The sequence below is a fragment of the Ruegeria sp. AB8 genome (genome assembly GCF_056542605.1).
The window spans coordinates 57,672-146,262 of the sequence record NZ_JBQGAB010000013.1 but is presented as its reverse complement, the minus strand read 5'-3'; the positions used below and the strand labels follow the sequence as shown (position 1 = coordinate 146,262).

General features: G+C 58.4%; 82 protein-coding genes, 1 tRNA gene and 1 pseudogene (1 of these 84 running past the window's edge). 33 read left to right on the top strand and 51 right to left on the bottom strand.

The window, feature by feature from the left end; translation table 11 throughout:
* Nucleotides 1–74: 74 nt before the first annotated feature.
* The 4 genes from ACR0CG_RS14995 to nadA form a co-directional block, all read right to left on the bottom strand.
* Nucleotides 75–150: transfer RNA gene (locus ACR0CG_RS14995), tRNA-Thr, on the bottom strand.
* Between the two features lie 183 nt (nucleotides 151–333).
* Nucleotides 334–1,182, bottom strand: coding sequence for a carboxylating nicotinate-nucleotide diphosphorylase (nadC, locus tag ACR0CG_RS14990; RefSeq protein ID WP_480525926.1), 849 nt, complete (start codon nucleotides 1,180–1,182; stop codon nucleotides 334–336).
* Nucleotides 1,179–2,744 carry an L-aspartate oxidase gene (locus ACR0CG_RS14985; RefSeq protein ID WP_480525925.1) on the bottom strand — a complete coding sequence of 522 codons (1,566 nt, stop codon included), beginning with the start codon at nucleotides 2,742–2,744 and terminating at the stop codon, nucleotides 1,179–1,181. Before ACR0CG_RS14985 ends, nadC begins: the two co-directional genes overlap by 4 nt.
* Nucleotides 2,745–2,752: 8 nt before the next feature.
* Nucleotides 2,753–3,805 (bottom strand): quinolinate synthase NadA, encoded by a 1,053-nt coding sequence (gene nadA, locus ACR0CG_RS14980; protein WP_480525924.1) that lies wholly within the window; start codon nucleotides 3,803–3,805, stop codon nucleotides 2,753–2,755.
* 332 nt (nucleotides 3,806–4,137) lie between these two features.
* Between nadA and ACR0CG_RS14975 the strand changes: the two genes are divergently transcribed.
* The 7 genes from ACR0CG_RS14975 to ACR0CG_RS14945 all read left to right on the top strand — a co-directional run bounded on the left by ACR0CG_RS14975 (nucleotide 4,138) and on the right by ACR0CG_RS14945 (nucleotide 11,235).
* Nucleotides 4,138–5,664, top strand: a complete 1,527-nt coding sequence (locus ACR0CG_RS14975; protein ID WP_480525922.1) for an ABC-F family ATP-binding cassette domain-containing protein — start codon at nucleotides 4,138–4,140, stop codon at nucleotides 5,662–5,664.
* A 188-nt stretch (nucleotides 5,665–5,852) separates the two neighbouring features.
* Nucleotides 5,853–6,833, top strand: coding sequence for a biotin synthase BioB (gene bioB / locus ACR0CG_RS14970; RefSeq protein ID WP_170611795.1), 981 nt, complete (start codon nucleotides 5,853–5,855; stop codon nucleotides 6,831–6,833).
* On the top strand, nucleotides 6,830–7,963 hold the full coding sequence (locus tag ACR0CG_RS14965) for an 8-amino-7-oxononanoate synthase (RefSeq protein WP_480525920.1): 1,134 nt from the start codon (nucleotides 6,830–6,832) through the stop codon (nucleotides 7,961–7,963). Before bioB ends, ACR0CG_RS14965 begins: the two co-directional genes overlap by 4 nt.
* Nucleotides 7,960–8,580, top strand: coding sequence for a dethiobiotin synthase (bioD, locus tag ACR0CG_RS14960; protein ID WP_480525918.1), 621 nt, complete (start codon nucleotides 7,960–7,962; stop codon nucleotides 8,578–8,580). The genes ACR0CG_RS14965 and bioD overlap by 4 nt, the downstream gene beginning before the upstream one ends.
* Nucleotides 8,577–9,860 carry an adenosylmethionine--8-amino-7-oxononanoate transaminase gene (bioA, locus tag ACR0CG_RS14955; RefSeq protein WP_480525917.1) on the top strand — a complete coding sequence of 428 codons (1,284 nt, stop codon included), beginning with the start codon at nucleotides 8,577–8,579 and terminating at the stop codon, nucleotides 9,858–9,860. Before bioD ends, bioA begins: the two co-directional genes overlap by 4 nt.
* On the top strand, nucleotides 9,860–10,480 hold the full coding sequence (locus ACR0CG_RS14950; RefSeq protein ID WP_170679016.1) for a pimeloyl-ACP methyl esterase BioG family protein: 621 nt from the start codon (nucleotides 9,860–9,862) through the stop codon (nucleotides 10,478–10,480). The genes bioA and ACR0CG_RS14950 overlap by 1 nt, the downstream gene beginning before the upstream one ends.
* The gene (locus tag ACR0CG_RS14945) at nucleotides 10,477–11,235 is read left to right on the top strand and encodes a methyltransferase domain-containing protein (RefSeq protein ID WP_480525915.1); all 759 of its coding nucleotides are present in this window, start codon (nucleotides 10,477–10,479) and stop codon (nucleotides 11,233–11,235) included. Before ACR0CG_RS14950 ends, ACR0CG_RS14945 begins: the two co-directional genes overlap by 4 nt.
* A 36-nt stretch (nucleotides 11,236–11,271) precedes the next feature.
* Here the strand turns inward: ACR0CG_RS14945 and ACR0CG_RS14940 are convergent, their stop codons facing one another.
* The 8 genes from ACR0CG_RS14940 to ACR0CG_RS14905 all read right to left on the bottom strand — a co-directional run bounded on the left by ACR0CG_RS14940 (nucleotide 11,272) and on the right by ACR0CG_RS14905 (nucleotide 19,256).
* Complete coding sequence (locus tag ACR0CG_RS14940; RefSeq protein ID WP_480525913.1) at nucleotides 11,272–12,015, bottom strand: ABC transporter ATP-binding protein; 744 nt, start codon at nucleotides 12,013–12,015, stop codon at nucleotides 11,272–11,274.
* Nucleotides 12,012–12,878, bottom strand: a complete 867-nt coding sequence (locus ACR0CG_RS14935; protein WP_480525912.1) for an ABC transporter ATP-binding protein — start codon at nucleotides 12,876–12,878, stop codon at nucleotides 12,012–12,014. The genes ACR0CG_RS14940 and ACR0CG_RS14935 overlap by 4 nt, the downstream gene beginning before the upstream one ends.
* Nucleotides 12,875–13,789, bottom strand: a complete 915-nt coding sequence (locus tag ACR0CG_RS14930; protein ID WP_480525910.1) for an ABC transporter permease — start codon at nucleotides 13,787–13,789, stop codon at nucleotides 12,875–12,877. Before ACR0CG_RS14930 ends, ACR0CG_RS14935 begins: the two co-directional genes overlap by 4 nt.
* Nucleotides 13,786–14,796, bottom strand: a complete 1,011-nt coding sequence (locus ACR0CG_RS14925) for an ABC transporter permease (protein ID WP_480525908.1) — start codon at nucleotides 14,794–14,796, stop codon at nucleotides 13,786–13,788. The genes ACR0CG_RS14930 and ACR0CG_RS14925 overlap by 4 nt, the downstream gene beginning before the upstream one ends.
* Before the next feature lie 44 nt (nucleotides 14,797–14,840).
* A complete protein-coding gene (locus ACR0CG_RS14920; RefSeq protein WP_480525907.1) occupies nucleotides 14,841–16,436 on the bottom strand; it encodes an ABC transporter substrate-binding protein in 1,596 nt (531 codons plus the stop codon).
* A gap of 30 nt (nucleotides 16,437–16,466) precedes the next feature.
* Nucleotides 16,467–17,519, bottom strand: coding sequence for a dipeptidase (locus ACR0CG_RS14915; protein WP_480525905.1), 1,053 nt, complete (start codon nucleotides 17,517–17,519; stop codon nucleotides 16,467–16,469).
* A gap of 137 nt (nucleotides 17,520–17,656) precedes the next feature.
* A complete protein-coding gene (locus ACR0CG_RS14910; protein ID WP_480525903.1) occupies nucleotides 17,657–18,994 on the bottom strand; it encodes an MFS transporter in 1,338 nt (445 codons plus the stop codon).
* A 4-nt stretch (nucleotides 18,995–18,998) separates the two neighbouring features.
* Nucleotides 18,999–19,256, bottom strand: a complete 258-nt coding sequence (locus ACR0CG_RS14905) for a metal-sensing transcriptional repressor (RefSeq protein ID WP_480525901.1) — start codon at nucleotides 19,254–19,256, stop codon at nucleotides 18,999–19,001.
* Nucleotides 19,257–19,545: 289 nt separating this feature from the next.
* Here ACR0CG_RS14905 and ACR0CG_RS14900 point away from each other — a divergent pair, with 289 nt between their 5' ends.
* Nucleotides 19,546–21,060 (top strand): malonate--CoA ligase, encoded by a 1,515-nt coding sequence (locus tag ACR0CG_RS14900; RefSeq protein ID WP_480525899.1) that lies wholly within the window; start codon nucleotides 19,546–19,548, stop codon nucleotides 21,058–21,060.
* Nucleotides 21,061–21,172: 112 nt separating this feature from the next.
* Here the strand turns inward: ACR0CG_RS14900 and ACR0CG_RS14895 are convergent, their stop codons facing one another.
* From ACR0CG_RS14895 to ACR0CG_RS14880, 4 genes are all read right to left on the bottom strand, one after another.
* Complete coding sequence (locus tag ACR0CG_RS14895; RefSeq protein WP_170611758.1) at nucleotides 21,173–21,661, bottom strand: universal stress protein; 489 nt, start codon at nucleotides 21,659–21,661, stop codon at nucleotides 21,173–21,175.
* 24 nt (nucleotides 21,662–21,685) lie between these two features.
* Nucleotides 21,686–23,026: a TRAP transporter large permease gene (locus ACR0CG_RS14890; RefSeq protein WP_170611756.1), complete on the bottom strand. Its 1,341-nt coding sequence runs from the start codon at nucleotides 23,024–23,026 to the stop codon at nucleotides 21,686–21,688.
* The gene (locus ACR0CG_RS14885) at nucleotides 23,026–23,589 is read right to left on the bottom strand and encodes a TRAP transporter small permease (RefSeq protein WP_170611754.1); all 564 of its coding nucleotides are present in this window, start codon (nucleotides 23,587–23,589) and stop codon (nucleotides 23,026–23,028) included. The genes ACR0CG_RS14890 and ACR0CG_RS14885 overlap by 1 nt, the downstream gene beginning before the upstream one ends.
* A gap of 62 nt (nucleotides 23,590–23,651) precedes the next feature.
* Nucleotides 23,652–24,668, bottom strand: a complete 1,017-nt coding sequence (locus ACR0CG_RS14880) for a TRAP transporter substrate-binding protein (RefSeq protein ID WP_170611752.1) — start codon at nucleotides 24,666–24,668, stop codon at nucleotides 23,652–23,654.
* A gap of 202 nt (nucleotides 24,669–24,870) precedes the next feature.
* On the opposite strand from ACR0CG_RS14880, the gene ACR0CG_RS14875 reads away from it, so the two are divergent.
* Complete coding sequence (locus ACR0CG_RS14875) at nucleotides 24,871–25,743, top strand: LysR family transcriptional regulator (protein WP_170806728.1); 873 nt, start codon at nucleotides 24,871–24,873, stop codon at nucleotides 25,741–25,743.
* Between the two features lie 269 nt (nucleotides 25,744–26,012).
* Nucleotides 26,013–27,869, top strand: coding sequence for an SLC13 family permease (locus ACR0CG_RS14870; protein WP_480525928.1), 1,857 nt, complete (start codon nucleotides 26,013–26,015; stop codon nucleotides 27,867–27,869).
* 41 nt (nucleotides 27,870–27,910) lie between these two features.
* Here the strand turns inward: ACR0CG_RS14870 and ACR0CG_RS14865 are convergent, their stop codons facing one another.
* The 14 genes from ACR0CG_RS14865 to ACR0CG_RS14800 all read right to left on the bottom strand — a co-directional run bounded on the left by ACR0CG_RS14865 (nucleotide 27,911) and on the right by ACR0CG_RS14800 (nucleotide 40,302).
* The gene (locus ACR0CG_RS14865) at nucleotides 27,911–28,744 is read right to left on the bottom strand and encodes a hypothetical protein (protein WP_480525896.1); all 834 of its coding nucleotides are present in this window, start codon (nucleotides 28,742–28,744) and stop codon (nucleotides 27,911–27,913) included.
* A gap of 175 nt (nucleotides 28,745–28,919) precedes the next feature.
* Complete coding sequence (locus ACR0CG_RS14860; RefSeq protein WP_170806730.1) at nucleotides 28,920–29,627, bottom strand: ABC transporter ATP-binding protein; 708 nt, start codon at nucleotides 29,625–29,627, stop codon at nucleotides 28,920–28,922.
* Nucleotides 29,627–30,358: an ABC transporter ATP-binding protein gene (locus ACR0CG_RS14855; protein WP_480525894.1), complete on the bottom strand. Its 732-nt coding sequence runs from the start codon at nucleotides 30,356–30,358 to the stop codon at nucleotides 29,627–29,629. Before ACR0CG_RS14855 ends, ACR0CG_RS14860 begins: the two co-directional genes overlap by 1 nt.
* Nucleotides 30,355–31,302, bottom strand: a complete 948-nt coding sequence (locus ACR0CG_RS14850; protein WP_480525892.1) for a branched-chain amino acid ABC transporter permease — start codon at nucleotides 31,300–31,302, stop codon at nucleotides 30,355–30,357. Before ACR0CG_RS14850 ends, ACR0CG_RS14855 begins: the two co-directional genes overlap by 4 nt.
* A gap of 2 nt (nucleotides 31,303–31,304) precedes the next feature.
* Nucleotides 31,305–32,156 (bottom strand): branched-chain amino acid ABC transporter permease, encoded by an 852-nt coding sequence (locus ACR0CG_RS14845; RefSeq protein WP_170611739.1) that lies wholly within the window; start codon nucleotides 32,154–32,156, stop codon nucleotides 31,305–31,307.
* Between the two features lie 65 nt (nucleotides 32,157–32,221).
* Entirely contained in the window at nucleotides 32,222–33,502 is a 1,281-nt protein-coding gene (locus tag ACR0CG_RS14840) for an ABC transporter substrate-binding protein (protein ID WP_480525890.1), read from the bottom strand.
* A 96-nt stretch (nucleotides 33,503–33,598) separates the two neighbouring features.
* Nucleotides 33,599–34,009: a Rid family hydrolase gene (locus ACR0CG_RS14835; RefSeq protein WP_480525888.1), complete on the bottom strand. Its 411-nt coding sequence runs from the start codon at nucleotides 34,007–34,009 to the stop codon at nucleotides 33,599–33,601.
* Nucleotides 34,006–35,187, bottom strand: coding sequence for a malate dehydrogenase (locus ACR0CG_RS14830; protein ID WP_480525886.1), 1,182 nt, complete (start codon nucleotides 35,185–35,187; stop codon nucleotides 34,006–34,008). Before ACR0CG_RS14830 ends, ACR0CG_RS14835 begins: the two co-directional genes overlap by 4 nt.
* Nucleotides 35,187–35,810 carry a BMC domain-containing protein gene (locus ACR0CG_RS14825; RefSeq protein WP_170611731.1) on the bottom strand — a complete coding sequence of 208 codons (624 nt, stop codon included), beginning with the start codon at nucleotides 35,808–35,810 and terminating at the stop codon, nucleotides 35,187–35,189. Before ACR0CG_RS14825 ends, ACR0CG_RS14830 begins: the two co-directional genes overlap by 1 nt.
* Nucleotides 35,807–37,186: an aldehyde dehydrogenase family protein gene (locus ACR0CG_RS14820; RefSeq protein WP_480525884.1), complete on the bottom strand. Its 1,380-nt coding sequence runs from the start codon at nucleotides 37,184–37,186 to the stop codon at nucleotides 35,807–35,809. The genes ACR0CG_RS14825 and ACR0CG_RS14820 overlap by 4 nt, the downstream gene beginning before the upstream one ends.
* Complete coding sequence (locus ACR0CG_RS14815; RefSeq protein WP_480525882.1) at nucleotides 37,186–38,370, bottom strand: hypothetical protein; 1,185 nt, start codon at nucleotides 38,368–38,370, stop codon at nucleotides 37,186–37,188. The genes ACR0CG_RS14820 and ACR0CG_RS14815 overlap by 1 nt, the downstream gene beginning before the upstream one ends.
* A gap of 23 nt (nucleotides 38,371–38,393) precedes the next feature.
* Complete coding sequence (locus ACR0CG_RS14810; protein ID WP_117869464.1) at nucleotides 38,394–38,702, bottom strand: BMC domain-containing protein; 309 nt, start codon at nucleotides 38,700–38,702, stop codon at nucleotides 38,394–38,396.
* Between the two features lie 41 nt (nucleotides 38,703–38,743).
* The gene (locus tag ACR0CG_RS14805; protein ID WP_480525880.1) at nucleotides 38,744–39,010 is read right to left on the bottom strand and encodes a EutN/CcmL family microcompartment protein; all 267 of its coding nucleotides are present in this window, start codon (nucleotides 39,008–39,010) and stop codon (nucleotides 38,744–38,746) included.
* Nucleotides 39,010–40,302, bottom strand: coding sequence for a glutamine synthetase family protein (locus tag ACR0CG_RS14800; RefSeq protein WP_480525878.1), 1,293 nt, complete (start codon nucleotides 40,300–40,302; stop codon nucleotides 39,010–39,012). The genes ACR0CG_RS14805 and ACR0CG_RS14800 overlap by 1 nt, the downstream gene beginning before the upstream one ends.
* A gap of 92 nt (nucleotides 40,303–40,394) precedes the next feature.
* Here ACR0CG_RS14800 and ACR0CG_RS14795 point away from each other — a divergent pair, with 92 nt between their 5' ends.
* Nucleotides 40,395–41,534, top strand: a complete 1,140-nt coding sequence (locus ACR0CG_RS14795) for an FAD-dependent oxidoreductase (RefSeq protein ID WP_480525876.1) — start codon at nucleotides 40,395–40,397, stop codon at nucleotides 41,532–41,534.
* Here ACR0CG_RS14795 and ACR0CG_RS14790 read toward each other — a convergent pair.
* The 5 genes from ACR0CG_RS14790 to ACR0CG_RS14770 form a co-directional block, all read right to left on the bottom strand.
* A complete protein-coding gene (locus ACR0CG_RS14790) occupies nucleotides 41,531–41,881 on the bottom strand; it encodes a hypothetical protein (protein WP_170806739.1) in 351 nt (116 codons plus the stop codon). The two genes, ACR0CG_RS14795 and ACR0CG_RS14790, sit on opposite strands and share 4 nt — an antisense overlap.
* 84 nt (nucleotides 41,882–41,965) lie before the next feature.
* Nucleotides 41,966–42,670 (bottom strand): type 1 glutamine amidotransferase, encoded by a 705-nt coding sequence (locus ACR0CG_RS14785; protein ID WP_480525874.1) that lies wholly within the window; start codon nucleotides 42,668–42,670, stop codon nucleotides 41,966–41,968.
* Nucleotides 42,667–44,091, bottom strand: coding sequence for an FMN-binding glutamate synthase family protein (locus ACR0CG_RS14780; protein ID WP_170679065.1), 1,425 nt, complete (start codon nucleotides 44,089–44,091; stop codon nucleotides 42,667–42,669). The genes ACR0CG_RS14785 and ACR0CG_RS14780 overlap by 4 nt, the downstream gene beginning before the upstream one ends.
* Nucleotides 44,076–44,789: a GltB/FmdC/FwdC-like GXGXG domain-containing protein gene (locus tag ACR0CG_RS14775; protein WP_170611714.1), complete on the bottom strand. Its 714-nt coding sequence runs from the start codon at nucleotides 44,787–44,789 to the stop codon at nucleotides 44,076–44,078. Before ACR0CG_RS14775 ends, ACR0CG_RS14780 begins: the two co-directional genes overlap by 16 nt.
* The gene (locus tag ACR0CG_RS14770; RefSeq protein WP_480525871.1) at nucleotides 44,786–45,730 is read right to left on the bottom strand and encodes a class II glutamine amidotransferase domain-containing protein; all 945 of its coding nucleotides are present in this window, start codon (nucleotides 45,728–45,730) and stop codon (nucleotides 44,786–44,788) included. Before ACR0CG_RS14770 ends, ACR0CG_RS14775 begins: the two co-directional genes overlap by 4 nt.
* A gap of 128 nt (nucleotides 45,731–45,858) precedes the next feature.
* Here ACR0CG_RS14770 and ACR0CG_RS14765 point away from each other — a divergent pair, with 128 nt between their 5' ends.
* Complete coding sequence (locus tag ACR0CG_RS14765) at nucleotides 45,859–46,524, top strand: GntR family transcriptional regulator (RefSeq protein ID WP_480525869.1); 666 nt, start codon at nucleotides 45,859–45,861, stop codon at nucleotides 46,522–46,524.
* 21 nt (nucleotides 46,525–46,545) lie between these two features.
* On the opposite strand, the gene ACR0CG_RS14760 is transcribed toward ACR0CG_RS14765, so the two are convergent.
* Entirely contained in the window at nucleotides 46,546–47,355 is an 810-nt protein-coding gene (locus ACR0CG_RS14760) for a DeoR/GlpR family DNA-binding transcription regulator (RefSeq protein ID WP_480525867.1), read from the bottom strand.
* Nucleotides 47,356–47,533: 178 nt separating this feature from the next.
* Between ACR0CG_RS14760 and ACR0CG_RS14755 the strand changes: the two genes are divergently transcribed.
* From ACR0CG_RS14755 to ACR0CG_RS14735, 5 genes are all read left to right on the top strand, one after another.
* Nucleotides 47,534–48,481: an ABC transporter substrate-binding protein gene (locus ACR0CG_RS14755; protein WP_480525865.1), complete on the top strand. Its 948-nt coding sequence runs from the start codon at nucleotides 47,534–47,536 to the stop codon at nucleotides 48,479–48,481.
* 78 nt (nucleotides 48,482–48,559) lie between these two features.
* Nucleotides 48,560–49,582: a quaternary amine ABC transporter ATP-binding protein gene (locus ACR0CG_RS14750; protein ID WP_480525863.1), complete on the top strand. Its 1,023-nt coding sequence runs from the start codon at nucleotides 48,560–48,562 to the stop codon at nucleotides 49,580–49,582.
* Nucleotides 49,579–51,570 carry an ABC transporter permease subunit gene (locus tag ACR0CG_RS14745; protein ID WP_170619626.1) on the top strand — a complete coding sequence of 664 codons (1,992 nt, stop codon included), beginning with the start codon at nucleotides 49,579–49,581 and terminating at the stop codon, nucleotides 51,568–51,570. The genes ACR0CG_RS14750 and ACR0CG_RS14745 overlap by 4 nt, the downstream gene beginning before the upstream one ends.
* A 1-nt stretch (nucleotide 51,571) precedes the next feature.
* Entirely contained in the window at nucleotides 51,572–52,453 is an 882-nt protein-coding gene (locus tag ACR0CG_RS14740; RefSeq protein ID WP_480525860.1) for a phosphotransferase, read from the top strand.
* A gap of 8 nt (nucleotides 52,454–52,461) precedes the next feature.
* Nucleotides 52,462–54,906, top strand: a complete 2,445-nt coding sequence (locus ACR0CG_RS14735; RefSeq protein WP_480525858.1) for a GcvT family protein — start codon at nucleotides 52,462–52,464, stop codon at nucleotides 54,904–54,906.
* Between the two features lie 207 nt (nucleotides 54,907–55,113).
* Here ACR0CG_RS14735 and ACR0CG_RS14730 read toward each other — a convergent pair whose 3' ends face one another.
* The 4 genes and pseudogenes from ACR0CG_RS14730 to ACR0CG_RS14715 form a co-directional block, all read right to left on the bottom strand.
* The gene (locus ACR0CG_RS14730) at nucleotides 55,114–55,788 is read right to left on the bottom strand and encodes a DMT family transporter (protein ID WP_480525856.1); all 675 of its coding nucleotides are present in this window, start codon (nucleotides 55,786–55,788) and stop codon (nucleotides 55,114–55,116) included.
* The gene (locus ACR0CG_RS14725) at nucleotides 55,722–56,003 is read right to left on the bottom strand and encodes a hypothetical protein (RefSeq protein WP_480525854.1); all 282 of its coding nucleotides are present in this window, start codon (nucleotides 56,001–56,003) and stop codon (nucleotides 55,722–55,724) included. The genes ACR0CG_RS14730 and ACR0CG_RS14725 overlap by 67 nt, the downstream gene beginning before the upstream one ends.
* Nucleotides 56,000–56,620: pseudogene (locus ACR0CG_RS14720) on the bottom strand (TfuA-like protein). Before ACR0CG_RS14720 ends, ACR0CG_RS14725 begins: the two are co-directional and overlap by 4 nt.
* Nucleotides 56,621–56,715: 95 nt before the next feature.
* Entirely contained in the window at nucleotides 56,716–57,606 is an 891-nt protein-coding gene (locus tag ACR0CG_RS14715; RefSeq protein WP_480525852.1) for a YcaO-like family protein, read from the bottom strand.
* Here ACR0CG_RS14715 and ACR0CG_RS14710 point away from each other — a divergent pair.
* From ACR0CG_RS14710 to ACR0CG_RS14690, 5 genes are all read left to right on the top strand, one after another.
* The gene (locus ACR0CG_RS14710; RefSeq protein WP_480525850.1) at nucleotides 57,569–58,258 is read left to right on the top strand and encodes an AMP-binding protein; all 690 of its coding nucleotides are present in this window, start codon (nucleotides 57,569–57,571) and stop codon (nucleotides 58,256–58,258) included. The genes ACR0CG_RS14715 and ACR0CG_RS14710 overlap by 38 nt on opposite strands.
* Before the next feature lie 28 nt (nucleotides 58,259–58,286).
* Nucleotides 58,287–58,574 (top strand): hypothetical protein, encoded by a 288-nt coding sequence (locus ACR0CG_RS14705; RefSeq protein WP_480525848.1) that lies wholly within the window; start codon nucleotides 58,287–58,289, stop codon nucleotides 58,572–58,574.
* A complete protein-coding gene (locus tag ACR0CG_RS14700; RefSeq protein ID WP_480525846.1) occupies nucleotides 58,574–59,887 on the top strand; it encodes a hypothetical protein in 1,314 nt (437 codons plus the stop codon). Before ACR0CG_RS14705 ends, ACR0CG_RS14700 begins: the two co-directional genes overlap by 1 nt.
* A gap of 2 nt (nucleotides 59,888–59,889) precedes the next feature.
* Complete coding sequence (locus ACR0CG_RS14695) at nucleotides 59,890–60,660, top strand: enoyl-CoA hydratase-related protein (RefSeq protein WP_480525844.1); 771 nt, start codon at nucleotides 59,890–59,892, stop codon at nucleotides 60,658–60,660.
* Between the two features lie 85 nt (nucleotides 60,661–60,745).
* Nucleotides 60,746–61,498, top strand: coding sequence for an aspartate/glutamate racemase family protein (locus ACR0CG_RS14690; RefSeq protein WP_480525842.1), 753 nt, complete (start codon nucleotides 60,746–60,748; stop codon nucleotides 61,496–61,498).
* A 52-nt stretch (nucleotides 61,499–61,550) separates the two neighbouring features.
* Here the strand turns inward: ACR0CG_RS14690 and ACR0CG_RS14685 are convergent, their stop codons facing one another.
* On the bottom strand, nucleotides 61,551–62,252 hold the full coding sequence (locus ACR0CG_RS14685; protein WP_480525841.1) for a GntR family transcriptional regulator: 702 nt from the start codon (nucleotides 62,250–62,252) through the stop codon (nucleotides 61,551–61,553).
* Between the two features lie 141 nt (nucleotides 62,253–62,393).
* Here ACR0CG_RS14685 and ACR0CG_RS14680 point away from each other — a divergent pair, with 141 nt between their 5' ends.
* The 7 genes from ACR0CG_RS14680 (at nucleotide 62,394) to ACR0CG_RS14650 (ending at nucleotide 70,051) form a co-directional block, all read left to right on the top strand.
* Nucleotides 62,394–63,644, top strand: a complete 1,251-nt coding sequence (locus ACR0CG_RS14680; protein ID WP_480525839.1) for an NAD(P)/FAD-dependent oxidoreductase — start codon at nucleotides 62,394–62,396, stop codon at nucleotides 63,642–63,644.
* A 61-nt stretch (nucleotides 63,645–63,705) separates the two neighbouring features.
* Complete coding sequence (locus tag ACR0CG_RS14675) at nucleotides 63,706–64,686, top strand: TRAP transporter substrate-binding protein (RefSeq protein WP_170611680.1); 981 nt, start codon at nucleotides 63,706–63,708, stop codon at nucleotides 64,684–64,686.
* A gap of 62 nt (nucleotides 64,687–64,748) precedes the next feature.
* Nucleotides 64,749–65,276, top strand: a complete 528-nt coding sequence (locus ACR0CG_RS14670; RefSeq protein WP_480441505.1) for a TRAP transporter small permease — start codon at nucleotides 64,749–64,751, stop codon at nucleotides 65,274–65,276.
* A gap of 5 nt (nucleotides 65,277–65,281) precedes the next feature.
* The gene (locus ACR0CG_RS14665) at nucleotides 65,282–66,595 is read left to right on the top strand and encodes a TRAP transporter large permease subunit (RefSeq protein ID WP_170611677.1); all 1,314 of its coding nucleotides are present in this window, start codon (nucleotides 65,282–65,284) and stop codon (nucleotides 66,593–66,595) included.
* A 61-nt stretch (nucleotides 66,596–66,656) separates the two neighbouring features.
* The gene (locus tag ACR0CG_RS14660; RefSeq protein WP_170679100.1) at nucleotides 66,657–67,091 is read left to right on the top strand and encodes a universal stress protein; all 435 of its coding nucleotides are present in this window, start codon (nucleotides 66,657–66,659) and stop codon (nucleotides 67,089–67,091) included.
* Nucleotides 67,092–67,123: 32 nt separating this feature from the next.
* On the top strand, nucleotides 67,124–68,248 hold the full coding sequence (locus tag ACR0CG_RS14655; protein ID WP_480525836.1) for an enolase C-terminal domain-like protein: 1,125 nt from the start codon (nucleotides 67,124–67,126) through the stop codon (nucleotides 68,246–68,248).
* 69 nt (nucleotides 68,249–68,317) lie between these two features.
* A complete protein-coding gene (locus ACR0CG_RS14650; RefSeq protein ID WP_480525835.1) occupies nucleotides 68,318–70,051 on the top strand; it encodes a thiamine pyrophosphate-binding protein in 1,734 nt (577 codons plus the stop codon).
* Nucleotides 70,052–70,171: 120 nt separating this feature from the next.
* Here ACR0CG_RS14650 and ACR0CG_RS14645 read toward each other — a convergent pair whose 3' ends face one another.
* The 4 genes from ACR0CG_RS14645 to ACR0CG_RS14630 form a co-directional block, all read right to left on the bottom strand.
* Entirely contained in the window at nucleotides 70,172–70,744 is a 573-nt protein-coding gene (locus tag ACR0CG_RS14645) for a sarcosine oxidase subunit gamma (protein ID WP_480525833.1), read from the bottom strand.
* Nucleotides 70,737–73,697 (bottom strand): sarcosine oxidase subunit alpha family protein, encoded by a 2,961-nt coding sequence (locus ACR0CG_RS14640; RefSeq protein WP_480525831.1) that lies wholly within the window; start codon nucleotides 73,695–73,697, stop codon nucleotides 70,737–70,739. Before ACR0CG_RS14640 ends, ACR0CG_RS14645 begins: the two co-directional genes overlap by 8 nt.
* Nucleotides 73,694–73,981 carry a sarcosine oxidase subunit delta gene (locus tag ACR0CG_RS14635; protein WP_170611665.1) on the bottom strand — a complete coding sequence of 96 codons (288 nt, stop codon included), beginning with the start codon at nucleotides 73,979–73,981 and terminating at the stop codon, nucleotides 73,694–73,696. Before ACR0CG_RS14635 ends, ACR0CG_RS14640 begins: the two co-directional genes overlap by 4 nt.
* A gap of 72 nt (nucleotides 73,982–74,053) precedes the next feature.
* A complete protein-coding gene (locus tag ACR0CG_RS14630; RefSeq protein ID WP_170611663.1) occupies nucleotides 74,054–75,304 on the bottom strand; it encodes a sarcosine oxidase subunit beta family protein in 1,251 nt (416 codons plus the stop codon).
* 369 nt (nucleotides 75,305–75,673) lie between these two features.
* On the opposite strand from ACR0CG_RS14630, the gene ACR0CG_RS14625 reads away from it, so the two are divergent.
* From ACR0CG_RS14625 to ACR0CG_RS14615, 3 genes are all read left to right on the top strand, one after another.
* Nucleotides 75,674–76,285: a hypothetical protein gene (locus ACR0CG_RS14625; RefSeq protein ID WP_480525829.1), complete on the top strand. Its 612-nt coding sequence runs from the start codon at nucleotides 75,674–75,676 to the stop codon at nucleotides 76,283–76,285.
* Nucleotides 76,279–77,211, top strand: coding sequence for a M48 family metalloprotease (locus tag ACR0CG_RS14620; RefSeq protein WP_480525827.1), 933 nt, complete (start codon nucleotides 76,279–76,281; stop codon nucleotides 77,209–77,211). The genes ACR0CG_RS14625 and ACR0CG_RS14620 overlap by 7 nt, the downstream gene beginning before the upstream one ends.
* A 156-nt stretch (nucleotides 77,212–77,367) precedes the next feature.
* The gene (locus ACR0CG_RS14615) at nucleotides 77,368–78,258 is read left to right on the top strand and encodes a LysR substrate-binding domain-containing protein (RefSeq protein ID WP_480525826.1); all 891 of its coding nucleotides are present in this window, start codon (nucleotides 77,368–77,370) and stop codon (nucleotides 78,256–78,258) included.
* 210 nt (nucleotides 78,259–78,468) lie between these two features.
* On the opposite strand, the gene ACR0CG_RS14610 is transcribed toward ACR0CG_RS14615, so the two are convergent.
* The 6 genes from ACR0CG_RS14610 to ACR0CG_RS14585 are packed head-to-tail and all read right to left on the bottom strand — an operon-like array spanning nucleotide 78,469 to nucleotide 87,240.
* Complete coding sequence (locus tag ACR0CG_RS14610) at nucleotides 78,469–79,668, bottom strand: catalase family protein (protein ID WP_480525824.1); 1,200 nt, start codon at nucleotides 79,666–79,668, stop codon at nucleotides 78,469–78,471.
* 9 nt (nucleotides 79,669–79,677) lie between these two features.
* Nucleotides 79,678–81,177 (bottom strand): Dyp-type peroxidase, encoded by a 1,500-nt coding sequence (locus ACR0CG_RS14605; protein ID WP_480525822.1) that lies wholly within the window; start codon nucleotides 81,175–81,177, stop codon nucleotides 79,678–79,680.
* Nucleotides 81,174–82,475: a hypothetical protein gene (locus ACR0CG_RS14600; protein WP_480525820.1), complete on the bottom strand. Its 1,302-nt coding sequence runs from the start codon at nucleotides 82,473–82,475 to the stop codon at nucleotides 81,174–81,176. The genes ACR0CG_RS14605 and ACR0CG_RS14600 overlap by 4 nt, the downstream gene beginning before the upstream one ends.
* Nucleotides 82,476–82,496: 21 nt before the next feature.
* Nucleotides 82,497–82,949: a hypothetical protein gene (locus tag ACR0CG_RS14595; protein WP_170611651.1), complete on the bottom strand. Its 453-nt coding sequence runs from the start codon at nucleotides 82,947–82,949 to the stop codon at nucleotides 82,497–82,499.
* Between the two features lie 13 nt (nucleotides 82,950–82,962).
* Nucleotides 82,963–84,819 (bottom strand): GMC family oxidoreductase, encoded by a 1,857-nt coding sequence (locus ACR0CG_RS14590; protein ID WP_480525818.1) that lies wholly within the window; start codon nucleotides 84,817–84,819, stop codon nucleotides 82,963–82,965.
* A 9-nt stretch (nucleotides 84,820–84,828) separates the two neighbouring features.
* Entirely contained in the window at nucleotides 84,829–87,240 is a 2,412-nt protein-coding gene (locus tag ACR0CG_RS14585) for a c-type cytochrome (protein WP_480525816.1), read from the bottom strand.
* Between the two features lie 335 nt (nucleotides 87,241–87,575).
* On the opposite strand from ACR0CG_RS14585, the gene ACR0CG_RS14580 reads away from it, so the two are divergent.
* A protein-coding gene (locus ACR0CG_RS14580) for a DUF2235 domain-containing protein (RefSeq protein ID WP_480525815.1) crosses the window boundary here: on the top strand, nucleotides 87,576–88,591 show its 5' end (the start). It continues 1,381 nt past the right edge of the window; the window shows 1,016 of its 2,397 coding nt (coding positions 1–1,016); it begins with the start codon at nucleotides 87,576–87,578; the stop codon falls past the right edge of the window.

Here is an 88,591-nt window from a genome sequence, read left to right as displayed (position 1 = left end):
GGACACACCGACAGTAGAAGACCTGCTAATACAAGCTACTATCAGTCAGAGTCGGGCGAAACTGGATGTTAAAGTGGTGCCGCTGAAGGGACTCGAACCCCCGACCCCATCATTACGAATGACGTGCTCTACCAGCTGAGCTACAGCGGCCTGCTTCTCTTCGCCGAGCCCTGCCTCGGGCCCGACTGTGCCGGCCTTTTCTAGTCAATTCGAAGCGAACGTCAATCGGAGATGGGGCGTTTTGAGAAAAACTTGCGCTCCTCACTCGGATGTGGCCGCTGTTCTCTCGACCCTGTGTCGCCTGTTAGCTTGGTGAGACGGGATGCGCCCACTTCAGAAATCCAGGCCTAGGTCGATTGTTCGGTAGGAATGGGTCAGCGCGCCGGAAGAGATATAGTCCACTCCGGTGGCGGCGATTGCCGCTACCGTTTCACGGGTTACGTTGCCCGACGCCTCGGTTACCAGACGTCCGTCGACCATCGCGACTGCTTTTGCCAGGGTTTCCACGGACATATTGTCCAGAAGAACCACATCCGCGCCACCCACATCCAGGACTTCAGCCAGTTGATCCAGGCGGTCGATCTCGATCTCGACCTTCATCATGTGCGAGGCGCGGGATTTCGTAGCCTGCAGAACTGCGGCGATTCCACCGGCGGCGGCGATATGGTTATCCTTGATCAGGATTGCATCTGACAGGGAAAACCGGTGATTGAAACCGCCGCCGTGCAGGACGGCCTGTTTTTCGACAACGCGCAGCCCGGGCGTTGTTTTACGGGTACAGGTGATGCGCGCCTTTGTACCTTTGATTTCCGCCACAAGGGCCGCTGTTTTTGTCGCCACGCCAGTCAAACGTCCGGCAAAGTTCAGCGCCACGCGTTCTCCGGACAGGATTGAGGCGGCGCTGCCCCTGATTTCCATCAGCGTTTCATCTTTGGCGCACCGCTGACCGTCGACGACAAGCGAGGTAATCTGAAGTGATGGGTCGACCAGACGGAAAGCCAGTTCCGCGACCTGCATTCCGGAAACAACAGCGTCTTCGCGCGCGTTGAGACGGGCCGTGTACTGCGTTCCTGCCGGAATAACGGTCAGGGTGGTGATGTCGCCATTGGAGCCGAGATCCTCCATCAATGCAGCCCGGACAAGGGGCTCCAGGATCATGTCAGGCAATGTCGGGATTGTCATTGTAGAACCTTTGCGATGCGGTCGCGCAGTGTCACGGCTTCGCCGAGTGTCAAAGCTGATCGTTTGCCGGGGCCGGGATCTGTCTGGGGAAAATCGGACCGAAAATGCGCGCCGCGGCTTTCTTCGCGCATCAGCGCGGCCGCAGTAATCAGGGTGGCGGTTGCAGTCATGTTCAGAAACGTGGCCGATGCCGCGTTTTGCCTTTCGAGCTTGGCGATTTCGGACAGCGCCCGGCGCAATCCCTTGCCACACCGAACTACGCCCACGCAATCCGTCATGACCCGCCGCAGAGTTGAAACCGCCGGGACCTCTGCCCTCGGATTGCCCGCGGCCAGGTGTATCGCAACCTCAGGGCACGGTTTCGCCGGCGTATTGGCTGCGATGTCTTGCGCGCAGGTGCGCGCAAAGACCAACGCCTCCAGCAACCCGTTTGAGGCGAGGCGATTGGCTCCGTGCAGGCCCGTAGATGCGGCTTCGCCACAAACCCAAAGCCCTGTCAGGGTGCTTCGGCCGTTAAGTTCTACATCAACACCCCCCATGTGGTAGTGAGCTGCGGGCGTGACCGGGATCGGTTGTGACACAGGATCCACCCCGTTGCGAATACAGGCGTCGGTCACGGCCAGAAATTGCGTTGTGATTTCTACGCCAATGGCCGCCCTTGTGTCCAGCGCAGGCCGCTGTCCGGATTGCGCCTGCAAGAAAACTGCCCGGGCAACAATATCTCGGGGCGCCAGATCACCATCGGCATGAACCCCCGCCATGAAGCACTTCCCAGCTTTGTCGATCAGAACCGCCCCTTCACCGCGCAATGCCTCGGTGGCCAGCGGCGTTGGATCTTCACCGACATTCATTGCGGTCGGATGAAACTGGACGAACTCAGCATCAGCTATTCGCGCCCCGGCACGGGCGGCCATGCCGATCCCCTGCCCGCGGATACGCGCCGGATTGGTAGTTTGGGCATATAGCCCCGCGGACCCGCCAGTCGCCAGAATGTGTGCGGCCCCGCGTAGAAGTACTGGTTTGGCGCCGTTGTCGGCGGCAGCAGTCAGGTAGACGCCGCTTACATGTTTGCCGTCGCTTTCCAGCCCGATGGCCTGAACCCCTTCGATCACCTGAACCGACGGGGTCCGGCGCAATTCGGCAATCAGGGCACGCATGATTTCCGCGCCTGCCTGATCCCCTTTCACCCGCACCACGCGGGCAGCGGAATGGGCGGCCTCGCGGGATTGAATATAGGCCCCGTCCGGCGTGCGATCGAAATCAGTACCCAGATCTGTCAGATCCAGAACATGGTCGCGGGCAGAGCGGGTCACGTATTCGGCAACCTCACGCAGAACGGACCCGGCCCCGGCACGGATGGTGTCTTCGGTATGGGCTTCAGGACTGTCACCCGGAGCCATGGCAGCGGCGACCCCGCCTTGCGCCCATGCGGAACTGGCCCCAGACCCCAGCGGCTCGGGCGAAATCATAACAACGGGTCGTGGTGCCAGTTTCAACGCGGCGTAAACGGCGGCCAGCCCGGCGCCGATAATGACCACCCTTGGAGTCGCAATTTCCTGCATCGGCTGGGTCAAATACCCAGCTTGCGGGACAGGTCGATCATTCGCTGCACGGACAACCGCGCCTTTTCGGCAATGCTCGCGTCAACCTCGACCTGACCGGTCATCGTGTCGAGTGCATAAAGCACCTTTTCCAGCGTGATCTTTTTCATGTACGGGCACATATTGCACGGCCCGACAAATTCGACCTCGGGCAATTCATCGGCGATGTTCGACGCCATCGAACATTCCGTGATCAGCAGTGCTTTCTCGGGCTTTTCTTCGGTGACATACTTGATGATGCCGCTCGTCGATCCGGAGAAGTCGGCCTCATTCACCACGTCCGGCGGACATTCAGGGTGCGCAATCAGGCGCGTACCGGGATTCCATTCACGGAAATCGCGCAGATCGTTGGCGCTGTATTGTTCGTGAACGATGCAGGACCCTTCCCACCAGACCACGTTCTTTTGCGGCACGTCACGCGCCACGTTCTGGGCCAGGTACTGGTCCGGCGTCATGATGACCGTTTCACTGTCCTGCGCGGCCACGATCTGCGCCGCGTTCGACGAGGTGCAGCAGATGTCGGATGCGGCTTTGACCTCGGCGGTCGTGTTCACATAGGACACAACCGGTGCGCCTGGATAGCGGCGGCGCATTTCCGCGATTCCCTCGGCTGTAATGGACTCGGCAAGCGAGCATCCCGCCTCCATATCCGGCATCAGTACCGTCTTTTCCGGGCTGAGGATCTTGGAGGTTTCCGCCATGAAATGCACACCGCATTGCACGATCACATCTGCCTCGACCTCGGTCGCCTTGATCGACAGTTGAAGGCTGTCACCCCCAAAGTCCGAGATACCGTGAAAAATCTCTGGCGTCATGTAGTTATGGCCCAGGACGACCGCATTCCGCTCGGCTTTCAGATCATTGATCGCCTTCACGTAAGGGGCATAGATCGCCCAGTCCGACGGGGACACAACGCGGGACATGCGCGCATAAATGTCTGCCATGCTAGCGGCCAGTTCCGGCGATGGGCTGAGGTCATATTTTTCGGAAAGATGCGCGCGCTGCGCGGGTAGGTCGAACACGGGACTGTTTTTCTGCCTGATGACGTCGTGAAGCTCTGATTATTCGATTTTCTTCAGAATGGCTACCGTCAACGTGAACCGGCAAAACTGACCCAAATTTTCTGCGATGGATGGCCAAGGCGGTTGCCAATCGCCCGCAGTTTTCCTAGCCTGACGCAAAGGCAACAACCAACAAAAGGAGGGCACGAGCTGAACATGCGTATCATCCGCCGACTTCAGCACGGTCCCCGTTTCGCCCTGTAGATCCGTTTACAGGGCCGACCCGAGACACCTTTCATCGACGGTCTGCTCAAAGCCGCTGTGCGGCCATACCTTCTGGGTGCGAGATTTCCATGACTGTCATCAACATCAATGCCTTGGGCGTGACCCTTGGCGCGACTTTATTTTCTGACCTCAACCTGACCATATCGAAAACCGACCGGATCGGTCTGGTGGCCGCAAACGGACGCGGCAAGTCCACGCTGCTTGCATGCCTGTCGGGCGACCATGAGCCAACAACCGGAGCGGTTACCCGCGCTCGCGGCTTGCGAGCCGGACACGTAAAACAGGACATTCCGACCGGTGCGCTGGCGCACAGCTTGCACGATTGGGTCCTGGCGGGCCTGCCACCAGAGCAGGCGGACTACGAAAGCTGGCGTGTGGATGTCGTGCTGGATGAGCTTCAGATCCCCTATGAATTGCATCACGGGCCGCTGCGCGATCTGAGCGGCGGATGGCAGCGCACTGCCATGCTGGCCACGGTCTGGATCACCAGACCGGACCTGCTGCTCTTGGACGAGCCGACCAACCATCTTGACCTTAACCGGATTGCGCTGCTGGAAAACTGGCTTGGCGCATTGCCGTGCGACGTGCCGGTTGTGATCGCCTCGCATGACCGGGCGTTTCTGGATGCCACGACCAATCGCACCTTGTTTCTGCGCCCCGAAAATTCCCGCGTGTTTTCGGCGTCATACTCATCGGCACGTGCAGCCCTTGCAGAATCTGACGCAGCCGATGAGCGGCAGCAAGCCAATGAACTGAATAAGGCCCGGCAGCTTCGTCGTCAGGCGGCAAAACTGAAGAACGTTGGCGTGAATTCCGGCTCTGATCTGTTGCTGACCAAAACCAAACAGCTGTTACTAAGGGCCGACAAGCTGGAACAGGCAATCGGTCACGTTCACCACGAACAATCTGCAGGCGATATCCGGCTGGCGAACAGCGGCACTCATGCCAAGGCGCTTGTCTTTTTGGATGATGTGCCTGTTCGCTCGCCAAACGGGCAATTGCTTTTCAAGACTGGCCGGAAGTGGATTGCGCGCGGGGACAGAGTTGTGATGCTTGGCGCGAACGGTGCTGGCAAGACACGTTTGATTCAGACGATACAGGCAGCTCTGGCAGGGGCCGAAGATGGCATCAAATGCGCAGCGTCCATTGTTCCCGGCTTTTCCGATCAGCATCTGAGCCAGCTGGATGATGCGGAAACTCCTTTGGCTATGGTGGTAGCACAGTTTTCCATCGGCGATCAGAGGGCGCGTTCGGTCCTGGCCGGCGCTGGAATAGACTACCAGATGCAAGACACGACAATTGGAGCGTTGTCCGGCGGCCAAAAGGCCCGGCTGGCGATGGTGATGCTGCGGCTAAAGGCACCTGACTTCTATTTGCTCGACGAACCGACCAATCATCTGGACATCGACGGGCAAGAGGCGCTTGAGGCCGAGCTGACGGAACATGGCGCAACCTGCCTGCTGGTCAGTCACGACCGAAGTTTTCTGCGTAATGTAGGAAACCGGTTCTGGTGGATCAAAAACCAGAAACTTGAAGAAGTAGATAGCCCGGGAACGTTCCTGTCTGACCAAAGTCAAGGTGGCGCGAGTGCCTGAGGAACAGACTGGATTTCGTGCGTTTCTGCTGCGCGGCGCTGCACTGCAGCGCCGCGTTGGCTCGCAACGCGTTCAATTCGCTGGTTTTCGCCTGAATGCCTTCCCACAAGGGAGATTCCAGTTGTAGTTTTTGGGTTTATCAATAATAAAAGCCGGAAAGACAGACGCCTAGGAAAAGTATCGATAAAATGGATCAATCGACCCCCACCTGGACCCGCGAGGCCGCGCAAGCCTTGTACGACATGCCTTTGATGGATTTGCTGTTTCGCGCTCAGACGGTTCACCGCGAAAACTTTGATCCAAACAAGATCCAGACATCCAAGCTGCTCTCGATCAAAACCGGCGGATGCGCCGAAGATTGCGCATATTGTTCTCAGTCCGCTCGAAACGGCTCGAAGCTGTCGGCGTCAAAACTGATTGAGGTTCAGCGCGTTCTGAACGAGGCGCGCAAGGCAAAGGATGGCGGCGCGACCCGGTTCTGCATGGGGGCCGCCTGGCGCGAGCCCAAGGAACGGGACATGGACGCGCTTGTGGCCATGGTAGAGGGCGTGCGTGACCTTGGCATGGAAACATGTATGACGCTCGGCATGCTGGACGACAACCAGGTCGTCCGTTTGCGGGATGCCGGTCTGGACTATTACAACCACAATATCGACACGTCCGAACGGTACTATTCCGAAGTGATCACAACCCGCACTTTCGCAGACCGGATCGACACGATGAACCGGGTTCAGGAGGCCGGAATCAAGGTCTGCTCGGGTGGCATCCTTGGCATGGGCGAGGAAATTCAGGACCGCGTCGACATGCTGGTGACGCTGGCCAACATGTCCCCCGCGCCCGATTCCGTGCCGATCAACATGCTGATGCCACAGGAAGACACACCGCTGGCCGACGCCAAGCCAATTGACCCGATCGACTTTGTACGCGCAATTGCAACCGCCCGCATCATGATGCCAAAATCCTACGTGCGTCTGTCCGCTGGCCGCAGTGAGATGAGCGATGAGATGCAGGCGATGTGTTTCCTGGCCGGAGCAAACTCGATCTTTGTGGGCGAAACCCTGCTGACCGCCGAAAACCCCGAGGAAGATACTGACGCAATCCTGTTTGCCAAACTGGGTTTGCAGGTCGAAACCGTGGCCGGGCAGAGCTGCGTGGAAGCGGCTGAATGAAGGCATTGGACCGCCTGAAATCCATGCTGGATGTTCTGAACAACCGGCACCGCTATAGGGTGCTCGCACCTCGTTGCGGCCTGGATTTTGCCTCCAATGACTATCTGGGACTGGCGCAGTCTCCCATGCTGAAGGTGGCGGCGCAAGACGCGCTGGACCGCGGAGTTCCGCTGGGGTCCGGCGGGTCGCGCCTGTTGCGGGGCAATCACCCTGAGCATGAAGCGCTGGAACAGGAAGCCGCCGCCTTCTTCCAGGCTGAATCCGCCTTGTTCATGGGCGGTGGGTTTCAGGCCAATCAGGCGATCTTTTCCACCCTGCCCGCCGCAGAAGATCTGGTTCTCTATGATGCATTGATTCATGCCAGCGCGCATGAAGGCATGCGCATGGGCCGCGCCACGACCCTGGAGTTTGCACATAACGATGTCGCCGATGCGCGGCGTGTCATCGCAGAGTGGCATTCGGCCGGAGGCTCCGGTCAGATCTGGATTGCCGTTGAAAGCATCTACTCGATGGAAGGCGACTTCGCGCCTTTGGCAGAATTGTCGGAGCTGGCCCGCGCCAATGACGCGATCCTTGTTGTGGACGAAGCCCATGCCACAGGCATATTCGGCCCGCAGGGCAAAGGGCTGGCGCATGGCTTGAACGCGGAACTGCTGACGCTGCACACCTGCGGCAAAGGGCTTGGTGTTGCCGGCGGGTTGATTTGCGGATCAAGGGTGATGATCGACGCCCTGATCAACCGCGCGCGCCCTTTCATCTTTGCAACCGCCCCCTCCCCCTTTAACGCAGCGCTGGTGCGGGCAATGATCAGCGTGCTGAAGGCGGATAGCTCGCTGATTGATGCGGCGCAGGAACGTCTGCGGCATGCCCATGCAGAAGCACGGCGTTTTGGCGTGCCGAACGACGTTCTGAACAGCCAGATCATACCCGTCATTCTGGGGGATGACGGGCGAACCATGGAAATGGCGGCCACGCTCGCAGAACACGGATTCGATGTGCGCGGTATTCGACCGCCGACCGTGCCGCGCGGCACTTCGAGGTTGCGTATCTCTATCACCGGCAATGTCAGCAAGGCGGAAATCAGCGCCCTGTTCGAAACACTGAACCGTTACCAGAGGAAAGCGGCATGAGCGCTGTCGTCGTGACAGGAACCGACACCGGTGTCGGCAAAACGGTCTTCGCCGCAGGCCTGACGGCGGCGCTTGGTGCCAGCTATTGGAAACCAGTTCAATCCGGGTTGGAGGATGCAACCGACAGCGAAATCGTTGCAACTCTCTCGGGGGCTGAAGTGCTGCCGGAAGCCTATCGGTTGAACATGCCTGCATCCCCGCACCTGTCCGCCGAGGATATGGGTGTCGAAATCGACCTGTCGCAGCTTGCACTGCCGGAGGTTGACGGCCCGTTGGTTGTTGAGGGCGCAGGCGGGGTCATGGTGCCGCTAAACCGCAGGCATTTCTTTCTGGACCTGTTCACCCACTGGCAGGCGCCGGTGGTGCTTGTCGCGCGTACCGCGCTTGGAACGATCAACCATACGACCCTGTCCCTGATGGCGCTGCGCAACGCGGGCTGCACCGTGGTTGGCGTGGCCTTTATCGGCGATGCGGAACCCGAAGTAGAACAAACTATCGTCGAAATGTGTAACGTCCGCCATCTGGGCCGGCTGCTGCTAATCGACGATCTGTCACACGACACGCTGTCAGCGGCCTTTGAAGCCATCGATGTCAACGCTATCCGGAGCGTCCTGTGACCCCGCTGGAATTCGACGCACGCCATCTTTGGCATCCCTACACCAATGTGTTGAACCCCGGCCCGATGCACCTCATCACCGGGGCCGAGGGCGTCTGGCTTACTCGGGAAGACGGCACACAGATGATCGATGCCATGTCGTCATGGTGGTGTGCAGTTCACGGGCATCGGCACCCTGCCATTATCAGCGCAATGCAGGATCAGCTGGCGCGAATGCCGCATGTCATGTTCGGCGGCCTGACCCACGAACCCGCCGTGGAACTGGGCCGCAGGCTGATCAGCCTGTTGCCGGATGGTCTGGACCGCATTTTTTACAGCGACAGCGGTTCGGTCGCGATAGAAGTCGCCCTGAAAATGGCTGTTCAATATCAGATGGCATTGGGTCGTTCCGAGCGCACGGAATTCGCCACCATTCGCGGCGGTTATCATGGCGACACCTGGAAGGCGATGAGCGTTTGCGACCCCGTCAACGGTATGCACGGGCTGTTTCGGGGCGCATTGTCGATACAGCATTTTTTGCCCCGCCCACAGATCACTTTGGATCAGGACTGGTCTGACGACACTGCACTCAATGGCCTCGGCGCGCTTGAGGAGTTGCTGGAAACCAAAGGCAATCGAATTGCCGCACTGATCCTGGAACCGGTGGTTCAGGGCGCGGGCGGCATGTATTTTTATCACCCGGTCTGGCTAAAACGCGCGCGGGCGCTGTGCGATGCATACGGGGTTTTGTTGATTTTCGACGAAATCGCCACGGGCTTCGGCCGCACCGGCGAATTGTTTGCGATGCATCTGGCTGACGTCGTGCCGGACATTCTTTGTCTTGGTAAAGCGCTGACAGGTGGTCATATCACTCTGGCGGCCACGGTCGCCACTGAACCTGTGGCTCGTGGGATCGGTGAAAGCGAAGCCAGTGTGCTGATGCACGGCCCCACCTATATGGCCAATCCGCTGGCCTGTGCCGCCGGTGCCGCCAGCCTTGACCAACTGTCCCGGCGCGACTGGCGCGCCGAGGTGCACGCAATCGCACAGCAGATGGCACATGAACTTGCCCCCGCGCGGAATTTGCCCGGAGTGGCGGATGTCCGGGTTCTGGGTGCGATCGGCGTCATCGAGATGGAGAATTGGGTTGATCCATCTATCGCGCACAGGAAGGCGCCGGAAACCGGTGTCTGGCTGCGCCCGTTTGCGCGGAATATCTATTGCATGCCACCCTATGTCATCTCACCGGACGAGTTGAGCAAAGTCACCGCTGCGATGGTGGCGTTGGCCAGGGAATCGTAATGAAACGCCAGTGGTTATCCCGGTCGGAACAGTCATCACTGATCCTTGTTTTTGGTGGCTGGGCGCTGGGTGCGGCCCCGTTTGCAGAACTGACGGGACAGGACGATGTCCTGCTGGTGGATGACTACCGTCACTTGGATGATGCCCTGCCCGAACTCGCGCAATATGACCGCGTTGATCTGATTGCTTTTTCTTTCGGTGTCGCGTCCGCCGCGCATTGGATGGCAATGACTGGCTTTTCACCCGCGCGTCTTGTCGCCGTCAGTGGAACGCTGTCGCCAGCGGATGCGGAAACCGGAATAGCGCCCCAAATGATACGCGCGACAGCCGATGGCCTTACGGCAGACAGTTTTTCGAAATTTTGCCGTCGCGCCGGTTTGCAAGGCCCCGCTCCTGCCCTGAACATCGAGGCCGCGCAGGCTGAGCTGCATTGCATCATTGATCGGGGTCCAGCCCCGGAACGTGCCTTTGATCGCGTCTGGATACCTGAAAAGGACCGGATCATCCCGACCGGCGCCCAAAAGGCAGCATGGGCGCGGCAAGGCAAGGCTGTTCGCCCAGTTTCGGGGCCACATGTTCCGTTTCGGGCCGGGCAAAGCTGGGCGGAGTGGATCACATGATGGCGCATTTGACAGACCGGGTTCAGCGCAGCTTCAGCCGTAGCTTTGACACCTATCACCAGGCCGCGGGTCCTCAGGGGCGGATCGCAGAGCGACTGGTAACGGACCTGCGCGATTGCGGCGCGCCGGGTCACTTTTCCTCAGTCCTGGAACTTGGCTGCGGTACCGGGCTTTTGACACAGAAGCTGCGCGATGCATTTGTCATTGGAGACCTGATCCTCAACGATTTGGCGCCCGAAGCCGGGATGACTGCACAAACGGCCGCCGCCACGTTCCTGTGCGGGGACGCGCTGCAGGTAGACTGGCCCGACCGGCCTGATCTGATCACCTCTGCCTCAATGATCCAGTGGCTGGCGGATCCGGCTGCACTTTTGCGCAGAGCCGCAGACGCGCTTGCGCCGGGTGGTTGGCTGGCAGTCTCGGGCTTTGGCCCAAAGCAGTATCATGAGCTCGCTCAAATCGGCTCGTCCGCAGGGGCACCGGGTTTGTGCCGTTCCGAGGATCTAGCTGCTTCAGTCCAAACTGAAATGGAACTTGTGACATCGGGCGAGCATGTGCAGCAACTGCACTTCGCGTCACCGCGTCTTGCGCTTAAACATCTGCGCCAAACCGGGGTCAACGGGCGGGCCAAACAGTTCTGGACCAAATCCGATCTGTTGCGGTTTTCAACAGATTACACCCGCCGGTTCGGGACCGACGCCGGCGTACCTTTGACCTATCATTCAGTCTGGATCGTCGCACGAAAACCGGTCTAAGTCACCTTTGTGCCCGGACCGAACAAGACAGATGGCTTAGATGTAGGAATTGGCAATCAATTGCTGGGTATAGGCATGATGGGCAGATCTGCTTCGCAGTTGCTCGACGCTCAGATGCTCGACGATTTGGCCGGCGTTCATCACGGCAATGTGGTCACACAAATGCCCGACAACCGCCAGATCATGGCTGACCATAAGATATGTCAGGGATCGCTCGGCGCGTATGTCGGTCAACAGGTTGAGAATCTCGGCCTGAATTGAAACGTCCAGCGCGCTGGTCGGCTCGTCCAGCAAAAGCACATCCGGCTCGGCCGCCAGCGCCCGTGCAATTGCAACCCTTTGGCGTTGGCCGCCTGACAGCTGATGCGGATACCGAAAACGAAACCTTTGGCCCAGATCCACATTGGCCAGAAGATCCTCGATCCGGCGGTCAATGTCGGTCATGCCGTGTAGACGCAAGGTTTCAGACAGAACCTGATCGACGGTCTGGCGGGGGTGAAGCGAGGCATAGGGGTCCTGAAAGACCATTTGAACCGTCTGATAGAACTCGCGCGAGCGATGTCGGCCCAGTTCGGCACCGTTGACATGCATTCTGCCGGACCAGCCGGGTACAAGGCCGGACAGCGCCCGCAATATTGTCGACTTGCCCGAACCGCTTTCGCCGACAAGGCCCAGGCTCTGCCCCTGAGCAACAGAAAGCGAGGCGCTGCGCACGGCGTCCACCCGATCCCTTCCCGTTCCGAACCAGACGTTCAGATTGTGTATGTCGATCATGCTCATGGCTTGACCTGTCCGCTGACCGAAGGCGCATCGGCCCAGGCTTCGTCCCTGTTCAGAACCGCAAGCCTTTCATGCGGCTCATCCAGACGGGGCAAGGCATTCAGAAGTCCCTGAGTATATGGGTGTTTGGCCTCAGACAGCTTGTCGGCATCACAGACTTCGACAATGCGCCCCGCAAACATGATCAGCACCCTGTCGCAGAATTCGGCCACCAGGTTCAGATCATGGCTGATAAAGATCAGCCCCATTCCACGCTCGCGCACCAGATCGTCCATGATATTCAACACCTGACGCTGGACCGAAACATCCAGCGCGCTCGTCGGTTCGTCGGCAATCAGGATCTCGGGATTTGCGGCCAGCATCATGGCGATCATGATCCTTTGCCCCATGCCGCCGGACATCTCGTGCGGATAAGCACGCAGTACCCTTTCCGGGTCTCGGATTGCAACGGCGTCCAGCATTTCCAGACTGCGCGTTCGGGCAGTGGAATGCCCGGCGCCGGTGGATTGGTGATAGGCCTCGATCATCTGCGCACCGATGGTCATCACGGGGTTCAGGCTGAACTTGGGATCCTGCATGACCATGGAAATCTTGCTGCCGCGAACAGCGCGCATCTTGGGTTCGGACAACCTCAGCAGGTCAACGTCGTGCAGCTTGATATGGTCCGCCTCGACAAGACCCGGGCTGCGCACCAGGCGCAGGATTGCCCGCCCGGTCATGGACTTCCCGGATCCGCTTTCGCCGACGATCCCCAGTCTTTCCCGCCCAAGGCTGAAACTGACCCCGCGCACTGCGTCGAACACGCCCCTGCGGGACGGAAACCGAACCCAGAGGTTCTGCACATCCAGCAACTGTTCGCTCATCCTTGGCCCCCTTGTTTGGGGTCAAGAATGTCACGCAATCCGTCGCCCAGCAGATTGAAGGCAAGCGACACGGTGAATATCGCCAGCCCCGGCATGGTGGCGACCCACCAGTGATCCAGGATGAAACGGCGCCCCTCGGAAATCATCGCACCCCATTCCGGGCTGGGCGGTTGCGCGCCGAGACCCAGAAATCCAAGACCGGCCGCCGCAAGAATGATCCCTGCCATATCCAGCGTGACCCGAACGATGAGTGAACTGATGCACAACGGCCAGATGTGGCGCGTGATGATCCGGAACGGACCGGCCCCTTGCAACCTTATGGCGCTGATATAGTCCTGCGATCTGATCGTCAGCGTCTCGGCCCGAGCCAACCGTGCATAGGGCGGCCAGGCAGTGAGCGATATTGCTAGAACCGCATTCTCGATACCTGCACCTAGCCCCGCCACAAAGGCCAGTGCCAGAACCAGCCGGGGAAAGGCCAGAAAGATGTCGGTAATCCGCATCAGGACAAGGTCGGCGATTCCGCCGACATATCCTGCCACGGTGCCAACCAGAAGCCCTAAAACCGGCGCTATAAGAGCGACAAGTGCCACGATGTAAAGCGTTATTCTAGCACCGAAAATCAGGCGGCTGAGGATATCGCGCCCGAGGCTGTCCGTCCCCAACAGATGTCCTTCTGTCCCAAGCGGAAGCAGACGTTTGCCAAGGTCCTGAACATACGGATCATGCGGTGCCAGAAGTGGCGCGAACAGGGCGGTCAGAATCAGCGCCACAATGATGACCAAACCGATCATGGCCATGACATTGCCGCGCAACGTGAGCCATCCGTTATATATGGAGGCGAGGCGAGCCTGTACCCTGCTTTCCGGTTCTTCCGAGAGAAGCCATTGTCGTAGCGTTTGAGTGGTCATTTGGCCCTCGGGTCCAGAACTTTGTAAAGCAGATCGCTTGCGACGTTCAGCAATATGAAGCAGAAACCGACAACCACGGTTCCACCCAGAACGGCATTCATGTCCGCACTCAGAAGCGCCGTGGTGATATAGCTGCCGATGCCGGGCCAACTGAAGATGATTTCGGTCAGCACGGACCCTTCCAGCAATCCCGCATAAGACAGGGCTATGACGGTGATCAGCTGCACACGGATGTTGCGGAAGGCGTGACGCCAGATAACGATACGTTCGGGCAATCCTTTTACACGGGCGGTCAGGATGTATTCTGCGCTGAGTTGCTCCAGCATGAAACTGCGGGTCATGCGGCTGATATAGGCCAGCGAATAATAACCCAGCAGCAGCGCGGGCAGGATAATATGGCTGACGGCATTCCAGAAGACCGTCATGTCGCCGGCAATCAGGCTGTCGACAAGGATCATACCCGTACGCGTCGGCACGATGTCCTCGTAGAAAATATCCAGGCGCCCCGGGCCACCGACCCATCGCAACTTGCCGTAGAATATCATCAATCCCATCAAGCCCAGCCAGAAGATCGGCATTGAGTATCCCACCAACGCGATGAAGCGGGCGATCTGATCGATCCAGCTACCCCGGTTGACGGCCGCGACAATGCCCAGCGGCACGCCGACCAGAATACCCGCCAGAACACCCAGGGTGGCCAGTTCCAGAGTTGCGGGAAAAACCCGCTTAATATCTTCAATCACTGGGCGCGCGTTAAGGTAGGAAATTCCAAAATCCAGCCGGGCGACGTCGGAAAGGTAATACCAGAACTGGACAAGCAAAGGCTTATCCAGCCCGAGCATTTCATAAGTTTCCTGATAAACTTCCTGCGTGGCGCGTTCACCCACTATCGCAATCACCGGGTCGACCGGCATCACCCTTCCGATGATGAAGGTCACAAATAACAATCCCAGCATCGTCACCAGAATCGATCCGATCGTCAGAACGGTTGTTTTTAAGACGTGCATGAGAGGCGCGAGCCCGCGCCTCTCGGAATTTGTCATGTCGCTCATTACTTGGTTACGACGAAATAACCGGCTTCGGACACCGCACCGCCAAGGTTCCAGTTGGTGACGTTACCGCCGATCCCGGATCTCTCAGTCCTTTGGAACATGATTGCAAAGGGCGAAGTCTGGCGGAATATGGCCTGGATTTCCTCGTACATCTCGGCCCGTTTTGCCGTGTCGGGTTCAATCTTGGCCGCATCGGTCATTGCCGTCAGTTCCCCGGGGTTCCAAGAATTGCGCCAAGCAAGAATCCCGGTGGCCTTTGCTTCGTCCGAATTGTCAGGATTCCAGGCAAAGGTTCCGGCATTGGTCTGCGGATCGGGGTAATCCGGCCCCCAAGCGCCAAGATAGGCGTCCAGTTCACGGGCGCGATACCGGGTCAGCACCTGCTTGGCGGTCCCCACAGTGATCTTCATGGTGATCCCGGCCTCGGCCAGCGTGTTCTGGATGGACTGTGCGATCTCGATACGTTCCTGCGCCTCGCGCACACCGACTTCGAACTCAAACCCCGAAATACCCGCCTCGGCCAGCAATGCCTTGGCTTTTTCCGGATCATAGCTGAACGGATTGTCGTCGACCGATCCCATGTAGGTTGCAGGCAGGAAGTTCTGGTGAACCGCCCAGTCACCCTTGAGGAAACTATCGGCCATCGCTTCATAATCGATCAGGTACTTTATGGCCTCCATGACCTTTGGGTTCGACAGTTCGGGGTGTTTCTGGCTCAGCGAGAAATACATGATCTGACCGCTCAGGGCCGCGTACATGTCCAGATCGGCGTTCGACTCGACCGCGGCCATGTCTTCAGGGTTCAGGTTGCGTGCGATGTCGATATCGCCTGCCTCCAGCAACAGCCGCTGCGACGCGCTTTCCTGCACATGGCGGGTGATGACGCGTTCCATGGCAGGGGCACCGCCATAATAATCAGGGTTGGACTGCAGCGAATAGCTTTCATTCGGTTTCCAGCCTGTCAGCATGTAGGGACCGGAACCCGCCGAGTTTGTCGCCAGCCAGGTGTTGCCCATGTCGCCATCCACGGCGTTGGCTTCGACGGTCTTCATATCGACGATAGCGCCGACACCGGCTGTCAGGCAGTTCAGCACAAAGGATGTCGCGTATTTCTTGTCCGTGGTAATCAGCAGCTTGCCATCTTCCACGCGGATCATTTGATCAACATTTTCAGGGGTGAAACCGAACTGAGTGAGGATGAAGGCCGGTGTCTTGTTCAGCTTGATGACACGGCGCAGCGAGTACGCCGCATCTTCCGCCGTCACCGGGTTGCCGGAGTGAAACTTGACGCCCTCGCGCATCGTAAAAGTGATCGTCTTTCCGTCCTCGGACACGTCCCATTTGGTCGCAAGATCCGGCTGATACCCGGCGTCCAGATCAAGCGGATCGTAATTGACCAGCTTGCCATAAATGTTGCGCGTCATCTCCATGCCGGTGAATTCAAACGACTGTGCCGGATCGGCTGTCGTGATGTCATCGATACGCATCGCCATGACCAGCATGTTGGGCGGCGTTTCGGCAAACGCGGCCGGTGCACCCACAGCCAGTGTCGCCGCAAAAGCTGCGGTGCCGACAAGTTTGGAAAATAACTTCATAGTCTAACTCCCTGTTGATTATGCTCGGGTCTACCCGCCCCAGGTGTCGGTCAGCACGCGCAGCCAGTTTCCGTTGGCTATCTTCGTGATCCGATCTTGTGTGTATCCATGGACCTCCATCGCGTTCAGCAATGCAGGCAGCTTTTCTGCGCCGTCGAGGGCATTGGGCACCGTGGCGCCGTCATAGTCCGAGCCCAGGGCCACACTGTCTTCGCCCATAACGTTAATCATATGATCGATATGGGCCAGAACCTGATCCAACGGCACATCCGGGTCGCGACGACCGTCTGCGCGCAGGAACTGGGCCGCGTAATTTATCCCCACGACACCGCCCTTTTCGCCGATTGCGCGCAGTTGCGCGTCGGTCAGGTTCCTGGAATTTGCGCAAATGGCATGGGCACAGGAATGTGTGGCCACCAGCGGCGCATCCGACGTTTCGGCGACATCCCAAAACCCCGCTTCGGTGATATGCGACAGGTCCACAAGAACACCAAGCGTGTTGCACCGTGCGACCAGCGACCTTCCCGCTTCGGTCAGTCCACCACCGGTATCGGGTGATCCGGGAAAGCGGAACGGAACGCCGTCGCAAAAGATGTTGTTGCGGCTCCAGACCGGGCCTAACGACCTGAGGCCAGCCGCATAGAACAGGTCGAGCGCTTTCAGGTCCGGATCAATCGCCTCGGCCCCTTCCATATGCATGATTGCGCCGATTTCGCCGGACTCGCAGGTTAGGCGCAACTCCGCCGCGTTCTTGCAAATGCGCAGCGCCCCGCGTTGCTCAAGCTGAACAAGACTGCTTGCCAATGCAACCGATCGTCTCATCGCCGCATCTTGTGGCAATTCGGGTGGCAACGGCACGTCATAGGTCGCTCCGGCCATCAGGCCATCATAGTCGATCGTATCGTTTTCGGATGGCCCCCAAATGGCGAAGAAACCGCCCAGCAATCCGCCGGCCTTCATTCTTGGACGATCAAGATGCCAGTCCCCGTTTCCGGAACAAAAAAGCGCAAGAGGATCCAAGGCATTCGAACCGGCAATTTTGCTTAAAACGTCATTGTGCCCGTCAATGGCGAATGGCGGCATCTCGAAAACCCTGGACTACGTGTTCTGAGCATGGTTCCGCTGGTTAGTATCAATTTGCAACAAAAAAATCCAAAACTCCGGAAATGTCTTTCGGAGGGATTGCAATAAAATGAATGCCTTCTGGGGACGCCAACAGGTTATAGGGCGGTTTTTGCCTTTGTCTGCCCATCAGCCCTCGGATGCAGATCATCAATAATGATTACGTGCTGATGAGGCTCATCGCCCTGTAGATGTGGGTGATCCTGCGGCAAATCCGGGTGGTCGTGACGGACAGGTCGGCCGTCATCGGCCGGCCATAGTCGCACGGCAGCCAGAAGACCGAACAATGCCAGAGCAGACAGCGAGACCATGGCGACAACGGTGCCGAACACGGTGATCAGCCAGCCCGACGCAGGGTAGAAGACCAACCAGCAGGCGTGAGACAAAGTGAATTGGGCTGCAAAGATTGCCGGACGGTCTTCGGGATGCGCCGACCGTGTAAGCAGCCGCCCTGTCGGCGTCAGTATCGCGGAATATCCCGCACCAACAAGAAGCCAGCCGACCATCAGAGCGGTTTGTGACAGCGGCGTTGCCAATGATGTCAGCGCCAACGTGAACAGGGTCAGAATGCTCAGCACCGCCCCTGACAGCATCACCTTTCGGTCGGGCACGCTGTTCAACAGGCGCGGAAGGGTCAATGCGGTCAGCATGGAACCTGCCCCGAACGCCGCCAAGACAACCGCGACAGCACTTTCCGACAGGCCCAGATCCCCACGCACGATGACAACGGTGTTGACGATGACCATCGCGCCGGTGGCCGAGGCGACCCAGTTCAGCGCCAGCAAGCCGCGCAGGCGCGGCGTTCTGAGATATAGCCGCATCCCGCGCGTTGTCCGATCGTAAATGCCGCGCGGCTTTGCCGGCTTTGGCGACGGCAGAAGCACCGAGACGACCAGAAGCGCCGATGCGACAAACCCGATTCCGGTACCCCAGAAAAGGTTGTCAAAGCTCATCACGGTCAATAGCGCCGCCGCCAGCATCGGGCTCAGCAGGCTTTCCATGTCAAACGCAAGACGGGACAGCGACAGCGCCTTGGTATAGTCTTCTTCATCAGGAAGAACGTCGGGGATCGTGGCCTGAAAGGCGGGTGTGAACCCGGCCGATGCCGATTGCAGGACAAAGATCAGAACGTAGACCTGCCAGACCTCTGATACAAATGGAAGGGTCATGGCAACCGCGGCCCGGATCAGGTCGAGGACCACCAGCATTCGTCTCCGATCGACGCGCTCGGCAAATGCCGCCGCAATCGGAGCGATCGTGACATAGGCCACCATTTTGATGGTCAGTGCGGTTCCCAACACCAGAGCCGCCGATTCCCCTGCCAGCTGAAAGGCAAGCAGGCCAAGCGCAACAGTGGCAAGACCTGTGCCTGAAAGCGCCACGATCTGGGCGAAGAAAAGATGGCGATAGGTGCGATTTCTAAGAACTGAAAGCATCGGATTACAGGTACTTGCTGATTGTTTTCAACTCTTCCACGGCCCCTACCGGATCGTCGCCGCCCGTCAGACAATGATCGATATGATCATGGATCAAAGCGCGTTTGGCGTTTGTGATCGCTTTCTCGACCGCGTGCAATTGTTGGGCGATGTCGGAACAAGGTTGCTGCAGCTCCAGCATCGAAACCACTTTGGACAGATGCCCTTCGGCCCTTTTCAGTCGCGCAATGATTGCCGGGTGGGTTGAGTGGATGTGTGTCATGTGGCGAACCTTATCCTCCCCCGGGGGATATCGTCAATCGATCTGCCTTTCTTGTCGAACGGGTCCCGATACTTCGGCAAATGGCCACCGTCGGAACAGTTGCGGGCCGTCGAACAACTTCATCTCCGCTGTTGAATGCCCGCCTTATGGCTTCTTATGGCTCTGTCCCTGATGACACGTGAGCCCACCTGAAACGCGGCCCAAAATCCCGCGCTGCTCCACTATTTTCGTTGAGCTAGAATTTCTCAGCCGATAAGTCTCTTGCATCGCGAATACAAAGGTCAGTTTCTTGGCAAACCCACTCTATGACAGCCTGTTCGGAATTCATGCGGACAAAGATACACCGTTCCTGCATCTTGCGGATGGCAGGGTGGTTTCTTATCGCCACTTTCTGAATACAGCGGCGCAGATCGCGAATGTCACTGCGCGGATGGGGTTGCAACCCGGTGATCGGGTCGCGGTGCAGGTCGAAAAAACGCCCGAGGCGCTTGCCCTTTACGCAGCCTGTGTTCAGGCCGGGTTGGTGTTTTTGCCACTCAATACGGCCTACACGGTCGAGGAACTGACCTATTTCATCGAAAACAGCGGCGCATCTCTGGTCGTATGTGACAAACAGAACGAGGACCAACTGAAGTCTGTCAGTACTCCGATGGGGGCCAGCGTTTCAACCCTCAATGCCGATGGCGGTGGTACATTGATGGAACAGGCCGCCGCCATGCCGGTAAACTTTAAAACTGTGGATCGTACAGGAGACGACCTGGCGGTCTTTCTGTACACCTCCGGCACAACTGGCCGGTCCAAGGGGGCCATGCTGACGCAGAACAACCTGCTGTCCAATGCCCGGACGCTGGCAAAGGAATGGCGGTTCTCGCCTGACGACGTGTTGATGCACGCGCTGCCGATCTTTCACGCTCACGGGTTGTTCGTGGCGACCAATGTCTCTCTGATCGCTGGCAGCCGTATGGTGTTCCTGCCCAAGTTCGATCTGGACAACATCATCACACTGATGCCGACGACCACGGCGATGATGGGTGTTCCGACTTTCTACACGCGACTGCTGAATGACCCGCGTTTCACGAAGGAATTGACCGCACATATGCGCCTGTTCGTCTCAGGATCGGCCCCGCTGCTTGCCGATACGCACGTTCAGTTCGAGAACCGCACAGGCCATCGCATTCTCGAACGCTATGGCATGACTGAAACCGGCATGAATACGTCCAACCCTTATGACGGTGAACGGCGGGCAGGAACAGTGGGATTCCCACTTCCGGGGGTCGAGCTTAAGGTATGTGACGCAGAAGGCAGTCCGTTGCCCCAGGGCGAGATCGGCGTGATCGAGGTGCGCGGCCCCAACGTGTTTTGCGGATACTGGCAGATGCCGGAAAAAACTGCCGCCGAGTTGCGAGAGGATGGATTCTTCATCACCGGCGATCTGGGGCGGATAGACGAAGACGGTTATGTCCACATTGTCGGGCGCAACAAGGATCTGATCATTTCGGGAGGCTACAACGTCTATCCAAAAGAGGTTGAACTGGCGCTGGACGACCAGCCGGGTGTTCTGGAAAGCGCAGTCATCGGCGTGCCACACCCGGATTTCGGTGAAACCGTGGTCGGTGTGATTGTTGCGGAACCGGACGCGCACCCCGATCTGGAAGCGATACAGGCCGCGTTCAGCAGCGGTCTGGCCCGCTACAAACACCCACGAAAACTGATCCAACTGGATGAGTTGCCGCGCAATACGATGGGCAAAGTCCAGAAGAACGCGCTACGCGCGCAATTCAAAGACCTGTTCGCGGGCTTGTGACACGATCACCCCGCAGAGCCCTAGGGGCCTTCGCGTACCATCGGCAGAACCTCAACCCAACCGCTGTGAAAAGAAGATTCTGAGGTCTTCAAGATGAGTCTGAACACCCCTATCAGGTGATGTTGGGCACCACCATCGTTGGAATTGTCGAGCGTCTCAACACCCGTTTGACGACCGTCCCGATAAAGGTGTGTCCGGTGCCCTGCTCGTGCGTGCCCATGACAATCAGGCCGCAATCCAGCTCGCGCGCGCGTTGCAGGATGGACTCGGCGGGATGCCCGTCAACCAGCTCCACCGAGGCGACAGACGCGTAAGCCTCCTTTCCTTCTTCGGTCAGGGTTTTCACGAACTTCTGCTGGTTCTCTTTCAGCAGTTCCTTCACCGAAGCGTGGCGGTCCCGGATCGCTTTTTTGCGCGATGCATCATCCTGAATGAACATTCGCATCGTCACGATGGCGTCCTGTGTCAGAGGCTCGGTCACGTGCAAAACATGGACTTTCGCCCCATGGGCGCGCGCCATGCTCAGGGCATGGCGCAACGCATTGTTGGCGTTTTCGGACAGATCCGTTGCGAACAGGATGTCTTTGATCTGAGGTAACATTGTTCAGTTCCTTTCTGTCCGCACTCAATACCCAAGCGCCCGCGGCAGCCATAGCGAGATTTCGGGAAAGAACGCTATGATGAAGATGGCGACCGTATTGATGAAGGCGAACGGCAGCGCTGCAACGGAAATCTTCTCGATTGATATATTGGATATACCAGATGCGATGAAAAGGTTTTCGCCCAATGGTGGGGTTTGGAAACCGATGCCCAGCGTACACACCATCACGACACCAAAGTGGATTGGGTCGATGCCGACGCTGTAGGCCACAGGCAGCATCACCGGAACCAGGATCAGAATGGTTGCCAGCGTTTCCATGAACATGCCCACAAACAGCAGGAACAGGATGACCAGCGTCCAGATCACATAGATGTTGCTTGTGACAGACAGCATGCCTTCGGCGATCAGCGCGGGGATCTGGTTTTCGACCAGAAGCCGGCCAAACACCGTTGCCGTGAACATGATCAGCAACACGCGCCCCGTCAGCCATGTGGTGGTTTCAAGCGAGGTGAACAGCTTTTCCCAGCTGAGTTCGCGGTAGATGAATGCGCCCACAACCAGAGTGTAGAAGATCGCAACGATCGCCGCCTCGGTCGGGGTGAAGAAGCCCGAATAGATGCCGCCCAGGATCACCACCGGAGCCATCAGGGCCCAGAAGCCGCGATACATCTCGCACCAGATATGGCGCATGGACCAGCCCTCGGTCGTACCCTTATAGCCGCTCTTTTTGGCCAGGATGTAGTTCATCAGCAAAAGGCTGCCAGCGATTACGAACGCGGGCATGAAACCGGCGATGAACAGTTTCGGGATGGATACCGTCTGGAAGGTGCCATGTTCGGCAACAGCTTCTGGCGGGGCGGGCATGCCGAGCGCGGCAATGCCGAAGATGATCAGCGGGATGGACGGCGGAATGACAATCCCCAGCCCTCCGGACGATGCAGTGATCGCCGAAGCATAGTTGCGTCCGTATCCCCTATCAATCATGGCCGGGATCATCAGCATGCCGACGGCGGCAGTTGTCGCCGGGCCTGAACCCGAAATCGCGCCGAAGAACAGGCAGGCAAAAACAGTTGCCGCCGACATACCGCCGGTGAAGGGACCAGCAAAGCTTTCGGCAACATTGATCAGTCGCCGTGACAGGCCCGAGGCTTCCATTAATGCGCCCGCCAGAATAAACGCCGGCAGGGCCATGAGCGGGAATGAACCCACGGACGTAAAGGCGATTTGGACAAATTTGATCGGATTCTCATCCAGGACGAGAAAGGTGATCATCGTCGAAACGCCAAGCGCGACCGTTATCGGCGCGCCGATGAACAGCAGCAACAGGAAGCCGCCGAACAGGATATATACGATTTCACTGCCCATTATTTTGCCTCCCCAATGTCAGTGTGGTCCACGTCAGCGCCCAGGTCTGCGCGGACTTCTTCCAGATCAATCGCGTCAGGATCACGCAGATCTTCGTCCAGAATGATTTTCTTGTAGTTCACCTGAAGGATACGAATGGTCATCAGGGTGAAGGTGATCGGCAAAACGATGTAGACCCAGCTTAGATGGAACCCCAGGGTCTGGGATGACTGGAACCGGTTCATACGGTTGAAGATGAAGTCGATCGCCAGGTAGACGAAGTAGACATTGAAGCAGATCCAGAACAGATCCGCGAAAGCCTCGATATATTTGATCGCGCGAGGGGGCAGAAACTTGAACTGAAAAGTGACGCGGTTATGCGCACCCATCTTGGCCGCATAGCTGGCACCGAAAAACACGAACCAAACGAACATGTAGACGGACAGCTCTTCAACCCACGAAAAAGAAAAGTTGAATACCGTCCTTACGACCACCTGCAAAAACAAAAGACATACAAAGACTGCCAGAAGAAACCGACAGATGTAGCTTTCTATGTTGTCGACTATTCCCCAGAAGTTTTTCATCGGTCCCTCTCCCTCAGAATGGAAAGCGCCGGTCAGGCGCTTTCCTTTGTTTTATACTATTTTCATTCCGAAACGGGGTCGCGGCCGATGGCGGCCAGAACGGCGTTCAGCTTTTCAACACCACCGATGCTTTCATAGAACTTCGGCCAGACCGCTGTGGTTGCCAGTTCGATGAACTCTGCCTCGTCGTTTTCGGGAACATGGATTTCCATGCCCTTTTCGACCAGCAACGCTTTGATCTCGGCTTCCTTGTCGCGCAGGAATTGGGCCGAGGCCTGGGTTGCATACTGCCCGGCTTCCAGTACGGCAGCCTGATCTTCGGCCGACAGACCCTGGAAGACCTGCTCGGAAATGATCAGAGGCTCGATCGAGAAGATGTAACGGATTTCAGTCACATAGTCCTGAACTTCGTAGAACTTCATCGCGTTGATCGTGGTGTAGGGGTTGTCCTGACCATCAACAACCTTGGTTTGCAGACCGGCAAAAGTTTCCGACCAGGCCATCGGTGTCGGGCTGATGCCCCACGCCTTATAGGTGTCGATCATGATCTCGTTCTTGGGAACGCGGATAACCAGACCTTCCAGATCCGCAACCGATTTCACCGGCTTCTTGGAGTTCGTCAGAACGCGGAAACCTGTATAGGTCCAGGCAATGATGCGCACACCGGCGTCATTGATCGTGTTTTCGGTCAGTTCCTGGCCAATGGGGCCCTGGGTCAGGGTTTCGGCGTCCTCCAGGCTGAGGATGACGTAGGGCAGCGTGAACACACCTACAGTCGGCGAGAACGGCGTGACGTTGTTGATCGCCAGCAGCGACATGTCCAGCGTGCCGATTGCTGCTTCGTTCACGGTGTCCTGTTCGGACCCGAGCTGGCCGTTCAGAAACAGAGTTGCGGTGTGATTGCCACCCGACAGCTCCTCGAGTTTTTCCTTGAAGGCAAGGCCGGTTGCCTCCTGGCTGGAACCGCCGCTGTCGCCCACGGCGATCTTGAAGTTCTTCGCCATGGCCGGCGCGGCAAAGGTCGCGGCGGCAAACGTGGCAGCCAACGCGACAGATGAGAATGATTTGATGAGTTTCATAAGTCCTCCACCTTATTTGTGACGATGGCATCGCATTCCTACGCCTGTGAGTATGGCGCAAACTGGAGTCACCGGTGGGCGAGTTATAAGTTGCAAAAACCGTTGAGGTAATACAAAGTAATCTACGTAAAGTTCGACAAAAGGAAACATTTCAATTCCAAAGAAACTCGCTATTACGCGCATCTCGGATGTGGACATTCGCTTGCTGCAGATTTTTCGTACTGTGGTTGCCTGCGGAGGGTTCACCGCCGCCGAGTTTGAGCTCAACATCGGGCGTTCAACTATCAGCAAACACATCTCGGATCTCGAAACCCGCCTGAACCTGAAACTATGCCATCGCGGGCCCGCCGGGTTCTCGCTGACATCCGACGGCCAGCATGTCCTGAAGTCCGCAGACAGCCTGTTTGCCTCAATCGACAGATTTCAGAACATTATCGGTGAGGTTCGCGCCGAAATGGCGGGAAAGTTGAAGATTGCAATCTTTGACCGGTCTTCCTCCAACCCGGATGCCGAAATGTCCGAAGCAATTCGCCTGTTCCGAAACCGGGCGCCGGGCGTCACGCTCGATATTTCGGTCGAACCGCCCAACGTGATCGAAGAAGGTGTCATAAACGGTCGCTTCAATCTGGGCATCGTCCCCTTGCACCGCCAATCGCCGATGTTGAACTATTCGCCCCTGTATACCGAAGACATGCGCCTGTTTTGCGGCCGGAATCACGAGCTGTTTCAGCGTGCAGAAACCGAGTTCAAGTTAAGTGAACTTCGAAAGTACACCTATGCGGGCCTGAGCTTTAACTCACCCAACATGTCGATCCATCAAAAACTGAAACTGAGAAAGTCCGCCTTTGTCCAAAGCGAAGAAGCGTTGGCACTTCTGATCCTTTCCGGTTGCTATCTGGGCTTCTTGCCGACCCATCAGGCACAGCCGTTCGTGGAAGCTGGTCAAGTCCGGGAGGTCAGATGCGAAGCTGCGGAATATATTTCAAGCATGGCCGCAATCGTGCGCAAAAGCGCTTCGCAAGGGCGCAGGTTGAACGTGTTTCTTGAATGCCTGAAAGACGCTCATGACAGGTAGGCTATGAAATGCCGGTCCAGCTACTTTATTCGACCATCCAAAGTTAGCGGGATTGGATTCTTCACCATTGAAAGCACGGTGCCCGATTGGTTGGAGCAAGCAGTGTGTCAACCTGTTCAAGGCTCAGGACGCTGAAATAATTTTATTTCGTTTCCGCCATGGCTGGCGAAACTTCATGACAAGGCCAGCCCAATAAGTTAAGTGTTCCCTAAAGACCAAAATACAATTTCCCGGTGAACTTTGTGGAACAAGTAACCTTTACGTTCGAGATGGGTGTGGTTTGCGCCCTGTTGGCCTTCACCGTTTTCCTGTTTGTTTCCGAAATCGTAAGAATTGACCTTTCCGCCATACTGGTTTTGGTCATCGTCGGCCTTCTCAGTTATGCGCCCGGGCTGGAGAACCTGGCAAATGTCTCTCGACTGTTCGACGGGTTCGCGTCCAACGCCGTTATTTCAATCATCGCGGTCATGATCGTCGGTGCCGGATTGGACAAGACCGGCATCATGAACAAAGTGGCTGCCGTCATCCTGAAATACGGTGGCACAGCCGAGAACCGGGTTTTGCCGATCGTGTCAGGCACTGTCGGAGTGATCTCGTCTTTCATGCAGAATGTCGGCGCGGCGGCCTTGTTTTTACCGGTTGTCAGCCGAATTTCCTCAAGGTCCGGCATTCCGCTTTCGCGACTGCTGATGCCGATGGGTTTTTGCGCCATTCTAGGCGGCACCATGACTATGGTCGGTTCTTCCCCACTGATCTTGCTGAATGACCTCATTCTGACGGCAAATGACGGGTTGCCCGAAGGGCAGAAAATCAAACCGTTTGGACTTTTTTCAGTCACCCCAATCGGCATGGCCCTGATCCTGACGGGTATTGCATATTTTCTTTTGCTGGGGCGCTGGGTACTGCCGACTGAAGGCGCGTCTGATGCAACAGGGACCGGGCAAGGCACGCAAGAATATCTGCAAAGGGTCTACGGTCTCAAGGCAGACGTTTTTGAGGTCATCGTCCCCGAGGACAGCCCCCTGGTGGGGCAGATTCTGGCCGATATCAACCACGAGAACCACCTTTACATTATCTCGACATTTTATCGCGGGAAAACCTCGATGGTGCAGGTACTGACCGCCGAGATTGCCGCACCTTGCCGGCTGGCCATCATCGGGCGTCGCTGGGTGGTCGAGGAGTTCGCGCAGAAGTTCGGTCTGACTGTTCTGCCTGAACTGGATATCTTCGTCGAAGAGTTTGCACCCACCAATGCCGGGATCGCAGAAGTTGTCGTGACCCCGGACAGCAAGCTGATCGGCAAATGCCCGCGCGAGCTTTTGTTCCGCAAGACCTATGGCATGTCTTTGCTGGCGATCCATCGCGGGGAAGAAACGCTCAGCCATGTCGAGACGGATGATCACGCATCAACCCAGATCGGCCTTGAAGCATTTCACGCCGGTGACATGCTGGTCGCCCATACCCGATGGGACAACCTGATGCGGATCAAGCGCGATCCGGATTTTGTCGTTGTGACCACGGACTTTCCGCAAGACGAATTGCGGCCGCAAAAGGTCGGTTGGGCGCTTGCCTTTTTTGCCATTTCCTTGTCGCTGATCCTGTTCACCGACGTCCGGCTGTCACTATGCCTGCTGACCGGAGCGGCCGGCATGATGCTGACCCGCGTGTTGAGTGTGGACGAGGCATATCGCGCAGTTGGGTGGAACACCGTTTTCCTTCTTGCCTGTCTCATACCGCTTGGTCAGGCCGTGCAGAATACCGGGACGGCCGCATGGATTGCGCAGCAGATCATGACCATTCTGGACGGCTGGCCCATTTGGGCGCTTCAGGCTGGGGTGGCAATACTGGCCACAGCTTTTTCGCTGGTAATGTCGAATGTCGGGGCAACCGTCTTGCTTGTGCCCCTTGCGGTTTCAATCGCGGTTGCCGCAGGGGGCAATCCGGGGGTCTTTGCGCTGACCGTTGCCATATCGACCTCGAACAGCTTCATCATTCCGACCCATCAGGTGAATGCCCTGATCATGGGTCCGGCAGGCTACAAGGTCATGGATTTCGTGCGATCCGGCGGGGTCATGACAGTCCTGTTCCTGTTCGTGTCTCTGTTCATGCTCAACGTCCTGTATTGATTTTACAGGCATGTCAGTGACAGCCTTGCAGGTCTTTTTCCTCAGACGGCCGTGATTTTGAACACAAGCACCTGCGACCACTGGATATGACACGATGTGGTCCGGAACCCATTTCGACGATACATATGCAGATCGTGTCGGGCTTTCTCGAAGCACTCTGTGTAAAACGGATCATTGGCGAAATGACCGATCACGGGGTTGAGCATGATCAGGATCGTCTTTCGGGTGATGCGGCAGAACTCGTCCAGTATCAGCATCCAGTCCTGAGGGTGGCAATAATGTTCGATCGACTGCATGCAAATCAGCACATCCTTTGATTTGTCCGCCAATGGATAGGGCGTGCGCCCGGCGTCAAACAGCGTCATTGGAATATCGATTGCTTCGATAATCGGGCGATAGGGCCAGTCGTGTACCTTGTGGTCTTTGGGGATCTGAATGCCGTGATTGTCGGTTTCGCAGACAAACGTCTCGTCGTTCAGGCGACGATGCGTGGATGCCAGTTCAGTTTGTTTGTTGTTGAGCATATTGGGAAAGTCATTTCCCAAAACGGTATGGCCAAAGTGCCGGGCAACCTCGAGCATACCGCCATGCGCCGTCGACATCTCGAATATGTCCTGCGGTTCTTCGGTGTACATCAACTCGGGAAGGTAAAGCTGAAACCTGTTCCAGCACCTTCGGATGTTGTTGGCACGATTGATATATTTCCTTTGTACGCGGATCTGCTCAAGCTCGGTATTGTCACCATTGGAATACGGCGTGAGAAGTTCAGCGGGTACCGGATGGTCGAACAGATGGCCGTTATCGCCCATGACCCGTTCAGCACGAACTCGTTTTTCAAGCCTGCGCTTTTCTGCAGCCGTGAACTCTTCCGACATGTATTGGTCCCATCCTTCTGTACCGCGCCTACTCGGGTGTTCTCGACGCCCGAGCGCCGGTACCCGCCCCATTTGGTACAGAACCCGTGCAGCAGACAACACCAAAACCCAGGTCGTGTGTGGTAGTTCTGAGGAATTGTCGCCGAGACGGCACGCAAAACTGAACCGATCGGATTCAGTGCCCGCCGAAATACGCTTCGAGCAGCCTTTTGTCGTTCCGCAGTTCATCCGCAGTGCCGGACGTTTGCATGCGGCCGGACTCGAGCACATAGATACGGCTAGCCAGTGACAGGGCGAAATTGGCGTTTTGTTCGGTGATGACCACGGTCAGGCCGTATTCCTTGTTTAACTGACGCACGACTTCGGCGATCTCAAGGCAGATTTTCGGGGCCAGACCGATTGTTGGCTCATCGACCAACAGCAACTCGGGGCTGGTCATCAGGGCCCGTCCGAAGGACACCATCTGCCGTTCGCCACCGGACTGGGTCGAGGTTTCCTGCCCTTCCCGCTCGGCCAGCCGTGGGAACAGCTTGTGGACCATGTCCAGATTGCTTTCGATATCCTCGCGGGCAGTATAGGCGCCCACCATCAGGTTGTCGCGCACAGACATGTAGGGAAACAGGTTGAACCGTTCGGGCGCGTAACCGACGCCGTGGCGCACGATTTCGGCCGGTGATCGGCCTGCAAGACTGTGGCCGCGCAGCCGGATATCGCCTTCCGTTCTGACCATCCCCATTATGCTGTCCAGCAGGGTGGACTTACCCGCACCGTTCGGACCGACGACGGCCACGATCTCGCCCGGCTGGACCGTGATCGAGATGTCTGTCAGCGCCTGCGCCTTGCCGTAGAATGCGGACAGGTTTTCGATTTCCAGATAGGACATCAGGCGCCCCCCAGATACGAGGCCTGCACGGCCTTGTCATTCATCACTTCGGTGAATGTGCCTTCGGCGATCATCGTTCCCCGCTCAATTGCAATGGCACGGTCGATCAGGGGTTCAAGCGCGGGCAGATCGTGGCTGACGATCAGAAAAGTCATGCCGTCCTTGCGCATGGACTGGATGAGGTCCGAGATCTGCGCGATTTCCCCCACCGTCAAACCGGCAAACACCTCGTCCAGCAGCATCACACGCGGCGCGGTGGCCATGGTGCGCGCCATTTCCAGCTTGCGCAGATCGCCCATGGCCAGTTCGGACGGTGTCCGTTGCAGGTCGGCCTCGGTGAAGCCGACGCTCAAGGCCAGTTCCCGTTCCCGATCCGTGTCAGGGGATTTGGTGATCATGCGCCAGATGTTGTCAGGCATCAGGCCCACGCGGATATTCTCGGCCACGTTCATATCGCCGAAGGGTCGCGGGATTTGATACGTGCGGCTGACGCCGGCCCGAATGCGCCGGGACGTGGGCAGGGCCGAGATCTCCTGCCCGAAAAGTTCGATCGTGCCGCTGTTCTGGCGCAGCTCACCCATGATCTGGCTGAACACCGTGGTCTTGCCCGCCCCGTTCGGACCGATCAGACCCAGAGATTCCCCTTCTTTGAGGGAAAAAGACAGACCGTTCGTGGCCACCAGCCCGCCAAAGCGTTTGATCAGATGGGAAACTTCCAGTGCCACAGTCACGCCACACCCCCTTTCCGCAGCCGGGCGAATCCGCGCCGCACCAGTTCCACCAGCCCTTTGGGTTGGTACATGTAGAGGATCAGCGCGATGGCGCCGTAGACAAAATACCGCTCGGCCCCAGGCAGGACCGGCCGCAGGTATTCCAGCAAAAAGGTCATGAAGAATGCGCCGATCATCGGCCCGATGATGGTCGATGTACCGCCCAGCAGTGCGGCAACGATGATGGTAAACAGGAAGTTGATGTCAAATAGCGCACGCGGAGCCAGCGAGCCCAGATAGTGAACATAGAAAGCCCCGCCCAGCCCCGCTATGAACGCGCTGGTCAAAAAGGCAAACGCTTTCAGCCGGGTGGTGCTGAGCCCCGAGCCGCGCACGCTTTCCTCGTTCATGCCGATCGCTGCCAGCGCTGTTCCCAGACGGGTTTTCATCAGCAGCCACATGCTGACGGCGACGCTCAGCATCAGGGCGGTCGACAGGTAGTATCCGTTTGCTGCGCCCCGCGTCAGGGTCTGGACACCAGACATCCCGCGTGTGCCGCCAGTCAGATCCGGACGGATCACCTGCACCAGCTGATACAGCAGCTCCATGAAGGCCAGTGTAACCAGTGCGAAATAGCTGCCACGAATGCGCAGCGCAGGCAGCAGCACCAGCAGTCCAGCGGCCATGGTGACCAGCACCGCGGCCGGGATCGAGATTTCAACCGGCACATCAAACCGTTTGGTAAGAATGGCGGTCGTGTACGCTCCGATGCCGATCAGAAAAGGGTGGCCAAAGCTCACATATCCTGTCCGCCCGGACAGCACGTCCCAACTGATCGCGAAGATCGCCAAGTAGTTGGCAAAGATCATCGTACGCAGTGTTCCGTTGGAAACGACCTGAGGCAACAGGAACATCCCCGCAATCAGACCACCCCAGAGGGCAAAGTGAAACCAGCGCAGCCCCATCTTTATAACTCCTCACGGCCAAACAGGCCCTGCGGGCGGGTCACCAGAACACCAATGATCAGCAGCATGGTGAAGACACCGCGCAACTCGGGCGCAAGGGTCGCCACCACGATGACTTCAAGAAAGCCGACGATGTGTGCGACAACCAAGGTCCCGATGATCGACCCAATTCCGCCCACGATGACAACGGCCACCGAGATGATCAGCGGGGCGACCCACATGGATGGCGAAAGCTGCGTGTAACTGGCAAAGAACACACCGCCAAGTGCCCCCAATGCCCCCGAGATGCCCCAGGTGATCAGGTTAATCCGGTCCGGGTCGATCCCCGAGATGGCAGCCCCCTTGGCGTCCATCGAAACCGCCTGCATTGCCCGCCCGGTATGGGTGAGCCGCACGAACGCGTATAGACCCAGAAGAATGGCCCAACTGATGAGCGTAGCAATCAGGATGTTGTAGGTGACGGACGCTCCGGCAACGTTGATCACTCCGGGCACGATGGGCAGCAGGATCTTGCTGCTGTCGCCAAAGACCAAAACGATCCCGGCCTGTATTACCACGGCAAGGATCAGCGTCGATATTTCGACCGCCACATGATCACCTTTGAGCGTCTTCACGATCAGGCGGTACTTCAGAATACCCATCAGAACGCCCAGTGCGGCGGCCACGACGACGCCCATGAGCTTGGGCATCCCCAGTGTTTGCGACACCCAGAAGTAGATGTACCCACCGACCATCAGATAAGCGCCATACGCCAGATTCAGAACACGCCCTATGCTGAAGATCAGCGTGAAACCCATTGCGATAAGCGCATAGAGACCACTGAGCAAAAGCCCCTGGATCAGTATCTGCAACATTGAGGTATCCCTGGCTGCGGGCGCACGCTGTCGCGCGCCCGGTTCAAGCTATGTGAACGACCGGATCAGTTTTTGACCCAGCTTGGCAGGGTAAACTCGCCCGTCGCGTATTTCTCTGGGTACACAACAGCGGCGGTTCCGTCCTCGTACCACTGCACGACAACCATGGACGGTGCGGCGTCATCAAACGGCTCGGACAGATCAAAGCGAATGTTATGCGGATAGGTACGGCCGGTTACGGGTTCGACCTCATCATCGCCCCAGAAGGCATAGCGCAACCACAGCTGACCATCCATCTCCAGGACCAGATCCTGCTTCTTCATCGCATCGGCCCAGCCTTCGACATTGTCGAAACCACCAGCTTCTTCGGCAGCAGCCATGGCCTGCTTAAGACCGTGATAGGCGTTGAACCCGTTGAAATGCGGCAGCAACGGGCGACTGTCATACTTGGCCTGATAGGTGTCGACAAAAGCCTGGCTTGCCGGATCCAGCCTGAACCCAACCGAAGGGATCGGGGACAGGGTCGAGATGCCGCCGCCGGCGCCGCCCGTGTCTTCCCAATACTCCATACCCAGCGCGGATACGTTGACGCCCGTCATCGCCATCGGCACTTGCAATTTCACATATTGCGACGACACAACCTGAGAGTTAACGGACGAGACCTGATAGATGAAGTCGGCCCCTGTATCCTGCGCACGGCTGAAGATCGGCGCGAAATCGACGGTGGCCACGTCATACGTAATGATATCCTTGACCTCGATCCCGGCGACCGGTGCAAGCGCTTCGGTCACAAGTCCGGTGATCGCTTCGCCAAAGGCGGTGTCCTCGGCCAGAATGACAACGGAATCCCAGCCCATCTTTTCCTTCAGGACATCCGCGCCGAAATTGATGTAAAGCGTGGCCAACGCCTCGTCCGAGGCGATGTTCATGAAATAGGGCGCCATGCCCTCGGGATCTTCGACCACCATGTCGATGATGCCGATATAGGATGTCCAGGTGTCCAGCGTCGGAATGCGGTATTCCTGCATCCGGGGCAGCCAGCCAAGCGACACATCGTCGATCGAGCCCGATATGATGAAATCAACCTCTTCGGTCTCGGCCAGGTATTCATAAGCGCGTACGCCTTCGGTCGGATCCTGCCCGGTATCGGCAGAGACCAGTATGATCTGCTCGCCCATCACGCCGCCATTGGCGTTAAGCTCCTCAATCGCGACTTCTGCCCCGCGAAGGGTCGACAGCCCGGTGTCCGAGGAAAGCGACCCAATAAACCCAACCTTAATTTCTGCTCCGGCCGTCGAGGCCATGAGCGCGATGCATGTTCCGCTAAGTAGCGCTGTCTTGATCATCAGTTTTGCTCCCTGTGTCTCATTATGCCGTTCTTGTATTCTGTATACAGTACACAAGAAGATGGATCGATCAAATCCTTTCTTGAAAACTCATGTTCAGAATCCGCCGATTTTACCGCTTTCATCGTGGATCACGGCGTCCACATCGATCTCCACCATCAGACCGGGTTGGGTCAGGCCTGCCTGAACAGCGGTCAGAACCGGATCGATACCCTTGAAAAACTCTCCGTGCACACGCGTGAATTCGCCCGCTTTTGACAGATCGGTCAGGTATGCGCGCACCCGGCCCACATGGCGCAACTCTGCCCCGACAGCCTTTAGCGCGTCTTCGGTACGGGACAGGACATAACGTGTTTGCGCGCCCACATCGCCCGGCGCATAAATACGCCCTGTTGGTTCAATCGCAGTCGTCCCGGCGACCCAGACAAATGGTCCGATCCGCTTGGCGCGGGAATACGATGCGACCTCTTCAAACCGCCCGCCGGACTTCCACGACCGAAGGGTCACAGACCCAGCCTCAACCGGATCGCATCAGCTGCTTCTTGCAGCCCTGCCTGTTCCTGGTCCGTCAGGCGCAGTTCCTCAACCTCGACCAGTCCACCGGCGCCAAGATGTGCGGGCACGCCCAGCACCACGCCATCAATTCCGTATTCGCCCTGCAACATCACAGACACCGGAACCGGACCGGACCGAGCGCCCCTGATGTGATCGATCAGTTCAATCGAGGCATGGGCCGGGGCAATCGTCGCCGAACCGGATTTCTTGAGCGCGACGACCTGCCCGCCGCCTGTGATCGCGTCCTGTACGCATGCTTCAATTTGATCCGGTGACAGAAAGACCTCAAGCGCCCGTCCCTTGATCCGGGCGCGACTGGGGATCGGCGCCATTTCGTCGCCGTGACTGCCAAGGGTAAAGGCCTCGACATCAGCGGGAGAGACCCCCGCGGCCATGGCAAGTGCGTTGCGGAACCGGCTGCTGTCCAGCGTTCCCGCCATGCCCAGAACCTGTTCCCGCGCGAAGCCAGTGGCCCGCAACATCTCGAACGTCATTTCATCCAGAGGGTTTGTTACGACAATCACGATGGCGTTTGGTGCGGCTGAACGGATCGCTTCTGCCGACTGGCGGATCACACGCGCGTTCACATCGATCAGGTCAGCACGGGTCATGCCCGGGCGGCGTGCGCGCCCGGCGGTTACGACGACCACCTCGGCACCTGCCACCAGATCCAGAGATTCCCCTCCGACGCATCGGACACGGGCACCAGTGATGCCGGACGTGTGATTGAGGTCCAGCGCTGTCGAAGCTGCCAGACCCGGAGCAATGTCGATCAGGGCGATTTCATCCGCGATATCCGCCATCGCTGCCAGATGTGCGATATTGCCACCAACGCCACCTACACCGATCAGCGCCAGCTTGCCCAGCCTGCGGGCCTTGCGCGGTGCCCGCGCAGGCGCAACCCACTTGGGTGAGCGGCGATAAAGCACGCGGCGCATCGAAACGACGCCATCTGTGCGCGGCGCCTGTGGTCGCTCCAGCGGTCCGTCCACCAGGGTGATGCCGATGCGCTCCGCCGTTTCCCGGGCCAGCGCCGTGACGATGTCGCCGGGCAGAACTTCGAACACGATCCTGCCACGGCGGCGCGCGTCCTCGACCGCGTCCGAGCCTATGACCCGCGAAGCAGCCATCAGCCTGCCTGCCCGTCCACCGCCTCGATGGCGCGGGTTGCCGCTTCGACGGCGGTTTTGACCGAGTTTTCCGACCCCGAGATGAACAGGCGGCCAAACCGGCCCACCGCGCGGACTTCGACGATGTCTATCTCGGCTGCCTTTTCCGCCTCGTTCGCGGCGATAGAGATGTAGGCGGCTGGTGCGCATTCGACGATCCCCAGTGTTTGTCCGGGAACGATGAGAGCGCCCTTGCGCCACTTGTTCAGCAATTGCGCCTGATAAGGTTCAACGCTTGTGATGATCTGAGTCGAACTGATTGCGGGCTTCAGACGGTCCGACATCGAAGCCCCAAGTTCGGCCAGCATCGCATCTCGGGCCGCAGACACCTCGGCATTTGAAGGTGAGCGCAGGATAAAAAACCCGAACTCTCGTTCCACCATCTGCGTTGTTGCCTCTACCGAAGACGCCTTGAGCGCGCGATCGATCAGCGAAAACACCCCATTGCCCGGCGCAAACTCTCCGATCAGCACTGTGTCCCCGGACAAAGGCACCGAGCCCTGCACCGTCGCGCCGTTGTAGGCCGCGAATTTCGGTTGCAGGTTGTCGATCTGCATCAGCGCCCGGATCGTGATCTCGCTCATGCGCCATACTCCTCATAAATGTCGCGCCAGGGTCTGCTTTCATAAGCGACCCGCTTGATGTTGATGAGATGCAGGGCCGTCACGTTGTCCGACGTGATCGACCCCGACCACGTGCCAGTGCCCAGCATGAAAGACGGCTCCAGATCTGTGGAATAGCCCATGCCACCCATGATCCCCGGCGTGTTCACCAGCACGCGTCCCGTGGGTACGGTGGCAAAGCGGGCGACAACCTCGGGGTCGTCCGAATGGATGACCGAAGAGTGTCCCCAACCTTCGAACCGCGCGATGGACTGCGCCAGTTCGATGCCGTGGTCAGTGGATTTCGCCTCGTAGAAAGCCAGCACCGGGTTCAGTTTTTCCGCCGATAGCGGGCGTTGCCAACCCACTTCGCTTTCTTCAGAGACCAGACAACGGGTGCGCGGCGGAATCGAGAAACCGGCGGCATCGGCCAGGGCCTGCGGGCTTTGCCCGACCCTATCGGGGTCCATTGCCCGCACACCCTTGAAAATCACTTTCGCCAGTCGATCCGCCTCGGCCGGGGTGCAGAAATAAGCTCCCTTCAGCTTGAGTTCATGCCGCAGGTCACGGGATATTTCCGGGTCGGCCACCACGGCCTGCTCGCTGACACAGGCGGTGCCGTAGTCGAAGCTTTTCGATGTGACGATCATCTCGGCCACTTCCGCCAGATCGCGCGCCTTCGATTTGTGCACATAACACGGCACGTTGCCCGCCCCGACCGCCAATGTCGGCTTGCCGCTGGAATAGGCGGCCTTGACCATAGCCGGGCCACCTGTCGCCATAACAACCGACGTACGGCGGTGCTTCATCAACTCGGCCGTGCCCTGAATGGTCACTGCATCCAGGCATTGGATCAGCCCGTTGGGTGCACCCATCTGTTCGGCCACCCGCGCCATGATGTGGACGGTTTCGATTCCGCACCCCACGCCTCGCGGATGGGGCGCGCAGACAATCGCGTTGCCCGCTTTCACTGCTGACAGCACTTTGTAGATGATGGTTGAGGTCGGGTTGGTGACCGGAATAAGGGCGGCCACCACGCCCATCGGTTCCCCAAAGGCCGCGACCTTTGTGGCATCATCCCGCCACAACAGGCCCAATGTCGTTACATCCCGCAAATAATCCGCAACTGACAAGGCATTGAAAAGGTTCTTGACCCGTTTGTCCGGGACATTGCCGTATCCGGTTTCCTCGACCGCCAGCCGCCCCAGCCGTTCAGCCTCGGGTTCAATGGCGCGGGCCATGGCGTCCACGATGGCATCCACCTGTGCCGGATCGGTCCCGAGAAAGGCCCGGTACGCCTCGAACGCCGTTTCAGCAGCGCGCCGCGCGGCGGCGATGGATTTCAGATCTGCGTCCATCACGAGGCTCCAGTGGCAATAGTGTCAAAGATACGACGCGCCTGATCGACATCGCCTGCGGTTATTCCGATGGTTTCAAGCCTGCGCCCTGCCGCCGCGACGTCAGCGCCAAGAATACGGTCTGTCATGGTGATCAGACTCTCTGTCAAAGGAACGGGCTGACCGGCCAACCTTGCAGCAGACACCAGCGGGACCAGCGAGCCAAGCACACCGTCACGCATCAGGTGGCGTGCGGCCTGTCGATCCGGCACAGGCCGGGAACCCGACCCCCTTTCAGCCCCGGCAAAGGTGGCGATCCAGTCCGACGTTTCCGGCAGGTTTCGGACTCCAAACGCAGCCGCGACCTGTCTCCGTTCCTCGGCCAATCCTTCGATGACGGCGATCTGATCGGCGCCGATGAGCGAGGCAAAAGTCTGGTTTGCCTCCAGCGAAACGCCCCCCATCGGAACATCGGGGCCGCCGTTGCCCATCCCCTGCCCGCCAAGGGTCAGGGCAGGTATTTCCACGGCCGCGGACAGGTCACGAAATCCGGAAGCCAGGACAGAATCCACCGGGTGAAGGTTCGGCAGAATGTTGTTCAAGGCTTCAAGGATGTTGTTGCGGCCGCGTGGCAGCGTTGCCGCCGCCATTGGTGCGGCTGTGGACAGGGTCAGCCCAGCACCTTCGGCGCTGAACCAGTAGGGCAAACCCAGAATTTCAACCAGCGTTACATCCGCCCGACACCCCCCGATGCGCAGCATCCAGGCGGCTTCGACAGCGCCCAGAGACCGCCCGGGGGCCAGTACCAAAACCTGGCCGTCACTCAGGTGATCAGCCAGAACCATGGCATAGGTACGCTGCTTGTGAACGGGTCCGGTCAGAAAGATCACTTGTGCGTCCCGAACAGCGGCATCCAGTTCCGCTGTTGTTTGCACCGATGGCCCGTCCCGGTTCACCTGATAGGTGCCCACAGGACCGTCACCCCGGATACCAATGCCCGAAGATTGGGTCAGCAGCGAAAGCTCGGCTCCATAGGCCGAAAAAAGTGTGACATCGGCCCCTTCAGCCAGACATAGCGCTGCCAAAAGGCGGGCATCCGGTCCGCCGCCCAGCACTGCAAAACGCTCAATGCTGCGCGCGGCAGGGGCGTCGCGGGTGGCGCCCCGCGTCACCGCACGGGTGAAATCCTCAAATCCGGCTGACATAATGTCTCCTTAGCGGCGATGGATCAGGCCGAAGATCCGGCTCCGAGCCCGTCGATAATGGCTTCAAGCTCATCATGCGGGCGCGCAATCACGTGGACCGACACCACTTCACCAACTTTGTTGGCTGCAGTTGCGCCCGCATCTGTTGCGGCTTTGACGGCGCCGACTTCGCCGCGCACAAGGGTTGTCACCAGACCGCCGCCAGCTTTGGTCTGGCCGACAATCGCCACGCTGGCCGCCTTGACCATTGCGTCCGCTGCTTCGATCGCCCCAACAAGACCGCGGGTTTCGATCATGCCCAGGGCCATCTGCCCTGCCACTGGTTTCGCCATTTTTCCTATCCTCCGAAGGCTATTGATTTGTGTGTTGTGTTTCAGTTCGTTGAAACGCGATCGACCACCGCGATAATCGCCAGATCCACCGGAGCGGTGGACAACCCCGCCGCCATTCGTGCGGCCGAGCCTGTCGCGATCAGCACCGTGTCACCCACGCCCGCGCCGCATGTATCCGCTGCAACGCGCGCCGGATCGATCAGATTGCCGTCGCTGTCGATCAGGTCTGTCACCAGCAGTTTCAGACCGACCAATCTGGCGTCCTTTGCCGTTGCCGTAACCGTTCCCGCAACCTTGCCGAGGTGCATCAGAATGTCCTCAGATAGCGGTCAAGCTCGACCTGAGTGACCTGTTGGTTGAAAAACTCCAGCTCGCGTTCGGCCTGCTGCAAGAGCAACTCCCACAGCATCTCGCCCATTGCGTCGCGCAGCCACTCGGACCCACGCGCCAGTTCGATGGCGGTTGGCAGATCGGTCGGAATGGGATCACCAATGCCATCCTCGTATGCATTGCCGGTTGTGGGGTCGGTTGGGGTCAGGCCCTGCTCGATCCCGTCCAGACCTGCGGCGATTTCGGCGGCGAGCAGCAGATAGGGATTGGCATCCGCACCGGCATCGCGTTTTTCGACACGCACAGCGCTGTCGGATCCTTCGATGATACGGATACCGACAGTGCGGTTGTCGTATCCCCAGCTCGCGTTGATCGGACAGAAGGTATACGGTTGGCGGCGACGGTAACCATTGACTGTTCCGCTACCGCAGATCGCACTTTCGCACATCCGCTTCTGCAGCCCGGCGATGAAAGACTTACCTGTGTCGTTGATCTTGCCATTTTCGGCAAAAACGTTCTTTCCGTCCTTCCACAGCGAATAATGTGTGTGAAAGCCGTTGCCGGACTGGTCAAAGAACGGCTTGGGCATGAAGGTCGCCAGATACCCGTGGGCGATGCCCAACTGGCGGATCAGCGACTTGAATAGAACAACGCGATCTGCAGCAGCCAGCGCTTCGCCATAGCGAATGTTCACTTCGATCTGGCCGGCGGCATATTCCGGGTTCGACTGTTCGATCGGAATGCCGCATTCATTGATCTGCTGACGAATGGGCCCAACGATATGCTCCATTCTTGCCGCCCGACCCAATCCATAGACCTGAATTCCGCTGTCACGCGGCTGCCCGGTTTCAGGGTCCAGCAGATAGAATTCCAGCTCGGTGCCGACATTGACCTCGAAGCCCATGTCGCGCGCGCGCTCGACCTGACGCACCAGAGCCTGGCGCGGATCGATGGGCACCGGCTTGTGGTCCATACCTTCGGCGCGGCCAAAGCAGACCGCCACGCCCGGCTCCCACGGAACAGCGACCGGTTTGGTCATCGGGAAAACATGCATGTCGGGATAGCCGTTGTCGAAATTGACATAGGGCGTGTCCCAGACATCGCAGGTCATATCGATTGCCATCAAAGCAATCGAGAGCGCATTGCCGCTGTTGCACACATGATCCCAATGGCTGGCCGGAATGCGCTTGCCCCGCATGATGCCGTTCAGATCGCCGACGCCAAGAATGACGGTATGCGTGCCCTCGGGCAGATCAAACCCCGAACTCATTGATGCGCTCTCCCTGTTTTTTAGCTTTATAAATGCTGTATTCTGTATACAGTATTCACAAAGACAATCCAGAAACAAGGAAAATCTGCGTCATGTCCAAAAGCTCGGTCATCGTTGTCGGGGGCGGCATCGTCGGCGTCATGACGGCGCTCACACTGCAACGAAGGGGCGAGGCGGTGACATTGATCGACAGGTGGGAACCCGGTCATTCCCGTGCATCTTCAACGGATTACAACCGGGTGATCCGCGCCATATCGGGACGGGATGAGTTCTATACCCGATGGGCGCGCGAAAGCCGCCTGCGCTGGCTCGAGCTTCAGGCCGAAAGCGGACAGAACCTGATGTATGAATGCGGCGCCCTGATTCTGGCCACCGGCGGCCATTGTGACTGGGAAGACGCAACCGCGCAGACTTTCGACAAGGTTGGCGTGCCTTACTACAAGTTCGATCAGCACGAGATCGAATCGCGGTTCCCCCAGTTTCGGGTGTCCGATATCGAATATGCACTGTTCGAGCCCGAAGCCGGAATGCTGATGGCGCATCGCTGCGTGTTGACCGGACTGGATCTGTTCCGGCGCGCTGGGGGAATCGTGCAGCGGGGACGTGTCACCACGGACGGCTATGAGCGTCCGATGCTGGACGGCAAACCGCTTGAGGCTGATCTGATCGTCATTGCGACAGGCCCCTGGATGGCGGACATGTTCCCCAAAACAATCAAGCCGATTTCAACGGTGGTTGGCGTCAATGTCCTTTACACCTCGACGCCAGATGGGTCCGAGGACTTCGATATGAGCCGAATGCCCTGCTGGATCGATCATGGTCAGGGGTCATTTGGCCTGCCCTCGTCCGAGGGGTCTGGTGTCAAGGCGGCTGTTGTGATCCCCGACAAGATCGACCTGGACAACGACGAACGCCTGATCCGTCAGGAAACGCTGGGTCGCACACGCAGCTATATTCGCCACCGTTTGCCGGGCCTGGAAGGCGAGCGTGTCGTAGATTCGAAGTTCAACCAGATCATCCTGACACCGGACACTCATTTTATCGTCGACTGGCACCCGGAACATGACAACGTGTTATTTGCCGGGGGATGCTCAGGGCATCTGTTCAAGCATGCTCCTGTGTTTGCTGAATTCGCTGCAGGTGTCGGCATGAAAGATTTTGGCACGGCTGACCGGTTCAGGGTCGCCGGACGCAGAAAACTCAGCCCAAAAGAAAGCCCAAGCGGCCGCTAAACTTCGGACAAGGCGCGGTACAAGCCAGCATTGGGACATTTTTCCTGCGGCAGCCGGGCTCCGGCCCGAATGGCGTCGCGGCATGTTTCCGCCTGCAGGCAATGGCCGCATTTTTCGGCAAGCTCCAGGCCAAGGTTGGCGTGCGCGTTCAGGTCATCTTCCGTCAACCCGAACTGCCGAGCCATCGCAAGGATGCGCTCGCGTGCCTGTGGCGCACCCGAGCGCAGCATCGCCAAATCCGCGCGGGAAAGCCCCAGATCTGACAACTCGCGATCGTCCACATGTTCCGTGCGGGGCGCGCCAACGATCCGCGCAATGGACTGAAAGAAACCTGAGTAACCGGACATCTGACACCTCCTTTGCCCTGCCTTGTATTCAGTATACATGACAAGCTCGCCGGAGAATTGATCAGGATCAAATGGTGCTGCCGGCTATTCGCGCTGCTGAGTCCGATATGTTCCCCGAAACAAAGCTGCAGCCTGCGACGCGGCCAGATCGCCCGGAACATTCGCTGTCCTGAGCGCTGCCAGGCCGGCATCCGCATCCTCTGGCGTCACAATGATGTCGCGACCCCGAATGAACAGGTCGCGCAAATGTTCCGCCGTGTATTCGGGATGAAACTGAACCGACCGGGCAGGAAACTCGTAATCAAGCGCCCCGACAGGACAGTGATCAGCCGAACCCGTAACCCGAGCCGTCGGAGGCACCTTGGTCACCTGATCCTGATGCCAAACATAAGCGTCCGGATTACCGCCTTCGTAGTCAAAGGCGCGACAACCAACAATGTTGCCGATCAGCGCCTTTTCCGCCTTTCCGCCATAGACATCGGCCATGATCTGATGGCCGAAGCAAATTCCGAAGACAGGTTTGCTCTGGTCCCGACAGTCTTGCAGGAACAAGCGTAGGGGCTGCATCCACTCCGTGTCGTCGTAAACGCCGAACTCGGAACCTCCGACAATGACCCCTTCAAAATCGGACAACGCCGGAAGAGCGGCACCATCCACGACATTCGCCACAAAGAACTCTGCTTCCGGCAAATGCGGTTCGATCCACTCGCGGATCTGCTGCGCGGTTCGCGGCAAACCCTCCAGCAACGGCAGCGGGTGGCTGGTCATCTCAAGCAGAGCGATCCTCACCAGTCGAAAGCCCGGTCTATGCCCGCCATCTTGACCCCGGTGAAGGCCGACGCCTGAAAGCTGAGTGCGCGCAGGTCTTCGGTTTCCAGATTGTGGACCGAGGATTTGCCGCAAGCCTTGGCCAGCGCCGTGATCTCCATCGTCATGGCCGTCAGATACCGGGCGATACGTTCCGCACCGGCATGGGGGTTCATGCGCGCCTCAAGTTCAGGGTCCTGCGTTGCGACGCCAACCGGACAACGGCCTGTATGGCAATGGTGGCATGCACCGGGCGATGTCCCCAAAGCGGTGTAGTCGTCGAGATACCTGGGGCTGTTGCACCCAAGCGCGACCATCGCTGCGTTGCCAATCATCACCGCATCGGCACCCAATGCCAGACATTTGGCTGCATCCACTCCCGAGCGGATACCCCCGGCTGCCACAAGTGAGACCTTGCCGGTCATACCGCAATCGTCCAAAGCCTCGCGCGCGGCGCGAATGGCGCTCATGGTCGGAATGCCGGTGTGATTCAGCAGCAGTTCGGGGGATGCCCCGGTACCGCCCTCTGCCCCGTCAACAACCACGACATCGGCGCCTGCCTTGGCCGCAACCGCCACGTCGAACCTGGGACGTGTCGCGCCCATTTTGATGAAAATCGGCACCTGATAATTGGTCGCGATCCGCAATTCCTCGATCTTCACCGCCAGATCGTCAGCTCCGAGGAAATCCGGGTGGCGGATAGTCGAACGCTGATCCACCCCTTCGGGCAGTGTTCGCATCTGGCTGACCCGCGGGCTGACCTTCATGCCCAGCAGCAGGCCGCCGGTTCCCGGCTTGGCCCCCTGCCCCACGACGATTTCCAGCGCATCCGCGCGGCGCAGGTGATCCAGATCCACACCATAGCGGGCGGGCGACATCTGGTAGAGAAGGCGTTGGGAGGCTTCGCGCTCCTCCTCCAGCATGCCGCCTTCGCCCGTGCAGGTCATGGTGCCCACTTTCGAGGCCCCATAGCCCAGCGATGCCTTGGCTGACGCCGACAACGCGCCGAACGACATGGATGCGATGTAGATGGGAATCTTGAGTTCCAGCGGGCGCTCGACAAGGCCGCGGCCACCACCCAGAACGGTCGTGGTGTCGCAGCTTTCACGATACCCCTCCAACGGCAGACGGGTCATGGTCGCCGGAACAAATGTCAAATCGTCAAAGGTTGGCATCTGCTTGTTGAACGTGTTGTAGCCGCGAACCTGATAGCGTCCCAACTGCGCCAGCGCGTGCACCTCGGAAATCGCCTCGGGCGTCCATCGCGTCGATCCACCTTCGTCATACGAGGACGGCACCCCGGCCGGGCGACCTTCGATTGCGCCCGCGTCGCGAAACCGGATTTCCTCTTCCGGGGCTACATCGAACGGATAGTCATAGGGTTTACTCAGATCATGAGCCATGCGCTTGCATCCCTGCTTTCAAAATACCAAAGACGTTGACCGGACACCATTTTTCTCCAGTTCCGTGAACTGTCGACAAGCCCGAGTGGGTCAAGAATGGCGTCGACCTCGGCGACTTCCTCGGCCGTCGGTTCAAGTACATCGACATCGACGCCAAGGCTGTCGACCTCGCCCGCCACCCAAACCTCTCCTTGCCACAGGGCATCGGCACAGGACTCGCCCGCTCCGCCCAAGGCAATGATCCGCCCGGAATGCGCCATGAAACCGGATTGATACCCGATCTTGCCTTCCACCACGATATTTCCGCCCTTCATGGCAACGCCGACGCGGGGCCCGGCGTCCCCTTTGACATGGATCGTGCCGCCGATCATTGCGGCCCCACAGGACATGCCCGCATAGCCGCCAACGGTTATGTGGCCCTTGGCCATTCCCTCGCCCACGGCCCAGCCGCAGTTGCGTTCGATCGTGATGTTTGCTCCGGTGTTCAACCCGCCGCAGTAGTAGCCAACGGACCCTTCGAACGTGATGTCCACATTGTCCGGCAACCCCACACCCAGATTATGCCGCGACAACGTATCGACCACCCGGATGGGACGCCCTGTGGCACACGCTGCCATGATGTCCTGATTCACTTCGCGAATATGCCGTTTCCCGACTTCGATGACGATCTCATCCATCTGCCTTGCTACCTCGCTCATGCCGCCAGGCTCCGGTTTCCGACACCCCAGATACCTGTCAGCGACGGGCCGTCGTAATTGATCACGTCGCATTCCTCGGTCATCACCCGACGCACCGCCTGCTCCTCCGTCGCGGCGGCAAGATCGCCGTTGCGATTGACGACGACCAGCGGCTTCATGGCGAAGCGATCCTTGGCAAAGCCAATCCCGTTCGGCGTTGCGATCATGTATGTGAAAACCCCGTCGATCGAGGTGATCGACTTCTTCAGCGCCTGCTCCATCGTCAGGCCTGCCTTCATCTGGTCACTGACCCAGACCGCAATCAGTTCGCTGTCATTTTCGGTCAGAAAGCGATAGCCCATCCGGGTAAGTCTGTCACGCCACGTGAAATAGTCCGTGATCTGCCCGTTGTGGACAATCGCCACATCCGAGAAAGGCCGCGCCCAGAACGGGTGCGAAGCGTTTGGCAGAACCGAGCTTTCGGTGGCCAGCCGCGCATGCCCCAGACCATGGGTCCCAACCATGTCGCGCACACCGTGTTTCTCGGACACGGCCTCTGCTCCGCCGATATCCTTGATGATCTCGAGGCTGCGTCCGCAGGACTGAATTTCGATCCGGTCGGTCAATTCATCCGCATCACGGACCCATGCCTGCAAATCCGCAGGGTCCGAGATTTCCATCCGAAAGCAATAGTGCTGATTTTCATCCGTCAAAATTTTTGGGTCGGACAGGAACTCTGAGCCGTGTTCTTTCAATACCGCCTCAAACGCATCCAGATCCGAGCTTTGCCGGGATTTTTTGAACCCCATGCCCCGCAGAACGTATCCTGCTTCCCGTGGTGGCCCATAGATTGCAAACCCGGTGCTGTCCGCGCCGCGATGTTCCTGCGCGTCCATCAGGTCTACCAGGTCCGCCCCGACCTTACCGGGCGCGGCCAGAATCCTTCCAGCGATTCCACACATGAAGAGCTCCCTGTTCATTCGCGTCTGTATACTGTATACAGTACACGAACAATAGCAAGCCCAATCGCCTTGGCACCGGTTGCTTTTTTGAATACAGAATTCACAAAATGCGGAAAGAGAGGCTCCGAGTGGCTCTGAAAGAAATTAAAACTCAACGCAGAAGACTGGCTGACGAGGTTTACGATCAGCTGGTCGAGGCCATCATGAGCCGCGAGATTTCAGCAGAAGACCGGCTGGTGCAGGAAAAGCTGGCGGCCGAACTGAATATCAGCCGTACACCGGTCCGTGAAGCATTGATGCGGCTGGAAACCGAAGGGGTATTGGAAGTTGCCGCCAGCGGCGGCTTCCGTCTGGCGCGCATGGATCAGGCCGAGGTCAGGCAGTTGTATCAGGCGCGTGCAGCCATCGAAGGGCAAGCAGCGCGCATTCTGGCGGTTCACGCAGAACCCGAAGTGCTGGACCGGCTGCGAGACTTGATTCGACGCGAAGAGGATTTGATCAACGGCTCGACCCGGGACTACTTCATTGCAAACCGGCGCATTCACCGTGCCTTCATGATTGAAGCGGGCAACAAATTCCTGCTGGATATGTTCGACATGATCTGGGGCAAGGCGATGGCATTTCACCTGTTTTCTGCGATTGAAAACGTGGACATTTCGAAATCGCTGGGGGACCATCTGACGCTTGTCGATGCCATCGCAACGGGCGATGCAACCGAAGCGCTCGAGACATTCACAGCGCATATTCAGGCCGGTTTCGATCTGCAGATCGAGGGCCTGAAGGAAGCCAGGTAGGGCTGCGTCACGGGCACAAGCTTAATCGGGAACGACAAGATCAATTTCGTTCAGCGCGAGCATTGAACGAATCTCCTGTGACGGCTGGGTGTCCGTGAAGAACAGATCGATTTTGCCCGATGCTTCCAAAGTGACCGGTGCGCGTTTGCCCAGTTTCTCGCCATCTGCCACCACCACGCGAACTTGTGCCCGGTCAATCGCAATACGGGCCAGGTTGGCCTCTTGCAGATCGTGCAGCATGAAACCCAGATCCGCGTTGACCGCGCCTGCCGACAGAACGGCAAACCTGACGTTCAGCCGCTTGATCAGGTCCTGAGCCTCCACACCAAATGCGCCGCCATCGTGGGGGCGCAGCTCGCCACCGGCCATGAAAACCCTGTTGTTGTTTCTTGAGGCCAGTTCATTGGCGACGAAAACGGAATTGGTGACTATAAACAGACCCTTATGATCCCTGAGAGCCCTTGCGACATAGGCCGTGGTCGATCCGATATCAAGAAACACGGAATCCCCATCGCTGATGATCTTCGCAACGGCCTTGGCCAGTTTTTCCTTGGCGTCGACCTTTTTGTCCAGACGGCTTTCCAGCGTTGGTTCCAGGATGTCTTCGACCAGATGAACACCGCCATGGACCTTTCGCACGATACTGCGCTCTTCCAGATTGCGAACATTGCGTCTGATGGTTTCCAACGTGACGCCCAGTTGATTGGCCAGAAAGCTTACCCGGCACGATCCGCCGGCCTGAAACAGCTCTCGCAGGATCTCTTCTTCGCGTTGATTGGTCGTCTTTAGGTTCATGTTCTCGGGCATTGGATATCGATCTTGAAGTGGCATTCAGGCATATCACAACACCCACAGAAAGCAACGCCACACGAAAAATCAACGGTTTGAGCGTCGTGATTTGAGTATTTATGTGGCTTTACGTGGTTTTTATTGACACAAAACCCCACGTTATGGTCGTCTGGAGGGAATACCACCGATTCACCAGAAAAAACCACGACAGGGAGATGGTATGATGAAACGCAATCTGGGACTCTGTGCACTTGCCTTGGCAGCTGCCGGTGTGACCTCGGCAACATGGGCCGCAGAGTCGACCGACCCGATCAAACTGACACTGCACGACTGGTCCGGTCAGCTGATCAACACCAAGATCATGGGCTCGATCCTGCAAGAGGCTGGATACAACGTCGAATACGTTCAGGCGGACTATATCGCGCAATTCGCAGGCCTGAAGACGGGCGACCTGCATCTGGCGATGGAAATCTGGGAAACCACCGGACGCGAGGCTCTGGACGAGGCGACCGCCACCGGCAATGTCGTCAATGTCGGTGAAACCGGCCTGATGGCGATCGAGGAATGGTGGTATCCGTCCTACATGAAAGACCGCTGCCCGGGTCTGCCCAACTGGGAAGCGCTGAAAGACTGTGCCGAAGAATTCGCAACTGCCGAGACTTCACCAAACGGGCGCTACGTTGGCGGCCCTGTAACCTGGGGCGGATTTGACGAAGAGCGTGTCGAGGCGCTGGAACTGGAGTTCGAAGTTGTCCACGCGGGAACCGATGCAGCCCTGTTTGCAGAATTGGAATCCGCCTATCAGCGGGAAGACCCGATCATGCTGTGGGTTTACGTACCCCATTGGGCGCCCGCGAAATATGACGGCGAGTTCGTGGAGTTTCCGCCTTTCTCGGCCGAATGCTACAGCGATCCGTCGGTCGGTGTGAACCCGAACCTGGCCTACGACTGCGGCAAGCCGCGTGGTCCGATCTGGAAAGCGGCCTGGTCCGGTTTGCAGGAAAAATGGCCCGGGGCTTATGACATCATCGAGGCCTACAATATCAACAACGATGAAATGAGCGCGATGGTCGGAAAGGCCGATCTGGAAGGCGTGGAAATCGATACGGTTGTTGCGGATTGGATGGGCGCCAACAAGGACCGCTGGTCCGGCTGGATCTCCAAGTAATCCGCCTTTTGCCGGAGCGGGCAAGCTCCCTCTCCCCACCCGTTCCGGCCTTTTCCATTCTCTGACTGGACACACCAGATGACCCCCAAGACAAAATTGTCCTGCCGTAATGTATGGAAACTGTACGGTCCAAATGCGGAATCGCTGCTGCGGCAACACCCGAACCCATCGGCGGATGAGATTCGCAACGCAGGCGTCATCGGGGCGGTGCGCAACGCCAACATCGAAATCACCGAGGGAGAGATTTTCGTCATCATGGGCCTGTCCGGATCGGGCAAGTCGACTTTGGTGCGTTGCCTGTCACGGCTGATCGAACCAACGGGCGGAGAAGTTCTGTTCGATGACACCGATCTGCTGCGCGCCAACGAGAAAGAGCTGATAGAAATCCGCCGCCACAAGATGGGCATGGTATTCCAGCACTTTGCCCTATTGCCGCATCTGACCGTTCTGCAAAACGTCATGTTCCCATTGACCATTCAGGCTAAACCAAAAGCCGAGGCAGAGGCCAAGGCGCGCGACGTGGTGGAGCTGGTAGGTCTGAAAGGACGCGAGGATTACTACCCGCGCGAACTTTCTGGCGGACAGCAACAGCGCGTCGGAATCGCCCGCTCGCTGGTGACGGAACCGGACCTGTGGTTTCTGGACGAGCCGTTCTCGGCCCTCGATCCGCTGATCCGGCGCGAGATGCAGGATGAGTTTCTGCGCCTGCAGGAGCGGCTGCATAAAACCATCGTCTTCATTACCCACGACTTCGAAGAGGCCGTGCGTCTGGCCGACCGCATCGCCATCATGAAAGATGGCCAAGTGATCCAGATCGCCACCCCGGAAGAGCTGGTGATGCATCCCGCCACCGACTACGTGGCCGAATTCACCCGCCATATTCCCCGCTCAAAAGTGCTGACCGTCGGCGGCGTCATGCGCGCGGGGGCCAGTGGCGATGGCGATCCCATACCGCAATCAACCCGTGTGTCAGACGTGGCAGAACGGATCATTGCATCGGACACCCCAATCCCGATTTCGGATGAAAACGGCCAGATTGTTGGCGCGATAGATCGCAAGGCCGTGGCGCGTGTGCTGTTCGGCGGCGGAGATGCGGCATGATCCGCCTGAACCGCAGCCAGATTGTCATCCTGACGCTTGTTCTGGTAACGATCCTGCTGGGTTGGTTCGGACGCGATCTGGGCAAGGTGATGGATGCCCGCTGGCTGACCAAGTTCCCCTCGGCCTGGGTGATCCCGTTCAAAACCTATATTTCCTCGGCCATGACCTGGCTGATCGAGGACGCAGCCATCGGGCCGGTTTCGTTCACCGATATCACACGTGCCATCGCCTGGCTGATTGAACAGCCTTACAACTTTGTTCTGGCGCTACTCGCCAATGGGTTCGTCAGCGGTTTGGGCAATGACGCTCAGGTCATTCTGCCCGCCATCAGCTGGATCGTGGTGATCACCGCAGTGATCGCGTTGGGCCAGTATTGCCGCGACTGGGCACTGGCCGCGTTAGTTGGTAGCTGTTTCATCTACCTTGCGGTCTTTGGCCAATGGGACAGCGCAATGGTCACTTTGGCTTCGGTTCTGATTGCAGTTCCGATCGGCGCGGGCGGGGGGCTGCTGACCGGCATCATCGCCTATCGCAACCCGACCTTCGAACGCATCATCTCACCCATTCTCGATCTGATGCAGACAATCCCGATCTTCGCCTATCTGGTGCCGATCCTGTTCATGTTCGGCTTTGGTCCGATCTCGGCTCTGGTCGCGACGATCATCTACGCCACGCCTCCGATGGTTCGGATCACGACGCTGGCACTGAAAGCCGTTGACCCCGAGATTCAGGACTTTGGCCGCATGGCAGGCACGACACAGCGGCAACTGATGTGGCGCGTTCTGGTGCCCTCGGCCAGTCACAGCCTGATGGTGGGTGTCAATCAGGTGATCATGCTGACGCTGAACATGGTCATCATCGCCTCGATGATCGGGGCCGGAGGGCTGGGGTTCGACGTCCTCGCCGCGCTGCGCCGTCTGGACATAGGCGCAGGGTTCGAAGCTGGCATCGCCATCGTTGTTTTGGCCATCGCGGTGGACCGGCTGAGCCAGGCTTTTGCCGAACGGATGGGGCAGGTGCATCATGAGGCGCCGGGCTCGTGGGTCGCCCGCCATCGGCGGACAGTTCTCGTGCTGATCCTGCTGGTCGTTACATGGGTTCTGGGCCAGTTTTCACCCCTGCTGCTGGAATATCCCGAAAGCCAGACGATCACCACGGGTGCCTTCTGGGACAACACTGTCGAATACCTGAACGTCAACTATTTCGACACGTTCGAGGCGATCAAGGTCTTTTTCCTGACCTGGTTCATGATCCCGATCAAGACGGTTCTGCTGGGCATCCCATGGCCCTGGGCCATTGCCATGCTGACGTTGCTGGGCTGGCACGCAGGCGGCTGGAGATTGGCGCTGCTGTGCGGCGGTATGGCGTCGCTGATCCTTGTGTCGGGCCTGTGGTCGAAGGCAATGGTGACGGTATACCTCTGCGGGGCATCGGTCATTCTGGCAACCCTGATCGGAGTGCCTCTGGGCGTGCTGGCGGCCCTGAACAAACGCGCCGGAACGGTGATCAATCTGCTGATCGACACGCTGCAAACTCTGCCCAGCTTTGTCTATCTGATCCCGGTGGTCATGCTGTTTCGGGTCGGCGACTTCACCGCACTGATCGCCATCGTGCTTTACGCATTGGCCCCAGCAGTGCGCTATGCCGCGCACGGTGTGCGTTCAGTCAGCGAAGACCTGATCGAGGCCGGGCTGGTTTCTGGCTGTACCCGCACGCAACTGCTGCGCCATATCCGCCTGCCGATGGCCCTGCCCGAAATCCTGCTGGGCATCAACCAGACGATCATGCTGGCTCTGTCGATGCTGGTCATCACCGCGCTCGTCGGCACCCGCGATCTGGGGCAAGAGGTCTATATCGCACTGACCAAGGCCGACACCGGTCGGGGTCTGGTGGCTGGTCTGTCGATTGCCTTCATCGCCATCATTGCGGACAGGCTGATCAATGCAGGTGCCCGGCAGGCCCGTATCCGCTTTGGACTGGAGAGCTAACATGAGCCATTCCGATCTGATGACCCGCATCCGCGATCTGCCGATCTGGCAAGGAAATATTGAGGCAACGCCTCTGACCGGCGGCATCACCAACATAAACTACAAGATCACCGACGATAGCGGCTCCTACGTGGTGCGTGTCGGAGACGATATCCCCCTGCATCAGGTGATGCGCTTCAATGAACTGGCGGCCAACAGGGCGGCCCATGCGGCTGGGCTTTCGCCTGCCGTGGTTCACGCCTCGGGCGATCTGACGGTATTGGAGTTCGTCGAAAGCCGTACCTTGTCCGAAGAGGACATTCGCCACCCCGACACGCTGCCGCGTGTTCTGGACCTGGTGAAAGCCTGCCATATCGAGGTCCCCAAGCATCTGCGCGGCCCGTCGCTGGTGTTCTGGGTCTTCCACGTCATCCGTGACTACGCAGCTACACTCAAGGAACGCGGAAGCACCCATTCGGCTTTGCTCCCTGATCTGGTGGAAATCAGTGACGGGCTCGAAGCCGAGGCGGGACCATATGACATGGTTTTTGGCCACAACGATCTGCTCTGCGGCAATTTTCTGGACGACAGTGCCCGCCTCTGGTTGATCGATTTCGACTATGCCGGGTTTAACTCGCCGCTCTTTGACTTGGGCGGGCTGGCTTCGAACAACGGCCTTTCGCCCGAAAAGGAAGACTGGGTGCTGGAGACATATTTTGAAACCCCCGTCACTGGCGATCTGCGCCATCGCTACACGGCCATGAAATGCGCCTCGCTGCTGCGCGAAACGATGTGGAGCATGGTGTCCGAAATCACTTCGGATATCGACTTCGACTACGCAGCCTACACAGCCGAAAACCTCGCGCGGTTCCGCGCGGCCCTGACAGACTTCAAAAACACCTGAGGACAGACATGACCGACTTTCCGAAAACAGCCAAAGCCGTCATCATCGGCGGCGGGATCATCGGCTGCTCGACCGCGTATCACCTGGCCAAGCTGGGCTGGACAGATACGGTACTGCTGGAGCGCAAGAAACTGACCTCGGGTACGACATTTCACGCGGCGGGATTGGTGGGCCAGCTTCGATCGAACGCCAATATCACGCAGTTGCTGGGCTACTCGGTCGATCTGTACAACAAGATCGAAGAGGAAACCGGGCTCGGCACCGGTTGGAAGATGAACGGTGGCCTGCGGCTGGCCTGTAACGAAGAACGTTGGACCGAGGTTAAACGCCAGGCCACAACGGCGCATTCCTTCGGTCTGGACATGCAGCTTTTGACTCCTTCCGAAGCGCAGGACCTGTGGCCGCTGATGGACGTCTCTGACGTGATCGGCGCGGCGTATCTGCCGACGGATGGTCAGGCGAACCCGTCAGACATCACTCAGGCGCTGGCCAAGGGCGCACGCATGGCCGGAGCGAAGATATTCGAGGACACCAAGGTCACCGATATCGAATTCGAAGATGGCAAGATCCGCGCGGTGATCACCGAACATGGCCGGATCGAATGCGAAAAGGTGATCTGCTGTGCCGGTCAGTGGACCCGTACATTTTCGGGACGTTTTGGCGTCAACGTGCCCCTGGTGCCGATGGAGCATCAATATATGGTGACGGAACCCTTTGACGTGCCTTCCAACCTGCCGACCCTGCGCGACCCGGACCGACTGACATACTACAAGGAAGAGGTCGGCGGGCTGGTCATGGGAGGGTACGAGCCAAACCCGATCCCCTGGGCAACCAAAGGCATCCCGCAGGGCTTCCACTACACGCTGCTCGACAGCAACTTCGATCATTTCGAACAACTGATGGAGCTGGCCCTTGGCCGTGTTCCCGCTTTGGAGAATGCGGGTGTCAAAACGCTGACCAACGGGCCTGAAAGCTTCACGCCCGACGGCAATTTCATCATCGGTGAAGCGCCAGAGTTGCGCAACTTCTTCGTCGGTGCGGGTTTCAACGCCTTCGGCATCGCAGCTGGTGGTGGGGCGGGCATGGCGCTGGCCGAATGGGTCCACAAGGGCGAGCCGCCTTTCGATTTGTGGTCCGCCGACATCCGCCGCTTTGGCCGCCCGCATTTCGACACCGACTGGGTGCGCACCCGCACGGTCGAGGCATACGGCAAGCACTACACGATGGGCTGGCCGCATGAAGAACACGACTCGGGGCGGCCCTGCCGCAAATCTCCGCTCTATGAAACGCTAAAAGATCAGGGCGCGTGCTTTGGTGAGAAACTGGGCTGGGAACGCCCGAACTGGTACGCCGATGCCTCGCTGGGTGAAACAGCCAAAGATGAGTACAGCTTCGGCCGTCAGAACTGGTTCAGTGCCGTGGGCCGCGAACACAAAGCCGCGCGCGAGGCGGCAGTGCTGTTCGACCAGACCTCTTTCGCCAAATTCGCCCTTAAGGGTCCGGATGCGCTGGTCGCTATGAACTGGATCTGCGCCAATGACGTGGACAAGCCCGTGGGCGCGCTGACCTATACGCAGATGTTGAACGACAAGGGCGGGATCGAGTGCGACCTGACCGTGGGCCGCGTCGCGCATGATGAGTTTTACATCGTCACCGGCACCGGCTTTGCCACCCATGATTTCGACTGGATCAGCCGCAATATCCCCGAAGGTCTCAACTGTCAGCTTTTTGATATCACCTCATCCAATGCCGTGCTGTCGCTGATGGGCCCGAAAGCGCGCGATATTCTGGCGAAGGTCACGCGCGATGACGTTTCGAACGACCGCTTCAAGTTCGGCACGATCCGCACAATCGGCATCGCCGGGTGCCCGGTCAAGGCACTGCGCGTGACCTATGTAGGCGAGCTTGGCTGGGAACTGCACCTGCCGGTGGAATATGCCCAGACGGTTTATTCCGCCCTGATGGCTGCGGGCCAGCCGCACGGTCTGGTGAACGCAGGCTATCGGGCGATTGAATCGCTGCGGCTCGAAAAAGGGTATCGCGCCTGGGGTGCGGAAATCGGCCCTGACCACACGCCATTCGAAAGCGGGCTGGGCTGGGCGGTGAAGCTGCGCAAGAACGTCGACTTCAAAGGCCGGTCTGCGTCGGAAAAACAAAGGGCCGAAGGCGTCAAAAAGATGCTGGCCTGTTTCACCGTCGACCCGGATGTTATTCTGCTGGGCCGCGAGACGATCTATCGCGACGGCAAGCGCGTCGGCTGGCTGACCTCGGGTGGCCATGGCTTCACCGTGGGCAAATCCATCGGTTACGGCTATGTCCGCAACCCCGAGGGGGTCGACCCGGGATTTGTAACATCCGGCAGGTACGAGCTGGAGGTCGCTACCCAACGCGTTCCCTGCGAAGTCACTTTGCAGCCGCTGTACGATCCGAAAATGGAACGTGTCAAAGCATAAAAGCGACGATACCGGAAGGTTAAGACCTTGTGGTACCGGTAACGTAACAACAGAAGGGAACGGCCAAGCGCCGATACTGGCTTCAGACGGCGGAGTAACTTCCGCCGCGACGCCGGAACTTCATACTGAACTTTCGAGGTTGCTGAGCGACCAAAACCGAAAAACCGATACCCGTCCGAACCGGAAAGACAGGCGACAAGTTTTGCATCAGAGTCGGTTCTCCTTCCTGGCGGACTGACCAATTGGAAGCGCTGGCAGCAAGCCGCCAATTGCGATCAGCCCTGCCCCGACCCATCCCCAGAAATCCGGCAGGTTGTTCCAGATCGCATAGCCAAAGATGATGGCCCAGATCATCCCGGAGTACTCTACCGGTGCCATCAAGCTGAGCGGCGAAACCGAACAGGCTGTCGTTCGACAATACACGCATAAGGCGCCGAACAGCCCAAGTAGAACAACAAGCCACAAATCCGGCGTCTCGGGCAGGTGATCCCCCGTCGGAACCAGAAGGACAGCGACCAGAAAAATCGTCAGATATTCATAGCCCGTGATTGCTTCTGGCGTGTCGCGGCGGGACAGGGCGCGCGCCGCCGCAAGGCCGAAGGCACTGCAAAAAGCCGCGGCCAGCGGAAGCAAAGCGGCCATGTTCATGCCGACGCCCGGCGGGCGGATAATGAGACATGCACCCAAAGCTCCGGCAACCACCGCTAAGACCTGCAGGACGCTCGCGTGTTCCCGAAAGAACAGGGAAGACAGACACATTGAAATGATCGGGGAAACCATGAAAATGATCGTCACTTCGGCCAGAGGCAGTACCTTCAGACCTGCGATGAAAAATACATCGTTCCCAAGGTCAGCAAGCCTCGGCCAATCATCAGCGGCCACCGTGGCGACACCATCGAACGCCAGGTCGACGGGGCGATGATCCCGAAGAAAAACAGCAGCCCGAACACGCTTTCGAAGAATATGACCTGAAGCTCAGAATATGTCTGGGCCAGCATTTTTGCGACCGCATCCAGCGCGGACATGAAAAACACGCCCAGCGCAAACAAGATTATCCCGCGCGCGCTCCCTTGAAACTGACGAAGCATGGCGCTCATTGGCCGACCTGGTTGAAAACCGAAGTGCGTTCCAGATAAAACTGCGACGAAAACCTGCCCGGATTCTGCTTCAGGAAGTCCTTCATGAAGGTTAGCATTTCGACCGCATCAGCTTTCTTTACATCGACTTTGCCATGGTCCAGCCAGTCTTCAAAACGGGCGAGTTCCTTTAGATCAAACCCTTTTTGACGACCGTATACGATCATGTTGCAATAGGAACGGTGTGAGAAATATGTCCGGCTCATATGCGCTTCAAAAGCTGCTGCGGTTTCTTGTGAAATGACCCCGTTTTCCAACGCAGCCGCCAGCGTGGCCTTGATGTTCACCAATGGTTCAGACAATGCGGGATAACCCAGTTCGGCGGGTCCGTGGTTCAGGGCGACTTCGTCGTCCCGTGTAATCCGGCCAGTGCGGTAATCCTAGAAAACGCGCCCGATCCCCTTCATGCCGAAATCGCAAAGCTCGGCGGCTCTTAGCGCTCCCATGCTGGCGCTGCCGAAGACGTGAACGCCTTGGTCAAGCGCCCAAAGTATTTCCTTGTGCAAGACCGAAGGTGTCAGCTGAAAGTACCCGTCAATGATACCGATGGCATGGGGGTTGCGCGCTATCACGGCCATCACATCCCCCTGTGCAGCAGGTGGCAGGTATTCAGCGTCAAGAATACTCAATGCTTCACTTTTCCGGATCGTGGGGCCGCAAAATACGAATATGGTCATTGGGCCGGTTCCAGCTGTCTTTGCGCCCGCACCCCCATTGCGTAGCGCGGGTCGTCGCTTGGACCTTCCAGTCCCGGAACAAGCACACGGACCACCGAAATATGTTTGGCCACATAGTCCGCGGTTATGTCGATGATGTATGCGTCGTGAAGTCCAGCATTCTGCAAGCCCGCTAATATCTGATCCAGATCATCATCCGGGGTTGCTGTGTCCTGCGATTTTCTTGACCCGAACTCAAGCTTTCCGGGCCTTGCGATTGTCTCGTGAAATTCCATTTCGCGATAGAACTCCCTGGACAAGTCATCGCGGGAACCGGTGATCAGCGTCAGCCGTTCCTGTGCGGCTTCTGTCAGCGCGCGGGACAATGCGATTTCGCGGCAAGGGTGACACCCCGCACCGACCGAGGGCCGCGGCAGCAAAACCGGCAGGTTTCCTTTCTCGCATGTCCAGACCAGATATGCAGGCACACCAATGTCGGAAGTGACGTCCCAGATCGCCACATCAATATCCGCGTCTTGGAATTTTTTTAGAATCGCAAGAAGTGAGCCGCCGCAAATCGTATCTTGGTCGATGCGTCGCGCGTCACGATCTGTCCAGGGCAATTGCGACCATAGCGCTATGGCGTCGCGTTCAATGACTTCGCACAAGGCGTGGCAGGCGGCTTCGGCAAAGGTGTTTCCTGACGCCAAGCCGTTGGAGCTTGAAAGGAAGAACCCACTGCCGGGCGGCAAAGGCCGTGTGTAATTTGTGTGTATCAGTTCATATGGCGCCCAGGCCCCGGAATTATCCCAAGCGCTTTCACCTCCAGCCCCGGATACCCGATACCGGGCGCGACCGGAAGATCTTGCGATGATCCTGTTTACATCAGGTACGACAGGTGTGCCCAACGGCGTTCAGGTCAGCCATGCCAATCTGGCGAATATCCTGCTGACCGCGCCCGGTGATCTGGGAATGCGCCCGGGCATGAAGGTTGGACAGGTTCTATCCATCGCTTTCGACATGGCCGCCTGGGAAACACTGGGGGCGCTGTCAAATGGGGCAACTCTGGTCATTCGTGGCAAGTCCATTCAGGAAACGGCTGAACAAGTGGATGTTCTGATCGCCACGCCGTCAATCCTGAACGCGCTAGATCATACACTATGCCAACAGGTCAAAGTCGCCGCCGTGGCCGGAGAACCCTGCCCTCGCCCCCTTGCCGACAGGTGGTCGGCATTCTGCACATTCTACAATTCCTGTGGTCCGACAGAGACGACAATCATCAACACGGCCGAGCCGCATCACCCCGACAAACAGATCCTGTCCATCGGTCGTCCGACACCCAACAACACGGTCTACATTCTGGACGAAAACCTGCGCGCCCTCCCAATCGGCCAGAAGGGTGAGATGTGGGCCGGTGGGGATTGCGTGACAACCGGATACCTCGCCAACCCTGAGCTGACGGATGAGCGTTACCGCCCTGATCCGTTTCGCCCTGGCCATATGATGTTTCGCACCCGCGATCTGGGCCGATGGAGAGCTCGAACATTTCGGCCGCGTTGATGATCTGGTCAAGGTACGCGGCTTTCGGGTGGAACTGGACAGCGTCTCAGGCGCGCTTGAACAGTCGCCCTGCTGCCAACAGGCCGTGACGCTGCAATATGACAGCCGAAATCTGGTAAGTTTCATCTCGCCTGCTTCCGCCTGCCCCAAGCGTGCGGCGCGATCGGTTGCGGACCGTCTGCCCTATTATTGCTGTCCGGCTGTGGTGACGCCGATGGACGCGCTGCCACGGACACCACGCGGCAAACTGGACAAGCGCATGCTGAAGCAACTCGCCCGTGACCACATCGCGCAAACCGGGACGGAGCTGAAGTGATGACAACTCAAACCACAAATCTGCAATCCCGGGGCCTGAACTGGCGGCGGGTCACACGGCACCCGGCGTTGATGGAATACTGGCGACTGGCGGCGCTGGTTGCCGTCGTCAATCTGGGTGTTTTCGTGAAGGGGCTGCACCAGGGCAGGTGGTTTCATGATGGTGAGTACGCGCTGCACCTCATCGCGGACATGGCGTTGATCAACCTGAGCATCGGTATCCTGATCCGGCAGCAAAGGGTGGTCAACGCATTGTTCTGGCTGGCGACCCGGGTTCCGACATCCTGGCCTTTGTGGATTCGCTGGGGTGCCGGCAAGGTCTTTCATTTTGGCGGACTGCATTCAGGATGTACCGTTGCGGGCACGATCTGGTTCGGGTTCTTGCTGTTTGGAATGATCGCGAACAGGGGTGCAGGGGCGGCTTCGCCCTCGGGCCTGACACTGACGCTAAGCGCCGCCATGGTCGTGTTGATGACCGTCATGGTGGTTTCGGCGCTGGGACCGATCCGAGCCCGCTTCCATAATATGTTCGAGAAAATCCATCGCTTCATCGGATGGACCGTCCTGGCGCTGTTCTGGGCACAGACGGTATCAATAAGTTCTGACACTGGCGATGCATTGTTGCGCAGCGCTGCGTTCTGGATGCTTTGCCTGATCACGCTGTCGATCCTGTCTCCGTGGCTGACGCTGAAACGGGTGAAGGTTGATATTGTCAAACCGTCGAACCATGCGGTGATTGCCCGGTTCGAATACGGCGACACGCCGTTCCCCGGCAGTTCCAACGCCATCAGTCACACACCGTTTGGAGAGTATCACTCTTTCGCCAATATCCCGGCCCCGAACCAGAAAAGCTACCGGCTGGCAATCAGCCGGGCCGGAGACTGGACAGAACGATTCATCGACAACCCGCCTGACAGGGTCTGGGTCAAAGGCATCACGACATCTGGCGTGGCCCGAATTGAGGTTTTGTTCAAAAAGGTCGTTTATATCGGCACCGGGTCCGGAATTGGTCCGATCCTGCCTCATCTTCTGGCCGGTGACGTGCCGAACAGGCTGATTTGGTCGACCCGAAGCCCCCGAAAGACCTATGGGAACGCGTTGGTTGACGAGATCGAAGCGCATACTGATACCCCTCTGATCTGGGACACTGATAAACGGGGTAAACCGAACCTTTCCGCATTGGCTTTGCAGTCGGTTCGTGACAGCGACGCCGAGGCTGTCATCGTGATTTCGAACCAGAAGCTTACGCGAAAAGTCGTGCACGACATGGAAAGCCTGGGCATCCCCGCCTATGGCGCAATCTGGGACAGTTGATCATGTATGAGACAATTCAGACGGAAACTCACGGGCGTGTCGCCACAATCCGCTTCAACCGGCCGGATCGACTGAACGCCCTGAATTCGCGGGTCATGCATGAGGCGCTGGACGCGGCAACCAACTTTGAGGCCGATCCGGCAATCGGCTGCCTGATCCTGACCGGAAACGAGCGCGCCTTTGCGGCCGGGGCTGACATCAGCGAGTTGGCGGTTCAGACCTATGCCAGCATGCAGGCCAGTGACTTCTTTGGCGGCTGGGACCGGTTCGCCGCACTGAAACTGCCAAAGATTGCAGCTGTTGGCGGCTACGCGTTGGGCGGCGGGTGCGAGATTGCCCTGATGTGCGACGTCATCCTGGCGTCGGACACCGCAAAATTTGGCCAGCCTGAAATCAAGATCGGCTGTATTCCCGGTATCGGCGGCACGCAGCGCCTTACCCGGCTGGTTGGACGGGCCAGGGCGATGGACATGATCCTGACCGGTCGCATGGTGGATGCGCAGGAGGCGCTTCAGATGGGTCTGATCAGTCGCGTAGTACCGTCCGAAGAACTTGAACAAACCGCACAGGATGTAGGACGAACCATTTCCGGCTATGCACCTGACATCGCAGAAATGGCTCGTGCCTGTGTAAACATGGCCGAACATCGCACGCTGGATTCCGGTCTTCGCTATGAGCGGCAGATGTACCACGCCCTTTATGGATTGCCGGCGCAACAGGAAGGCATGAACGCGTTTCTGGAAAAGAGAGAACCCCGGTTCCATCCCGTTTGATTTCCATCGAACGGGAAAGATCGGGATTGACTTTCCCAAAATTGTATACAGCTATGCGTACAATTGCATCCAGTGGGGCCACGCCATGCAGACCTGTTACGGTGGAAAAACGGTATACGGAGCCAACCTTGGCATTCTTATGCTTGAAACGCAGTTTCCGCGCATTCCCGGCGACATCGGAAATGCGCTTACCTGGCCTTTCCCGGTACAGTACCGCGTCGTGCGCAGCGCCACGCCCGAGTTGGTGGTGCGCAATGATGCACGGGAACTGGTTGACCTTTTCATCGAAGCCGCAAAAGACCTGGTTGCCTCAGGCTGCGACGGTATCACGACAAATTGCGGTTTTCTGTCGATTGTTCAGGACAGGCTGGCCGAGGCGGTACGGGTTCCTGTTGCCACATCCTCTCTGATGCAGGCCCCCATGATTCAGGCAATGCTTCCCCCCGAAAAACGCGTGGGCATTCTGACGATCTCGAAAGAAACGCTGACGCCGGCCCATCTGGCTGCCGCGAATGTACCGGCTGATACTCCGGTCGTGGGCACCGAGGGTGGTCGGGCGTTTACCCGTGATATACTGGGAGATGCCCCCGAAATCGATTTTGCGGCATGCCGGCTGGATATGCTTGATGCGGCGCGGCAACTGGTGACAGAACATCCGGATGTCGGCGCAATCTTGCTGGAATGCACCAATATGACGCCTTACGCGGCGGACGTCCGCAAACTGACCGGACTGCCAGTGTTCTCGATCTACACTTTCCTGAAATGGTTTCATGAATCGCTTGTACCGGATCGGTTTTCCCCGGAACTGGATGATCCACTGCTGGGGTTGGCGAGGTAGACATCGCACATCCTGACCCAGCTGCGTGACACAGTTGGGCAGGACTGTGGGTCTACAAGTTCCCCGGAACGTAGAGTTGGGAAAACGCCACGCGCACCAATTCGACCGTCTGTTCACTGCGGCGTTCAATGTGACGCCGTAAAGCTACGATCGCGGCGTCTTTGTCCCGTGCCTTTACCGCATTCAGGATGATGCGATGCTGTGACAAGGAAGAGTGATCATAGTCAGGCGTATCCCGGCGATCACGCAGCAGCCGCAAGTTTATCATCCTTACATACCGGATGCGTTCGTTCACGTTGTACAGCAGCCGGACCAGTTCATTGTTGCCCGACAGTGTCGCGAGCTTGACATGAAACTCTTCGTCCATGCGCAAAAGAACATTCAGATCGCTGCAAACAGAATAGGATTTCTCGGCCTCGTCCAGATAGGCGACAACCTCGGCGATTGCGTTGTCATCCGCTCCTTCAATGGTACGGATCAGCGCCTCGGTCTCAAGCGCGCATCGTAGCTGGTAAAGTTCCAGAATCTTGTCGGGGCTGAGTGGGCGGCAAAAAAACCCTTTGCCAAGTTCGAAAGTCAGGAACCCTTCGGCGGCAAGCCGGTTCAATGCCTCGCGCAGTGGGGTGCGGCTGACATCAAGGGTTTTTGTCAACGCGGTCTCATTCAGGCGCTCACCGGGCATGAACTCGAAACTGATCGCCTTCTTGCGTAACGCCTCGTAGGCGCGTTCTACGCTTCCTTCGGATTTGGACATCTCATACCCAACAGTTCGGATTTTGCCCGTTCTATCAAAGCGCACGGGAAAAGAAACATTTGTCTTCACAGATTGCGACAGTACTGTATACAGGCTGGAATACGATGCAAGGGGCGATGATTCTCGCCACAATGGGATGATATGACGTCTGAGGCTCAACAAGTCGTCGTAATTGGCGCCGGAATCGTCGGTGTCTCGACCGCTATCTGGTTGCGTCGCAAGGGCGTCGACGTCACCATTGTGGACCGCAACGCGCCAGGGGATGACAGGGCGACGTCATATGGCAATGCCGGGGTGCTGGCGGCATGCTCAGTCGCCCCTGTCACGGCGCCGGGACTGGTTCTCAAAGGTCCCCGAATGGCCTTGGACCCGAACTTCCCGCTTTTTCTGCGCTGGTCCTATTTGCCACGGCTTGTGCCATGGCTGACAAAATACCTGTCACATGCCAACGACAAGGACACCCGTAGAATTGCTGCCGGGCTTGCTCCGCTGACCTCGGACTCGGTCGAGCAGCACTTTGCCCTGACTAAGGGAACAGATGCCGCGCAATGGGTCCAAACCTCGGACTACAGTTTCGCCTATCCCGACCGCGCCACCTTCGAAGCGGACAGCTACACGTGGATGCTGCGTCAAACCGCAGGCTTTGAACCCGAGGTTTTGGAAGGGGACGCCGTTCGCGAGTTCGAGCCGAACCTGACGGGAAATCTGAAACTTCTGGCCGTGATGCATGATCACGGATTTTCACGCAGCCCCGGATCATACGTGGCCGCGCTTGCAACCGAAGCCGAAAAACTGGGGGCTTCGATCCGTCGGGCCGAGGTTACAGATTTCGAGTTCACTGAAGGTAAGGCAACGGCCGTGATAACGGACAGCGGCACGCTGCCCTGCTCCAATGTTGTTCTGGCGACCGGTGTCTGGTCCGGACCGTTGGCGAAAAAGCTTGGACTGTCCGTGCCGCTCGAAACCGAGCGCGGTTATCACATTGAATTCGCGGGGGCGGAAAACGGGCCATCGACCCCATTGATGATCACCACCGGCAAATTTGTCGCCACCCCGATGGCAAATGGGCTACGCTGTGCCGGTGTCGTCGAATTTGGCGGGCTGAAAGCCGGGCCTTCAAAGGCGCCGCTTGATTTGCTCAGGCGCAAGGTCGAGGAAAGCTTTCCGCACCTCAGGTTCGAAAACATGAACAGTTGGCTGGGCCATCGCCCTGCCCCGACCGACAGCCTGCCGTTGATCGGAGAGATTGGCCATAGCGGCGTACTGGCCGGGTTCGGGCATCATCATGTTGGCCTGACCGCCGGGCCCAAAACCGGACGCATTCTGGCTGGGCTGGTGACGGGAGAGCGCAGCAATATTGATCTGACCGTCTACGATCCGCAGCGGTTCTGAAGAAACGACCATAAACGCCCCGGAAATCAGGGGCCGAAAATAGGCAACAAGGGAGTTTGAAATGCCAAATACAATCACCAAAATTGCCGCTGGTGTCGCGGTAGCCACCGTATCAGCGGTATCGGCCAATGCTGAAACCTGGGATATGCCGATGGCCTATTCGGCCACCAACTTCCACTCGGCCACCGGTGCGATGTTTGCTGAATGCGTGACCACGGGAACGGCGGGTGAGTTGACCATTCAAACCCATCCGGGCGGCTCGCTCTATGCGGGTGCGGAAATAAAACGCGCAATCCAGACCGGGCAGGTCAACATCGGTGAGCGTCTGTTGTCCGGTCACCAGAACGAAAACGCGCTGTTCGGCTTTGACTCTGTTCCATTCCTTGCGACCTCGTTCGAGGATTCCGAAAAGCTGTGGGATGTGGCCAAGGGCCCGCTGTCCGAACTGCTGGCGGAACAGAACCTTCATCTGCTCTATTCGGTGCCGTGGCCGGGTCAGGGTCTGTATTTCGACCGCGAGGTCAACAAACTGGCCGATGCCGAAGGTCTGAAGTTCCGCGCCTATAACTCTGCCTCGGCCCGCATGGCCGAGCTTGCCGGGATGCTGCCGGTGCAGATCGAAGCCGCAGAAATCAGCCAGGCATTTGCGACGGGTGTGGCACAGGGCATGGTCTCGTCCGGGTCCACCGGTTACGACCGCAAAGTCTGGGAAAGCCTGTCGCATTACTACGGCGTGGATGCCTGGATGCCGCGCAACTATGTTCTGGTGAACATGGATGCCTGGAACGGCCTGGATGACGCGACCAAGAACGTTGTGAACGGCTGCGCCCTTGCCGCGGAATATGCAGGCGACTGGCGTTCGATCCAGTACACCGAGTTCACCGTGAACGAGCTGGGCAAGAACGGCATGACCACCGGCCCCGCAAGCGATGAACTGGCCGCTGAACTGCGCGCCATCGGCGAGACCATGACCGCCGAATGGCTGGAAGCTGCCGGCGAACAAGGTCAGCAAATCGTCGATGCCTTCAAGGCTGCCCAATAATCCTTGACTGAAACATGTCCCGATGCCGATCCGGCGTCGGGGCGCACAAGAGGAGAATTGCCGTGGCGCTGTTCAGTCTGTTGCGCGTTGTTCTGGATGCTCTGTACCGTTGGGCCGGATATGTCGCCGCTGTCTTTCTGATCCTGATCCTGTGTTTCGTCTCGATGCAGATGATCTCTCGATGGGTGGGTGAGGTTGTCGTGGGCGGACCAGATTTCACCGGCTATTGCATGGCCGCCGCGTCGTTTCTGGCGCTGCCCTATGCGCTGAACAGCGGCAGCCATATTCGGGTAAACCTGCTTTTGAACGCGCTTGGACGGTTCCGGCGATTTGGGGAAATCTGGTGCTGGGCAGTTGCCAGTTACCTGACATATCTGTTCGCGCGCTACGCCATCAAGCTGACCTATGAAAGCTATCGTTTCAACGACATCAGCCAGGGGCAGGACGCGTGGCCCATCTGGATCCCGCAGATGTCGATGGTCATCGGCACGGTCCTGCTGGCGATCTGCGCCTTCGACAACCTGATCAGTACCCTGTTCACGGGTAAGGACAACATTCGATCCGCCGGGGTCGATGTGCACGCGGAGTAAGCCCAGTGGAACAATTCTACCTCGTCTCCATCTTTCTGTTCGCGCTGTTTGTGCTTTTGGGCACAGGCGTCTGGGTCGCCCTCGCGCTGTTTGGCGTGGCTTACCTTGGACTTGAGATGTTCACATCACGCCCGGCTGGCGACGCGATGCTGACCCGTATCTGGACCGGATCCTCAAGCTGGACACTGACGGCGCTGCCGCTGTTCATCTGGATGGGCGAAATCCTGTTCCGAAGTCGATTATCGCAGGACATGTTTCGGGGTCTGAGCCCGTGGATGCAGCGTTTGCCGGGTGGCCTGGTCCATGTGAATATCGTCGGCTGCACAATATTTGCTGCCGTGTCCGGTTCTTCAGCGGCTACGCTCACCACCGTCGGCAAAATGTCGATCCCGGAACTGCGCAAACGGGAATACCCTGAATATATGATCATCGGGACCCTGACCGGCGCGGCGACGCTGGGCCTGATGATTCCGCCATCTCTGACCCTGATTGTGTACGGGGTCGCCGTCGAGCAATCGATTTCGAAACTGTTCATGGCAGGCATCCTGCCCGGTATCGTGCTGGCCAGCATGTTCATGGCCTATGTCGCTGGCTGGTCCTTTCTGCGCCGTGATGAAGTACCGGAAATCTCCGACCGTATGACCTTTGGGCAGAAACTGAACGAAAGCCGGTTTCTCATCCCGATCATCCTGCTGATCCTGGTGGTCATCGGCTCGATGTATGGCGGCTTTGCCACGGCAACAGAGGCTGCCGCCATTGGGGTCATCGGATCGTTCATACTGGCGGCCATGCAGGGATCGCTGACGAAGGAGGCCTTCATAGAAAGCCTTTTGGGTGCCACCCGAACCTCGGCCATGATCGCCTTTATCCTCATGGGTGCCATCGCCCTGACACTGGCGATGGGCTTTACCGGACTGCCGCGCGCGCTGGCGGAATATATCGAAGGGTTGCAACTGTCGCGCTTCTCTCTGCTGCTGGCGCTGATGCTGTTCTATATCATTCTCGGCATGTTTCTTGACGGCATCTCGTCGGTCGTCCTGACCATGGCGATTGTACAACCGATGGTCGAGGGCGCGGGCATAGATCTTATCTGGTTCGGAATCTTCATCGTGGTGGTTGTGGAAATGGCGCAGATTACACCCCCGATCGGTTTCAACCTGTTTGTCATGCAGGGGATCACTCGGCACGAGATGGGATATATCGCAAAGACCGCCCTGCCGCTGTTCCTGATCATGGTGGTGATGGTCTTCGTGATGATCGCTTTCCCGGAACTGGCCACCTGGCTGCCTGACAATATGCGGAACTCGGCAGGCCGGTAATCGGCCGGCCCCTTCCACACTTTATATTCACCTGTCACAGCAGGGGGGGGGGACCCACGTCATGACCCGATCCAAAATACTCGCAGCCGTTGACCTTGTGCACAAAGACAGCGACGCCCACGTCGTTCACGAAGCAATTTCGCTGGCCCGATCCCATGACAGCACGGTCGAGGTGATCTTTGTCATACCGGATCAGGAGCTCAGCTATGTTCAGGGTTACATCCCGGCAGAAATGCACCAGCAGGTACTGATCGAGGCAGAGAATGATCTGGCCGCGTATTGCGCCGACTTCAATTGGCACGGCGTCGCACACAAAACCAGGGTGCTGCGCGGTGTCGTTTACGAGCAATTGATCAACCACGCCGACGATCAGTCAGCAAGTTTCGTCGTGATCGGTGCCAGCAAACCATCGGTCCGGGATTTTCTGATCGGACCAAACGCTGCCCGGGTGTCGCGATACGCCCGTTGCAGCGTGCTGGTCGTGCGGCCGAACTGACCATCTGCCAACTCTCACTTTCGGAGACATACGTGAGCGACCATAAAATCGAAACTCTGCGCGTTCATCGCATTTCGATCCCCGCCAAAGCTGTCCATTCGCATGGCAGCGGCGACGTAGCAGGTATTAACGTTGCGATATTGGAAATGGTAACGGATACCGGCCTTACAGGCTGGGGCGAAGCCTCACCCTGGCCTGTCTTCACCGGAACCGCCGAGGCGAACGCCGCCGCCTTGCACGTGCACCTGCGCCCGCATCTGATCGGTCAGGACCCGGTCCAGGTCGAAAAGCACATGAACATGGCGGAGAAGGTGCTGATCGGCCACCCCGAGGCCAAGGCCGCGCTGGAAATGGCGCTGCTGGACATCACCGGCCAGATCACCGGCCTTTCGGTCTGCGAACTGGTCGGCGGTAAAATGCGTGACAGCATGGGGATGAGCTTTTCGGTCGCCAACCCAGATTTCGACGCTGACCTCGATGACATCGCCGCGATGTGGGAAGACGGCGTGCGCATCTTCAAGTTCAAGACCGGTTTTGCCGACCATAGGTTCGACCTTATGCGCTGTGAAAAACTGCGTGATATCTATGGCGACGAGGCGGACATCCGCATTGACTACAATCAGGGTCTTCCGGCCTATGACGCCGTGCGCTGCATCCGGGATCTCGAGGCGTTTCGCCCGACATTTGTCGAACAGCCCGTCAAGATGCACGAACGTGAAGCCCTGGCCCACATTGCGCATGTAATCGATACCCCGATCATGGCGGACGAAAGCGTGTTTGACCCCAAAGGCGCGCTTTACGGGGCGCAGATCCGGATCGCGGACATTTTCTCGCTCAAGATCATGAAATCCGGTGGTATTCGGCGGGCGCTGGAGGTGGCGGCAATCGCCCGTGCTGCCGGAATCGAGATCTATGGCGGCTGCATGTTCGAAACGGGACTGGCCCATGCCGCCGGTGCCCATCTGATGGCCGCCGTACCGGACCTGGTCCTGCAATGCGAATTCTACATGGCGACCTACTACGCCGCGGAAGACATTCTGACCGAACCCTTCCCTGTCAAAAACGGGCGGGTACACGTTCCGACCGGGCCGGGTCTGGGCGTTCAGGTCAATCCTGACATGCTGACAAAATACGCTGTCGCAGAACCTTTGACGTAATCTCAAAAACTTCGGATCGGCTGCATACAGCACTGTGTGCGGTGGTTGATCGGGAAAGGGAACCTACCCATGGAACACCAAGACACAAAGCGCATGAACGGCGCCCAGATCATCCTGAAGATGCTCGAATTGCTCGGCGTCCGCCATGTTTTCGGCCTGCCGGGGGAAACCACCATCGGCTGGTACAAGGAATGGCGTGAACACAGCAATATCGAGTTCGTCCTGACCCGCGATGAACGAACCGCATCCTACGCCGCCGAGGCCTATGCGAAGATCACTGGGCGCCCATGCGTTCTCGAAGCGCCCAGCCCCGGTGTCACCCATTGTTCGCCCGGCATCACCGAAGCATTCCTCAGCTCGGTTCCGGTGATCTTTTTCAGTTCGGACATTCCGATCAATCAGGACAAAAAACACGGCCTGACCGGGATCGATCAGACCAAACTCTACGACAGTATCTGCAAGGAAAGCTTTGTGCTGACCAACGCAAGGGAAATCCCGTTCCTGCTTCGCCGGGCCTTTCGTGTCGCAACCTCCGGTCGCCCGGCACCGGTGCATATCCGGGTGCCGATCAACATCTTCGGAGAAGAGGCGGAGATTGACGATCTCTATGCCGAGGCGGAATACAGCCAATACCCGGCGCACCGGCCAGTTGCCGACCACGGCAAAATTCGCTCTGCAATCGACATTCTTCTGGCTGCCAAAAAACCGGCCATTGTCTGCGGTCAGGGCGGGCTGATCTCAAAGGCCTCTGACGCAATTCTGGAACTGGCGGAACTTCTGCAAATCCCCGTCGGCACAACAACGCCCGGCAAAGGCACCATTCCAGAAGATCACCCACTGGCGCTGCGCGTCATCGGGGGGCGCGGCGGAATGGAATATTCCAACCAGTACGTGTTCGAAGCTGACACGATCTTCTTTGTCGGGTCAAACACCGACAGCGCTGCGACCGACCACTGGAAGCTGTACGGGGACCCGAAATCCAAGACCTTTCTGCATCTGGATATTGCCGAGGCGCATGTCGGCAACAACTTTCCCGTCAAAGTGGGCATGGTCGGCGACGCACGGGCCAGCATTGAATACATGGTCGAGATCATCAGGGCCGAGCACCCGAACCTGAAGCGCGACAGGATCGATCTGAACCCGGTGAAGAAAACCGCGCTCGACAATGTCTTCAACTCGAACATCCCGATGCCCGAAGGGACGATCTCGCCGGTCAAGCTCAGCCAAGCGCTGGACAAAATCATGCCGGACGACGCCGTGATCACGTCGGAGCCGGGCGTCAGCGCGATCTACCCGTCTGCCCTTCTGACGTTCAAAAAGCCGGGCCGCCGTTACATCACCAACTACTCCATGGGGGCGCTGGGATATTCGGTGCCTGCCTGTCTGGGGGCGTCCTATGCCAATGACGGTCCGGTGATTTCCTTTACCGGTGACGGGTCGTTCGGATTTGTCATTGGCGACATGGAGTCGATCAAGCGTTCCGGCAAAAACGTTACGATCATCCTGACCCGCAACGACACATTCGGCTGGATCCGGGGCGAAGCTATCCTTCTGGACGAAATAGATGAACCGTGGTCCACCGACTTCGGCCGTGTGGATTACTGCAAGGTTGCCGAGGGGTTTGGTTTCCGTACCGCGAAAATCACAAGTGAGTCAGAAATAGAGGCTGTTCTGTCTGAGGCGATCGCCAACCCCGGAGCGAACTTCATCGAAATCATGGTTCCGTCGCAGGACAAGATCGTCCCGTTTGTACCGAACTGGGTACGCGCTGCGCGGGCCAAAAACCTGCCGCACTTCTACTGACTCAAGCCGCAGCCCCATTGGCCGGGGGCCGTGCAAAACCCTTCTTATTCCGACAGGGACAGTAGGAAAGGTATTAGGTTGCGCGTGCTGACACGCGCCAACACGGACAACGAAATCGCCTCAGCCCCGGCACACGGCCTGAGCTATTTCAGTAATGGCATGATGGAGTGATTTGGCCGAGGACCGAGGGCCAAGGGCCGAGAAGGACGTTCCGGTCTCGTGGCACCACAGGTAGCAACCGATGTGGTGGATCGAGCATCGGGTTGCGGCACCGGATTGCATGGTTCGGATATCAACATTGCAAAGCCGTTCGAACAGATCGCAGGCGGCCGGGCCGGTAATGTCAAACCGGCACCAGCCGTCGGTTTGTTCGACAACGGAAGCAGTGTTTCCGACAGCGGCCTTGACCTCAGCTGCCAGCATCTCTTGGCTTGCGTGATCGGCATCGATCATCCAACTGTCCGGACCAATCCAGAATGCCGAAAAGGCCGATGTCGCCACCGATTGGCCGGGCGCAGGCAGAGCCGCACCGATCAACTCATTTGCCTTGGTGACACACGCTGCCTCATGCCCTTGACGTGCGGTCAGTGACGCCAGCGCCCGCGAGGTGTTTTCCGTGATCGTCAAGCCGGGAAAGCCGTCTGATCGGGGCTCGGCACCTCCAAGCGGTGTGAGCGGTTTCAGTTTATGCACGCTGACGTCCTCCATCGGGATCGACAAAATGGGCGCTGACCACCTCGACCTTCACTTCGCTGCCCTCCAGCGGGTTGACCAGACGCAGAACCTCGCCCATCCGATCTGCACCGTTCTTCAGGAACCCGATGCCGATCGAACTGTGCAGGACCGGTGAATAGGCGGCCGAAGTGACATAGCCCTGGTCGTGGGCCGCATCGACCGGACCATCACTGGTCATCAAATGGCCCCCTGCGACCACGGGGTCGTCGGCATCCACCGGTTTGAAGCCCACCAGACGCAGAGCGTCTTCCTCGTTCAGCCCAGCGCGCTCGCTCAGGGTGTTGCCGATGCAGTCCTTCTTTTTACTGACCATCCGGCCCATACCAAGGTTCAGCGCCGTGGTAGTGCCGTTCAGCTCATTGCCGGTGGCATGCCCCTTTTCGATCCGCATGACGCCCAAGGCTTCTGTGCCATAGGGAACCACACCGAATTCCTCTCCCGCCTCCATCAGCGCGCGGATCATCGCATCGCCATAGCGTGTGGGCACGGCGATTTCATAGGCCAGCTCGCCGCTGAAAGAGATACGGAACAAACGCGCCCGGCAACCGCCGCAAACGGTGACCTCGGCGCAGGCCATGAACGGGAACGCTTTGTTCGATAGATCGAAACCCGGATCGACAATCTTTTCCAGCAACTTGCGGGAATTCGGTCCGGCCACTGCATACTGGGCCCAGGCCTCGGTGGTCGAGATCAACTGCACGTCCAGATCGGGCCACAGACATTGCCGCGCAAACTCCATCTGGCGGTAAACCAGAACGGCGTTGGCGGTGGTTGTCGTGACCACTAAGTGGTCGTCGGCCAGTCGCGCAGCGGTGCCGTCGTCATAGGCGATGCCGTCTTCACGCAGCATCAGGCCATAGCGTACCTTGCCAACCGGCAGTTTTGCGAACCCGTTGGCATAGATTCTGTTCAGGAACCCCGCCGCGTCCGTTCCCTGCACGTCGATCTTGCCCAGGGTGGTAACATCGCAGACACCAACCGATTTGCGGGTCTGCAGAACCTCGCGATCCACCGATTGCCGCCAGTGCGTCTCACCCTTTTGCGGGAACCATTGTGCCCGCAGCCAATCGCCGACTTCGGTGAACACCGCGCCCTGTTCCGTTGCCCATTTGTGGCTGGGCGTCTCTCGGGTCGGATGGAAATGTTTGCCGACCGACCGGCCAGCCAGAGCACCCATGGCAACCGGCGTATAGGGCGGGCGGAAGATGGTGGTGCCGGTTTCCGGGATCGACTTGCCTGTCATCTCGGCCATCACCGCCAGGCCACCCATATTCGACGTCTTGCCCTGGTCGGTGGCCATACCCAGCGTGGTATAGCGTTTCAGATGTTCGACCGAGACATAGTTCTCCTGATGCGCCAGTTTGACATCCTTGACGGTCACGTCGTTCTGCTGGTCGATCCAGGCGCGGCCCTTGCCCTCTTTCACATACCAGAAGGGTTGCAGGTTCACCGGTGCGTCCTCGGCCTGCGGTATATCCCCGACCTGCGCCGCAATCCCGAGGCCCGACAGTGCTGCCGCCGCCCCTTCTGCGCCGGATTTCAGCGCGCCGTGGGTCGACATCAAGCCAGCCGCGGCCCCGGCGACCGACATTCCGACCGGTAACACGTCACCCGGAACAAACGCTGCAAGACCCTCGTTCCATTGCGGGCGCCCGCGCTGATGGCATGTCAGGTGCACATTGGGGTTCCAACCGCCTGAGACAGCCAGACCGCCGCATATGATATCGCGGGTGAACCCTTTCGCTGTACGGACCGTCACCGACCCCAGACCCAGTCTGCCCTTGCTGTTGATCACCTGCGCACCGGCGAACAGTTCCGTCCCTTCGATGGCGGGTGCGTCGGCCCGCGTGTCGATCACGGCGGTGACATGTACACCTTTGGATATCAGGTCGGCAGCCGTGCGATGACCGTCATCGTTGTTGGTAAACACCGCCATGTGTTCGTGCGGTGTCACTGCCCAGCGATTGGCATAGGCCCGGGTTGCCCCGGCCAGCATCACGCCGGGGCGATCATTGTTGGCAAATGCGATGGGCCGCTCGGTTGCGCCGGCACATAACAGCGCCCGTTTCGAATAAATCCGCCACATGATCTGCCGGGGCTGCCCGACACCGGGCGTCAGTACGTGATCGGCCACCCGCTCGACAGCGCCATAGGTGCCATGATCGAAAGCCCCGATCACGGTGGTGCGCGACAGCAGGCGTACATTGTCCATTGCCGACAACTCTGCCACGGCCTGCGCTGCCCAGTCCGATCCGGCCATTCGGCCGACCTCGTAACTTTCGGCGTTAAGGCGCCCGCCCAGAACAAAATCCTCGTCCGCCAGAATGACCCGAGCACCTGCTCGGCCAGCTGTCAGCGCGGCCATCAGGCCCGCCGGACCGGCCCCGATCACCAGCAGATCGCAATGCAGAAAGCCCTTGTCGTATAAATCAGGGTCGTCCTGTCCGGACACGCTGCCCAAACCGGCCGCGCGCCGGATCGCCGGTTCATAGAGCTTTTCCCAGAACGCCTTCGGCCACATGAATGTCTTGTAATAAAAGCCTGCGGTCAGGAAGTTGCTGAACATGTCATTGACCGACAACACATCCCGCTTCAGCGACGGCCAGCGGTTTTGCGATTTTGCCTCGAGCCCGTCAAAAAGCTCGGCCACGGTGGCACGGGTGTTGGGCTCCTGCCGCGCGCCCGAGCGGAGTTCGACCAGCGCGTTGGGCTCTTCTGATCCGGACGTCAACGGCCCGCGTGGACGGTGATACTTGAACGACCGACTCATCAGCTGCACGCCATTGGCCAGCAGGGCCGAGGCCAGTGTGTCGCCAGGGTGACCCTGATATCTTTTACCGTCAAAGCTGAAGCTCAGGGGTTGGGTCTGATCGACAAGCCCACCATTCAACCGGTTGGTCTGTACACTCATTTGCTGCGCCCCCTTGCCCGGGCCACATCACGGGCCAGTTCGACGGATGTGATCTCATGCGTCAAGGTGTTGCGCGTCACCACCAACCAGGACCGGTCGCCTTGCTCGTGATACCACAACTCACGATGCTCTCCGGCCGGGTTGTCGCGCAGATAGAGATAGTCGTGAAAGGCGTCAGCAGCATTTTCGGCCTGCCAGTCGGGGCGGTCGATCAGGGCAGCGTCGCCGAGATAGACAAACTCCTGCGCATCGCGGGGCCCAAGAAGCGGATGGTTGATAATCAAGGCATTGGCTCCTGTCGCATTTTCGAACCGCGGAACCGGTTACCGGTTTTGCAGAAAATGCTCATGTCTTCTTCAGTGCAGGTTGGGCTGCGCGCCCACCCCCTTCTCATCGATCATGTGGCCGGTGCGGAACCGGTCCAGGCGATAGGCGGTCGCGACATCATGCGGCCGGTCTGTGGACAGCAGATGCGCAAAGCACCAGCCCGAGGCCGGGGTCGCCTTGAACCCGCCGTAACACCAGCCGCCGTTGAAATAGAGCCCATCAATATGTGTCCGGTCGATGAACGGAGACCCATCCATCGACATGTCCATAACACCGCCCCAGGCGCGCAGCAGACGCACCCGGCCTAGCGCCGGTATCAGCGCCACGCCGCTTTCCACAACATCCTCGATCACCGGCAGGTTCCCCCGCTGGGCATAAGTGTTGTACATGTCGATATCGCCACCAAAGACCAGTCCACCTTTGTCGGACTGGCTGCAATAGAAGTGGCCCGCGCCAAAGGTGATCACACCGTCAATCACCGGCTTCAGCCCTTCGGACACAAACGCCTGCAACACATGGCTTTCGATTGGCAGGCGCATCCCCGCCTTTTCCATCACGCGGCCTGAAGACCCGGCCACAGCCACGCCAACTTTCTTGGCCCCGATGAACCCACGCGAGGTCTCGACCCCCAGAACCTTGCCGTTCTCGATGCGAAAGCCAGTGACCTCGCAGTTCTGGATGATGTCCACGCCACGCTGATCCGCGCCACGCGCATAGCCCCAGGCCACCGCGTCGTGGCGCACCGTGCCGCCGCGCCGGTGCAGAAGGCCGCCCTTGATCGGAAAGCGGCCGTTGTCGAAGTTCAGAAATGGATACATCGCCCTGACACCCGCTGTATCCAGCAGTTCAGCGTCCGAGCCGTTCAGAATCATCGCGTTGCCCCGGCGCCGTGCCGCATCGCGCTGCGCATCCGTATGCACAAGATTAAGAATGCCGCGCTGGCTGACCATGGCGTTGAAATTGAAATCCTGCTCCAGCCCTTCCCAAAGCTTCAGGGAAAACTCGTAGAACGGCTCGTTCCCGTCCAGCAGGTAGTTCGAACGAATGATCGTCGTGTTCCGCCCGACATTTCCACCGCCGATCCAGCCCTTTTCCAGAACTGCAATCCGCGCCTCGCCGAACTCTTTAGCCAGATAGTAGGCTGTGGCCAGACCGTGGCCGCCGCCGCCTACGACAACAATATCGTATTGGCCCTGAGGTTCAGGGTCGCGCCACGCCGGTTCCCAGCCCTTGTGCCCGGTCAGAGCCTCTTTGATGACCCGAAAGCCGGAATATCGCATGCTTTGCCTCGTTCTCGTTTGGAACGCCGTCTGGCGTTCCGCTTGGCCATACTCATCGAATCTAAGACCAACACATGTCATTCCGCGACATTGTTTTTCGTTTTCGGGTCAAAATTCAGAGAAGTCGGTTAGGAGGCTTGACCTCCCGAGTATTCTAAATCGAGTGCTCGAACACAAGAAGCGGGCAATCGCACATGCGTCGTCAAGATGCTTGGTTCCATTCCGATCTGCAGATCTTAGCGCCAGAAACTGCGTTCGCTGATGTTCGACCTGTGTTTCGGCACGGTTCGCAGTAGCCGGGGAACATGAGCGTTTTTGAGAAGGGCGGGAGCTGTGGTATGATTTCACAATAAGACAAAGGATTTAGACATGTTTGAAGGTTTAAACCCCATAATTGCCTTCCGAATGTCCGAACGATTGCTGCTGACCGCAATAGTCATTGTCGTCGCTCTGGTTGTTCTTGTCGGATTCTGGAAAACCGTTCAAAAAATTACGGTGACTGACAGTGGCCCGCTGGGTGTTGCCGGGTCAATGGCCCTGTCCACCCCGGTTTTCGCGCTGTTGGCGGTGATACTGTATGCGTGGGTCAGTCTTTCGCATCCCATTTCCTATTCCGACGCGGCACCGCAGAGCGCTGCGGAAGAACAAGTTGCCGAAGCATCAGGCAGCGCCCCCAGCAGTTTCACAGGATCTCTGAGCCAGCAGTCCCATCAAGTCGCGGCGTCCGAGATCGACGCCTATGCGCGCCAGCAGGCCCGCCATCAGATCTGGACCCTGAACTGCCTTGCGGATTCGACAACCGTTCGCCCTTCGGCACAGAGCGACCTGATCAGCATCAAGCTGGCGTTGATGAAACAGGTCTGGCAGGACGATTGGGGCAATCCGGTGCAATTCGAACGCTGGGCGCAAAATCCATCAGAAGGCGTTCGCCCTTCCGATTCGGCGCTTGAGGTATTTGAAGGCAGGCACACGGGATGTTGAGGCTGGTTATTCTCATCTACGTCCTGATGACCGGCAGTCTTGCGGCCGAAGTCGTCTACAGTCCCGCCGATCTTCAGCGCGTTCGAGACCGCGCAATTCCCACGATTCAATCCGTCATGTGGCAGGACATCGTGCCACGCCTGCCTGATCCGTTTCGAGACCGCGCCAGTGACGTGCAGCTGTTTTTCCCGGAACGCGGTCCGGGGCCCATGTCATTCTATGCGTCACCCGCAAATGGCGAAATCTACATGCCATTGACCTCGTTACGGTTTTTCGATGATATCACGACTCTTCATGCCTGGTTTGAATCCCAGGACTGCCCGACGGAATACATTCAGACCTACCTCGCAGGACTTCTACGGGCGGGCGAGGATCTGCCGGCCCCGTTTGTCGCTTTTGGTCTGGATCGTGACCGGCTCTTTGCCGACAACTACACCTATGACCTGAGCGGCAAAATTTATTCTTCGGCAATTCAGTTCATTCTGGTTCATGAACTGGGGCATGTTCTGCTGGATCATCAGGCCGGTGTTGAAGGCGCAGAAAGCCGTCAACAGGAAGCCGAAGCCGACAGTTTCGCACTGGATCATTTCGCACGGTTGGGTGGAAACCCCATGGGAATATTCTGGTACTATCAGGCCGCATGGTGGCACGACCCGGCCAGTGACCGTGGAAGGCGCGAAAACACCCATCCGGTTTCAGCGGAACGCATCCGGTCGATGGCGAACCGGTTGATCGAGAACCCGGGCGATTTCGCCCATGGCGAGGCCAACCCCGAGCGTGAAGCGGGCTTTGTCAGGCAGCTTGGCGTCATGACGGCCGCATTTGCCGATCTGATTGACGATGACACTTTTCTGACCTGGATGGCTCCGGCGATGTTCAACGACTATCCGCTGTCCAATCTGCGTCAGGCCTGCCCCCACCAATAGGTGCGGATCAAAACCTTGCCAGACCGCACAAATCCCGTTTGCGTTACTCGTGTTTCGCGGGCGATGTTCGATTGCGGAACCTGCGTCATCGCAACGTCGATATCATCGTTTTGAATATCCTTGCGAAAACAGATCTGATGGTGGCACACGTAGGATATGAAAATAACGTTCAAACAAATCGATGCGTTCCGGACAGTGATTTCAACCGGAACTGTGACCGAAGCCGCCGAGGTGTTGGGGATTTCGCAGCCTGCGGTCAGCCGGCTTGTCTCGGATCTGGAATCCGAAGTTGGATTTAGCCTTTTTCAGCGCTCTGGCAGGGCGCTTGTTCCGACGGAAGAGGCGCGGCTACTGGTAAACGAAGTCCGCCAGGCCGTTAGCGGCATGGAACATATCAAGCAATCTGCGACGGCGATCCGTCATTTCGGCCACGCACGCCTCAGCCTGGTTACCACCCCGTCATTTGCGTCACAATTGGCACCGGATCTTATCAAGGAATTTTCGGAAACCTGCCCCGAAGCGATGGCGCGCATGGAATTCGAAGCCAATGACGACACTGTCGAGTGGCTGGTGTCGCAGAACTATGATTTCGGCATCAAGACAAGCCCGCCATCAAACCCGTCCTTTGAAAGCCTGAAGCTGTATGACGACGATGCCTATTGCGTGCTGCCCAAAGGTCATCCGCTTGCGGCCAAGGAAATCATCAAAGCCCGCGATCTGCAGGACGAAAGCTTTATCTCATACATGGGCCTGTCCCGCTTTCGCTTTGAAGTGGATCGGTTTTTTGAGGCTAATTCTGTTACGCGACGAATGAAATACGAAGCCCGGACAACGGACGGGATCTGCCGTCTGGTCGCGCGCGGCCTGGGCGTATCCATTGTCGGATCGTCCAGAGATTACCTAAAATCGATGCCCGGGTGCATTGCCCTGCCCTTTGCGGCGCCGCTTAGCTTTCAGGCCATCCTGTTCTGGTCCAAAAACGAGCCTTTGTCGGCGGTTGCAAAGATCTTCCTGGACCTCGCCCGCCAGAAGGCAAACTCAGCCTAGATCATGCTGCAATTGGCGACGACATGGTCAGGTTGCGGAAATGATGACCTTTCGGAAGGTGGTCACGGCTCGGACCGCCTGAGTAAGGAAAGCAAAGAACGCATTCCTCGTCCGACATCAGGGTTCCAACCAACCTGGTCTCCAAGGCAAACACCCGGCCAAAGCTTGTTCGATTAGGCGCTCATCGACAGTGCCGCTAACAGACGACCTTCATTCAAACGTCTCCGATCCGTCCGGTTCGATGTGAGCGGCCTTGTTCATTTGCTGACGAAAGACTGCCAGTTCCTGATACATTCGCCGCCGCGCCCGGCTCTGGTTGCCTAGCGGGCGGTGGTCGGCCAGCGAATGCCAGGGATTGATCCGCAAGTTCCGCGCAAAAGACATCTGGGCCGGAGTATCAAATTCCTGCTGCGGGATATGAATACGCGCGACGGGTATCCAGGGCGATTTGTCCTCGGGCCACAGCACCGAAGCATCCTCGACCGGCATCAGGTGCGGGTCGGTCTGGACCTGCACCAGCATCTCAAATTCGGCCGGGCCCGCGCGCAGCGCGCGGGACATGTTGTCCCGTAAGTAGTTCGGCGGCACGCGCCCGAACGGAACGCCGGGGATGGTCATCGGCACATCGGTCAATGGTTTGTAAGAGTACAGCATTGCCTGCCCTTCGCCCAAAAGGTACGGCACGCAACTGAAGTAGCGCTGGCCCAGCGGATTGTACTGGGTCTCGTTCCACAGACCCTGCATGAGGAAGTCGATCAGGTGTGAATCCTTTGGGTTCAGGAAATACCAGATCGGCTCGTCAATTGTGCTCCAGTATTGCAGCTTGGCATTCTCGCGCACGTCCGGCGTCACGAATGTCGGCGTGACGACGGCGGGCCAGTCCTGAGTGAATTTCTCCTCCTCCATCAGCTTCGGCCCCGGCACGTCCATCAGCTTGACGGACATCGACCCGAACCCGACATCCCGAATGTCTTCAGGCACATCCGGGCCGGGCCCGGCAAAGCGAATATAGGCCGGATAGCTTCGTTCGGTTGCAAATACGCCTTTACGCAGGTTTTCGGGCAAATCGGGATTCACCGAAAAGGTTGCGCGTACCAGCCCGTGTGTTTTGGTATTGCCACCGCGTTCGTAGGCACCGGGTTGAAAATGCAGGTTCATCTGCTCACGCATCTCATCGATGATTGTCTGCAGCGCCTCCTCTTCCCAGTCGAATATCTTCTCCTCGGCCAGGCCAAGCCCAAGGTTCGGACGCTTGCGGTTCTTGAGACGCTGAAGAAAGCGCGCCGCAGGTGCACGCACCAGGCGGTTTAGCTGCGGGCGGTAAAATGGCTCCAACCTGCGTTCGAAGTGCAGCCCGATCTGAAGCAGTGAATGCAGAAAACGGCGGATGAAAAGAAGGATAGCGCGCATGAGGATCTCCTATTCCTTCTGTTCTGCGAGCAAGCGTAACGCGCGCAAGCCGGGCAGGAAGAAATAGCCGCCGCCCCTGACGGTCACGAATTGCGGCAGGTGGTCCAACCGCTCGGCGATACCGGTCGCACGCTGGATACTGAAACTGTCTGATGCCACGCCGCCGACGGGCTCGCGGCTTCCGACGATCGGATCCGCCTCACCGTGCAAACCATCGAAGGAAGGCGAAGACATCCAGGCGTTCTGCACAAATTCGAACTGGCGCGTGATATCGGCGCAAAGGCAGACAAAATGCAGCCCCCTTGCCTCTTGATCGACCCCTTCGTCTGACAGCGCCTGTTCAGGCGACAGTGGCGGCCCGTAGGCGCGCCCGCGACGGACAAGCCGGTGAAAGCGGGTCGACGCAACCAGATCATGCCGTCCCGGCAGCTTGTCCCGCCTGCGGCGGAACCCAAGCGTGCTGGTGATCCAGGCCAATCGACTGGTGACACCGGGTGGCTGATCACCGGTTCTCGGATTGGCCCGCCTGATATGGGCGCCGACCGGGCAGACCACGCCATCGATGTCATCCTCGTAGGTGAAATTGTTTCCCTCACGCCCGCCCTCGATCTCGCGCCTGCCCTTTATCAGCGGTGTGCCGTCCCGCGCGCGACCCACCATCGCCGTTGCCAGCGCTTCGCGGTGCGCGGCGTCGCCATGCGCCACCGAGTCGAGATGTCGCCAGAACCCCGGCACGTCCTGTTCAAGCTGGCGCATGACCAGATAGCTGCCATTGTGCCCAAAGCCGTTGTCCCCCGAGGCCGCGCCGGCATGCGCCGTTGATCCATCTTCGGCGGTGATCAGCGGACCGGAGGAGACTTCCTTGTATTCATTGACATGGCCCAGAACGACCTCGCCGGGTGCGATAAGATTGGAATACGTCTCTCGACCATGCTTGGGTGGGGGGCTTTTTCGGTCCCAATCCACTTTCGGCTCGCTGATACCATCGGCAAAACCGAAAGGCTCGATGCCGTCATTCAGGCGCGTCGGCAGTTCTTGGATGATGTCGAATGCATCGTGAAATGCGCGTTCAAGAATTGTCGACTTGAAAGGGCCGAGCCCGCGCTCGCGCGCATAGAGCATCAGCAGCACATGGACTTTACCGCCTTCCCACATCCAGTTTTCCGGCGCGTTTCCACCGGAATCACCAAGCCTTCGGATGCGGCTGTCTTCGCCCGCCATTCCGGCCAGAAATGGTTGCGAAAACTGCGCCAGAATCTCGTCCGGCAAACCAAGTGTGCGCAATCCGCCAGCCGTGAACGCAACCTGAAGCGCGACCTCGGGCGGGGTATCCAACCACTCGGCCGACGTTATGGGTGCGGATGCCAGCCAATCCCGAGCGGTCCGAGCATCCGAAACGGTCAGCAGCAGAAACTCGGCCTCGGGCAGCTTGCCATAACCAAACCGGATCAAGCCCTGCATGTCCGCGAAATCGACCGGTGTGGTCTGGATATCCCTGTTTTTGCTCATATCTTGGCCAGCCATTTGCGCAGCGCGCGAAGCCCGGGCGGCCGCCGTTCCAGCCCGGCGCGTATTTGCGAGTGCCTGTAGAGATCGACCGCAGTAAGACCGGGGTAGGCCTTGTACCAGACAAGGGTGGCTTGCTGGCGGTTCCGCAGGAAGCGTTTGAACTTGTGCTCCTGCTCGGCCCCATCCTTGATCAGAAACCGCGTACTGGGATAACCCACGCCGTTCGAAAACACGAGGTTGAGCCCCCAGGCAACTTTGTTGACGAAATCGTCCATGTAGCTTTCCAATGCACCATCGTAATTGCTGCAGAACATCACACGGCGCTTGTCATCGAAATAGACCCAACGCGCGAAATGGATTGTCTGAACGCGGGTGAGGTAGCCACGCGAGAAGATGTGCCTTGCTGCGTAATTCAACAGATACAGCGCAACCGTCGTCACCGCGCGCCGGAATCCACCGGGCTTGAGATCGCCAACCGCCGAAAAGGGGTTGGTGACGTCATGGTCTTCATAAGTGCCCATCGCAGCGATATGCGTGTCATCCGGGCGCGGCAGGATTTCGGGATCCGAACGCTCAAGTCGGCGCAGGCGCCAGATCAATAGCGGCGAGGCCAGCAGAACGAGCGGCGATATCGCCAAGAGCACCAACGGCACACCGAATTTTTCGGTCCAGTCGATGAAAACCCGCCGTAACGAAGGTGACCGCCTCGGCGTCAGGCGCAGGCGTCCTTCGCGCCGTTCGGCCGAGACAAATTCCTGCAACCGCTCGTGCAGCAGGATGGCATCTTTTGCCCCGTGGGCCTCAATAAGCGCGTGCAATTCCAATTTCAGAGCGTGCGCAAGCGCGGCTTCCTCGTGAATCTGCTGCACCGTGCGACCGCGCCTGTTTACGTAATTGGCGGCCTCGACCACATTGTGCCGGGCCATCCAATCACGCAGGTCCGTACCTTCACGGAAGTCCTCGCAATGCGAAAAGATGCGACGCAACCCTTCGCCCGCGTGATTTGCCATCTCAACCAGAAAGCTGTCCCGGTCTCCGTCCATATCGCCCAGAAACGCCAGATGCGGCGGGAAGGCGCGCGCTTCGACGCCATAAGCTTCAATGTCCCGCCATGTGTCGACTTGCGGAAGAAATAACCGCGCGACGTGCAAACGATCGAAATCAGCGAAGGGCACGATCGGGTTCTTGGGATCCGCAAGCCCCGGTTTAAGCACCATCTCGGACAGCAGCGCGCGCAAATCCTCGATGCGTCCCTCCGCAATGGGGGCCAAAATCAGAAAGGTGCTCTGCTGTGTCATGGCGGGGCCAGTCTACCAGATTTAGGACGATATCGCGTCAGCATTGAAATCCAGCGCGAAGTCGATCAGGCGATTGTCGTCCCAATAGACCTTGCCCAGATAGAGGCCAGGACCGATGGCCCGGATTTCGTCGCGGATCCATTGTGCGAGAAGCGATGTGTCGGAATAGTCCAGCACGATGCATTCCTTTCCATCGAGCCAGCTCTTGTCCTTGTAAACCTTGGCCAGAATGGCGTTAAGCCCAAACGGCAAGATACGATTGCGCAGCACCCCTTTCGACTGGTCGAAGACTTTGCCCTGCCAGGCAAAACTGTTGATAAAGCGCGAGATCAGCGGTGTGAATTTCGTGCCCGGGGCCACGATGGCGGTTCCTTCGGCTTCGCCGTCGGGAATGTCCCCGGCCGGTACGCTGGAAAACAGTTCGTCCAGTTCTTCCTGACTCATATCCATGAGCGACTCGATGCTATGTGCCATAATGGCCCCCTTTCTAGACAGTGACGTGTTTTGCATCCTCCAGAATGTCCTGGGCGGCTTTTTCGCCGACCATGTAAACAGAGGATGCGATGAAAAATCCCGGAATTCGCGGAAAGACCGAGGCGTCGGCTACCCGTAGCCCCTTTGTACTGTGTACGCGCAGGCGGCTGTCCAACACGCCGCTGTCGGGCGGCCCGATGGCGCAACTGCACGACGCGTGATGCCCCCAACACTCGTCACTTACAAACTGGGCGATTTCCGTATCCGTTTTGACATCCGGGCCGGGAATTTCCTCGGCCTCGATCTGGCCGTTGCGGCGCAGCGGCTCGGTCAGGTTGCGAACAAATTTCACCCCTTCGACAACCGCTTGCAGGTCGTCGTCGCCGCCTTGCTTAAAGTAGTTGAACTCGATGAGGGGCCGGTCGCGCGGATCAGCCGAGGCCAGCCGCACGCGCCCCGTCGCATTTGCTGTATGGGCCTTCAGGACGGCCCAGCTCAGATGGTTGCGGCTGCGCGCCAGATCAGCAGCATAGCCGGGGTAGTAGCCAGCGAACCGCCCTAACAATGCCATGCAAAACAAATCAGGCAGCTTCTTGTCCGGGCTCGAACGCCGAATAACGCCCAGCGCTGCGCCGTTGGTTGAATACAGACCCTTACCGGTGTCCTGCCATTCCCGCCATAGCGGATCGCCGGATTCATAACGGCAGTCGGTCAAGCTTTCCCAGCAATCCACCGCCATGCGGTTTACGACGGCAACTTCGTAGCGATCCTGCAGGTTGCGACCAACGCCGTCCAGCGCGATGCGTTGCGGAATACCCGCCCGAGCCAGTTCGTCGGCCGGACCAATTCCCGACAGCATCAGCAATTGCGGAGTGTTGAAGGCGCCACCCGCAAGAATAACTTCGTGTTTAGCCTGCACGCGCCGTCGAATTCCCTGACTGTCGCTTGGGGTTGCATGCGCACGATAAAGCCGCTCTCCCTTGAGGTATTCGACCCCGGTCGCGCGGTTCTGATCATCAAACAGAACCCGGGTCGCCAGTGCGTCCAGCTCGACCGTCAGACAATCCGGATAACGCCGTGCGGTTTCGAGCACCCGCTCTCGTGTGCCGATACGCCGTCCGTTTTGCGTGGTAAGCGGCGTGTAAACCAGGCCCTCGGCATTGTCGTCGATCCGGTCAAGGTCATTTGGATCTGCGGCACTCTTGAGCTGCCAGCGCAGGCGCCGTCGCACCTCGCCTGCATCACCCAGCATTTCGCGAACGGACGTGCGCACCATGTCCATGAGGTCGTCGTCGCGAAAGGCCGCCCGCGGGATCGCCTTTTCCGTCGAAAGCCAACCGCGATAGCCGTGGCCGGTCCGGTCGATGCCAATTGCATTCAGCGCCTTTTGCATCGGGCGATGGCGGCAGTTTTCGATCCGGCGGAAAATCTGATGCATCGCCTTCGGCGACCAACCGGCGTCGCCGGTAATCTTCTCGATGTGGCGCCAGTCTTCGTGATGCGGGTATACGAATATCATTGCGTTGTGTGCCGTGCAGCCACCCAGCGTACCCGCCCGTGGGTACAGTACGCCATCCGGCCCCGCCTTTGGATCGCGCGCCTGCAGGGCCGGGTCGGCATAGTGGCTGACATGAAAGTCCCAGCGCAGTGCTTCATTCTCGGTGGCGAAGGGATGAAATGCCGGCACGTCGTAGTCATCGGGCAACCGGTTTTCCGCGCTCATTCCTCGTACTCCACCTTGCGCCGAACGGGGATCGCTACCGGCCTCCAGAAGCAGCACGCGCATTCCCGCTTCGGCCAGTCGGGCCGCAACCGTGCCGCCGCCCGCGCCCGAGCCGACGACGACATAGTCATAAATGGGCGCGTCCACGCTCATACCTCAGAAACGTTTGAGGTAGGCGATCAGATCCTCCTTCTGCGGATCCGTCAGCCGGGTTCCGAAATAATGACCACGATTGACGACGAAGTCGGGGCATTTGCTGAGTTCGAGAAGCGGTTCGACCAGATCAGCGAACATGGCCCGCACTTGAGTATTGCTGGCATTGTCGGGCAAATCCTTCAGGTTCCGCTTGATCATGATGACAAGCCGGGCGAGCCTGAAATCGTGCTCGATCCGTTCCAACAAGTCGGCGTTGTCGAGCCGTATGTTGAGATTGGCAAGCAGGTTGATCGGTGTCCCCGCGGGGATCGGGCCCAGTTCGATGTCGCCGTTTTCGCTGAAAAGCCAGGGCAGTTCGTCCCGGAAGGGTTCGAACAGGCGCACCAGGAAGTCGGGCTGGAAACCACGCGGGATCATCAGGTAGCTTTGCTCGGTCGTGCGATCGATTAGTCCGGGCACCTTGTCGCCCAGTTCGCTGTCACGCAGCCGGCGTTCTGGCCACAGCATCTTGCGAATACCATCGTCGAAGGTGCGCATCCTGGCTGCGACCGACGGGTCGGGTTCATAATAGCCCACCGTGTTGTTCAACAGATACGGCGCCGTCGACCAGAGACTGATCAGCGAAGGTACACGCGTGTAACCACGACCGCCTGCAGGCATTTCGTACTTGAAGGGTTCGCCGGTCACCGGATGGTGCACCTCGATCTCGCCGACCGACGGCAGCGCCTTGTAAGTCGAGGACGAAAAATTGTCCCAGATGTTACCCTCGATGGCGTTTGTCGCCAGCGGGCTGCAGGCGTTTGTCTCAAGTAGCGTGACCGGAATCCGCATCTCATTCGACAGATAGTTATTTTCCAGAAAATCGTCGGCGTTGACGATTTCGGTTATCTCTGCCTTGAATTGATCCGTCTTGGTCAGCTCCCAGTAGTTCGACCAGCACTGCAGGTATCCCGGCCCCGAACATCCGCCTGGCATGGCCGCAAAGGCCGTTTCGGGCAACTTGGAGGAATGGCAGCGGGCGCAGTTTTCGGCAAACAGCATCTTGCCCCGGTTCACCGTCTCGTCATCTTCGGTCAGGTGCTCTGCCCCGCCCGGCGCGTCAGCCAAGTAATCCGGACGTCCGGCCTTGAGGAAATAGAGCGCAGTCAGCGGGGACTGCAGTTCCGTCGCGCGCCAATAGGCCGAATTCTTCTGCGCGGTTTCAATCTCGATGGGCGTGATCGTGCGGCCTCCGACAATCGGGTTGAAGTGCCGCGTCCATTCTTCACTGAAAAGACCGATATTGAGATAAACCCGGTTTAGCGCCCCAAGCGCGCCAACCGAATCCGCGCCGTCCTTCAGGACGCGCGGGCTGAAGCTGATATCGGGCGGCTCAAAAAGCTGGGTCAGCGGACCCTGATCCACGAAATCCTGAAACTGCATGTTGTCGCGCTCGCCCCCGGTCAGGCGTTCCTCGCCCAACCTTTCGGCTATGCGCAGACGTTCCTCCAGCAGATAGATCGCGTTCATTGTGCGCGGGTTGTTGATGTAGTCAGGCGACACCAGCGACGTATCAAGCGATCCGGGCCGCGCTGTGTGAATCAACTGGACCATGTATTGCCGGTCGTCCGGCTTCCACGCGAACACCCTGTCGAACCAGAAATACTGGGCGCCCACCGTCGCATTGAGATTGCGCATCTCGGGGTTTTCGGGGTCCTCCGGCGGGTCGATCGGGCTTGGACCGACATGGCAGAAAGCGCAAGACATGCCAACGCGATAAGGCCGGACCAGATCCTTGTCGAAATAGTAATCGGGGTCGTTGTAGAAACGCTCGGGATCCCAACGCCGCTCAGCGCGTTCGTCGAAATCCGGGTTGGGGAATAACCGAAGACCCAGAACGCCGGTTGGTTCACCGTAATATGAGCCGACAGGCATGTTGCGGCCCCGCGCACCGATTTCAACGCCCGGATATTTTTCGGCGTTGTCAAATGGGTCGGCGGCGCAATCGTCACGCCGTTTGTCCAGCCAGAGCCCATAGCGTTCGGGATCCGGGCCAGTCGCCTGATCGAAACACGGTTCGTTTATCAGACCCAGATATTCGAACCGATTGGCGCGTTGCGCTGGCAGATCAGGATGCGAAGACAGGGTCTTGAGAAGATCAAATTGACCGAACGTGTCGCGCGTCAGGCGATCCCAAAGCAAATCGTTGCCGCCGGTCCAGACCATCCACATGTTGCGACCCTTGATTTCATCCGGGCCAAGCGGAATGCCGTTGTCGATCTTGGCGAAATAGTCCTCGTCCGCGGGTGGAAAAGTCGTTTCGTCTCGCCCGACCAGCATTGCCTCGTCAAGCGGGCCTGAAAAAAGCTGCGCCAGGGCGGCAACGGGCAGAAGTGCGACCGGAAAAGTCAGCGAAATAATGCGACAAAACATCAGGCAAACTCCAATCTTCAGCTAGAAATTGGCATCAACCTCTCAGTTGGTACTGTCATATCAGTGTTGGTCCGAATCGAATTTATTGCAACCATGAAGGGAAAGCCGGGTATTTGCGCCTGGATCAAAGGGTTGGTTTTTGCGGCTGACGCGTTTTGGCGACCAGTTTGTGGGACCGTATGACGGTGTGCTCCGGTCGTCTGACCAGTAAACCGGATGAGGCTTTTATTGTTTTATTTCAAAGTCGTAATGACATGATAGTTTTTCACCGATGAGCCTACTGCCTCCTTCTGGCCACCGGTGCGCGAGGGAATTGATTAGTCCGAAGGTGCGTTATGGATGACCATAAAGACACAAAGACGGCAGCGGGCCTTCCTGAAGGGCGCAAACCGCGCACACGACCGAACAAGCGGCTCATTGTGTTCGCTGACGGTACAGGCAACGCATTCGGTGGTCAGGCATCGAACATCTGGCGACTTTATGAAGCCATCGACAAACGCGGGCTTAGTCCCCTGAAGTCCAGCCCGCAACTGGCGCGTTATATCCCGGGTGTCGGAACGTCATCGATTGGACTGGTGCGCTTGTTTGACGGTGCCACGGGGCTGGGCGTGCCGGGCAACGTGCAAAAGCTGTATCGATTCCTGTGCTGGAACTGGGAACCCGGTGACGAAATCTGGATGTTCGGCTTCAGCCGTGGAGCCTTTACTGTGCGTACGCTGGCTGGACTTATCAGCTCCCAAGGGTTGATGCCCCGGGAAGTCGACGGGACCACCGTTTCCGTCGCGGAAATGCATCGAAACTCGAAAGGCGCGTGGCGTGCCTACAGACGGCAGACCGCGCCATTTCGCGACCCGCGCACAGGCAAGGTTCGCATGAGCCCGACCGTCTCGATCGGGCGCTTCATCCGGGATGCTTGCGTATGGGCAAAACGGACCATCAGCAGACAGAAGAAACATGTCCAGGTGACAGAGATTCTGCAAAGCAAGCAACCAGAACGTTGCGCCGGCCAGATCAAAATCAGGTTCCTGGGCCTGTTTGATACGGTCGAAGCTTATGGAGTGCCGCTGGAAGAGCTGCGCGCGGTGTTCGATTTCTGGATATGGCCCATCAGTTTTCGCAACCGCGTCTGCAGCCAGGTTGTAGAACATGTCTGCCACGCCCTGTCCCTTGATGATGAGAGACGCACCTATCACCCGCTGCGATTTGATCAGACTCCACAACTCGATCTCAAGGGCTCAGGCAATCAGAAGGACGGGCCAAGGATCCAGGAGGTTTGGTTTGCCGGTGTCCACGCCGACATTGGTGGCGGATATCCCGACGATGAAGCTTCGCTTGAGCCGCTGATCTGGAT

Bases quoted from the DNA above. Each gene is read 5' to 3' on its own strand.
- ACR0CG_RS14680 (WP_480525839.1), top strand. From the start codon at position 62,394: ATGACGTCTGAGGCTCAACAAGTCGTCGTAATTGGCGCCGGAATCGTC.
- ACR0CG_RS14910 (WP_480525903.1), bottom strand. From the start codon at position 18,994: ATGCTTTCAGTTCTTAGAAATCGCACCTATCGCCATCTTTTCTTCGCC.
- ACR0CG_RS14600 (WP_480525820.1), bottom strand. From the start codon at position 82,475: ATGACACAGCAGAGCACCTTTCTGATTTTGGCCCCCATTGCGGAGGGA.
- ACR0CG_RS14890 (WP_170611756.1), bottom strand. From the start codon at position 23,026: ATGGGCAGTGAAATCGTATATATCCTGTTCGGCGGCTTCCTGTTGCTG.
- ACR0CG_RS14780 (WP_170679065.1), bottom strand. From the start codon at position 44,091: ATGGCTCATGATCTGAGTAAACCCTATGACTATCCGTTCGATGTAGCC.
- ACR0CG_RS14885 (WP_170611754.1), bottom strand. From the start codon at position 23,589: ATGAAAAACTTCTGGGGAATAGTCGACAACATAGAAAGCTACATCTGT.
- ACR0CG_RS14735 (WP_480525858.1), top strand. From the start codon at position 52,462: ATGACCGACTTTCCGAAAACAGCCAAAGCCGTCATCATCGGCGGCGGG.
- ACR0CG_RS14925 (WP_480525908.1), bottom strand. From the start codon at position 14,796: ATGCACGTCTTAAAAACAACCGTTCTGACGATCGGATCGATTCTGGTG.
- ACR0CG_RS14595 (WP_170611651.1), bottom strand. From the start codon at position 82,949: ATGGCACATAGCATCGAGTCGCTCATGGATATGAGTCAGGAAGAACTG.
- ACR0CG_RS14640 (WP_480525831.1), bottom strand. From the start codon at position 73,697: ATGAGTGTACAGACCAACCGGTTGAATGGTGGGCTTGTCGATCAGACC.
- ACR0CG_RS14585 (WP_480525816.1), bottom strand. From the start codon at position 87,240: ATGTTTTGTCGCATTATTTCGCTGACTTTTCCGGTCGCACTTCTGCCC.
- ACR0CG_RS14630 (WP_170611663.1), bottom strand. From the start codon at position 75,304: ATGCGATATTCCGGCTTTCGGGTCATCAAAGAGGCTCTGACCGGGCAC.
- bioB (WP_170611795.1), top strand. From the start codon at position 5,853: ATGGATCAATCGACCCCCACCTGGACCCGCGAGGCCGCGCAAGCCTTG.
- ACR0CG_RS14940 (WP_480525913.1), bottom strand. From the start codon at position 12,015: ATGAGCATGATCGACATACACAATCTGAACGTCTGGTTCGGAACGGGA.
- ACR0CG_RS14745 (WP_170619626.1), top strand. From the start codon at position 49,579: ATGATCCGCCTGAACCGCAGCCAGATTGTCATCCTGACGCTTGTTCTG.
- ACR0CG_RS14975 (WP_480525922.1), top strand. From the start codon at position 4,138: ATGACTGTCATCAACATCAATGCCTTGGGCGTGACCCTTGGCGCGACT.
- ACR0CG_RS14610 (WP_480525824.1), bottom strand. From the start codon at position 79,668: ATGCGCGCTATCCTTCTTTTCATCCGCCGTTTTCTGCATTCACTGCTT.
- ACR0CG_RS14695 (WP_480525844.1), top strand. From the start codon at position 59,890: ATGTATGAGACAATTCAGACGGAAACTCACGGGCGTGTCGCCACAATC.
- ACR0CG_RS14650 (WP_480525835.1), top strand. From the start codon at position 68,318: ATGGAACACCAAGACACAAAGCGCATGAACGGCGCCCAGATCATCCTG.
- ACR0CG_RS14675 (WP_170611680.1), top strand. From the start codon at position 63,706: ATGCCAAATACAATCACCAAAATTGCCGCTGGTGTCGCGGTAGCCACC.
- ACR0CG_RS14850 (WP_480525892.1), bottom strand. From the start codon at position 31,302: ATGGGGCTGCGCTGGTTTCACTTTGCCCTCTGGGGTGGTCTGATTGCG.
- ACR0CG_RS14770 (WP_480525871.1), bottom strand. From the start codon at position 45,730: ATGTGTGGAATCGCTGGAAGGATTCTGGCCGCGCCCGGTAAGGTCGGG.
- ACR0CG_RS14895 (WP_170611758.1), bottom strand. From the start codon at position 21,661: ATGTTACCTCAGATCAAAGACATCCTGTTCGCAACGGATCTGTCCGAA.
- nadC (WP_480525926.1), bottom strand. From the start codon at position 1,182: ATGACAATCCCGACATTGCCTGACATGATCCTGGAGCCCCTTGTCCGG.
- ACR0CG_RS14820 (WP_480525884.1), bottom strand. From the start codon at position 37,186: ATGGACGCAGATCTGAAATCCATCGCCGCCGCGCGGCGCGCTGCTGAA.
- ACR0CG_RS14930 (WP_480525910.1), bottom strand. From the start codon at position 13,789: ATGACCACTCAAACGCTACGACAATGGCTTCTCTCGGAAGAACCGGAA.
- ACR0CG_RS14690 (WP_480525842.1), top strand. From the start codon at position 60,746: ATGCAGACCTGTTACGGTGGAAAAACGGTATACGGAGCCAACCTTGGC.
- ACR0CG_RS14865 (WP_480525896.1), bottom strand. From the start codon at position 28,744: ATGTCGGAAGAGTTCACGGCTGCAGAAAAGCGCAGGCTTGAAAAACGA.
- ACR0CG_RS14805 (WP_480525880.1), bottom strand. From the start codon at position 39,010: ATGCACCTCGGCAAGGTTGCGGGAACGGTTACGGCAACGGCAAAGGAC.
- ACR0CG_RS14710 (WP_480525850.1), top strand. From the start codon at position 57,569: ATGATCCTGTTTACATCAGGTACGACAGGTGTGCCCAACGGCGTTCAG.
- ACR0CG_RS14700 (WP_480525846.1), top strand. From the start codon at position 58,574: ATGACAACTCAAACCACAAATCTGCAATCCCGGGGCCTGAACTGGCGG.
- ACR0CG_RS14755 (WP_480525865.1), top strand. From the start codon at position 47,534: ATGATGAAACGCAATCTGGGACTCTGTGCACTTGCCTTGGCAGCTGCC.
- ACR0CG_RS14860 (WP_170806730.1), bottom strand. From the start codon at position 29,627: ATGTCCTATCTGGAAATCGAAAACCTGTCCGCATTCTACGGCAAGGCG.
- ACR0CG_RS14775 (WP_170611714.1), bottom strand. From the start codon at position 44,789: ATGAGCGAGGTAGCAAGGCAGATGGATGAGATCGTCATCGAAGTCGGG.
- ACR0CG_RS14840 (WP_480525890.1), bottom strand. From the start codon at position 33,502: ATGATCAAGACAGCGCTACTTAGCGGAACATGCATCGCGCTCATGGCC.
- ACR0CG_RS14870 (WP_480525928.1), top strand. From the start codon at position 26,013: ATGGGTGTGGTTTGCGCCCTGTTGGCCTTCACCGTTTTCCTGTTTGTT.
- ACR0CG_RS14760 (WP_480525867.1), bottom strand. From the start codon at position 47,355: ATGCCACTTCAAGATCGATATCCAATGCCCGAGAACATGAACCTAAAG.
- ACR0CG_RS14915 (WP_480525905.1), bottom strand. From the start codon at position 17,519: ATGCCGCCATTCGCCATTGACGGGCACAATGACGTTTTAAGCAAAATT.
- ACR0CG_RS14625 (WP_480525829.1), top strand. From the start codon at position 75,674: ATGTTTGAAGGTTTAAACCCCATAATTGCCTTCCGAATGTCCGAACGA.
- ACR0CG_RS14800 (WP_480525878.1), bottom strand. From the start codon at position 40,302: ATGAGTTCGGGGTTTGATCTGCCCGAGGGCACGCATACCGTCATTCTT.
- ACR0CG_RS14615 (WP_480525826.1), top strand. From the start codon at position 77,368: ATGAAAATAACGTTCAAACAAATCGATGCGTTCCGGACAGTGATTTCA.
- ACR0CG_RS14685 (WP_480525841.1), bottom strand. From the start codon at position 62,252: ATGTCCAAATCCGAAGGAAGCGTAGAACGCGCCTACGAGGCGTTACGC.
- ACR0CG_RS14750 (WP_480525863.1), top strand. From the start codon at position 48,560: ATGACCCCCAAGACAAAATTGTCCTGCCGTAATGTATGGAAACTGTAC.
- ACR0CG_RS14935 (WP_480525912.1), bottom strand. From the start codon at position 12,878: ATGAGCGAACAGTTGCTGGATGTGCAGAACCTCTGGGTTCGGTTTCCG.
- ACR0CG_RS14725 (WP_480525854.1), bottom strand. From the start codon at position 56,003: ATGAGCGCCATGCTTCGTCAGTTTCAAGGGAGCGCGCGCGGGATAATC.
- ACR0CG_RS14880 (WP_170611752.1), bottom strand. From the start codon at position 24,668: ATGAAACTCATCAAATCATTCTCATCTGTCGCGTTGGCTGCCACGTTT.
- ACR0CG_RS14905 (WP_480525901.1), bottom strand. From the start codon at position 19,256: ATGACACACATCCACTCAACCCACCCGGCAATCATTGCGCGACTGAAA.
- ACR0CG_RS14825 (WP_170611731.1), bottom strand. From the start codon at position 35,810: ATGAGCGAGATCACGATCCGGGCGCTGATGCAGATCGACAACCTGCAA.
- ACR0CG_RS14965 (WP_480525920.1), top strand. From the start codon at position 6,830: ATGAAGGCATTGGACCGCCTGAAATCCATGCTGGATGTTCTGAACAAC.
- ACR0CG_RS14920 (WP_480525907.1), bottom strand. From the start codon at position 16,436: ATGAAGTTATTTTCCAAACTTGTCGGCACCGCAGCTTTTGCGGCGACA.
- ACR0CG_RS14950 (WP_170679016.1), top strand. From the start codon at position 9,860: ATGAAACGCCAGTGGTTATCCCGGTCGGAACAGTCATCACTGATCCTT.
- ACR0CG_RS14605 (WP_480525822.1), bottom strand. From the start codon at position 81,177: ATGAGCAAAAACAGGGATATCCAGACCACACCGGTCGATTTCGCGGAC.
- ACR0CG_RS14830 (WP_480525886.1), bottom strand. From the start codon at position 35,187: ATGGCTGCTTCGCGGGTCATAGGCTCGGACGCGGTCGAGGACGCGCGC.
- bioD (WP_480525918.1), top strand. From the start codon at position 7,960: ATGAGCGCTGTCGTCGTGACAGGAACCGACACCGGTGTCGGCAAAACG.
- ACR0CG_RS14620 (WP_480525827.1), top strand. From the start codon at position 76,279: ATGTTGAGGCTGGTTATTCTCATCTACGTCCTGATGACCGGCAGTCTT.
- ACR0CG_RS14945 (WP_480525915.1), top strand. From the start codon at position 10,477: ATGATGGCGCATTTGACAGACCGGGTTCAGCGCAGCTTCAGCCGTAGC.
- ACR0CG_RS14815 (WP_480525882.1), bottom strand. From the start codon at position 38,370: ATGTCAGCCGGATTTGAGGATTTCACCCGTGCGGTGACGCGGGGCGCC.
- ACR0CG_RS14790 (WP_170806739.1), bottom strand. From the start codon at position 41,881: ATGTCCGGTTACTCAGGTTTCTTTCAGTCCATTGCGCGGATCGTTGGC.
- ACR0CG_RS14845 (WP_170611739.1), bottom strand. From the start codon at position 32,156: ATGTTGCAGATACTGATCCAGGGGCTTTTGCTCAGTGGTCTCTATGCG.
- ACR0CG_RS14810 (WP_117869464.1), bottom strand. From the start codon at position 38,702: ATGGCGAAACCAGTGGCAGGGCAGATGGCCCTGGGCATGATCGAAACC.
- ACR0CG_RS14795 (WP_480525876.1), top strand. From the start codon at position 40,395: ATGTCCAAAAGCTCGGTCATCGTTGTCGGGGGCGGCATCGTCGGCGTC.
- ACR0CG_RS14660 (WP_170679100.1), top strand. From the start codon at position 66,657: ATGACCCGATCCAAAATACTCGCAGCCGTTGACCTTGTGCACAAAGAC.
- ACR0CG_RS14985 (WP_480525925.1), bottom strand. From the start codon at position 2,744: ATGCAGGAAATTGCGACTCCAAGGGTGGTCATTATCGGCGCCGGGCTG.
- ACR0CG_RS14740 (WP_480525860.1), top strand. From the start codon at position 51,572: ATGAGCCATTCCGATCTGATGACCCGCATCCGCGATCTGCCGATCTGG.